General features: G+C 46.9%; 86 protein-coding genes, 2 tRNA genes and 1 pseudogene. 58 read left to right on the forward strand and 31 right to left on the reverse strand.

All coding sequences use genetic code 11. The features are described 5' to 3' along the window. Nucleotides 1-2: 2 nt before the first annotated feature. Nucleotides 3-76, reverse strand: a tRNA-Asn gene (locus ORJ01_RS12540). A gap of 29 nt (nt 77-105) precedes the next feature. Next, a tRNA-Asn gene (locus tag ORJ01_RS12545) sits at nt 106-182 on the reverse strand. 540 nt (nt 183-722) lie between these two features. On the opposite strand from ORJ01_RS12545, the gene ORJ01_RS12550 reads away from it, so the two are divergent. Continuing rightward, nucleotides 723-2,060: an MATE family efflux transporter gene (locus ORJ01_RS12550; protein WP_306178307.1), complete on the forward strand. Its 1,338-nt coding sequence runs from the start codon at nt 723-725 to the stop codon at nt 2,058-2,060. An 8-nt stretch (nt 2,061-2,068) separates the two neighbouring features. Next, a complete protein-coding gene (gene uvrB, locus ORJ01_RS12555) occupies nt 2,069-4,084 on the forward strand; it encodes an excinuclease ABC subunit UvrB (RefSeq protein ID WP_306178308.1) in 2,016 nt (671 codons plus the stop codon). Between the two features lie 32 nt (nt 4,085-4,116). On the opposite strand, the gene ORJ01_RS12560 is transcribed toward uvrB, so the two are convergent. The 6 genes from ORJ01_RS12560 to fusA form a co-directional block, all read right to left on the reverse strand. After that, the gene (locus ORJ01_RS12560) at nt 4,117-5,394 is read right to left on the reverse strand and encodes an acetyl-CoA hydrolase/transferase family protein (protein WP_306178309.1); all 1,278 of its coding nucleotides are present in this window, start codon (nt 5,392-5,394) and stop codon (nt 4,117-4,119) included. A gap of 105 nt (nt 5,395-5,499) precedes the next feature. Then, nucleotides 5,500-6,381, reverse strand: a complete 882-nt coding sequence (locus tag ORJ01_RS12565; protein ID WP_226750044.1) for a transglutaminase family protein — start codon at nt 6,379-6,381, stop codon at nt 5,500-5,502. Next, nucleotides 6,378-8,744 carry a circularly permuted type 2 ATP-grasp protein gene (locus ORJ01_RS12570; RefSeq protein ID WP_306178310.1) on the reverse strand — a complete coding sequence of 789 codons (2,367 nt, stop codon included), beginning with the start codon at nt 8,742-8,744 and terminating at the stop codon, nt 6,378-6,380. Before ORJ01_RS12570 ends, ORJ01_RS12565 begins: the two co-directional genes overlap by 4 nt. A 25-nt stretch (nt 8,745-8,769) precedes the next feature. Then, nucleotides 8,770-9,741 carry an alpha-E domain-containing protein gene (locus ORJ01_RS12575; RefSeq protein ID WP_306178311.1) on the reverse strand — a complete coding sequence of 324 codons (972 nt, stop codon included), beginning with the start codon at nt 9,739-9,741 and terminating at the stop codon, nt 8,770-8,772. A 3-nt stretch (nt 9,742-9,744) separates the two neighbouring features. After that, a complete protein-coding gene (locus tag ORJ01_RS12580; RefSeq protein WP_306178312.1) occupies nt 9,745-11,205 on the reverse strand; it encodes a circularly permuted type 2 ATP-grasp protein in 1,461 nt (486 codons plus the stop codon). Nucleotides 11,206-11,351: 146 nt separating this feature from the next. Next, a complete protein-coding gene (fusA, locus tag ORJ01_RS12585) occupies nt 11,352-13,451 on the reverse strand; it encodes an elongation factor G (protein WP_226750040.1) in 2,100 nt (699 codons plus the stop codon). Between the two features lie 303 nt (nt 13,452-13,754). On the opposite strand from fusA, the gene ORJ01_RS12590 reads away from it, so the two are divergent. Together ORJ01_RS12590 and ORJ01_RS12595 are read left to right on the forward strand one after the other, a co-directional pair. Further along, nucleotides 13,755-14,468 carry an RluA family pseudouridine synthase gene (locus ORJ01_RS12590; protein ID WP_371930753.1) on the forward strand — a complete coding sequence of 238 codons (714 nt, stop codon included), beginning with the start codon at nt 13,755-13,757 and terminating at the stop codon, nt 14,466-14,468. A 114-nt stretch (nt 14,469-14,582) separates the two neighbouring features. Continuing rightward, nucleotides 14,583-15,281 carry a hypothetical protein gene (locus tag ORJ01_RS12595; RefSeq protein WP_306178313.1) on the forward strand — a complete coding sequence of 233 codons (699 nt, stop codon included), beginning with the start codon at nt 14,583-14,585 and terminating at the stop codon, nt 15,279-15,281. 69 nt (nt 15,282-15,350) lie between these two features. On the opposite strand, the gene rimO is transcribed toward ORJ01_RS12595, so the two are convergent. Together rimO and ORJ01_RS12605 are read right to left on the reverse strand one after the other, a co-directional pair. Beyond that, a complete protein-coding gene (gene rimO, locus ORJ01_RS12600; protein ID WP_226750038.1) occupies nt 15,351-16,754 on the reverse strand; it encodes a 30S ribosomal protein S12 methylthiotransferase RimO in 1,404 nt (467 codons plus the stop codon). Between the two features lie 209 nt (nt 16,755-16,963). Then, the gene (locus tag ORJ01_RS12605; protein ID WP_306178314.1) at nt 16,964-17,476 is read right to left on the reverse strand and encodes a DUF1993 family protein; all 513 of its coding nucleotides are present in this window, start codon (nt 17,474-17,476) and stop codon (nt 16,964-16,966) included. 368 nt (nt 17,477-17,844) lie between these two features. On the opposite strand from ORJ01_RS12605, the gene ORJ01_RS12610 reads away from it, so the two are divergent. After that, nucleotides 17,845-18,846, forward strand: a complete 1,002-nt coding sequence (locus tag ORJ01_RS12610; protein WP_229584227.1) for an NAD(P)-dependent alcohol dehydrogenase — start codon at nt 17,845-17,847, stop codon at nt 18,844-18,846. 26 nt (nt 18,847-18,872) lie between these two features. On the opposite strand, the gene ORJ01_RS12615 is transcribed toward ORJ01_RS12610, so the two are convergent. The 6 genes from ORJ01_RS12615 to ORJ01_RS12640 all read right to left on the reverse strand — a co-directional run bounded on the left by ORJ01_RS12615 (nt 18,873) and on the right by ORJ01_RS12640 (nt 26,002). Continuing rightward, nucleotides 18,873-19,289 carry a BLUF domain-containing protein gene (locus tag ORJ01_RS12615; protein ID WP_306178315.1) on the reverse strand — a complete coding sequence of 139 codons (417 nt, stop codon included), beginning with the start codon at nt 19,287-19,289 and terminating at the stop codon, nt 18,873-18,875. Between the two features lie 11 nt (nt 19,290-19,300). After that, nucleotides 19,301-20,236 carry a ribosome biogenesis GTPase YlqF gene (ylqF, locus tag ORJ01_RS12620; RefSeq protein ID WP_226750034.1) on the reverse strand — a complete coding sequence of 312 codons (936 nt, stop codon included), beginning with the start codon at nt 20,234-20,236 and terminating at the stop codon, nt 19,301-19,303. 16 nt (nt 20,237-20,252) lie between these two features. Further along, entirely contained in the window at nt 20,253-20,759 is a 507-nt protein-coding gene (locus ORJ01_RS12625) for a DUF3087 family protein (RefSeq protein ID WP_306178316.1), read from the reverse strand. An 81-nt stretch (nt 20,760-20,840) separates the two neighbouring features. Next, a complete protein-coding gene (locus ORJ01_RS12630) occupies nt 20,841-21,884 on the reverse strand; it encodes a CsiV family protein (RefSeq protein WP_306178317.1) in 1,044 nt (347 codons plus the stop codon). After that, nucleotides 21,881-25,360, reverse strand: a complete 3,480-nt coding sequence (gene mfd, locus ORJ01_RS12635) for a transcription-repair coupling factor (RefSeq protein ID WP_306178318.1) — start codon at nt 25,358-25,360, stop codon at nt 21,881-21,883. Before mfd ends, ORJ01_RS12630 begins: the two co-directional genes overlap by 4 nt. Nucleotides 25,361-25,423: 63 nt before the next feature. Further along, entirely contained in the window at nt 25,424-26,002 is a 579-nt protein-coding gene (locus ORJ01_RS12640) for a PilZ domain-containing protein (RefSeq protein WP_306178319.1), read from the reverse strand. Nucleotides 26,003-26,110: 108 nt separating this feature from the next. On the opposite strand from ORJ01_RS12640, the gene ORJ01_RS12645 reads away from it, so the two are divergent. From ORJ01_RS12645 to ORJ01_RS12655, 3 genes are read left to right on the forward strand one after another with little or no spacing between them, the layout of a single operon-like run. Further along, nucleotides 26,111-27,310, forward strand: coding sequence for a lipoprotein-releasing ABC transporter permease subunit (locus ORJ01_RS12645; RefSeq protein ID WP_226750029.1), 1,200 nt, complete (start codon nt 26,111-26,113; stop codon nt 27,308-27,310). After that, nucleotides 27,303-27,983, forward strand: coding sequence for a lipoprotein-releasing ABC transporter ATP-binding protein LolD (gene lolD, locus ORJ01_RS12650; RefSeq protein WP_226750028.1), 681 nt, complete (start codon nt 27,303-27,305; stop codon nt 27,981-27,983). The genes ORJ01_RS12645 and lolD overlap by 8 nt, the downstream gene beginning before the upstream one ends. Continuing rightward, on the forward strand, nt 27,980-29,218 hold the full coding sequence (locus tag ORJ01_RS12655; RefSeq protein WP_306178321.1) for a lipoprotein-releasing ABC transporter permease subunit: 1,239 nt from the start codon (nt 27,980-27,982) through the stop codon (nt 29,216-29,218). Before lolD ends, ORJ01_RS12655 begins: the two co-directional genes overlap by 4 nt. Before the next feature lie 67 nt (nt 29,219-29,285). Here the strand turns inward: ORJ01_RS12655 and ORJ01_RS12660 are convergent, their stop codons facing one another. Further along, on the reverse strand, nt 29,286-29,819 hold the full coding sequence (locus ORJ01_RS12660) for a DUF2062 domain-containing protein (protein WP_306178322.1): 534 nt from the start codon (nt 29,817-29,819) through the stop codon (nt 29,286-29,288). 196 nt (nt 29,820-30,015) lie between these two features. Between ORJ01_RS12660 and ORJ01_RS12665 the strand changes: the two genes are divergently transcribed. Genes ORJ01_RS12665 through tcdA form a run of 7 tightly spaced genes read left to right on the forward strand, consistent with a single transcriptional unit; the run spans nt 30,016 to nt 37,255 of the window. Then, a complete protein-coding gene (locus tag ORJ01_RS12665; protein ID WP_306178323.1) occupies nt 30,016-32,067 on the forward strand; it encodes a ComEC/Rec2 family competence protein in 2,052 nt (683 codons plus the stop codon). Nucleotides 32,068-32,102: 35 nt separating this feature from the next. Beyond that, nucleotides 32,103-33,854 carry a lipid A export permease/ATP-binding protein MsbA gene (msbA, locus tag ORJ01_RS12670; protein ID WP_306178325.1) on the forward strand — a complete coding sequence of 584 codons (1,752 nt, stop codon included), beginning with the start codon at nt 32,103-32,105 and terminating at the stop codon, nt 33,852-33,854. After that, nucleotides 33,851-34,849: a tetraacyldisaccharide 4'-kinase gene (gene lpxK / locus ORJ01_RS12675; protein WP_306178326.1), complete on the forward strand. Its 999-nt coding sequence runs from the start codon at nt 33,851-33,853 to the stop codon at nt 34,847-34,849. Before msbA ends, lpxK begins: the two co-directional genes overlap by 4 nt. Further along, on the forward strand, nt 34,824-35,021 hold the full coding sequence (locus ORJ01_RS12680; protein ID WP_226750022.1) for a Trm112 family protein: 198 nt from the start codon (nt 34,824-34,826) through the stop codon (nt 35,019-35,021). The genes lpxK and ORJ01_RS12680 overlap by 26 nt, the downstream gene beginning before the upstream one ends. Further along, a complete protein-coding gene (kdsB, locus tag ORJ01_RS12685) occupies nt 35,009-35,764 on the forward strand; it encodes a 3-deoxy-manno-octulosonate cytidylyltransferase (protein ID WP_306178327.1) in 756 nt (251 codons plus the stop codon). The genes ORJ01_RS12680 and kdsB overlap by 13 nt, the downstream gene beginning before the upstream one ends. Next, entirely contained in the window at nt 35,757-36,458 is a 702-nt protein-coding gene (locus tag ORJ01_RS12690) for a pseudouridine synthase (RefSeq protein WP_306178328.1), read from the forward strand. Before kdsB ends, ORJ01_RS12690 begins: the two co-directional genes overlap by 8 nt. A gap of 11 nt (nt 36,459-36,469) precedes the next feature. After that, on the forward strand, nt 36,470-37,255 hold the full coding sequence (gene tcdA / locus ORJ01_RS12695) for a tRNA cyclic N6-threonylcarbamoyladenosine(37) synthase TcdA (RefSeq protein WP_306178329.1): 786 nt from the start codon (nt 36,470-36,472) through the stop codon (nt 37,253-37,255). On the opposite strand, the gene ORJ01_RS12700 is transcribed toward tcdA, so the two are convergent. From ORJ01_RS12700 to gltA, 3 genes are all read right to left on the reverse strand, one after another. After that, nucleotides 37,252-37,743, reverse strand: coding sequence for a SufE family protein (locus ORJ01_RS12700; protein WP_306178330.1), 492 nt, complete (start codon nt 37,741-37,743; stop codon nt 37,252-37,254). The two genes, tcdA and ORJ01_RS12700, sit on opposite strands and share 4 nt — an antisense overlap. Further along, nucleotides 37,698-38,915 carry an aminotransferase class V-fold PLP-dependent enzyme gene (locus ORJ01_RS12705; RefSeq protein WP_306178331.1) on the reverse strand — a complete coding sequence of 406 codons (1,218 nt, stop codon included), beginning with the start codon at nt 38,913-38,915 and terminating at the stop codon, nt 37,698-37,700. Before ORJ01_RS12705 ends, ORJ01_RS12700 begins: the two co-directional genes overlap by 46 nt. A gap of 257 nt (nt 38,916-39,172) precedes the next feature. Next, nucleotides 39,173-40,444, reverse strand: coding sequence for a citrate synthase (gltA, locus tag ORJ01_RS12710; RefSeq protein WP_226750016.1), 1,272 nt, complete (start codon nt 40,442-40,444; stop codon nt 39,173-39,175). A gap of 366 nt (nt 40,445-40,810) precedes the next feature. On the opposite strand from gltA, the gene sdhC reads away from it, so the two are divergent. The 14 genes and pseudogenes from sdhC to glnS all read left to right on the forward strand — a co-directional run bounded on the left by sdhC (nt 40,811) and on the right by glnS (nt 59,669). After that, nucleotides 40,811-41,188: a succinate dehydrogenase, cytochrome b556 subunit gene (sdhC, locus tag ORJ01_RS12715; protein WP_226750015.1), complete on the forward strand. Its 378-nt coding sequence runs from the start codon at nt 40,811-40,813 to the stop codon at nt 41,186-41,188. Then, the gene (gene sdhD, locus ORJ01_RS12720) at nt 41,179-41,526 is read left to right on the forward strand and encodes a succinate dehydrogenase, hydrophobic membrane anchor protein (RefSeq protein WP_226750014.1); all 348 of its coding nucleotides are present in this window, start codon (nt 41,179-41,181) and stop codon (nt 41,524-41,526) included. The genes sdhC and sdhD overlap by 10 nt, the downstream gene beginning before the upstream one ends. Then, complete coding sequence (sdhA, locus tag ORJ01_RS12725; RefSeq protein WP_226750013.1) at nt 41,527-43,299, forward strand: succinate dehydrogenase flavoprotein subunit; 1,773 nt, start codon at nt 41,527-41,529, stop codon at nt 43,297-43,299. Nucleotides 43,300-43,312: 13 nt separating this feature from the next. Then, a complete protein-coding gene (locus ORJ01_RS12730; RefSeq protein WP_226750012.1) occupies nt 43,313-44,029 on the forward strand; it encodes a succinate dehydrogenase iron-sulfur subunit in 717 nt (238 codons plus the stop codon). A gap of 102 nt (nt 44,030-44,131) precedes the next feature. Next, the gene (locus ORJ01_RS12735) at nt 44,132-46,942 is read left to right on the forward strand and encodes a 2-oxoglutarate dehydrogenase E1 component (protein WP_226750011.1); all 2,811 of its coding nucleotides are present in this window, start codon (nt 44,132-44,134) and stop codon (nt 46,940-46,942) included. A 63-nt stretch (nt 46,943-47,005) separates the two neighbouring features. Continuing rightward, a pseudogene (gene odhB, locus ORJ01_RS12740) lies at nt 47,006-48,196 on the forward strand (2-oxoglutarate dehydrogenase complex dihydrolipoyllysine-residue succinyltransferase); the annotation flags it as partial. 144 nt (nt 48,197-48,340) lie between these two features. Next, complete coding sequence (gene sucC / locus ORJ01_RS12745; RefSeq protein WP_306178333.1) at nt 48,341-49,507, forward strand: ADP-forming succinate--CoA ligase subunit beta; 1,167 nt, start codon at nt 48,341-48,343, stop codon at nt 49,505-49,507. A gap of 10 nt (nt 49,508-49,517) precedes the next feature. Then, nucleotides 49,518-50,390, forward strand: coding sequence for a succinate--CoA ligase subunit alpha (gene sucD / locus ORJ01_RS12750; RefSeq protein WP_306178334.1), 873 nt, complete (start codon nt 49,518-49,520; stop codon nt 50,388-50,390). 178 nt (nt 50,391-50,568) lie between these two features. Continuing rightward, complete coding sequence (locus tag ORJ01_RS12755) at nt 50,569-53,517, forward strand: TonB-dependent receptor domain-containing protein (protein WP_306178335.1); 2,949 nt, start codon at nt 50,569-50,571, stop codon at nt 53,515-53,517. 8 nt (nt 53,518-53,525) lie between these two features. Then, nucleotides 53,526-54,383: a hypothetical protein gene (locus tag ORJ01_RS12760; protein ID WP_306178337.1), complete on the forward strand. Its 858-nt coding sequence runs from the start codon at nt 53,526-53,528 to the stop codon at nt 54,381-54,383. 14 nt (nt 54,384-54,397) lie between these two features. Further along, nucleotides 54,398-56,023 (forward strand): tryptophan halogenase family protein, encoded by a 1,626-nt coding sequence (locus ORJ01_RS12765; protein WP_226750005.1) that lies wholly within the window; start codon nt 54,398-54,400, stop codon nt 56,021-56,023. Nucleotides 56,024-56,053: 30 nt separating this feature from the next. Continuing rightward, nucleotides 56,054-56,854, forward strand: a complete 801-nt coding sequence (pnuC, locus tag ORJ01_RS12770; protein ID WP_306178338.1) for a nicotinamide riboside transporter PnuC — start codon at nt 56,054-56,056, stop codon at nt 56,852-56,854. After that, nucleotides 56,851-57,888 (forward strand): multifunctional transcriptional regulator/nicotinamide-nucleotide adenylyltransferase/ribosylnicotinamide kinase NadR, encoded by a 1,038-nt coding sequence (nadR, locus tag ORJ01_RS12775; RefSeq protein WP_306178339.1) that lies wholly within the window; start codon nt 56,851-56,853, stop codon nt 57,886-57,888. The genes pnuC and nadR overlap by 4 nt, the downstream gene beginning before the upstream one ends. Before the next feature lie 116 nt (nt 57,889-58,004). Beyond that, entirely contained in the window at nt 58,005-59,669 is a 1,665-nt protein-coding gene (gene glnS / locus ORJ01_RS12780) for a glutamine--tRNA ligase (protein ID WP_229587981.1), read from the forward strand. A 63-nt stretch (nt 59,670-59,732) separates the two neighbouring features. Here the strand turns inward: glnS and ORJ01_RS12785 are convergent, their stop codons facing one another. After that, on the reverse strand, nt 59,733-59,927 hold the full coding sequence (locus ORJ01_RS12785) for a DUF3185 family protein (protein ID WP_226750001.1): 195 nt from the start codon (nt 59,925-59,927) through the stop codon (nt 59,733-59,735). A gap of 126 nt (nt 59,928-60,053) precedes the next feature. On the opposite strand from ORJ01_RS12785, the gene ORJ01_RS12790 reads away from it, so the two are divergent. The 6 genes from ORJ01_RS12790 to ORJ01_RS12815 all read left to right on the forward strand — a co-directional run bounded on the left by ORJ01_RS12790 (nt 60,054) and on the right by ORJ01_RS12815 (nt 63,858). Then, the gene (locus ORJ01_RS12790) at nt 60,054-60,674 is read left to right on the forward strand and encodes a LysE family translocator (protein WP_306178340.1); all 621 of its coding nucleotides are present in this window, start codon (nt 60,054-60,056) and stop codon (nt 60,672-60,674) included. A 2-nt stretch (nt 60,675-60,676) separates the two neighbouring features. After that, a complete protein-coding gene (locus ORJ01_RS12795) occupies nt 60,677-61,210 on the forward strand; it encodes a hypothetical protein (RefSeq protein ID WP_306178341.1) in 534 nt (177 codons plus the stop codon). Continuing rightward, nucleotides 61,204-61,557: a hypothetical protein gene (locus ORJ01_RS12800; RefSeq protein ID WP_306178342.1), complete on the forward strand. Its 354-nt coding sequence runs from the start codon at nt 61,204-61,206 to the stop codon at nt 61,555-61,557. Before ORJ01_RS12795 ends, ORJ01_RS12800 begins: the two co-directional genes overlap by 7 nt. Nucleotides 61,558-61,572: 15 nt before the next feature. Further along, nucleotides 61,573-62,730, forward strand: a complete 1,158-nt coding sequence (gene earP, locus ORJ01_RS12805) for an elongation factor P maturation arginine rhamnosyltransferase EarP (protein WP_306178343.1) — start codon at nt 61,573-61,575, stop codon at nt 62,728-62,730. 35 nt (nt 62,731-62,765) lie between these two features. Continuing rightward, a complete protein-coding gene (gene efp, locus ORJ01_RS12810; RefSeq protein ID WP_226750373.1) occupies nt 62,766-63,323 on the forward strand; it encodes an elongation factor P in 558 nt (185 codons plus the stop codon). 76 nt (nt 63,324-63,399) lie between these two features. Next, nucleotides 63,400-63,858: a DUF1456 family protein gene (locus ORJ01_RS12815; RefSeq protein ID WP_306178344.1), complete on the forward strand. Its 459-nt coding sequence runs from the start codon at nt 63,400-63,402 to the stop codon at nt 63,856-63,858. Here the strand turns inward: ORJ01_RS12815 and ORJ01_RS12820 are convergent. The 5 genes from ORJ01_RS12820 to ORJ01_RS12840 form a co-directional block, all read right to left on the reverse strand. Beyond that, nucleotides 63,855-64,514, reverse strand: a complete 660-nt coding sequence (locus tag ORJ01_RS12820; RefSeq protein WP_226749995.1) for an exonuclease domain-containing protein — start codon at nt 64,512-64,514, stop codon at nt 63,855-63,857. The genes ORJ01_RS12815 and ORJ01_RS12820 overlap by 4 nt on opposite strands. Continuing rightward, nucleotides 64,515-66,335, reverse strand: a complete 1,821-nt coding sequence (locus ORJ01_RS12825; RefSeq protein WP_306178346.1) for a putative nucleotidyltransferase substrate binding domain-containing protein — start codon at nt 66,333-66,335, stop codon at nt 64,515-64,517. Between the two features lie 34 nt (nt 66,336-66,369). Next, nucleotides 66,370-66,888 (reverse strand): hypothetical protein, encoded by a 519-nt coding sequence (locus ORJ01_RS12830; protein WP_306178348.1) that lies wholly within the window; start codon nt 66,886-66,888, stop codon nt 66,370-66,372. A gap of 93 nt (nt 66,889-66,981) precedes the next feature. Then, nucleotides 66,982-68,763 (reverse strand): sodium:solute symporter family protein, encoded by a 1,782-nt coding sequence (locus tag ORJ01_RS12835; RefSeq protein WP_306178349.1) that lies wholly within the window; start codon nt 68,761-68,763, stop codon nt 66,982-66,984. Nucleotides 68,764-68,768: 5 nt separating this feature from the next. After that, nucleotides 68,769-69,032 (reverse strand): DUF4212 domain-containing protein, encoded by a 264-nt coding sequence (locus ORJ01_RS12840; RefSeq protein ID WP_306178350.1) that lies wholly within the window; start codon nt 69,030-69,032, stop codon nt 68,769-68,771. 157 nt (nt 69,033-69,189) lie between these two features. Between ORJ01_RS12840 and ORJ01_RS12845 the strand changes: the two genes are divergently transcribed. Further along, nucleotides 69,190-72,738, forward strand: coding sequence for a PAS-domain containing protein (locus tag ORJ01_RS12845; RefSeq protein ID WP_306178352.1), 3,549 nt, complete (start codon nt 69,190-69,192; stop codon nt 72,736-72,738). 33 nt (nt 72,739-72,771) lie between these two features. Here ORJ01_RS12845 and ORJ01_RS12850 read toward each other — a convergent pair whose 3' ends face one another. Together ORJ01_RS12850 and acs are read right to left on the reverse strand one after the other, a co-directional pair. Then, nucleotides 72,772-73,446 carry a response regulator transcription factor gene (locus tag ORJ01_RS12850; RefSeq protein ID WP_226749989.1) on the reverse strand — a complete coding sequence of 225 codons (675 nt, stop codon included), beginning with the start codon at nt 73,444-73,446 and terminating at the stop codon, nt 72,772-72,774. A gap of 109 nt (nt 73,447-73,555) precedes the next feature. After that, the gene (gene acs, locus ORJ01_RS12855) at nt 73,556-75,511 is read right to left on the reverse strand and encodes an acetate--CoA ligase (RefSeq protein ID WP_306178353.1); all 1,956 of its coding nucleotides are present in this window, start codon (nt 75,509-75,511) and stop codon (nt 73,556-73,558) included. Between the two features lie 207 nt (nt 75,512-75,718). On the opposite strand from acs, the gene ORJ01_RS12860 reads away from it, so the two are divergent. Continuing rightward, nucleotides 75,719-76,888, forward strand: coding sequence for a DcaP family trimeric outer membrane transporter (locus ORJ01_RS12860; protein WP_306178354.1), 1,170 nt, complete (start codon nt 75,719-75,721; stop codon nt 76,886-76,888). A gap of 472 nt (nt 76,889-77,360) precedes the next feature. On the opposite strand, the gene rne is transcribed toward ORJ01_RS12860, so the two are convergent. Beyond that, entirely contained in the window at nt 77,361-80,774 is a 3,414-nt protein-coding gene (gene rne / locus ORJ01_RS12865; RefSeq protein ID WP_371930746.1) for a ribonuclease E, read from the reverse strand. 511 nt (nt 80,775-81,285) lie between these two features. Here rne and rluC point away from each other — a divergent pair. Then, nucleotides 81,286-82,239, forward strand: coding sequence for a 23S rRNA pseudouridine(955/2504/2580) synthase RluC (gene rluC / locus ORJ01_RS12870; RefSeq protein ID WP_306178355.1), 954 nt, complete (start codon nt 81,286-81,288; stop codon nt 82,237-82,239). A 1-nt stretch (nt 82,240) separates the two neighbouring features. Then, nucleotides 82,241-82,888, forward strand: a complete 648-nt coding sequence (locus ORJ01_RS12875) for an HAD family hydrolase (protein ID WP_306178356.1) — start codon at nt 82,241-82,243, stop codon at nt 82,886-82,888. Between the two features lie 6 nt (nt 82,889-82,894). On the opposite strand, the gene ORJ01_RS12880 is transcribed toward ORJ01_RS12875, so the two are convergent. Beyond that, complete coding sequence (locus tag ORJ01_RS12880) at nt 82,895-83,497, reverse strand: nucleoside triphosphate pyrophosphatase (RefSeq protein WP_306178357.1); 603 nt, start codon at nt 83,495-83,497, stop codon at nt 82,895-82,897. 117 nt (nt 83,498-83,614) lie between these two features. Here ORJ01_RS12880 and yceD point away from each other — a divergent pair, with 117 nt between their 5' ends. The 19 genes from yceD (at nt 83,615) to prpF (ending at nt 102,083) form a co-directional block, all read left to right on the forward strand. Continuing rightward, nucleotides 83,615-84,142 carry a 23S rRNA accumulation protein YceD gene (gene yceD / locus ORJ01_RS12885; RefSeq protein WP_226749983.1) on the forward strand — a complete coding sequence of 176 codons (528 nt, stop codon included), beginning with the start codon at nt 83,615-83,617 and terminating at the stop codon, nt 84,140-84,142. 15 nt (nt 84,143-84,157) lie between these two features. After that, entirely contained in the window at nt 84,158-84,322 is a 165-nt protein-coding gene (gene rpmF / locus ORJ01_RS12890; protein ID WP_226749982.1) for a 50S ribosomal protein L32, read from the forward strand. A 65-nt stretch (nt 84,323-84,387) separates the two neighbouring features. Beyond that, nucleotides 84,388-85,386: a phosphate acyltransferase PlsX gene (plsX, locus tag ORJ01_RS12895; protein ID WP_371930754.1), complete on the forward strand. Its 999-nt coding sequence runs from the start codon at nt 84,388-84,390 to the stop codon at nt 85,384-85,386. 6 nt (nt 85,387-85,392) lie between these two features. After that, nucleotides 85,393-86,352: a beta-ketoacyl-ACP synthase III gene (locus tag ORJ01_RS12900; protein ID WP_229588012.1), complete on the forward strand. Its 960-nt coding sequence runs from the start codon at nt 85,393-85,395 to the stop codon at nt 86,350-86,352. A 14-nt stretch (nt 86,353-86,366) separates the two neighbouring features. Further along, the gene (fabD, locus tag ORJ01_RS12905; RefSeq protein WP_306178359.1) at nt 86,367-87,302 is read left to right on the forward strand and encodes an ACP S-malonyltransferase; all 936 of its coding nucleotides are present in this window, start codon (nt 86,367-86,369) and stop codon (nt 87,300-87,302) included. Nucleotides 87,303-87,312: 10 nt separating this feature from the next. Next, on the forward strand, nt 87,313-88,059 hold the full coding sequence (gene fabG, locus ORJ01_RS12910) for a 3-oxoacyl-ACP reductase FabG (RefSeq protein WP_226749978.1): 747 nt from the start codon (nt 87,313-87,315) through the stop codon (nt 88,057-88,059). Between the two features lie 127 nt (nt 88,060-88,186). Beyond that, nucleotides 88,187-88,423, forward strand: a complete 237-nt coding sequence (acpP, locus tag ORJ01_RS12915) for an acyl carrier protein (RefSeq protein WP_027670184.1) — start codon at nt 88,187-88,189, stop codon at nt 88,421-88,423. A gap of 81 nt (nt 88,424-88,504) precedes the next feature. Beyond that, nucleotides 88,505-89,743 (forward strand): beta-ketoacyl-ACP synthase II, encoded by a 1,239-nt coding sequence (gene fabF, locus ORJ01_RS12920; protein ID WP_306178360.1) that lies wholly within the window; start codon nt 88,505-88,507, stop codon nt 89,741-89,743. 359 nt (nt 89,744-90,102) lie between these two features. Next, nucleotides 90,103-90,903: an aminodeoxychorismate lyase gene (gene pabC / locus ORJ01_RS12925; protein ID WP_306178361.1), complete on the forward strand. Its 801-nt coding sequence runs from the start codon at nt 90,103-90,105 to the stop codon at nt 90,901-90,903. Further along, a complete protein-coding gene (gene mltG / locus ORJ01_RS12930; RefSeq protein ID WP_306178362.1) occupies nt 90,897-91,934 on the forward strand; it encodes an endolytic transglycosylase MltG in 1,038 nt (345 codons plus the stop codon). Before pabC ends, mltG begins: the two co-directional genes overlap by 7 nt. Nucleotide 91,935: 1 nt before the next feature. Next, nucleotides 91,936-92,562: a dTMP kinase gene (gene tmk / locus ORJ01_RS12935; protein ID WP_306178363.1), complete on the forward strand. Its 627-nt coding sequence runs from the start codon at nt 91,936-91,938 to the stop codon at nt 92,560-92,562. Continuing rightward, entirely contained in the window at nt 92,559-93,482 is a 924-nt protein-coding gene (holB, locus tag ORJ01_RS12940) for a DNA polymerase III subunit delta' (RefSeq protein WP_306178364.1), read from the forward strand. The genes tmk and holB overlap by 4 nt, the downstream gene beginning before the upstream one ends. 257 nt (nt 93,483-93,739) lie before the next feature. After that, nucleotides 93,740-94,066: a PilZ domain-containing protein gene (locus ORJ01_RS12945; RefSeq protein ID WP_226749972.1), complete on the forward strand. Its 327-nt coding sequence runs from the start codon at nt 93,740-93,742 to the stop codon at nt 94,064-94,066. Nucleotides 94,067-94,106: 40 nt separating this feature from the next. Continuing rightward, entirely contained in the window at nt 94,107-94,898 is a 792-nt protein-coding gene (locus ORJ01_RS12950) for a TatD family hydrolase (RefSeq protein WP_226749971.1), read from the forward strand. A gap of 508 nt (nt 94,899-95,406) precedes the next feature. After that, entirely contained in the window at nt 95,407-96,093 is a 687-nt protein-coding gene (locus tag ORJ01_RS12955) for a GntR family transcriptional regulator (RefSeq protein WP_226750371.1), read from the forward strand. A gap of 1 nt (nt 96,094) precedes the next feature. Further along, complete coding sequence (gene prpB, locus ORJ01_RS12960) at nt 96,095-96,976, forward strand: methylisocitrate lyase (protein WP_306178366.1); 882 nt, start codon at nt 96,095-96,097, stop codon at nt 96,974-96,976. Nucleotides 96,977-97,016: 40 nt separating this feature from the next. Beyond that, entirely contained in the window at nt 97,017-98,144 is a 1,128-nt protein-coding gene (prpC, locus tag ORJ01_RS12965; RefSeq protein WP_306178367.1) for a 2-methylcitrate synthase, read from the forward strand. A 166-nt stretch (nt 98,145-98,310) separates the two neighbouring features. Continuing rightward, nucleotides 98,311-100,896: a Fe/S-dependent 2-methylisocitrate dehydratase AcnD gene (gene acnD, locus ORJ01_RS12970; protein WP_306178369.1), complete on the forward strand. Its 2,586-nt coding sequence runs from the start codon at nt 98,311-98,313 to the stop codon at nt 100,894-100,896. Beyond that, nucleotides 100,896-102,083 carry a 2-methylaconitate cis-trans isomerase PrpF gene (prpF, locus tag ORJ01_RS12975; protein ID WP_306178370.1) on the forward strand — a complete coding sequence of 396 codons (1,188 nt, stop codon included), beginning with the start codon at nt 100,896-100,898 and terminating at the stop codon, nt 102,081-102,083. The genes acnD and prpF overlap by 1 nt, the downstream gene beginning before the upstream one ends. Nucleotides 102,084-102,420: 337 nt before the next feature. On the opposite strand, the gene ORJ01_RS12980 is transcribed toward prpF, so the two are convergent. After that, nucleotides 102,421-103,392 (reverse strand): integron integrase, encoded by a 972-nt coding sequence (locus ORJ01_RS12980; RefSeq protein ID WP_306178372.1) that lies wholly within the window; start codon nt 103,390-103,392, stop codon nt 102,421-102,423. Nucleotides 103,393-103,684: the final 292 nt, after the last annotated feature.

The raw sequence follows: 103,684 nt of genomic DNA on the forward strand, positions 1-103,684 counted from the left end.
GGCTCCCCAGACTGGACTCGAACCAGTGACCTACGGATTAACAGTCCGCCGCTCTAACCAACTGAGCTACTAGGGAAGGGTGATACATTCGTTAAATATTGCTGTTGGCTCCCCAGACTGGACTCGAACCAGTGACCTACGGATTAACAGTCCGCCGCTCTAACCAACTGAGCTACTAGGGAACAGCATTCAACGGGGCGCAATACTAATGCCACCTTAGGAGACTGTCAACACTTTGCAGAGCTGATTTTTACAGAAGTGGTTTACTTGCATATAGTTTCGCCAAAATGCACATTTTCAATACGAATCGAGGAACGATGACGGGTCATTCAGATGGCAATGACCGCAACACCTTAGCCAATAAGCCTTGTACAGAGTTATCCACGGAAGCTGTGGATAACTCTGTGAATGACTGGTTGCTTAATCGAGCAAAGCCTTGTCATTGCTTAATTTCATCGTGGTCAATAGCTTTGCGATAAAAATTTTTTGTTTTAAATTTCAGTCGCTTATGATTTTTTGAGCGGATTGTGCTTTTTAAGTGCAGTTTTTGTTTACTGCCTGTCCGATCCGCTTGCCATTGTGCACTGTTTTTGTGAGTTTCAGGTCATTCATGCCACTAAACCGGTAATTTGGCTTATTCGACAACGAGCATGGTGCTGACTCGCGCTTTTCTCTACAATAGAGACTGACTTTTCTGACATCGTAAGAAGCAGTTATCTTTGATGAGCACGAATCCACTGTTAACAGCCAGCATGGCTCCCTTATTAAAACGTCTGACTTGGCCAGTGATGGGCGGGATGTTGACGCTAATGAGTTTTAACCTGGTCGATACCTTTTTTATTAGCTTACTAGGAACTCAGCAACTGGCGGCAATCAGTTTTACCTTTCCGGTTACCTTTACCTTAATCAGTTTAGCGATTGGTTTAAGCATTGGTACTTCAGCCATTATTGCCAAAGCTCTGGGGGCAGGGCAAACCGACACGGCGCGGGCCGACAGTTTAGCGGCTTTATGGCTGTCGGCAATTTTAGTCAGTATTCTCGCCTTGCTGGGCTATCTTTTGTTAGAGCCGCTGTTTTTTTTGTTGGGGGCGACGCCAGAGATCTTTTCTTATATTGAACGCTACATGCTGATTTGGCTGGCGGGGTCGATTTTATTAGTAACACCCATGGTCGGTAATGCCATTTTACGTGCAGCTGGTGATACAAAGATCCCCAGTCTAGTGATGGCCGGCAGCGGTGTGATTAATGCGATTTTGGATCCGATCCTGATTTTTGGTATTGGCCCTATTCCTGCTATGGGGATCAGTGGGGCTGCCATTGCGACGGTCATCTCTTGGTTAGCCGGCTTTGTGTTTATTTTATATTGGCTCAGTGTTAAGCGCGGTTTATTAACGGCTTGGATATTACCTTGGGGTTTGTTTCGTCAGATCTGTCGTAAAATTTTGCACATTGGTCTACCGGCTGCCGGCGCCAACATGCTCACGCCGGTAGCGATGGCGATTCTCACGGCGATTATGGCTTCTTATGGTCCAGAAGCCGTCGCGGCCTTTGGCGTGGGAGCACGGATTGAGAGTATTGCTTCGTTAGTGGTGTTAGCGTTATCGATGACCCTGCCACCGGTGATTAGTCAAAACTTTGGGGCATCGCGTTTTGATCGTGTCAAAGAGGCTTATCAGTTATGTTGTCGTTTTGTGATGTTTTGGCAAGCCGGTATTTATCTTATCTTAGCGCTACTGGCTTATCCGATTGCCGCTATGTTCACGGATAATGCAGACGTCGCCAGTTATTTACGTTGGTTTATCTGGCTGATGCCTTTGGCTTATGGCTTACAAGGCATCATCATTTTAACCAATTCTTCTTTTAATGCGTTGCATTTACCGGCGAAAGCCGTGGTACTTAGCGTGATCCGTTTGTTTGTTTGCTATGTACCCCTTGCTTGGCTTGGCGGCGTTGTGTTTGGCGTGGTCGGCATTTTTATTGGATGCATTCTTGCTAATTTGCTTACGGCTGCCGTGGCTTATTATTGGTTTAACCGAGTGCAGCAACGCTATTTGTTATAGGAAACACCATGTCACGTGCTTTTGAACTGGTATCAGATTATCAACCGGCTGGCGACCAACCTGGCGCGATCGAAAAGCTGGTCAGCGGCTTAGAGAGTGGCCTAGCGCATCAAACGTTATTAGGTGTCACCGGCTCAGGTAAAACCTTTACGATGGCCAATGTGATTGCTCAAGTGGGCCGACCAACGCTAATTATGGCACACAATAAAACACTCGCCGCGCAGCTTTACGGCGAGATGAAAGCGTTTTTCCCGCATAATGCCGTTGAATATTTCGTGTCTTATTATGATTATTATCAGCCTGAAGCCTATGTACCCTCGACGGATACCTTTATTGAAAAAGATGCGTCGATAAATGAGCATATTGAGCAAATGCGCCTGTCTGCGACCAAAGCGCTGATGGAGCGTCGTGATGTGGTGATTATCGCATCGGTGTCGGCCATTTATGGTTTGGGCGATCCGCAGTCTTATATGCAAATGCTGTTGCATTTAAAGCAAGGCGATATTATTGACCAGCGCTTTATCTTAAGGCGCTTGGCCGAACTGCAATACAGCCGAAATGATCTGGCCTTTGAGCGTGCCACTTATCGGGTACGCGGTGATGTGATTGATGTGTTTCCGGCAGAGTCGGAAGAGATTGCTGTTCGTATCGAATTATTTGATGAAGAAATTGAACGTATCAGTTTATTCGACCCGCTCACCGGAGCGGTGGAAAAAATTGTGACGCGCTATACCATCTATCCTAAAACGCACTATGTCACACCCAGAGAGACGATTCTAAAAGCCGTAGAGCAAATCAAGGTTGACCTTGCTGAGCGTCGTCAGCAGTTACTCAGTGCCAATAAACTGGTTGAAGAGCAGCGTTTAGCCCAGCGCACGCAGTTTGATATCGAAATGATGATTGAATTAGGCTATTGCTCGGGTATTGAAAACTATTCGCGCTATTTATCGGGCCGTGGTGATGGTGCACCACCACCGACCTTACTGGAATATTTTCCAGACGATGGTTTAATGTTTATTGATGAGTCGCACGTCACCATTTCGCAAATTGGCGCGATGTATAAGGGCGACCGGTCACGGAAAGAAAACTTGGTTAACTATGGTTTTCGCTTACCTTCTGCTTTAGATAACCGGCCGCTGAAGTTCGAAGAGTTTGAAATGATCGCACCGCAGCGCATCTATGTTTCGGCCACACCGGCGGCTTATGAGTTAGAACACTCTAATGGCGAAGTGATTGAGCAGGTGGTGCGGCCAACGGGCTTGGTTGATCCGATTATTGAAATTCGCCCCGTCGCGACGCAAGTTGATGATTTAATGTCGGAAGCGATGCAGCGCGCTGCGCGACAAGAGCGGGTGCTGGTGACAACCCTGACCAAAAAGATGGCGGAAGATCTTACCGAGTACTTAAGTGAACATGGTATTCGTGTGCGTTATTTACACTCTGATATCGATACCGTCGAGCGCATGGAAATTATTCGTGATTTACGCTTAGGGATCTTCGATGTTTTGGTGGGTATCAATTTGCTGCGAGAAGGTCTGGATATTCCTGAGGTGTCATTAGTGGCCATTCTTGATGCAGATAAAGAAGGTTTTTTACGCTCAGAGCGTTCGTTAATTCAAACCATAGGTCGTGCGGCGCGAAACTTAGCAGGACGGGCGATTTTATATGCTGATCGCATTACCAATTCTATGCGCAAAGCGATTGATGAAACGGATCGTCGGCGCGATAAACAACTTGCCTTTAACGCTGAGCATGGTATTTCGCCCAAGGCGATTCTGAAGAAAGTAGCCGATGTGATGGATCTGGGGCAATCGCCACAAACCAAAAATATTGTATTGCGCCAAGTAGCTGAAACGAAAGCTTTCTTTAAAGGCAAAACGCCTTATCAAATGCAGGCTGAAATTAAACAGCTGGAACAAAAGATGCTGCAACATGCCCGGGATCTCGAGTTTGAACAAGCGGCAGCGCTGCGTGATCAGGTGCATAAAATCAAGCAGCGCTTACTGGAATTACCGGAAAGCTAAACCCTTATGTTTGTCGCAATCGTTAACGGCGCTTACACGTTTAAGCGCCAATCATCCCAGGCTTGCTGCGCCAGCCGTTCTTGAAAAGCGGGCGCCGCAATGTTAATCAGCGCCTTGGCACGTTCAGTTAAACTTTTACCGCGAAGTTGAGCAATACCGTACTCGGTAACAATATAGTTAACATGAGCGCGGGTGGTAACCACTCCCGCACCGGGTGCCAATAAACTGCTGATGCGTGATACTGTGCCGCCCGTCGCGGTAGCGGGCAAGGCAATAATCGCGCGTCCCCCTTCGGATAAACTCGCGCCACGCACAAAATCCATTTGTCCGCCCACGCCAGAGTAAATTTTGGTGCCCAGCGAATCGGCACACACTTGGCCGCTTAAATCGACTTGTAAAGCGCTATTAATCGCGACCACTTGCGGGTTTTGCCGAATAACCGCGGTATCGTTGGTGTACTCGACATCTAAAAAGACCACTTCGGGGTTGTCATCCAAATAGTTGTACAAGGCTTGAGAGCCCATCGCAAAAGTGGTAACAATTTTACCGCGATGTTTGCGTTTACGCTGATTATTGATGACGCCCGTTTGGATAAGCGGTAGCACCCCATCGGAAAACATTTCGGTATGAATACCTAAATGCTGATGTTGGCCTAAACAGGCTAGGGTGGCATCGGGTATGGCGCCAATACCCAGTTGTAAACAATCGCCATCGCGGATTAAGCTGGCGACATGTTGGCCAATTTGCTGGGTAATGGCATCCAGCGGCACGGGCAAATGTTGCGGTAGCGGGGCGCTGTACTCAACATAACGGTCAAATCGACTCAGATGCACAAAAGAGTCACCATGAGTTCTGGGCATTAACGGATTGATCCAGGCAATCACGCGTTTAGCCATTTGTAGGGCGGCACGCGTTGCTTCTACCGAGATCCCTAAACTGCAGTAGCCATGTTTATCTGGCGGAGAAACTTGGATTAATACCGCATCAAGCGGTTGTTCGCCGCTTCGAAATAATTTGGGGATTTCGGATAAAAATATTGGTACATAATCGGCTAAGCCACATTGCACGGCCTGGCGCGTACTGCTCCCCACAAAAAAAGCCCGCTGACGTAAATGACCGCTCAGTTCCGGTGCGCACAATACTTCGCTATGCTCAGTATGTAATTGTAATAAGGTAAGATTGCGCCGGGATAACGCCACTGTGGCTAAAGCGTGCAATAAATAATAGGGTGTTGCCGCCATCGACTGACACCAAATAGTGTCGTTATCTTGCAAAATACTAAGGGCCTGTTCGGCGGTGGTGACGCGCATCGAGAACTCCGTTTTGCTGAAAAGTGCTCACTGCGCTGGCGCGTGCTTGTTTACATCACTGAGTTGCGTGATCATGCGCCAGTGCAGAGCAAAGAGGCCATTAACTTAGCACGGGATCACATCCACTGCGACTTGTAATTGATGGGCGCCACTGCCTTGCACTACGCCTTTTAATGGCACCACATCGGCATAATCACGACCAAAAGCCAAAGTCAGATGTTGCTGGCACGGTAATACGTTATTGGTCGGATCAAAATCAATCCAGCCGAGCTCTGGATCAAACACCGCAAACCACGCATGTGAAGCATCTGCGCCTTGCAATCGTGCTTGTCCTGGTGGCGGTTGTGTTTCGAGATAACCACTGACATAGCGACAAGGGATACCATTTGCCCGCAGGCAGCTGATGGCTAGCTGGGCAAAATCTTGGCAAACGCCGCGCCGATGTTGTAGCACCTCGGTAAGGGGGGTGACGACGGTAGTAAAGCCCGGTGTGTAGATAAAATGCTCAAAGATATACTGGTTTAAACATTCTACTAATTGCAACAGGGTTTGCTTAGGGGCGCGTAACGGCGGTAACAGCGCAGCGGTTTCAGTTAAAAATGGAGCGAGCTTACTGGCTTGGCAAAACAGTTTAGCTTGCATGGCCGCGGCTGTTAGGTTGCTATTTAAATAATGCTTTAGCTGTGGTATGTCCACACCGCTGCCGCTGTCGAGTAAGGCACTGTTGTGGCGCGGTAACACTTCAACTAAGGCTTCACTGCATACCTTTAGCTGTTGATGGGGGGGCTGTAAATGAATTAAATGTCGGGTATTACCAAAGTAATCCTGATATTGGCTGATGTGTCCCAGATCGGGCGTTAAACGGACACTGGCCTGGCTAACGTGTTGATAGGGTAATTGCCGCGGCATTAAACACGCGAGGTTGTAACTGTTCGCTACAGCATGTTCGTATTGATATTCGGTAAGGTGCTTGAGCTGGTAGTTCATGACATGGACCAAGGACTGCTTCGATGCGCATGGGTAAAGTAACACAGCGATAATTCGTTCGACAGTTGCCGTAACAAATACTGTAACTGACCAAGCTGGGCGTGCAAGGTTAAACAAGACGGATAATTAGCATCTAATTGTTGGGTACTGACTTGTTCTAATAGTTGGCTCAGCTCCGTGGTCAGCAAGGGTAAATGCTGCCGATCCGCACTGGTTAATTCTGGTAAGGCTCGCGTTTGTCGATGTAATCGACTGATTTGATAGCCGACGGAGCGAGGTGTGGTGGTATCGAGTAACAGTAAGTCTAAAATCGCCATCGGGTTGAGCTCTGAGCGATAGCGCCGTCGATAGGTCATCAAGGTATCGGCCATGCGTAATAAGGCTTCCATCACGCCGGCAGAGGGTAAATCTTGGCTGTAAATACGCTGCAACAATAAACTGGTTTGTAACGCGCGCTCGAGGTGCTGGCCAATATCCATAAAACGCAATGCTTGGGTGCGACTCATCGTTTCGTTATTCAGGCCATAAATCGCGGTTTGTAGTAATACCATCTCATCTAATAAATAAATAATGGTCATGGGCTGCTGTAAGTCTGGCGTTTGTGGCCATTGATAGACGGTAGCTTGTAACTTATCGAGTAACAGCCAGGTATCTTCACTAAAGTACTCACGCACAGATTGCGCGTTGTAAATCAAATTTTTCAGTAAGCCGATGACACTAAGTGGATTACTCGGAGAGAACAATTGCGCCAGTGCAACACTAATGGGCTCATTTACTTGGCGCGGTGGGCTGCCATTGGCCAACAAACAAAAATCGATAAAACAATAGAGCTGTTGTTCAGTTTGAGTAGCTTGAGTAGGGGGCAATAACGGCAGCGCAACCCGCAGTGCCCGAATTAATAAGTTTAAACGCTCGTTATAACGACCTAACCAAAATAAATGCTCAGCGACGCGACTGGGTAGCAAGCCCGCTTCACGTGATAACGGCATTGAATTGTAGCTCGGTTGCAGTAGGGATTCTGTGGGTTGATCCATGCCCAGTACCCAGACATCCTTACTTAACTCTGAGCCATCTTGGGCAATAACCGGTAATTGAATTTGACTCAGCTCACCTAAACGCGCAAAACCGCCAGGCAGCAGCAGCGGGGCTTGATTCGATTGGTACAAACTAAAGGTTCTAAGCACTGCTGGCAATTGCCAAGTTGGGTTTTGCTGATCATAGCAAGGCTGCATGTGTAACGACAATTTTTGCCGCGCGATAAAATCGGCAGGGCGCTGCAATAAGGCACAGGTGTTATCTGCCGCATATTGCTGCTGTGCGGATAGGTCATGCAGTAAAAATTGCTCTGGGTTTTTTAGTACCTGTTGCAAGGGTTGCGTTTCTTTGCACCAATAGGCTTGCACGGTATTGAGCAACAGCGGCTTTTGCCAGAAGTAATCGGCCGCAGCCGTTAAAAACGGTAACAAGATACCGCTATCCAATAACGCGGTGCCGGGAGGGTTGGCACAAAACAGTTGCTGTTGCCGAATACTGTGTAACAGCCCTGCTACGCCAGCACCTTCACTGTCAAGTTCCAGCGGATCGGTTAAACGATCATCTAAAAAGCGCATCAAGGCACTGACCGGTTGCAAACCACTGAGTGTTTTTAACCAGATGCGTTGTTCGCTAAACATCAGATCGGCACCATGCACCAAAGCTAAATCTAGATAGTTGGCTAAAAAGGCTTGCTCAAAGTAGGCTTCATCGCGCGCGCCATGAGTTAAGATAGCCGCAATGCCATTGCCTTGTTGCTGTAAAAAAAAACGTAGCTGCCGAAAAAAACCAGACAGATGAGCTTTAGCGCGCAGTTGTTGCAGCTCAGGAATACTCTGCTTTAATGCTAAACGATGTTCTAGCGCAAAACCTAAGCCAGCAGGCGCCTTACAGCTGTCGGCAAAGGCGCAAACCTGACCATGATGATCAAAGCCTAAATCGGTTGCCAGTAGCGGTAGCCATTGTTCAGGTTGCTGCACTAAGCCAGCACTTTCAAACAGAAACTGCGGGTTGGAAAACAAGAGTTCTGCGGGAATAATTCCGCTTTGTACTAACTGCTGCGGCCCATACAGATCTTGCAGGATCAAGGCGAGTAATTGATGGCGCTGCGCGATACCAGCCTGCACCTGTTGCCAATCTGCCGTACTGATTAACCACGGATACAAATCAAGTTTGCGCCCCGGTTTTTGCCAACGATCAAAGTTTGCGCCATTTTCGCGTAGCTGATGTTGAATATCATCATACCAACGGCTACGCAGGGCTAAAGGAAACTTAGCAAACCACGCCAAAAGCTGTTCGGTTGAGCTTGGCGGTGCATTCACTGCTGGCACGGCTACTCCTGCAAGCGCGATGGCGCTAGGCGATTAATGGTTGCTGCTCAGCTGTAGCGATATTGAGCAGAACCTGATGCAAGTCAATAATGCCGGTTTGGATCTGGTCAATCAGTTCATGCAACTGCACAGTACTTAACTCGGTTACTGCTTGCTCGGTAATCAAATGCTGTAATTGATGTACCTGCTGCAAGATGGCCGGGCTATTCGGTAAGGCTTTGCCTGAGGCCGCGATGCGGTGCAGACAATAACTTACTGAGCGTGGAAAATCGGCATAGCATAACAGATAATCAATTGCATCGGCAGCCGCCCCAGCCAGATTATTGGCGATATAATATTGATAGGATTCCGCTCCGCCCAAGGCATTGAGAATGGAGATCCAACGAAAACGTGGCCGTTTTAACTGCGTGGGTTGTAAGGTTTGCAGCACCATCACGTCCATGATCCGCGTCACCATATCCGCACGCTCTAAATGACGACCAATAGTAAAAAGATCAAAAGCATCACCGCGTAACATTACGCTATCTAAGGTGCCAATGACCATTTGGCAACGACGACTGATTTCGGTCATCAATTGATAGCGCTGCTGGCGACTGACTGTTTCCACACATTGTTGCTGGACGAAACTGTCGAGTTTGTTTAGCTCTTCCCACATATCACGCGGCAGTAGTGGTCGAATCGTTCGGGCGTTATAACGTAACTGACTGCAGGCATTACGGATAGAAACGGGGCTGTCGATATTGCTGATCAGGTGTTGCATCACCGCTTGTTCAATTTGCGCTAATTGTTGCCGATTTTGATGCTCCAAGCCATAACTGGCCAGTACCTTCGCACTGTCTTGTCCCATCACCTCGAGTAACACCGGCCAGCCAAACTCAGTATCTTTATGGCTGTCGATCAGTAAGTGGCTGGTGGCATTGACTAAACGAGCAGTATCGTCGAGCCGTTCTAAATAACGGCCCAACCAAAATATATTTTCTACGGATCTTGCTAACATTGCTTAGCCCTCATCATTGATGATCCAGGTGTCTTTACTACCGCCACCTTGTGAAGAATTAACGACCAAAGAGCCTTTGGTCAGTGCGACACGGCTTAAACCGCCAGTGGAGCAATACAACTCGGCACCCTGTAAAATAAAGGGGCGAAGATCTAAATGGCGTGGTTCTAACATCCCCTCACAAAGCGTTGGTGCCGTTGACAGGTTGAGTGTGGGCTGGGCAATAAAATTACGTGGGTTGGCTTTAATGGCCATGGCCATCTCATCGCGCTCGCTTTGGCTGGCACGAGGGCCAATTAAAATACCGTAACCGCCAGACTCGTTTGCGGGTTTCACCACCAGTTTATCTAAATTGGCTAACACAAAGCTGCGTTGCAAGGGATCTTGGCACAAGTAGGTTTCGACATTTTGTAGCAGCGGCTCTTCACCTAGATAATAATGAATAATCTTCGGCACGAACGAATAAATCACTTTATCATCGGCCACCCCTGACCCCGGTGCATTGGCAATGGCCACCAAGCCTTTGCGCCAAACGGCAATCAATCCTGGGATCCCCAACACGGAATCGGGTCTAAAGGCTTGCGGATCGATAAAAATGTCATCGATTCGTCGGTAAATCACATCAACTTGGCGTTTGCCACGCAGCGTTTTTAGCCAGACGCGGTCATCTTCAACGAATAAATCATGGTTTTCAGCCAACTCTACGCCCATTTGTTGTGCTAAAAAGCTGTGTTCAAAGTAAGCTGAGTTATAAATACCGGGCGTAAGTACCACGATGCAGGGCGGGACATGTTCTCCTCGTGGCGATAATGATGCCAGCATTTGCCATAATTGCGCGGGATAATCATCTACCGGCACAATAGTAGAGTCGGCGAACAATTCGGGAAACACTCGTTTCATCACGGTGCGGTTTTCCAGCATGTAAGATACCCCTGATGGTACTCGTAGGTTATCTTCTAACACTAAAAATTGGCCATGCTCATCACGCACCAAATCGGTGCCACAAATGTTTGCCCAGACACCATGGATCGGTGATACGCCCTGACATGGTGCAAGAAAATTTTTAGAGTCGAGTATTAATTCTGCCGGCACAATGCCTTGTTTGAGGATTTTCTGCTCGTTGTATAAATCATCAATAAACAGATTAAGTGCAGCTAAGCGTTGTTTTAAACCGGCGCTAGTGCGTTGCCATTCTGAGCTTGGGATGGTTCGTGGGATCACATCTAATGGCCAAGCGCGGTCGATATTCGCCCCGTCTGCATATAAGGTAAAGCAGACCCCCATATCGCTAATTGTTTGATTTAGTTGTAGTTGTCTTTTGCACAGTTCTAAATCACCATGTTTAGCAATAAAGCGGGCAATCGCAGAGGCGGGCGGTCTGGCACTACCATCGGTAGCGACTAATTCATCAAAACAATTTTTTAAAAGGGGGTAGCGGCCCCCGGTAAAATTTTCCAGACTCATGCACAGCTCCTTGCACTTCTGAGCCGATAGCAACGGGCTATCGCTTTAGTTTGTACAAGAAGCATAGCAAAGCTTGTGCCAGCGCGAGCGCAAGTATAAAAAAGCCCCGCGGTTTTCACCAGCGGGGCTTGTTATGCGCTTACAGCTTAGTTTTTAGCAGCAGCGGCTTTCTTTTCTTTTTCTTTAGCGATGACGGCTTCCGCTACGTTAGATGGACACGGTGAGTAGTGCGAGAACTCCATAGAGAACTGACCACGACCTGATGTCATCGTACGTAATGTACTGATGTAACCAAACATTTCTGACAATGGTACGTCAGCTTTGATACGAACGCCTGTTACACCCGCTTCTTGACCAGAGATCATGCCACGACGACGGTTTAAGTCACCGATAACATCACCTACGTGATCTTCCGGCGTGAACACGTCAACTTTCATGATTGGCTCAAGCAGTTGTGCGCCTGCTTTCGGGATTGACTGACGGAATGCACCTTTAGCCGCGATTTCAAACGCTATGGCTGATGAGTCAACGGCGTGGAAACCACCGTCAAATACTTCAACTTCTACGTCTAATACTGGGAAGCCCGCTAAAGTACCGGTAGACATCATAGAGGCAAAGCCTTTCTCGATGGCTGGCATAAATTCTTTTGGTACGCTACCACCTACAACAGTAGAAACGAACTTGAAGCCAGAGTTTTGCTCGCCCGGACGGATGCGGTAGTCGATTTTACCGTACTGACCTGAACCACCAGATTGCTTCTTGTGCGTGTAGCTATCTTCGATTTCACGGGTAATGGTTTCGCGGTAAGCAACCTGTGGTTGACCTACAACTAATTCAACACCGTAAGTACGCTTTAAGATGTCTACTTTGATGTCTAAGTGTAATTCACCCATACCTTTCAGGATGGTTTCACCAGAATCAACATCGGTTTCAACACGGAACGTTGGATCTTCAGCAACCATCTTACCGATAGCGATACCCATCTTCTCAACTGAACCTTTATCTTTTGGTGTAACAGAGATAGAGATTACTGGTTCTGGGAATACCATTGGCTCAAGGGTACAAGGGTGCTTCGGATCACACAGCGTGTGGCCTGTTTGCGTGTTGTTTTTCATACCAACGATAGCAATGATGTCACCGGCTTGCGCAGTAGTCAGGTCAGTACGATCGTTTGCTTGCATCTCAACCATACGGCCGATACGCTCGGTTTTACCCGTGAATGAGTTAAGGATAGTGTCGCCTTTGTTCAATACGCCAGAGTAGATACGCACGAAAGTCAGGGCGCCAAAACGGTCATCCATGATTTTGAACGCTAAAGCGCGGAATGGCTCATCTGGAGAAACGATAGCAGAATTACCTGTTTCGTTACCTTCTTCGTCAGTCAGTGGCTGAGGGATAACTTCAGTAGGTGACGGTAAGTAATCAACAACGGCGTCTAACAGTAATTGCATGCCTTTGTTTTTGAAAGCAGAACCACAGTAAGTTGGGAAGAAGGCTAAATCACGAGTACCTTTACGGATACAACGCTTAATGTCTTCTAATGAAGGCTGTTCGCCTTCCATGTAGGCCATTAACAGGTCATCGTCTTGCTCAACAGCAGTTTCGATTAACTGTTCGCGATACATCGCAACGTCATCAGCCATGTCAGCTGGAATATCAGTAATTGTGTAGTTTTCTGGTAAACCCGTTTCATCCCAGATGTACGCTTTTTCAGTTAACAGGTCAACTACACCTTTAAAGGTGTCTTCGCGACCGATAGGTAACACCATGATTAATGGCTTAGCACCTAACACTTTCTTAACTTGTTCAGTTACGCGGATGAAATCAGCGCCGATACGGTCAAGCTTGTTAACGAAGATCAGACGTGATACTTCAGCGTCGTTAGCATAACGCCAGTTAGTTTCTGATTGCGGCTCAACACCACCAGAACCACAGAATACGCCAACACCGCCGTCTAATACTTTTAATGAACGATATACTTCAACAGTGAAGTCAACGTGTCCCGGGGTATCGATAACGTTGAAACGGTAGCCTTTCCAGAAACAGCTAACCGCTGCTGACTGGATAGTAATACCGCGCTCGGCTTCTTGTTCCATGAAGTCGGTAGTTGATTCACCTTCGTGAACTTCGCCTAACTTATGGATTTTACCGGTCAGTTTCAGGATACGTTCGGTAGTAGTGGTTTTGCCGGCATCAACGTGGGCGAAGATACCAATGTTTCTGTATAAGGATAAATCTGCTGACATAGTCATCTCTATAAGCTAGGGGTTTGAAAATAGTGCGACAATATACAGGATTTTTAAATGTTTTGCAGAAAAAATTATTGTCACCGGCTAATTTCTTTACTGATACTGTCAACTGACAGTTACAGACTTTTTCAGTAACAGCAAAGACATGACGGTAATTGACTTTTATAATGCGCTAAATTTCAGGTCAAATTTTTCAATAACGGTGTGCGCTAGCAGCAATCAGTCGTATCGCCTCGTCAGTCAGTGGGTTACCATCACTAAGCTATTTATCACGATGCTCCAGTGAGCAGAGAAAGCGCCATGTCAAACAGTGCCAGTTCAACCGACAGTCTGATGGATCACTTTGTTGCCAAACCCTGTGCGGCGAGTGTTGATATTTTATATCAAGATGCAGACATGTTAGTGATCAACAAACCCAGTGGTTTATTAAGTTTATCGGGTAAAAACCCACTTAATTGGGATTCGGTGCATTACCGTTTAGTAAATGGTCAGCAGGGCATCAGCCCTGCATTTGCGCAAGCTAAATTGCCGCACCGCTTAGATTACGGCACCTCAGGTATTATGTTGGTGGGGCTAACAGAGCAGGCTACCCAGCATTTAAACCGACAGTTTCAAATAAGATCCGTGCAAAAACGCTATTTGGCGATGCTCGATGGTTGGCTAACGGCGGACGAAGGCATGATTAGTGCGGCGATAGTCAAAGATAAACACGGTTTTGGGCGAGTCAGAATGTGTGCGGATACCGGTAAGGCCGCTTTGAGTCAATTTCGAGTGCTTAAACGGTTAAATGAACCACCGCGAAGCCTAGTGGCGTTTACGCCACACACCGGGCGAACCCACCAGTTACGCATTCATAGTCAGAGTATTGGTCATCCTATTTTAGGTTGTGATTTATATCACAACACACAAAGTCAGCAGATGGCTGAGCGTTTATTACTACATGCCAGTGATATCGACTTTGAGCATCCCACCCGCTTGCAGCCCATGCATTGGCATTGTCCAAGTCCATTTTAAGCGTGAATAAAGCCTGCTGGGGTGAGCAAAAAAATTTAGTCGTTGGTTAAGTTGAATTTCGTTAAAGATGCTTAATACTAGAACGACAAAATAACTTTGCCGATGAGAAAAAGCATGACGATGAACAAAAGAGGTGGGTTCTGGATTTTGCTGTGGTTGGTTGCCTGCTCTGGGGCAATTAATGCACAAAGTTTGGTCGAACCGTCTGCACAGCCGCTAGCAATAAATGAAACCTACAGTGACGATTCGCCAGAGGTGGATGAAAACACCCTATTAATAGATTGCCCTCATTTTACTGATTTATTTACGTTGTTGCCTGACGCCTTAATTGATGAAGCGATTAGCGAGCACTATTGGGATTGTGATGCGGTGTTACCTACAGCATCTTCAACTTTTATGAGTGCTGATCAACAGAGCGTTTGGACGTTTTCGGTAATGGCTTTAGATCTGGATGTGATGCCTGCTTTGCAACGCTGGGATCGGGCTGAGGCGGATGCCACTCAAAAAGCTTTTTTTAAAAAAGCGCTGCAAGCCAACATTGATTTGCAATTACAGCTTTATCGCAACTGCCTAAATTATTTAGAGCAGACGGGCTTACCGGTATGGCATGCTACTTATCAAGCTAACACCCCGCGTTATAGTATTTGTATTGGTAGTGATGCGCAAAAAGCTGAAGATGGGCTGTGGTTTGCTCGCGCGGTAACGCCCCGTTATTTATACACATTACAAATTGAAGGGGCAAAAGCGGCGCAATTTGCCACAGCAGAGGCTGCGGCTGAGTATATGGCAGAGCTATTTACATCGTTTCGCTAATCGTGGTGCGTCATGCGAAAAAAACAGGCAGCCGGAGCTGCCTGTTAGTATTTTGTACATCTGCAAATATTATTCTGCAATCGACGCCCATAAGTCATATTCATCGGCTTCGTCTACTACTGCATCAATCAGATCGCCAGGTTTGACGTTAGTTAAACCGTTTAAATACACCGCACCATCAATTTCTGGCGCATCAGCAAAACTGCGGCCAATGGCACCTTCTGCGTCAACTTCATCAATCAGTACTTTAATGGTTTTTCCTACTTTCGCTTGTAACCGCGCCGCACTGATCGCTTGTTGTTTTAACATAAAGCGATCGTAACGCTCGTCCATTACCGCTTGTGGCACAGGGTCAGCAAGCTCATTGGCTTTTGCACCTTCGACCGGGCTGTATTTAAAACAGCCTACGCGATCAAGCTGCGCTTCATCTAACCAGTCAAGTAACATTTGGAAATCTTCTTCGGTTTCACCCGGGAAGCCGACAATAAAGGTTGAACGGATGGTCAGCTCTGGGCAGATAGTGCGCCATTTTTTAATGCGCTCTAATACACGTTCGGCTTGGCCTGGGCGCTTCATCAGTTTTAAGATGCGCGGGCTGGCATGTTGAAACGGGATATCTAAATAAGGTAACACCTTACCCTCAGCCATTAACGGGATAATATCGTCAACATGCGGGTAAGGATAAACGTAGTGCAAACGTACCCAAATACCCATTTCACCAAGTGCTTCACACAGTGACTGCATCGAGGTTTTCACCGGTTGGCCATTCCAAAAGCCGGTGCGGTGTTTCACATCTACGCCATAAGCGCTGGTGTCTTGTGAAATGATCAGTAGCTCTTTTACGCCCGCATTTTTTAAGCGCTGCGCTTCATCTAACACTTCACCCACCGGCCGGCTGACTAAATCACCGCGCATCGATGGAATAATGCAGAAGGTACAGCGGTGATTACAACCTTCCGAAATTTTTAAATAGGCATAGTGTTTAGGGGTAAGTTTAACTCCGTGATCCGGTACCAGCATGGTGAAGGGATCGTATTTTGGCTTGGGTACAAACTCGTGAACTTGCTTTAACACGTTTTCATAACTGTGCGGCCCAGTAATGCCTAGCACGTTCGGGTGCACTTGACGAATTTCATCTTCGCGCGCGCCTAAACAGCCGGTGACAATCACATTACCGTTTTCCGCTAAAGCTTCGCCGATGGTTTCCAGTGACTCTTGTACGGCCGAATCAATAAAGCCGCAGGTGTTTACAATAACTAACTGGGCATCATCATAGCTGGGTACGATGTTATAACCTTCAGCTTTTAATTGCGTTAAGATCCGCTCAGAATCGACCAAGTTTTTTGGACAGCCTAAGCTCACAAAGCCGATGGTATTGTTGCCCTTGTGCGCGCTGCCGGCTTGGTCAGTCAGGCTTTTGCGAGGCGTATCGAGGGTCGTGGTTTGGCTTGGATCAAAGGTTTGAACAGTCATAGTGTCTCTTAGATTGGGCGTTGCCTGAAAAAAGTCGGCGGATTATACCTGATACGTAGCAAAGTTACAGGGGTTGCTGACTAAAAAATGAACACTGGTGTCAGTTATTGCAGCGGAAAATAAGGCGAAGCAGGCTTTATTGATGCGTAAAGGCGTTGCGGATGAAATAAGATCATACGGGCATCGCCCGCATGATCGAAGAGGGGTGGTTAAACTTTGTAAGGCATCGCGCCTAAATAGTCTTTTTTACCGACATCCACACCGTTATGGCGCAAGATGGCGTAAGCAGTGGTGATATGAAAATATAAATTAGGCAGTATATGTTGCATTAAAAATTCTTCACCGGTCAGGTATTTTCCTTCCCAACGGGGCTGGCTGACGTGCTGCGTGGCGGCGCTGGCAAAGTCGGTTTCTTTAAAGCTGGCTAAGTACGCGACAGTGTCATTGATGCGCTGCGTCAGTTGCTCAAGTGTACTCTCGTCATCGGCATGCTTAGGTGCATGTTCGACTTGGTTGGTCAAGCGCGCGGCACCGAGCTTCGCGGTATCACAGGCAATTTGTACTTGGCGGATCAACGGAAATTGGTCAGGGGCTAAACGCGCATTTAACAGCACGCTCATATCAATTTTTTTGCTAAGTGCATAAGCGCTGCTTTTGTCTAAGATGTGCTGTAGGTTATGTAACATTTTAGTGGCTTGGGTAGTGCTCAATTGAAAATACATGGGGTTGGCCTCGGGCTGGGTTAATAATCAGTGTGATAGAACAGCTTAAATGGTCAGTTGGTATTGGCTGCGGTTTTGTTCATAGCTGTTACGTTAGATGTGGCTGCACTATGCGGTGTTTTAGTGCGTTTAACAATGTTACGGCGTGATTTCTTTATTTGCCATCGAGGGTTGTGGTTTGGTAAATAAACAGAAGTATAAAGTGAATATCTGGCGCCTTTAGCCATTTTCAACGATTGACAGCACAAAATAGCCGTAATCAGTGCTTGAGGTGCTTATTCCAAAATTTAACAAGCAATTCTTGAGATCTGGTTAATACTTAGCACTGTACTTTGCACTGTTGGATTTTTTAGCACACAGGAGTTTTTATGATTAACGCATACGCTGCAATGAAAGCCCATGGCAAACTTGAACCTTGGCAATATGATCCAGGCGCATTAGCGCGCGATCAAGTCGAGATTGATGTGGATTATTGCGGCATCTGTCACTCTGACATTTCAATGTTAAATAATGAATGGGGTATGTCGAGTTACCCGCTGGTGGCTGGGCATGAAGTGGTGGGCCGCATTGCTGCGGTTGGCGCCGATGTGACCCACTTAAAAATAGGGCAAGTGGTCGGCTTAGGCTGGCATTCTGATTACTGTAAGGTCTGTAGCACCTGTGGTAGTGGCGATCACAACCTTTGCGCCAGTGCGCAAGGTACTATCGTAGCCCATCATGGTGGCTTTGCCGATAAAGTAAGGGCCAATGCCAGTGCGGTGATCCCATTGCCAGAGGGCATGGATGCAAAAACCGCAGGCCCGTTGTTTTGCGGTGGTATTACGGTGTTTAACCCGATGGTGCAGTTTGACGTTAAGCCAACCGATAAAGTGGCGGTTATTGGTATTGGTGGCTTAGGGCATTTGGGCTTGCAGTTTTTACGAGCTTGGGGCTGTGAAGTCACGGCTTTTACTTCGAGCGACAGTAAAGCCGCTGAAGCGAAAGAATTAGGTGCGCATCATTGCATTAATTCTCGCAGCGCCGCAGACATTGAGCAAGCGGCTGGCAAGTTTGATTTTATTATTTCTACCGTCAATGTGAAGCTTGATTGGAACTTGTATTTAGGTACTTTAAAACCGAAAGGCCGTTTGCATTTTGTCGGCGCAACGCTAGAGCCGTTAGATTTGAATGTGTTTAGTTTGATTATGGCGCAGCGTTCGGTATCAGGCTCACCGGTGGGAAGCCCTGCAACCATTGCCAAGATGCTCGATTTTGCCGTGCAACATGACATTAAACCGGTGGTTGAAACCTTTAAATTTAGTCAGATCAACGAAGCCTTAGCGCACCTCGAAAGTGGTAAAGCGCGTTATCGTATCGTGTTAGAACGTTAAACCACTTTAACTTGCTGTTAAGCGGCTTACAACGAGCTTAACAGCAAGACTAACGCTGCGCCATGCTGGGCAGAAAATTGCGAACGCTGGCCATACAAATTAACAATGGCTGTCACATCTTCATGTTCTGCTTGATCAAAACTACGACGCAGCCCCATATGCCATTCAGGGAATTGCCGTTCAGTTACACCATGTTTAAAAATTAACCGCACATTATGATGCCGTTTATCCCGTTGGATCCGCGTATAAGTGAGCTCAACATCCCGTTCAGGCCCTTCAAGCAGTTGTAAAAAATGCTGCTCCGTGGCAAGCAGCAAACCGGTGATATGGTGTAACCGATTATTACGCTTTGCTTGCTGATGAATTTCAGCAATACAGTCAGCGGTTATGTCCGTTTGGGCAGTACTGACATAGGCAAGTTGCAATAACGGTTGCTCTGGCATGCTGTTCTCAATTATCGGTATTTACGTTGCGCTTTGCGTTTACGCTCGGCTTCTCGCTCGGCTTTGTCTTTGGCTTTCGCCGCTTCATCGGCCTTGGCATCAATTTGCTCTTGGCTAACCATCTCTGGGGTTTCTAGCGTAATGGGGCCTAAGTTACCGGCGCGCAGTTCAGTGATCAGGATAGTGCCGGCTTTTTCTAGATCGACCACGCCACCTTTGCGCATACAGCCACGACGAATGCCAATCGCATCTAATAGCGCCAGATCATTTTCCGGTTGCTCGGTTAAATCAAAGCGCTGCATCACTGCAGCAGGGTAGGCTTGTAACAAATAATCAGCCGCAAACAGCGCAATATCGGCATACTCAAACACCGTATCTTTGATGGCGCCGGTCACGGCTAAGCGATAGCCACAGGTAGGCGGGCTCAGTTTCGGCCATAAAAAGCCCGGCGTGTCGGTTAAAATCACATTGTTATCCAGCTTAATACGCTGCTGTGTTTTGGTCACGCCAGCTTCGTTGCCGGTTTTGGCGATAGTCCGCCCAGCGAGGGTATTAATTAACGTGGACTTACCCACGTTAGGTATCCCCATAATCATAGCACGAGCGCCTCGGATCTCCAGGTTACGCTCTGGCAGCATGTCATTACACAGCTGTAATAGGGCTCGAATATGTTCAGGATTTTGCTGACTGATCGGGATGGCTTTCACGCCGCTTTGACTGTCAAAGTGCTGAACCCAACGCTGGGTAAGCGCAGGATCGGCCAGATCGGCTTTGTTTAACACTTTAATACAGGGCGTATTACCGCGCAGTTGCGGCACCAGCGGGTTTTCACTGGAAAACGGAATACGGGCATCGAGCATTTCGATAATGATATCGACTTGCGGCATTACTTCGGCGATTTCTTTGCGGGCTTTGTGCATATGGCCCGGAAACCAGTTAATAGACATGACAGTTCCTTTGGCGTTAAAAACGCGCCAGTAATTCGCGACGATAATCGGCTAGGTTGATGCTTAAGCCTGCCGCGTTCAGTTTATCTTGCAGTTTGTTGGCGGCCAAATTGAGCTCGGACATCATCAAAGTATTATCATCCAATTGCCACACCAGTTTTGATGCTTCGTAGCTGTAAGCCAATATTAATAGTGCAATGACATCATTTTGTTCGGCGGCCGCGTCGATAGCGCGCTGCTTACGTTGGATTAAATTTAATTCGTGTTTCAGATCCCAAATGTAGGCCACATCATGAAAATAAGGATGCGTTTTTAAACGTTTCAAACTGAAACCGACCACTAAACAGCCGATCACCACACCACTAAAATTTAGCCAAAAATTTGAACCTGTTCCGGTTGCGAACAGTGCGATCAGTAAGGTCGAGCTGCCTAAACTGATCAGTAACAATGCGATAATGCTTGAAACAGTGATGCGGTTTAGCCGTTGGCGATAGCGATGTTTTTCAATAACACGTAATTGCATGATGACTCGTTCATTTGTTAGCGGGGTTGAACCAACGACACGCCGCAGCCAGAAAAAGGGCAAACTGCGGCACAATCTAGGTTATGGCTGTGCGACTTCAGGCGGTTGATAACGGCGAATTTGCAGTATTATGCCTAATTTAGGGTGATCCAGATAATGAATTTCGCCACTGATCACCCGTCGGCTTTGTTTCACATTGATACTTTGTAGGGCGCCATTATGCATTCTGCGCAGATTAAAGTCTGTATTGACAAACAGATAATGATCTAAATGCAGTTTAAATAAACCATCCAGTTGCCATACTTCCGTCGGTAAATTGGCCTGGCTTTGTACGTTGCTGCTATTGTCGATTGCCGCTGTGCTGGGTTGATCCAACGATACTCCCGCGGCCAGTTGTTGGCGGCGGCTATTAATTTGCTCAAGCACGCTGGTCACGTCGCTGGCATTGGCCGCAACTTGGGTGTCATTCACCGGGGTATCATCTTGCTCAGAGGTGATGGGCTGTCCCCAATAATCAAAACGCTGGCTGAAGCTTTCACCGGCAAACCAACGGCTGGGGATCGCTCGGCGCTCGGTGACAGGTGCTTGACGCCATACCGTATGCAACAGCACTTGTTGCTGGCGTTGTCGGCGCAGTTTAGCGACCACATCAGTTAAAGCAAAGGCTTCAGGCTCGGCTAAAAAGGGCACGCCTTGAAACTCGCCGCGACCGGCTAAGGTATGGGGCAGCCGTGAGGGCCAAGGCACCTTATGGCTGAGCCATTTTTCAGGAAACAACGCCAGACGCTGCCAAGCCAACGGCTGGGTTTCCTGTTGGCACATCAGTTTATGGGGGGGCTGCCAATTACTTGGAAACACACTGCTTGCTGCTGTATTTAACGGTGCTGGGCTGCAATCTTCTAAAGCACTGACTAGCGGCTGAATAATCGGATTATACAAAGGAGACACCAAATCAATAATGCGGCCCAAGCGAATTGGCGTAACCTGCTCGGGAAAATGTTCGCGTAATTGGCTATCGCCTGTGCGTTCAAAAACAATCAGTTCTACTTCAAACCAGCGCTCATTGGCTTGCAGCAACATGGTGTTCAGTAACAGACATCCTGTCAGCAATAGCCGAACTTTCATGCGTTTCCTACCTTATGTTTGGTAAAGTCAGCCAACATCGAGCTGATGAGGCTGAGTCGATCTTTATGATCCTCTGCGGCAATACTAAAACGCAGTTTTTGCCCGCCTTCCAGTTTAAAGACGCGCGATTGGGTTTGGATCAACGTAATAATGTAACTTGGATTGACCAAGGTTTTATCGGCGAATTCTACCACACCACCTTTGCTATTGGCTTCTATCCGTTTAATACCCAGAGCCTGTGCTTGCAATTTTAACTCAGCAACGGCCACTAAGTTTTTCGCCGCATCGGGTAATAATCCGAAACGGTCGATTAACTCGACCTGAACTTCATCGATCTCTTCTGGGTTTTTGGCACTGGCCAGTTTTTTATAAAATGATAGCCGTAAATTGACATCAGGGATGTAGCTCTCTGGAAATAGCGCAGGCAGTTTTAAATCCATTTCAGTTTGTTGGCTGAGCATGGCTTCAAGGCTGGGTACTCGCCCAGCTTTTAAGGCTTGCACGGCTTCTTCGAGCATTTCCATATACAAACTAAAACCGACCGATTCAATTTGACCACTTTGTTCATCGCCTAATAACTCACCTGCGCCACGAATTTCTAAATCGTGCGTCGCTAAAGCAAAACCGGCACCCAAGTCTTCTAAACTGGCGATGGCTTCTAAGCGTTTTTCGGCATCTTTAGATAAACGCTTGGGCGGCGGGGTCATTAAATAGGCATAGGCCTGATGATGGGAGCGGCCAACCCGGCCCCGCAATTGATGTAACTGCGCTAAGCCAAAGTTATCGGCACGATTAATAATAATGGTATTGGCGGTGGGCACATCGATGCCTGTTTCGATAATGGTTGAGCATAATAACAGGTTAAAACGCTGATGATAAAAGTCCGCCATGATCTGTTCAAGTTCACGCTCGCGAAGTTGACCATGCGCAATGGCGATATTGGCTTCAGGGATCAGCTCTTGTAAATCGGCGGCCATTTTTTCGATAGAGGCAACATCATTGTGTAAAAAGTACACCTGACCACCGCGTAGGATCTCGCGCATCACCGCTTCGCGTAGCAAGCCGTTTTCGTATTCGCGCACAAAGGTTTTCACGGCTAAACGCCGCGCGGGTGGGGTGGCGATAATCGACAGATCACGCATGCCCGACATAGACATATTCAGCGTACGCGGAATGGGCGTGGCGGTTAAGGTTAAAATATCAATATTGGCGCGCAGCGCTTTAATTTTCTCTTTTTGGCGTACACCAAAACGGTGTTCTTCATCGACAATCAGCAGGCCTAAATCGTGCAGTTTAATATCATCTTGCAGCAGTTTGTGCGTACCAATAACAATATCAACTTTACCGTTACTGACATCTTCTAATATGGCTTTTTGGGCTTTGGGACTAACAAAACGAGACAGCACCTCAACTCGCACCGGCCAATTAGCAAAACGATCTTTAAAGTTTTCAAAATGTTGTTGTGCAAGTAAGGTAGTTGGTACCAACAAAGCCACTTGCTTACCGCCGTTAACCGCAACAAAGGCGGCGCGCATAGCCACTTCGGTTTTACCAAAGCCGACATCACCACACACTAGGCGATCCATCGGTTGCGGTTGCTGCATATCCTGCAATACGGCATTAATGGCGTCGAGCTGATCGGCGGTTTCTTCAAACGGGAAGCTGTCGGCAAAAGCCGCGTAGTCATTTTCATCCAGTTTAAAGGCATGGCCCTGATGTGCGGCACGCTGCGCATAGACATCGAGTAATTCTGCTGCAACATCACGCACCTTTTCAGCAGCCTTACGGCGGGCTTTTTCCCAAGTATCATTACCGAGTTTGTGCAAGGGGGCATGTTCGGCATCGCTGCCTGAGTAACGACTTAAAAGATGCAGTGATGACACCGGTACATACAGTTTGCTACTGCCGGCATATTCAATGGTCACAAACTCAGCACTAATGCCATTGGCATCCAGCACCTGCAAGCCTTGATAACGGCCAATACCATGTTGTAAATGCACAATGGGTTGGCCAAGGCTTAACTCGGCCAGATTGCGAATAATGGTATCAGAAGAGATTTGCTGGCTTTTCTTACGGCGACGACGCTGGCTAATTTTTTGACCAAAGAGCTCGTTTTCGCTGATCAATGCCAGTGGAGGTGTGGTGTTAACCAACGTACCTTGATCTAAGGTACCGACCAACACGGCAATATCTTGCTGTTGCGTTAAAAACTGCGCCAAACTGCTTGTTTGCGGCAGATGCACGGCGGCCTTGTGCAGCAGCTGCAATAAACTTTCACGACGACCTTCACTTTCCACTAAAAATAGCGCGCGGCCTTGCTGCTTTTTAAGCGCTGTTAAAAAGTTTAAAACGGCTTCTAACGGATTTTTCAGTTGATGATTAATATTTAAATCAGGAAGATTGGCAATAGGGGCGTTAATTTGCCCACTTTTGAGCGGTAACTCTGCACGGCTTAAACGTAACCTAGGGTAAGCTTTTAGCGCGGCAAACAGCTCATCGGTGGCTAAATACAATTCGGTCGGTTGTAAAATGGGCCGCAGTAAATCAATGGCTCGATCTTGATAGCGACGTTTTAACTCTAGCCAAAACTGATTGGCGCTGTGCTCGATATCACCACAGGTTAAAATATGCGAGTTAGCCGGTAAGTAACTGAATAAACTTGAGGTATCTTCAGCAAACAGCGGTAAATAATATTCAATACCGGCCGGTAAAATACCTTGGGTGACTTGCTGATATAAGGATTCTTTTTCATTGCGAGCGGCAAAGCGTTCGCGATAACGCAAACGAAAGCGTTCAATCGCCGCCTTGTCGGTTGGAAACTCATGTGCCGGCAAGAGCGAAATCTGTTTTACTTTATCTAAACTGCGCTGCGTGTCAGGATCAAAGGTGCGAATGGCATCCACTTCATTATCAAAAAAGTCGATGCGATAAGGCTGCGTTGCGCCCATCGGATACAAGTCTAGTAAGGAGCCACGAACAGAGAACTCGCCATGCTCCATAACTTGATCGACATGTCGATAGCCCACCGCGGCTAATTGCTGCTTAAAAGCACTTAAATCGGTTTGTTGTTGCTCGGCCAAAATAAAACTGTGTTGCTCTAAATGGGCACGACCAGCAATTTTCAATAACAAGGTACTCACCGGCACTATCACTAAGGCATGACTGAGCCGAGGCAATTGATACAGCGTGGTTAAACGCTGAGAAATAATGTCCTGATGCGGCGAAAACATATCATAGGGCAGGGTTTCCCAATCGGGCAGCGTGAGAATGGGACACTTGGCGGGGTCAAGAAAGACCGTTAACTCTTGCTCTAAACGCATCGCTGCGGGGGTGTCTTGTACCACTAAGACACAGACACCTTGTTGCTGTGTGACATAGCTGCTGATGGCTAGAGGTAAGGCAGCGCCAGTCAGTTGGCCCCATGCTTGCTGATCAGTAGCGCCGCGTAATTGCGGTATCGAAGGAAAAACACTCATTGAATTATAAACTCGTATCCTGATTAATCGCGTTGGCTGTTACAGTGATTTGGCGCTGCTAGTTCAGCGCTGCTCCGCTTTTAATTTTAATTGTCGGGCTTGCTGCTGCAAACTGGCGCGCACTAGCAATTCGCGATCTTCATCACGGATCAGTTTAAACACCACTTTGATCAGATAGCCATCTGTGGTTTGTTCAGCGCTTAATACTTGACCAAAACAAAAAACCGCCCCAGCATTGTCAGCAAGAAATAACTTCACTTCAACTGCTTGCAGTGCTGGCATGGCGCTATCAGTCTTAAAGGTGAGGCCAGCACCACCGTAGCTTTGCGTATGATGGCGATACGCCGCAACATCTTGTTGTTGTAAAACGTAATGCAGCAGCAAATCGAGTTTTTTTGCTTGCTGTTGCAAGTAGTTCGCTAACTCTTCGGCTAATTCACCGACGCGTTGTAACGAGCGCAGTGCATTCATATTCAGTTGGCCCACATTCCCGGCTAACAAAAAAGGCTCGGGGATGGCCGCCGTAAAGTCTGCTTCGCTTGGCAGAGGCGTACTCAGTGGTACCACATTAATGGCAATGCGATGCTCAACTTTGAAATACTGTTGAAAATCTTCGGCTAGGCTATCCAGTTCAGAGCTCATCTGGGTTCTCCCGGGTTGGTGCTTGTCATTGCACCGAATTATCACTATTATCGGCACCACTTTTGCGCTAATTTATCATCTAACCTAGGTAAAGTCCTGAAAATTCACATGCACCTTCCAGTCAGCCTTTTTATTGGCTTACGTTATAGCCAAAGTCGCAAGGGTAATGCCTTTATTTCGTTTATCACCCTGTTTTCTGTTGCCGGTATTTTACTTGGGGTGATGGCGTTAACCATTGTCAGCTCGGTTATGAACGGCTTTGAGGCGGAATTAAAGCGTCGCATCTTAGGCGTGGTGCCCCATCTTATTGTGGAAGCGCCACAGGGGGATACCCGCTGGCAACAACGCTTACAACAACAAGCCAAGGTGTTGGATATTACCCCATTTCTGCAAACTGAAGCCTTAGTGCAAGCGCCTCGGCAATTAACGGCCGTGATGCTGCAAGGCTTAACACCTGAGCAGTTACCGCAGTTTTTAAGACAATCTTTAGCACTGGGCGATTGGCAAACATTAAGCGAGCAGCGTTATAGCATCATGCTCGGCCGCGGTTTAGCCGAACAGCTGGATGTGCATTTAGGGCAACAAATTCGGGTACTATTAGCGCAAGGTGGCAGCCATACGCCCTTAGGCTGGATGCCACGCCAGCGCTTATTTACCGTCGCTGGAATTATTGATACCGGCTCTGAAGTGGATAGTGTTATCGCGATCACGGCGCAAGAAGATTTAATGCGGTTATTGCCGGTTGCCGAGCGCACGCCGAGTTGGCGGGTCAGTTTATTAGAGCCTTTTCAAGCGCCGTTGTTAGCTGAGCAATTATCAGCTGATACGCAAATAGGCTCAGTGCAAGATTGGCGGCAGAGCCATGGAAAATTATTTGCGGCAGTGGCCATGGAAAAAGCCATGATGTGGCTGATGTTATTACTGATTGTCGCTGTGGCGGCCTTTAACATTGTATCAGCCTTAGTGATGATGGTTACCGAGAAACAAGCAGAAGTGGCGATTTTAAAAACCCAAGGCATGACCGACCGCGCGCTATTTTTTGTGTTTGCCATACAAGGTTTATTTAACGGGTTGCTCGGTGCTGTGCTTGGTGTGATAGCTGGCGTGTTAGTCAGTTGGCAGCTTAATGCGTTATTAGATCTGTTCAATTTCCAAGTTGCAGGCGGTATTCAATTACCTGTGTTAATGGATGCCAGCCAAATTGCCACCATCTTCATTAGTGCTATTGGCTTAACCTTGCTCGCCGTGTTGTATCCAGCTTGGCGTGCGGTAAAAATTAATCCGGCGGAAGTATTACGCGATGAATAATGTTCTTGAAGCCTCTCAAATTTGTAAAACTTACCGTGATGGCCAGCAGGTCACCGAGGTGTTGCATCAGGTTAATTTAACCATTGCCAAAGCTCAAATGGTGGCCATTGTGGGCAGTTCAGGCTCTGGCAAAAGTACCTTATTGCATATTTTAGGCACTTTAGATACGCCAGACAGTGGCAATGTGCAGATCGCTGGGCAACAGATTGCTAAGCTCAGCGCCAATCAAAAAGCCAGCTTGCGTAATGAAAAACTGGGTTTTATTTATCAGTTCCACCATTTGTTAATGGATTTTACGGCGGTCGAAAACGTGGCCATGCCCTTACTGATCCGTGGTCAAGCCCCTGTCGAAGCGAATGCCGCCGCCACCGCTTTGCTAAGCCGTGTGGGCTTGGCGCATCGTTTAACCCATAAGCCGTCTGAATTAAGCGGCGGCGAGCGGCAACGCGTTGCTATTGCTCGGGCATTGGTGACTAAACCCGCTCTAATTTTAGCCGATGAGCCCACCGGTAATTTAGATCAGCAAACCGCAGAGTCTATTTATCAATTGTTACGTGAGCTTAATCGTGAATTTGCCACCAGCTTTGTGGTGGTGACCCACGATCGTGCCTTAGCGGCTCGCTTAGACAAACACTATTTGATGACAGATGGTCGTTTGGAGCCTGCGCCATGAATGCTCTCGTTTGGCAACTGGCGCGACGTTATCGCAATACTCGCCATACCAGTGGCTTTATTCGCTTTATTTCGGCTTCATCGACCTGGGGTATTGGCTTAGGCGTAGCGATTTTAATTTTAGCGCTGTCGGTGATGAATGGTTTTGAGCAGGCACTAAAACAGCGTTTGTTGGCGGTGATCCCGCATGTTGAATTAGAGTCAGTGGAAAATAACTTACAGCAATGGCAAAGCAAGCTACCGCGCTTAAGCGCTGTAAAAGGCGTAATAGCGGGCGCACCTTATATTAAAGCCAACGGCATGCTGCGTGCTGGGAGCCAAATTAAAGCGGTACAGCTGCGTGGTATTGATTTGCAACTTGAACAGCAACTCAGTGACTTCGCCACTTACTTACAAAGCGGCAGCCTAGAGACCTTGGCGGCAGAGCAAGTTGTGCTAGGCAGCGGTATTGCCGCGGCACTGGGTTTGCGGGTCGGTGATAATGTGCAATTAATGCTTCCTCGTTTTACCGATGATGGTCGTTTAGCCAGTTATTCTAATCGAGTGCTGAGTGTCAGTGCCATTATTGGGGTGGGCGGGCAACTCGATTATAGCCAAGCGTGGCTGGGTTTGGATGCATTAGCCGATTTTTTAGCTATGCCAGAAGACACCGTACACGGTTTAGCCTTTCGTTTAGACGATATCTTTGCGGCACCGGCCATGGCACGGCAACTCGGGCAGTTGTCGGATGATTATGTCTATCTGCTCGATTGGTTTCGTAGCCAAGGCCATGTTTATCAAGATATACAAATGGTGCGCGCCATTTTATATTTGGTGTTGTCGCTGGTGATCGCCGTGGCCTGCTTTAATATTGTCGCGACCTTGGTGATGGCTGTGCGGGAAAAAGAATCGGATATTGCCATTTTGCTAACCATGGGCATGCGACCGGCGGCATTAATTAAAACCTTTATGTTGCTAGGCTGGCTAAATGGTTTGGTTGGCACCTTAGGCGGGGCCGTTGTTGGCGTGTTACTGGCACATTACATTGAGCCGATCTTTGCTTTTGTAACCTCGACAATTGGCAAATCGTTATTAGATCCGAGCATCTACTTTATAGATTACGTGCCGTCGTTATTGCTGTGGCAGGATGTGGTCGTTACGGTGCTGTTGGCATTGGGCTTAAGTTTATTATCTACGCTGTATCCGGCATTTCGTGCTAGTCGGGTGCAACCGGCAAACGTGCTGGGACAACGATAACAACCCCCGTTGTGTTTTATTCACACTTTTTAGTGACTCTCTGCCTAAAGCAATACTAATTAAACCCTTAGTTTTGTTTTAGGCGATTTTTATGCCGTAACAAGCGCGCAAGTTTTTCTTTCTTTACCGATAAACGCCATAACCAGTCAATGGCAAAATAGCCAACAATGCTGGCGGTAATGCCCATTAATAAACAGCCGGTCAGTAAAGGTTTACCGATGGTTTGCATGCTATGCCACAACCAACCAAACGAAGCTTCAAAAGCAAAGGGCTCGGCAGGTGCTTTAAGTACCACACTGCCAATTAGATAACAGAGATACAGCATCACCGGCATGGTGAGCGGGTTTGAAATCCACACTAACGCCACACTTAACGGTAAATTAACGCGTAAGGGTACGGCCATCAGCGCCGAGAATAGCATTTGAAAAGGAAAGGGCATCCAGGCCCAAAAAAGACCGACAGCAAAAGCGCCGCGCGCAGAGCGGCGGTTTAAGTGCCATAAATTACCATCGTGCAGCATCGAACCGAACAGATTTAATAACTTCATCTGCTTGATTTTTTCTGGAGATGGTAAATATTTCTTAATAGTCTTCTTTGGCATTACAACCTATTTACGAAAAGTAAACATGCAACACTTTTGCACAGGTGTATTAGCTGGCTGCCTATTGTCGTTATTTTTACCGCTTCCGCCAGCTTTTTTTCAATATATTTTTCTAGCGGCTTTTCTAGTCAGCTGCCGCTTTCGGCTGTTTTTTTTAGCCGGTTGCAGCGCGTTTATAGTCAGTTGGCATTGGCAGTTGTCTGCATACTGGCAGGCACAAAATGCGTTGTTAAACTCAGCAAGCAGCTATCACGATGTGCGGATTGTCAGTTGGAGCGATCACGGAATTGGTGATTTAACAGTGAAACTGCAACTACAGCAAAGCTCATACAATCAGTATCTGCTCTCTGTGCGCTGGCGACAAGCTCCAAGCCTCGAAAATAATCAACTTTGGCGTTTACCATTAAAATTGCGACCGGTAGCACAGAGTTGGACTCCACTGTCTCGGCCTCGTTCGCTGCAAGCCTTATTGCAAGGTGTGATTGGCGAGGGATATGTGTTGCCAGAGCAGCCAACTATCTTATTTCAGGCCCCTGCGTCAGCCAGAGAAACCATCATTACCCAGCTAAAAACGTCGACTGCATCCCTTAGCAGTGCACCATTGCTTTTAGCGTTAACTGTAGCAGAGCGACAATTTGATGCGCAATTGTGGCAAGGGATCCGGCACAGTGGCTTGGGACATATTTTAACTATCTCGGGTTTACACCTTGGCTTAGTCTATGGTTGGAGCCTGTTGTTATTTAGCGGGTTGTTGCGCCTTAGCCCCTGGCGATTTAAAGTGGAGCTGGCTTTATTACTCAGTTTGTTGCCGGTTTTAGGCTATGGCTGGTTGGCTGGTTTTACCATCCCAACATTACGCGCGGCCGTGGCCTTGGCTATTTTTGTGCTGAGCCGATTATTACTGCGCCCCTTAGCCAAGTCTCAAGCGTGGTTGCTGTTATTGGCATTATTGCTCCTGGCCAATCCATTGTGGTTACTCAGTTATAGTTTTTGGTTGTCGATGTTAGCCGTAGGCTGCATTGTGTTACTGCTGTGGTGCTTAGCCCCTGCAGCGCCACAGCGCTGGGCAAAATTACGTTACTGGTTGCGGTTTCAATTAGCATTAACCTTGTTAATGTCATTTATTAGTATGGCTTTTTTCTCGGGTGTTAGTGTCTTATCCATTCTCTCTAATCTGTTGTTTGTCCCTTGGTGTACGTTGCTCGCGATCCCGTTTTTATTGATCACGGTCTGTTGGAGCTTGGCGGGCTTGCCTTATGTTCAATGGCTCTGGCAGTTAACCGATGGGTTGTTTATTCCCTTAATGATTTGGTTAGAATGGAGTGGCTCTCAAGCAGTTTGGTGGAGTTTACCTCAGCTCTCCCCCCTGACGGCGTTTTTACTGTCTGGGGCCTTAGCAATGCTGCTAGCCTGCCGTGTAAAGGGCTCTCTGTGGCTGTTATGGCTTACTGTGGTGGTATTAATGATCTGTTTACCGGTGAATGTTCACCCGCAATTACAGCTAATCGATAGCGGGCAGCGCACGGTATTATTATTACAGAAACCTCATAACGCCATCTTATATTTAGATGCCCCTGCGACACAGTTGGAAGGGCTGGTACGCCAGCAGGTATTACCTTTGTTACAACAGCAACGGTTGCGGCAATTGGGGCCGGTCATTATACCGGCACTTGAGCGAGAAATGGCGCCAGCCTTGGCGTTAATTCAACAAGCTTATCCAATGGCAAAATTTTACAGTGCGGTAGCGGCATTACCAGAAGTGCAGACCTGTACTGAATTAGTTGCAGCTTATCCTGACATTGGCTTTCGGCATTGGTTGTTAGCTAAAACCGATCCCTGTGTGCTCAGTGTTGATATGGCAGGCTGGCAATTGTTGTTGCCAGGTAAGTTGCAACAAGCTCAAGAGCGGGCATTATTGCAGCAGTATGCTGATTTAACCGCGGATATTTATTTACTGGCAGATTATGGGCGCGCCAACGCTAATTCATTAGCTTTTTTACAAGCTTTAGCGCCACGGCAATTGCTATTAGCGGCCAACGCACAAGGGCCTTATACTTATCCACAAGCTGGCGTGCAACAACGGATTAACTTATTGAATTTACCGCTGTATCATACTGGGTTACAAGGCAGCTTGCAGATTGAATTTACGGCTGAAAAACTGCGCATTCGCCAAGAAAATAGAGAAAAACACTACCCTTGGGCAGAAAAGCCGACAGCAATAGCTGAAACCTCTGCCTCAACACGCTAGAATAGCCAGATGATAACGATAAAAGGTTTAGAATTTTGCAGACAGAGCAAACAACGTCATCGGCGGTTTATCGTCGGTTACTCAGCTATTTAAAACCCTACCGCTTAGGTTTTGTCGCCGCCATTATCGGCATGGTGGGGTATTCAGCGGTAGATGCAGGTTTTATTGCCTCGGTACAGCCGTTTATTGACCGCGGCATTCAAGAAAAAGATACTGAATTTTTACGCCTAGCGCCTTTAGTGGTCATTTTGATGTTTATCTTGCGTGGCATTTTTCACTTTACCGCAACCTATTGTATTAGTTGGGTGGGTAATCAAATTGTCAAAGACATGCGACAGCAATTATTCAGCCATATGATGCGTTTACCGGTGAGCTTTCATGATAAACATTCTACCGGTGAGCTGATCTCTAAAATCACCTATGACTCAGAGCAAATCAAACAATCTTTAACCAAAGCCTTGATAGTGTTGGTACGTGATGGCGCCTTGGTACTGGGTTTAATTGGTGTGATGTTTTGGTATAGCTGGCAGCTCTCGTTAATCTTCTTTTTAATTGCACCTGTGATCGCTGTTATTGTTAGCTTTGTCTCGAAACGCTTTCGCAAGTTAAGCCATAAAATTCAACATGCGATGGGCGGCGTAACGACCGCTTCTGAACAAATGCTCAATGGGCATAAAGTCATTTTAGCCTTTGGTGGCCAAGCGGTTGAAGATGCGCGTTTTGAAGAAGTGAATAATCAAACTCGCTTACAAGGCGTGAAAATGGATGCCACCTCGGCCATTAGTTCTGGTGTGATCCAACTGATCGCCTCTTTTGCCCTGGCTTTTGTGGTGTTTATGGCCAGTCAACCGGAAATGCTTAATACTCTAACCGCCGGTATTTTCTCTGCCATCGTCACGTCGATGGTCATGTTATTAAAGCCACTAAAACAATTAACCACGGTAAATAGCGAGTTTCAACGCGGTTTAGCCGCCGCCGCCAGTATTTTTCGAGTTATGGACGAAGCCGCGGAGCGGGAAACGGGAACCATTGAATTACAGCAGGCCAAAGGCGACATCGAGTTTAAACATGTCACCTTTAACTATCCTGGCCATCAGCAGCAGGTTCTCGACGATGTGTCCTTTCACGTGCCTGCAGGTAAAACGGTGGCGTTAGTGGGGCGTTCAGGCAGTGGTAAAACCACCATCTCCAGTTTATTACCGCGGTTTTATGAGGTAGAGCAGGGCGAGATTTTAGTGGATGGTCAAAACATTCAATTGTATAGCCGCAGTTCTCTGCGTCATCAAATCGCCGTAGTTTCTCAGCATGTGATGCTTTTTAACGATTCAATCGCCAATAACATTTGTTACGGTATGGCAGAGCCGGTCAGTCGCGAGCAATTATTGGCAGTTGCCGAGCAAGCACATGTGTTGGAATTTGCTAAGAAGATGCCTGAGGGACTCGATACACAAATTGGTGAAAACGGCGTCAGTTTATCTGGTGGCCAGCGCCAACGTATTGCTATTGCTCGCGCGTTATTACGCCAAGCGCCAGTACTGATTTTAGATGAAGCCACCTCGGCTTTGGATACAGAATCTGAACGCAAGATCCAAGCTGCTCTTGATGTGCTGTTAAAAGGGCGCACCAGTATTGTGATTGCCCACCGCTTATCAACCATTGAAAATGCCGACAGCATTATTGTGATGGATCAAGGTCGTATTTTAGAGCAGGGCACACACGCCGAATTATTAGCGTGTGATGGTGTTTATGCTTCGTTACATAAATTGCAGTTCGGCTCTGAAAAATGACCGCACTGGAGCGTGGCTGGTATCAAGGTCGATGGTGGTGTTATTTACTGGCGCCATTTAGCCTGTTGTTTTGGTTATTGTCGACCTTGCGCCGCACGTTATTTCGCCGAGGCATTAAACGCCATTATCGTTTAACGGTGCCGGTTATTGTTGTCGGCAATATTACTGTTGGCGGTACGGGTAAAACGCCGTTTACGTTATGGTTATGCCAGTTATTGCGCGAGCAGGGCTTTACCCCGGGCATTATTAGTCGGGGCTATGGCGTAAAATTAACGGCGCCACGTTTAGTTACCGCTAACTGCATGGCAAATCAGGTGGGAGATGAGCCACTCTTATTGGCTCAGCGCAGTGGTTGTCCAGTGGTCGTGTATCCGGATCGTGTTAGCGCCGGCCAACATTTGCTGTCACGTTGCCCCGACGTCGACATTATTATCTCTGATGATGGCCTACAGCATTATCGATTAGCGCGCGATCTAGAAATTGTACTGATTGACGGTCAGCGTGGTCTGGGGAATGGCTGGTTACTGCCAGCAGGCCCCTTGCGCGAGTTGCCTTCTCGTTTAGCCTCAGTAGATTTTACGGTGGCAAACAGTGGGCCATTAGACGGTGTTGATGGCCACATGACATTAACCGTTGTTGCTGCGCGGCCCCTTTTGGCTGAGCAACCGGCCTTAGCGATGTCGACACCGGTTCAGTTAGTGGCGGCAATTGGCAATCCAGCACGTTTTGCTCGTTCGGCGCAAGAGGCCGGTTTTAACATTGCAGGGCAGCATTTCTTTGCCGATCACCATCCTTTTAGCCCTGACGATTTTACCGATTTGACACCCCCGCTGTTAATGACGGAAAAAGATGCGGTAAAATGTCGTTCTTTTGCCAAAAGCGGTTGGTATTATTTAGCCGTTCAGGCGCGGTTAGATCCCCAATTTACTGAACAACTTAGCAAAAAACTTAACTTATTACGGAGTCAATATGGCCATGAATCTGGCATTGATTGATATTTTGGCCTGCCCGGTATGTAAGGGTAAATTAAAATATGACAAAACAGGCGAACGCTTGATCTGCACCTTTGATCAACTGGCTTATCGTTTAAGCAATAACATCCCGGTGTTACTGGCCAATGAAGCAACGCCATTAAGCTCAGAAGAGTGTGAAAAATGGCGTTCATAGTCGTTATTCCTGCTCGCTACGCCAGCTCTCGCTTACCAGGTAAGCCGTTAGCGGATATTGCAGGACAAAGCATGATTGAACGTGTGTATCGACAAGCGATACAAAGCGGTGCCGAGCGCGTGCTGGTAGCGACCGATGATCATCGGGTTGCCGCTGCAGTGCACCAGTTTGGCGGTGAAGTGTGCATGACGGCGGCCAGTCATAATTCTGGAACGGAACGCTTGGCCGAAGTGGTCACTCAATTAGGTTTAGCTGCAGATGATATCGTGGTGAATGTGCAGGGCGATGAGCCTTTTATCCCACCGCAAATTATTCGTCAGGTAGCAGAGAATTTAGCGCTGCAACAAAAAGCTCGGATGGCCACTTTAGCCGTGCCGCTGCATGATCTTGCTGAGCTGAAAAATCCGAATGTGGTGAAAGTAGTAACCGATCATGCTGGTTACGCCTTATATTTTAGTCGTTCAGCCATTCCGTTTGACCGTGACGATCGTTACCGTGATGCCCTTGCCACACATTATCGGCGGCATATTGGCTTATATGCGTATCGTGCGGGTTTTATTGCCGATTACGTGGCGTGGCCAACATCAACCCTGGAACAAATTGAAGCGTTAGAGCAGTTACGAGTGCTGTGGCAGGGGGAAGCCATTCATGTGGCGACAGCCATAGAAACGCCGGCGGTTGGCGTTGATACCGCAGAAGATCTGGCGCGAGCCATTGCTTTTGCTACGCAACAACATGTTTAAACCACTGACTATCGTCGATAGTACCGCAGATTTTGTGGTTATTAATAAACCCGCGGGCTTAAGCTTTCATTCGGAAGAGGGGCCGGGGGTCGTGGCAATTGCCGAGCAACAGTTAGGCGAAAAGCTGTTTGCGGTGCATCGATTAGATAAAGTCACCTCGGGTTTATTGCTGTTGGCGCGCAATGCTGTTGCAGCTGCAGAATTTACTCAATTATTTAGTCGTCGGCAAATCCAGAAATGTTACTTGGCTTTAAGTGCGGCACGGCCTAACAAAAAACAAGGTTGGGTGAAAGGTGCCATGCAGCCTGGCCGGCGTGGTGGTTGGAAGTTAACTTCGGCACAACAAGCTTTAGCGGTCACGTATTTTGTTAGCCAGGGCTTTGATAACTTACCGTTTCGCGCTTATTTACTGCGGCCTTATACTGGTAAAACACATCAATTACGCGTGGCGTTAAAAAGTCAGGGTGCGCCTATCCTAGGCGATAGCTTATATGGTGCTGCAGAGGCCGACCGCGTTTATCTGCATGCCTATGCCTTGGCGTTTCATTTTGCTGGTAAAGAGTATCAATATCAATTATTACCCGACAGCGGTGAGCAGTTTCTGGCGTTAGTGCATCACGGATTACCCGGATCGTGGCTAACACCATGGCAATATGCTTGGCCCGCGGCACCTAGCTTGCCGTTTGAGCGTTAACAGGAAGAAGTATGTCAGATTTTAATACGCGTTTTGCTGGCATTGCGCGTTTATATGGTCAGCAGGCCTTAGCAAAATTTCAGCGATCACATGTGGTGGTGATCGGTATTGGTGGCGTCGGAAGCTGGGCTTGTGAAGCTTTAGCGCGCTCAGGGATCGGTGAGTTAACGCTGATCGATTTAGATGATGTGTGTATCAGTAATATCAATCGGCAAGCGCATGCGCTAACCGATACAGTCGGCCAAGACAAAGTGGCGGTGATGGCTGAGCGGATCTTACAAATTAATCCAGAGTGTAAAGTGAATCAAGTTGCTGATTTCATTGCCTCGGATAACTTAGCGAGTCTATTACCAGCTAATGCAGACTATGTGTTAGATGCGATTGATGCTGTTAAAGCAAAGGTCGCATTAATTGCCTGGTGCAAACGCAATAAAATGCCACTTATTACAACCGGTGGGGCCGGTGGGCAATTGGATCCAACGCAAATTCAATTGGCTGATTTAACCTTAGCGTTTAATGACCCGTTGTTGGCGAAAGTACGCAATATGCTCAGGCGCGACCATCAGTTTACCCGAAATCCCAAACGGCGTTTTGGTGTGGATTGCGTGTTTTCTACTGAACAATTACGTTATCCACAAGCCGACGGCAGTATTTGCCAACAAAAACCCGACAACACAGGCAGTATGCGCTTAGATTGTAGTGGCGGCTTTGGCGCCGCTATGGTGGTTACGGCAACCTTTGGTTTGGCCGCCGTGTCGCGAATTTTAGTCAAGTTGCAGCAAAAAGCCGCCGTTTAATGGGCGGCGACCACTTCTTTTATTCGATTGACCATCGCATTTAAGCCATTGCCTCGAGATTGGCTTAAATAGGGTTTCAAATTCAAACTATCAAAGCTGCGCTGTAAATCCAGTGTAGAGATTTCTTGCCGCGTCATGCCATTAACAAAGCATAACATGATGGCCAGTAACCCTTTGACGATGCGGGCATCGCTGTCTAACACAAAAAAGTGTTGTTCGGTGCGGCTATCATAGTAGTGCAGAAGCCAAGCCCGACTTTCGCAGCCTTTAACTAGCCACTCATTTTGGCGCATTTTTTCTGGGATCGGCGGTAATTTTTTACCTAACTGCATCAATAAACGATACTTACTTTGCCAATCTTGAGGTTGTTGTAACTGTGGCAAATCCTGTTGCCGGATAGCCGTAAGGGCTGTCGCAGTATCCGTAATAAGTTGTGCCATGGTCATACCGTAAGGATCTCCACTGCCTGAGCCAATGCTGCTAAACATTGCTCAACTTCGGTTAACTGATTATAAGGTGCAAATGCGAAACGCAGCGCGCCTGGCGCGGCTAATTGTTCAAATAAGGGCATAGCACAATGACTGCCCGCGCGCACAGCAATGTGTTGTTCGTTCAGCAATGCCGCGACATCGGCAGGGTGTTCACCTTGAATGTTCAAGGTCACAATACCGGCATTATCGTGGCGAGACGATAACAATTGAATGCGAGGGATATGCTTTAAGCCATTATGAAAAGCCTTTAATAACAGGCCTTTATAACTGTTTATTTGTTGAGCGTCAAACCCACTAATAAATTTAATGGCCTGAGCAAGGCCCTGCGCGCCTGCAATGTGCGGGGTACCCGCTTCTAAACGGGCGGGTAAGCTGTTAAAGCGACTGCCACTAAAGCTAACATGCTCAATCATTTCACCGCCGCCATGTAACGGTGTCAGTCGTTCTAAGAATGCTCGCTTGCCATACAACACTCCGATCCCGGTTGGCCCATATAACTTATGCGCTGAGAAACAGTAAAAGTCGGCAGGCAATTTTTGTACATCGGGTCGTTGCCAAGCGATGCCTTGAGCACCATCGACGATGGTCATGGCCCCGGCCGCTTTTGCGTCGCTTAACATCTGTGCTAAAGGCAAAACATTGCCAAGTGCATTAGATACTTGGGTAAGACTGACAATTTTTGGCTTGCGCTCTAACAGTGTTTGATAGGCGGCTTGATCAAGTTGTCTGTCAACGGTTAATGGGATCACATCGATGATAACCCCATGCTGTTGACAATGCAGTTGCCAAGGTACGATATTCGCGTGATGTTCTAAGGCCGAGATTAAAATACGATCACCGGCTTGCAATATGGTATGCATTAAGCCAAAGGCTAATTGGTTAAACGCCGCTGTGGTACCACTGGTAAAGACAATTTCGGCAGGCTCGGCGGCATTAATAAACTGCTGTACCGTGCGTCTTGCCTCTTCAAATTGGCTTGTTGCCTGTTGGCTTAACTGATGCGTTCCGCGATGCACATTGCTATTGTCATGCTGATAAAACTTTACCAGGCTATCAATGACGACCTGAGGTTTGTGTGTAGTTGCTGCGTTATCAAGGTAGATCCAAGTGGGTTGTTCACGAAAAAAAGGGAACTGTTGACGAAAAGCGGCGGCATCAAACACAGACATGTCGGGAAGCTCAAGACAAAAACAAGGCGACTATTATGCCTAAAGCCACCCCTTTTAGCGAGAAGCACCTTTTAATGAGCCTAATAAAAGCGTCATTACTCAGGCGTGTTGGCGATTTTGGCAATTTTTGCTGCATTAGGCTAAGGTAAAAGTATTAAAGTAGCCGAGATTACTTTGCAATGATGAGCCAATTGACTGCGCTAAAAACGAAAAAAGCGGCCAATGGCCGCTTTTAAGCTGCTGCTTGCCAGAGCAAATTACTTTTTGTAATCGCGTGCGGCATGGCCAGTGTATAGCTGACGTGGACGACCGATTTTGTGGCCTTTGTCTGCTAACATCTCGTCCCAGTGTGAGATCCAACCCACTGTACGTGACATCGCAAAGATCACCGTAAACATACTGGTAGGAATACCAATAGCTTTTAAGATGATGCCTGAGTAGAAGTCAACGTTAGGATACAGTTTCTTCTCGATGAAGTACGGGTCAGATAACGCAATGCGCTCTAATTCCATGGCGACATCTAATAGTGGATCTTTAATGTTAAGTTCGGTTAATACTTCATGACAGGTATCACGCATAACTTTGGCACGTGGGTCAAAGTTTTTATAAACGCGGTGACCAAAACCCATCAAACGGAAAGAATCATTTTTGTCTTTGGCTTTAGCTACAAATTCTGGGATACGGTCAACAGAACCAATTTGTTGTAACATTTTTAAACAGGCTTCGTTGGCACCACCATGTGCAGGCCCCCATAAAGAGGCAATACCTGCCGCAATACATGCGTAAGGGTTAGCACCAGATGAACCGGCTAAACGCACGGTAGAAGTAGAAGCATTTTGCTCGTGATCGGCGTGTAACATGAAAATCCGATCCATTGCTTTGGCTAATACTGGGCTAACTTTATAGTCTTCAGCGGGTACAGAGAACATCATGTGTAAGAAGTTTTCTGAGTAGCTCAGTTCATTACGTGGGTAAACGAATGGCTGACCGGCAGTATATTTATACGCCATCGCGGCAATTGTTGGTAATTTAGCAATCAAACGATGAGCGCTACGGGTACGTTGTTGCGGATCGTTGATGTCTAAATCAGAGTGATAGAACGATGACATCGCGCCAACCACACCACACAGCATCGCCATTGGGTGTGCATCAACACGGAAACCTTGGAAAAATGCGGCGATTTTTTCGTGAACCATCGTGTGACGAGTAATGGTTTTAACGAAGTTATCATACTGCTCTTTTGTGGGTAATTCGCCTTCTAATAACAGGTAGCAAGTCTCTAAATAGTCTGATTTATCAGCGAGTTGCTCTATTGGGTAACCGCGGTGTAACAAAATGCCGTTGTCGCCATCGATGTATGTGATTTTCGATTCACAGGAGCCGGTAGACATAAAGCCCGGGTCAAACGTGAAATAGCCCTGTTGACCTAGTGTACGAACGTCAATCACGTCAGTGCCTGCCGTACCAGAGTAGATCGGTAACTCAAAGGTTTTACCATCAATCTGTACGACGGCTTTTTTATCTGCCATTGGATTTCTCCTACTGTTTTTTTATGGGATATTAGGGTTAAGGGTATTCTACTCGCAAACCGCACCTGAAAGTCAATTCTAAAGGCTAATCAATTAATAAGTATTCGACTCTAGTCGTATTGCCGTACCGCTAAAAAGCTGTAAAGTTTTGTGTAACGGATTTTTCCGTTAAAAACCAAACAAAAATTGTAATAGCGTGTCATGAAATATATACTATTTGCGGCGTAAAAACAGTTCACCTTACCAGAACCTTTTTGCTGAACCAGCTTTATAGAAAAAGAGTATATCTGCTTCGGGATGTGGCTGTTTTTTGCAGCGACAATAATGACAACTACGCTCTACACGGGCATCGATAGGCAAGACACTGTGAAAAAGCAAAGACCAATAAATCTTGATTTAACAACTATCTCTCTACCTGCGACTGCCAAAGCTTCTATTCTGCATCGGGTTACCGGTGTTGCAATGTTTTTCGCACTGCTTTTTGTTATTTGGGCATGGGCGGTTTCATTGCAAAGTGCAGAAAGCTTTGACTACGTGAAGTCCTTGCTAAACTCACATTTTGCGAAGTTTATCGCATGGGGCACTATCACGGTACTTATTTACCACCTGCTAGGCGGTATCCGCCACATGATCATGGACCAAGGCTACTGGGAAGAACTCGACTCAGGTAACGCCAGCGCCAACATCACTATGGTGTTATGGATTATTTTAGCTGTTTTAGCGGGGGTATGGTTATGGTTCTAAATCAGGCAAGCCTGAAACGCGATGGTGTTCAGGATTACGTATCATTAAGAGCAACTGCTGTTGTCCTAGCGACATACGCACTTTTCATTTTAGGTTTTTTTCTTTTCACTCCAGAAGTGACTTTCGAAATATGGCATGGCCTGTTCAGTAACGTGTTAATGAAGGTGTATACCTTGTTAGCGTTGATCTCGATTGCCATTCATACCCGTATTGGTTTATGGCAGGTATTAACTGACTACGTAAAGTGTGCCAAGTTACGCGCCGCTTTACAGTTTGTCCTGTACGTAATTGCCTTTAGCTACGTGGCAGTGGGTTTATTTGTGTTGTGGGGTGCTTAAGTGAATATTCCAGTAAGAGAATTCGACGCGATCGTCATTGGAGCCGGTGGTGCCGGTATGCGCGCAGCGCTACAAATCACCCAATCAGGTTTAACCTGTGCATTGTTATCAAAAGTTTTTCCTACGCGTTCACATACGGTGTCGGCGCAAGGCGGTATTACGGTAGCGCTGGGTAATAGCCATGAAGATAACTGGGAGTGGCACATGTTCGACACCGTAAAAGGGTCGGATTATATCGGTGACCAAGACGCGATTGAATACATGTGTAAAACGGGTCCAGAAGCGATCACTGAATTAGAGAACATGGGGTTACCGTTCTCTCGTACTGAAGCTGGCCGCGTTTATCAGCGCCCATTTGGTGGTCAATCGAAGAACTTCGGTGGCGAGCAAGCTGCCCGTACTGCCGCTGCTGCTGACCGTACTGGTCACGCCTTGTTACATTTGCTTTATCAACAAAACGTTAAAAACCGTACTCAAGTTTTCTCTGAATGGTATGCCCTAGATTTGGTGAAAAACCAAGATGGTGCCATTGTCGGTTGTACTGCTATTGATATTGAATCTGGCGAAATCGTTTATTTCAAAGCCAAAGCCACGGTACTGGCTACCGGTGGTGCAGGTCGTATTTACGCTTCAACCACTAACGCACACATCAACACCGGTGACGGTGTCGGTATGGCTTTACGTGCGGGTGTGCCTTTACAAGATATGGAAATGTGGCAGTTCCACCCAACAGGCATCGCAGGTGCAGGTACCTTGGTAACCGAAGGTTGTCGTGGTGAAGGTGGTTACTTATTAAACAAAGATGGCGAACGTTTCATGGAACGTTATGCGCCAAACGCGAAAGACTTAGCTGGTCGTGACGTTGTGGCTCGTGCCATGATGACAGAAATCCGCGAAGGTCGTGGCTGTGAGGGCCCATGGGGTGTTCACATTAAACTAAAACTGGATCACTTAGGTGCTGAAGTTTTAGAAAGCCGCTTACCTGGTATTTGTGAATTATCACGTACTTTTGCACACGTTGACCCGGTTAAAGAGCCCATCCCGGTTATTCCTACTTGTCACTATATGATGGGTGGTATTCCGACTAACGTCCACGGTCAGGTCATTACACCGAAAGCCGATGGTACAGAATCTGTTGTTGCTGGTTTATTTGCTTGTGGTGAGATTGCTTGTGTATCTGTGCATGGTGCAAACCGCTTAGGTGGTAACTCATTGTTAGACTTAGTGGTATTTGGTCGTGCAACAGGTTTACACCTTGGTGAAGCTTTAGCCGCAACCGCGCAAGCTCGTGATGCCTCTCAATCTGACATTGATGCGGCCTTAGCACGCACACGTCGTTGGGAAGAGAGCAAGCCTGGCCAGGGTGAAGATCCGGTACAAATTAAGAAAGACCTGCAAAAATGTATGCAGCTTAACTTCTCGGTGTTCCGTGAAGGTGAAGCAATGGCCGAAGGTTTACAGCAGTTAAAAGAAATTCGTGAACGTCTGCAGTTTGCTCGTTTAGATGATAAGAGCTCTGACTTCAACACCCAGCGTATCGAGTGTTTAGAGTTAGACAACTTAATGGAAACCGCATTCTCTACTGCTGTTGCGGCAAACTTCCGTACTGAAAGCCGTGGTGCTCATGCACGTTTCGACTTCCCAGATCGTGATGACGAGAACTGGTTGTGTCACAGTGTTTATACTCCAGACACTGAGTCAATGTTTAAGCGTAAAGTGAATCTGGAACCGAAGTTCCGTGAAGCTTTCCCACCGAAAGCACGTAAGTACTAAGAGGGCTACAGCGATGCAGAAATTAGTTTTTTCGATCTATCGTTACAACCCTGATGTCGACCAAGCGCCGCGCATGCAGGATTATACTTTAGACAACCCGGATGGCCGGGATATGATGGTGCTTGATGCACTGGTCAAATTGAAAGAGCAAGATCCAACGTTATCTTTCCGCCGCAGCTGCCGTGAGGGTGTTTGTGGTTCAGATGGCGTAAACATGAATGGCAAAAACGGTTTGGCTTGTATTACACCGCTATCCGCAGTGGGTTTGAAAGGCGGTAAAATCGTGGTGCGTCCATTACCTGGTTTACCAGTCATTCGCGATCTGGTTATCGATATGAGCCAGTTCTATACGCAATACGAGAAAGTGAAGCCGTATTTGATCAACGATGGCTTGCCGCCAGCCGGTGAATTTTTGCAAACGCCGGAAGAACGCGCTAAGTTAGATGGCTTGTACGAGTGTATTCTTTGTGCATGTTGTTCAACATCGTGTCCTTCGTTCTGGTGGAATCCTGATAAATTTATCGGTCCAGCGGGTTTATTACATGCTTATCGTTTCTTGGCAGACAGCCGTGATACTGCAACCGAACAACGGTTAAATGACTTAGATGACGCTTTCAGCGTATTCCGTTGTCATGGTATTATGAACTGCGTAAGCGTTTGTCCGAAAGGGTTAAACCCGACTAAGGCAATCGGCCAGATTAAGTCGATGTTGTTAAACCGGGCGCTGTAATGCGCCCTTTTTTAGTGATTTAATTGAAAACTGTCCATCCACTTAGCGGGGTGGCAGTTTTTTTGCTACTTTTTCCAGGTGCTCAAAAATAAGGGAAACTAAATGCACGAAGGTGTAATGAAGGCGTGGTTAGAGTCTTCACATCTTGGCGGTGGTAACATGGCCTATGTGGATGAACTCTATGAATCCTACCTAGCAGAGCCCACCAGTGTTGGTGACGAATGGCGTGAGTTTTTTGCCCAGTTACCAAAGATCGATGGGGTCGAGCTTGAAACCCGACATAGCGATGTTCGTGAACATTTCGCTGAGTTGGCCCGCAACAAACATCGTGAAGTTGTGGTGGTAAACTCTGGTTCTGGTGCTGACAACCGTCAGGTTAAAGTACTGCAATTAATCAACTCTTATCGCTTCCGTGGCCATCAACACGCCAACTTGGATCCGTTAAACCTGTGGAAACAACCTCGGGTACGTGACCTTGAATTGTCGTTTCACGATCTGTCTGAAGCTGATTACGAAACTGAGTTCAACATTGGATCATTTGCTTCTGGTCAAGAAACAATGAAATTGGGCGATTTGCACAAAGCACTGGAGCGCACTTACTGCGGTTCTATTGGTGCTGAGTATATGCATATCGTCTCAACCGATGAGAAACGTTGGATCCAACAGCGCTTAGAAAGTGTGCAATCTCAGCCTCGTTTTGATAAAGACACTAAGCTAGGTATCCTGAAAGGATTAATTGCTGCTGATGGTCTGGAAAAGTATTTAAGCTCAAAATTCCCAGGTGCTAAGCGCTTTGGTCTTGAAGGCGGCGATGCGATGATCCCATTACTGAAAGCCATGATCCACCGTGCCGGTGAGCAAGGCGCCAAAGATTCAGTGATTGGTATGGCGCACCGTGGTCGTCTGAATACCTTGATCAACGTACTGGGTAAGAATCCCTCGAAGTTATTTGATGAATTTGCCGGTAAATACGAAGTTGTGGGTGCTGGCGATGTGAAATACCATATGGGTTTCTCATCTGACTTTGCCACCAAAGGCGGTAATGTGCATTTAGCACTGGCCTTTAACCCATCACATTTAGAAATTGTTAACCCTGTTGTTTTAGGCTCTGTGCGTGCCCGTTTAGATCGCCGCGGTTGTACCGACGGCTCGCTAGCACTGCCTATTACCATTCATGGTGACTCAGCTTTCGCCGGTCAGGGTGTAGTTGCTGAAACCTTCAACATCTCGCAAACGCGTGCATTCAAAGTCGGTGGCACCATCCGCTTGGTCATTAACAACCAAGTGGGTTTTACTACGTCAAACCCTGAAGATACGCGCTCAACCCCTTACTGTACCGACATTGCTAAAATGGTACAGGCGCCCATTTTTCACGTGAACGGTGATGATCCTGAAGCGGTAGTGATGATTGCGCAATTAGCGGTTGATTATCGTAATACCTTTAAGCGTGATGTGGTTATCGATTTATTCTGTTATCGCCGTAATGGCCATAACGAAGCCGATGAGCCAAATGCAACGCAACCTCTGATGTATCAGAAGATCAAAAAGCACCCAACGCCGCGGGAAATTTACGCTGAGAAGTTGGTGCAAGAAGGGGTTATTACTGCTGACGAAGTGAAAGCATTAATTGACGGTTACCGGGATGCTTTAGACAAAGGCGATTGTGTTGTTGAAGAATGGCAACCGATGGCACCTTCTTCAGTAGATTGGACCCCCTTTATTGGTAAAGACTGGGATACCCATTATGACGCCAGTCTAAAGCTTGAAGAACTCAAAGCGTTAGGTGAAAAAGCCATACAGGTGCCCGCAACGCATGTGTTACAACGTCAGGTTGGTCGTGTCTATGAAGACCGTGCATTGATGTTAAAAGGTGAGAAGAAAATTGACTGGGGTTTTGCTGAAATCTTAGCTTACGCCTCGGTGGTTGGTGAAGGAAGCCGTATCCGTATTGTTGGTCAAGACTCTGGTCGCGGTACCTTTTTCCATCGCCATGCTGTACTGCATAATCAAACGGATGGTTCAACCTATACGCCGTTAGAGAAAATCAGTGAACAGCAGGGTAAGTTTGAAGTTTTCGACTCGGCCTTATCTGAAGAAGCCGTTTTAGCGTTTGAATACGGTTATGCGACAGCAGAGCCACGGGCTATGGTTATTTGGGAAGGTCAATTTGGTGACTTCGCCAACGGCGCCCAAGTGGTTATTGACCAATTCTTAAGCTCTGGCGAGCAAAAGTGGGGTCGTTTATGCGGTTTAACTTTATTGTTACCGCACGGCTATGAGGGGCAAGGCCCTGAGCACTCGTCTGCTCGTCTGGAACGTTTCTTACAGCTGTGTGCTGATCACAACATGCAAGTGTGTGTGCCAACGACACCAGCGCAAGTTTTCAACATGTTACGCCGTCAAATGGTGCGGCCAATGCGTCGTCCATTGATCGTAATGTCTCCAAAATCATTGTTACGTCACCCATTAGCGACTTCTTCGTTAGAAGAACTTGCCTCGGGTACCTTCCATAACGTGATTGGTGAAATTGACGAACTTGATGCAAAAGCGGTGAAACGTGTCGTGTTCTGTAGCGGTAAAGTGTATTACGAATTGCTTGAAGAGCGTCGTAAGCGCGAGCAAACCGATGTCGCTATCGTGCGGGTTGAACAACTTTATCCTTTCCCGCATGAGGAAATGGCCGAAGTATTAAGCCAGTACCAACATGTAACTGATTTTGTTTGGTGTCAAGAAGAGCCACAAAACCAAGGTGCTTGGTACTGTAGTCAGCATCACTTCCGTGCTGCAATTCCAAAAACGGGTTACCTGAATTATGCCGGTCGTGAAGCGTCGTCTTCACCTGCAGTAGGTTACTTGTCTGTGCATAACAAGCAGCAACAAGCTCTCGTTAATGACGCGCTAACCGTTAAATAATGATTTTCCAGCCTGCATGCTGCAGGCTGTGATAACTGATATAGACCAACCGTTAAAGGTGAAAAAGTGGAAATTAAAGTACCCGTACTTCCGGAATCTGTTGCAGATGCAACCATCGCCACCTGGCACGTAAAAACTGGTGAAGCTGTTAGCCGTGATCAGGTATTAGTAGATATTGAAACTGACAAAGTTGTGTTGGAAGTTGTTGCACAAGCAGATGGTGTGATGGGCGAAATCATCCATGACACAGGTGCAACGGTAACTGCAGAAGAAGTCATTGGTAAAATGGAAGCCGGTGGTGCACCGGCTGCTAAGAAAGAAGAAGCGCCGGCAGAAAAAGCCGCAGCAGCTCCTGCTGCCGATGACAGCAGTGACGATGCGTTAAGCCCCTCTGTACGTCGCATGATTTCTGAAAAAGGCTTAGATGCCAGCAAAATCAAGGGCACAGGCAAAAACGGTCGCGTAACAAAAGAAGATGTTGAAAAGTTTGTTGCTGCCCCAGCCAAAGCTGCCGCGCCTGCTACAGCTGCTGCGCCAGTGGTTGCTGCCGGTGATCGCAGTCAGAAACGTGTTCCTATGACTCGCCTGCGCAAAACGATTGCAAATCGTTTATTAGAAGCGAAAAATTCAACGGCCATGTTGACCACGTTTAACGAAGTTAACATGAAACCTATCATGGATTTACGCAAGCAATATCAAGATGTGTTTGAGAAGCGTCATGGTATCCGTTTAGGCTTTATGTCTTTCTATGTCAAAGCGGTTACTGAAGCGTTGAAACGTTTCCCTGAAGTGAACGCGGCGATCGACGGTGATGATATTGTTTATCATAACTACTTCGATGTTAGCATCGCAGTATCTACGCCTCGTGGCTTAGTCACGCCTATCTTACGTGATTGCGATAAAATGAATCTGGCTGAAATTGAAAAAGCCATCAAAGAATTAGCCCTGAAAGGTCGCGATGGCAAGTTAGCTATGGACGATCTGTTGGGTGGTAACTTCACTATCACTAACGGTGGTGTCTTTGGTTCATTGATGTCTACGCCGATCATCAACCCACCACAATCTGCTATTCTTGGCATGCACAAGATCCAAGACCGTGTAATGGTTGTTGACGGTAAGATGGAAATTCTGCCTATGATGTATTTGGCACTGTCTTATGATCACCGGATCATTGATGGTAAAGAGTCAGTAGGTTTCTTAGTGACCATCAAAGAATTGTTAGAAGATCCAACGCGTATTCTGTTGGACATCTAACGTTTCATTGAATGTATCAAAAATGCTGTTGTTTGGTACAACAGCATTTTTTATCAAACCGGTTGGTACTATAATAAGCACCGAACCAAAATCAGGTTACTCTTTGTTGAGTAACGTCCCAATTCAAAAGAACGGAAAATAGCCATGAATTTGCACGAGTATCAGGGTAAGCAACTGTTTGCCCAATATGGTTTGCCTGTATCTAAAGGCGTTGCCGCAGCTACAGTAGAAGAAGCGGTAGCAGCTGCAGATGTAATCGGCGGCGATATGTTCGTTGTCAAAGCTCAAGTACACGCTGGTGGTCGCGGTAAAGCGGGTGGTGTGAAGCTAGTTAAGAGCAAAGAAGAAATCAAAGCATTTGCTGAAAAATGGCTTGGTAAGAACCTGGTAACCTATCAAACAGATGAAAAAGGTCAGCCAGTAAGCCGTATTTTAGTTGAACCATGCACCGATATCGCTCAAGAATTGTATTTAGGTGCAGTTGTTGACCGTTCTTCACGTCGTATCGTGTTTATGGCGTCTACTGAAGGTGGTGTGGAAATTGAAAAAGTGGCCCACGAAACCCCAGAAAAAATCTTAAAAGCTGCGGTTGATCCTTTGGTGGGTGCTCAGCCATACCAAGGCCGTGAGTTAGCATTCAAATTAGGTTTAGAAGGCAAGCAAGTTAGCCAATTCGTTAAGATCTTCTTAGGTTTAGCAAAACTTTTCCAAGAAAAAGATCTGGCCTTATTAGAAGTTAACCCATTGGTTATTACACCTGCCGGTGACTTACACTGTTTAGATGCCAAGCTAGTTATTGATGGCAATGCCTTATATCGTCACCCTGACTTAAAAGCGATGCAAGATCCTTCACAAGAAGATCCACGTGAAGCGCACGCTGCCTCATGGGAGCTTAACTATGTTGCCTTAGGTGGTGACATCGGTTGTATGGTTAACGGCGCTGGCTTAGCCATGGGTACAATGGACATCGTGAAATTACATGGTGGCCAACCTGCTAACTTCTTAGACGTTGGTGGTGGTGCAACCAAAGAACGTGTTGTTGAAGCATTCAAAATTATCCTGTCTGATACTGCGGTTAAAGCCGTTTTCATCAATATCTTCGGCGGTATCGTACGTTGCGATATGATTGCTGAAGGTGTTATCGGTGCAGTAAAAGAAGTGGGCGTTAAAGTTCCTGTTGTGGTTCGTCTGCAAGGTAACAATGCAGAATTGGGCGCAAAAGTGCTGTCTGAAAGCGGCCTGAACATTATCGCTGATACCGACCTAACAAGCGCGGCTAAACAAGTTGTTGCTGCAGCGGCTAAGGCATAAGGGGTAAGTAATGAGCGTTTTAATTAATAAAGATACCAAAGTTATTTGTCAGGGTTTTACTGGTGCACAAGGCACATTCCACTCTGAACAAGCCATTGCTTACGGCACAAAAATGGTTGGCGGTGTAACTCCGGGTAAAGGCGGTCAAACGCATTTAGGTTTACCGGTGTTTAACACTGTAGCAGAAGCGGTTGCGGTAACCGGCGCAACAGCGTCAGTCATCTATGTACCTGCGGCATTTTGTAAAGATTCTATCTTAGAAGCGGCAAATGGCGGCATTAAGCTGATCGTTTGTATCACGGAAGGCATTCCAACTTTAGATATGTTAGATGCCAAAGTGAAATGTGACGAGTTAGGCGTCGTGCTGATCGGCCCTAACTGCCCAGGCGTTATCACGCCAGGCGAATGTAAAATCGGCATCATGCCAGGTCACATTCATAAGCCAGGTAAAGTAGGTATCGTTTCACGTTCAGGTACTCTGACGTATGAAGCGGTTAAACAAACCACAGATTACGGTTTTGGCCAGTCTACTTGTGTTGGTATCGGTGGTGATCCAATTCCTGGTTCTAACTTCATTGATATTCTGAAGTTATTCCAAGAAGATCCACAAACTGAAGCTATCGTCATGATCGGTGAAATTGGTGGTTCTGCAGAAGAAGAAGCGGCTGCTTATATCAAACAGCATGTGACTAAACCTGTTGTATCATACATTGCTGGTGTAACTGCACCTGCAGGTAAGCGCATGGGTCATGCTGGTGCGATCATCTCTGGTGGTAAAGGTACTGCTGATGAGAAATTCGCTGCTTTAGAAGACGCCGGTGTTAAAACCGTGAAGAGCTTAGCGGACATTGGTCAAGCTCTGAAAGAATTAACGGGCTGGTAATCTAGCTTGTTAGCCGAAAAACCCGCTTTTAGCGGGTTTTTTTATGTCTAATACCTTTGAATTACAGTTGGGGGTTGATTTTTAGAGTCATTTATCTAACATGAAGAAAGCGGTTAAGTGTCCATTCAGCTTTACTGTTATTTTACTAATAATAATCAGGGAACTTCCTATGAGAATAATGCCATCAGATTCTAAAATTAAGCCGCTTTCCATAGCCATAAGCTGTGTACTGGCCGGTTCACTTTTTCAAGTTCACGCCCAAGACGCAGAAGCTGACGCGCCCACAGCAGATGAAAAATCCGAACGTATTCAAATTATCGGTTCACGTATTCGTACCGACGGTTTAGATCAAGCTGCGCCAATTGAAGTAATTAATGCCAGTGTTGCTGCCAGCCAAGGTATTAGCAACTTAGGTGAGTTATTACGTAATTCCACAGTTGCTGCAGGTTCAAATCAAATTACTGCTGCGGCCTCTACGGCGTTTGTTACTGAAGGTGGTGTCGGTTCAGAAAGCATTTCATTACGTGGTTTAGGTGCAAACCGTACGTTAGTTTTATTAAATGGTCGTCGTGCTGGCCCAGCGGGTACACGTGGCCAAGTCGCTTCTTTTGATCCGAACATTTTGCCTTTATCAGCAATTGATCGTATTGAAATCTTAAAAGATGGCGCTTCTTCGTTATATGGTTCTGACGCCGTGGCCGGTGTAATCAACATTATTACGAAGAAGGGTGATGAAGGTACCATTAACTTTAATACCTCGCAGCCTTTGGAAGAAGGCGGTGAAAGTTATCAATTAAACGGTACTTATGGTAAAACCTTTGGCCGCGGTTCATTCCGTGTTGTCGGTGATTACAAAGTGCAGCAAGAGTTGGCTCAAGGTCAACGCAGTTTCTTTAACTGTGCTGAGCGGTATTTGTTTGATCCAACGACAAATGAGCGAGTTGACCCTGTTGATCCGCGTACCGGCAGTTACCATTGTAATGATTTACTGTGGGGTCATGTTTGGCTTTACGATTACCAAGGTGATGGCGGCAACGTCCCAGGGGGTGCAAAGGCGCAATATGATTATGATGGAAACTTAGGTAACTTCATTCCTGGGTTTGCAACTGATCCCAACAATCCGGATTTTATGGTGACACCACCCGGTTGGTTCCCGGTAGCTTATGATCGTTTATCAGATTCTGTCACCAACGCTGACCACCCGTTTCAAGATTTAGAAACACTGATCCCGAAAAACGAATTAATGACCGTGTATGCACAAGGTGATTATGAATTAAATGACACCACCAGTTTATACGGTGAAGTGTTATTAAATCGCCGTCAAACCACCACCAACGGCTATCGTCAGTTCTGGAGCTACAAATATAACGAAGATTTCTTTGCTGGTGATCCATTAAGTGCCGGTTGGACGGGGGCGCAGTGGTTAAGCCCAACCCCAATTACTGATCACTCAGGTGATAAGATCACTGTGGATTACCGCCGTTTTGTTGCTGGCATCAATGGTGATATTGGTAACTGGTATTATGATGTGGCTTATCAAAATAGCTACAGCAGCGGTGATTATAAGTCTAAGCTTATTTATGAAGATGCTATCTCACCCTATAACTTTTCTTCAGGCTCTTGTGTTGGTGAAACAACACCGATCCGTGGCGTGCCTTGTGTCGATGTACCTTGGTTAGATCCACAGTTTTTAGCCGGTAATATTTCACCAGAAATCCGTGATTTCTTGTTTGGTGAGCAAACGGGTAATACTGTTTATAAACAACAATCAGTGGAAGGTTTTATTTCAGGTGATTTATTTGAATTACCTGCCGGCTTTATCGGTACTGCGGTCGGTTTCCAGTTCCAAAAAGACTCGATCAATGACGTCCCTGGCGAAGAAACCTTACGTGAAAATACTTGGGGCCAAACGGCTGCGGGTATTACTGCCGGTTCACATATCAGCCGTGCAGTATTTACTGAACTCCAAGTGCCATTAGTACGTGATCTACCGGGTATTCAAGCGTTAGATTTAACCATCTCAGGCCGTTACACCGATGTGTCTTCTTATGGTGGTGATAATACCTATAAAGCGGGTATAAACTGGACCATCGTCGATGGCGTGCGGGTGCGTGCTTCACGGGGTACCTCGTTCCGTTCACCAGCGTTATTTGAATTATATTTAAATAACCAAACAAGCTTTGTTGGCCAGCGTAATATCGATCCATGTATTAACTGGGGCCAGGGTGTTGACAATGGTACTATCGATCCTCGCGTTGCTACCAACTGTGCTACTGATGGTATTCCACGTGACTTCGCAGGTGGTGCTATTTCAGCAACGGTGACCACAGGCGGTGGTGCTGGTCAGTTAGAAGCCGAAACCTCTATCTCTGAAACCTTAGGTTTTGTCTGGACACCTGATTTCGAAAATCATGATATCAGCGCGTCAATTGATTACTTCAACATTGAAATCTTTGGCGAAGTGACTAACTTGACTGCGGGGCAGATCTTAGGTAACTGTTATATTTCTGATAACTTTAGCACTGAACCACTTTGTACTCAGTTTGATCGTGATCCTGTTGATTTGCGCATTACCAACGTGCGTGGTGGTTATTTAAACATTGCTAACCAGGTTAACCGCGGTGTCGATATTACCTTAAATTATGCTACTGATACTAAGTTTGGTCGTTTATCTGCCACTTATCAGCATACGCGTCAGATTGAAGCGGCAAGTCAATTGTTTGCTGATAGTGATCCAATCGACCGTACAGGGCAATTTGGTAGTCCAGAAGACGTAGGTAACCTGTTTGTTGGCTTGGAATACCAAGATTGGAGTGTAAACTGGATCGCACGTTATACTGGTGCGGTATCAAACGAGCAGTTTGTCAGCAGTAGCCCCACTTACCGTGGCGAAGCGGTTAAGTTAGTTGCGGCAGCAGATGCGGTGGTTTATCACACTTTCTCTGTGACTAAAGACTTTGCTGATGCAGGTTTAGATGTAACCTTGGGTGTGGCTAATGCTTTTGATAAAGAGCCGCCAAAAGTCAGTGCCGGTAGTTCTGTCACTCGCTTAGGCACTTCAGCGTTCTACAGTCAATATGACTGGTTAGGTCGTCGGGTGTTCTTAAATATGTCTTATAATTTCTAATTATAAGTGTGAGTAAAAATGCCGACGTAGGTCGGCATTTTCCTTTTTTAGTCTTGTTGTTGGAAACCAGCCTCATGCCTCGCGTGTTTGCCAAGCCTGATACTTTGAACGATCTTAATCCACAATTTAACCAGCCAGCTTTGACACAACCGGTGTTTTTAAACTCAGTGCCTAAGTGCGGTACACATTTGTTGCGTAATATTTTCCGGATGTTTGTTCCTGTTGCACAACAATATCATGACGCTTTTGTGCAAATTCCTAACTTGCGCCAGTGTCTGCCGGCGTTTAATCCGGCTAAGCCGATGTTAAGTTGGGGGCACTTACTGTTTTCGGATGAATCGGCCTTAGCCACGCAAAAAGCGGTGCAATATATTATTGTGCGTGACCCTTATGACTGGGTATTAGCGCGTGCACGCTTCTTTTTATCGGACACCTTTCAAGGGCAGATGGACCATTTAAAAGGCGGTCGCATTAAAATTAATGAAATGCTCAATATGATGATCTTTGGCATTTATCAAAAGGCGCCTACCTTACAAGAAATTTATAGCCATAACGCCGTCGCCTGGCTAGGCACCGGCATTAAATTAGTGCGTTATGAAGATGTGATTACCCATTTAAAAAAACTCGATACGCCCGCCGCCGAGCAGTATTTTACTGAGTTATTGCAGCCAGTATTAGTTAACGGTTGCTTACCCGAAGATTGGCGCCGCCGTATTGAACTGGGTTCAGATCGCCAGCAGAGCGGCACCTACAGAGAGAATCTGGCTGGGATCAGTGCCGAGATCCCAGACGAATTACCCGATATGCAAAAACGTTTAGTCGAATATGCTGCGCCAGGTTTGCGGCATATTTTAGGTTATTACTAACAGGAGAGTCGGTGATGCAGCGACCGCAAGTATTAATTGTTGGCGGCGGTTCAGCCGGTTGGATGACAGCAGCTTACCTTAATGGCGCATTAAATAAAGCAGGCCGTGAACCTCGCGTGGATATCCATTTATTGGAGTCTCCTGATATTCCACGCATTTCAGTGGGTGAAGCAACGATCCCTTCTATGCGTCATCTGTTAGCGGTAATTGGCGTTGATGAAATGGAATTTATGCGCGCGACCGATGCGACTTTTAAGCAGTCAATTAAGTACGCCAACTGGGTACACAACGATAATACGTTCTATCACCATCCTTTTAGCAGTATGCGTACGCAACCCTTAGACCATTTAGCCGAAGAATGGCTGCGCAGTGATCGCAGTATTCCCTTTATGGAAACCTGCTCAGCACAACCGATTATTTGTGAGATGGGTTTAGCGCCCAAAATGCTTGGGCAATGGGATATGGGCCCACCGCTTAATTATGCTTATCATATGAATGCGCAAAAGTTTGCCGATTATTTGCGTGATTTTTCCGTGGCCCGGGGGGTTAAACATACTCTGGCCAATCTGCAAGACGTGCAAATGAAGGCTGAGCAGCGCATTGGCGCTATCGTCACCGATCAAGGGACATCGCTGGCGGCCGATTTGTTTGTCGATTGCACCGGTTTTAGTGCAAAATTAATTGAAAAACAACTTGGTGTGGGTTTTGAAGATTGTTCCCAGTGGTTGCTCTGCGATCGCGCCATTACCATGCATATTCCTTACGACCGGTTCTATCCGGGTATGGTGCGACCCTATACTACGGCCACCGCATTATCCAATGGTTGGATCTGGGATATCCCCATGCAAAACCAACGGTCAGTCGGTTATGTTCATAGCAGTGCTTTCATTAGTATTGAAGAGGCTGAGCGTGAAATGCGTGCTTATCAAGGGGTGGGGTGTGAAGATTTGCCACATCGGGTGGTTAATTTTAAAGTCGGCCGTCGTAAACAAAACTGGCAAGGTAACTGTGTGGCTATTGGCTTATCGGGAGGCTTTATTGAACCGCTGGAATCAACCGGTTTATATCTCAGCGATTTAGGCGCCGTCACCTTAGCGGAGCATTTTCCGTTTGCCGCTGAAGATATGCCGCTGCTGGCCAGTCGTTATAATCGTATCTTATCTAATCGCTTTTATGAAATTCTCGATTTTATCAATATGCATTATTGCATGACACAGCGCACCGACACCGCTTTTTGGCGAGAAGTACAAAAACCGGAGCGAATTACCGAGCGTTTAAAAGCCAAGTTAGCATTTTGGAAAGTTAAACCGCCTAGTGCCCATGATTTTCAGGATCAGTGGTTCCCGGGGATGGATGCACAGGGCAGTCATGATGGTTTCAGTGATATGCGCGCGGCGGTTGATACCGGAGGGTTGTGGAATCACGAAAGCTATCAATGCATTTTATATGGTATGGATTACCTGCGAGCGCATTGTGCAGAACGTTACGGGCCGAATTTACCGGCAACGCAAATTCACCGAGCGATATTACAGCGCTTACAAATGGCACGCCACAAATTGCCGCCGCATGCGCATTGGTTACAGCAAGCCGTTGGCATGCCAACCTATGCGACTGCGTCTAAACCTGCGGGTTGGGTCTAATCTGACATTAGCGTGTCACGGAGCAAACAGATGTTGCTATGGGCAGATTTACAGCGTTTAAACCGCCTAGAGCGGCGCTGGTTGCAGTGGTTTTTATGTATTATTTTGAGCAGTACAATTTGGTTTAGTTGGCAAAGTACGGATTGGCAGAGCTATGGGTCAATAACCCTAAATTGGTTTATCAGCCCTATAAGTGCCATCAGTGGTGTCTTGTGCGTGGTGATGGTCGCCAAAGGCTTAATGTCTAACTGGATTTGGGGGCTGATCAGTGCCAGTAGCTACGGTTTACTCGCTTGGACCTCGGGCTATTATGGTGATTGGCTAATTAATTGGTTTTACTTTTTACCTGCGCAATTTTTTATTTATTTTAGCTGGCGTCAACATCTTTGCGCTGAAAGTCAGATCATCAAGATGCGGCGGTTAGGGCGGCATTGGTTTTGGGTGTTAGCTTTAGTTGTGCTGGGGATTGCGGCACTCACCGCGGTATTAGCCGAGCTCGACGGCTTTATTAGTGAAGCCTTACAGCGTAATTCACAGGTGTATGCTAGCTTACGCGAATTAACCGGGCTGACGTTTAGCGGCCCACTGCTGGATAGCGCGACGGTGGTATTACAAATTGCCGCGCAATTATTGATGATCCGCATGTATGCGGCGCAGTGGCCATTTTGGATCCTGACCAATGTCTTAACGTTGTTTGCTTGGAGTTTGGTATTGCTGACGGATCCAAGTGCAACAGCCTATGCGGTACCCACTTTATTAATGTGGAGCGCATTTTTAATGAATTCGATTTACGGCATGATTAGCTGGCACAAAGGAGCATCAGAGCATTGAGTAAAGTAGGCGTTTTTCCAGGGAAGTTTTTACCGCCTCATCGCGGCCACTTAACCGCGATACTGCGCGCTCATGCACTATGTGACAAACTGTATGTGGTGATCAGTGAGCGAAGCCATGAAGATGGTGAGTTATGTCGGGTTGCCGGTATTCCTTATATTGACGGTGTACTTCGTCAGCGTTGGTTGTCGCAAGAGCTGCAAGGCTTGGGGATCCGGGTATTGCTGCAAAACGAAGATGCGATCCCTGCGTTTCCGCAAGGTTGGGGAGAATATGCCGGGTTGTTACAACACACCGTGCCAGAGCCGTTTGCAGTGATATTTGGTGGCGAAGAAGATTATCGTGCCGGTCATCAGCAGCATTTTCCTAACATCGATTATCGGGTATTAGATCCGCAGCGCACCCAATGGCCGATCAGTGGCACTGAAATTCGCAACCGACCTTATTTGCACTGGGATTATATTGCCGGTGCTGCTCGGCCGTTTTTTGCACGTAAAGTGCTGATCACCGGGCCTGAATCTTGCGGTAAAACCACCTTAACTCGTAAGCTCGCCAAAGTATATTGTACTTCTTGGTCAGAAGAGCTGGGGCGTGATTATCAAGAAGACGTGGTGGGCGGCAATGGCGATTTATTTAATTTAGAAGATTTCAATCGTATTACCCATTTGCAATACGAGCAAGATTGGCATGCCTTACGTAGTGCCAACAAGGTCTGTTTTTTCGATACTGATGCGGTGGTTACCGCTTTTTTCAGTCAGGTGTTTTTAGGCAATGTCGCCAGTCGTATCGAGAGTTTTATTGATCCTTTAAAATATGACTTAATCATCGCACTGGAGCCAACCGTGCCCTGGGTAGCGGATGGCATGCGCGAATTGGGTTCGCCGCAAATACGCCAACAAAGCTTTCAGCATTTACTCGACTTATATCAGCAGTATGGTTTTCCCGCAGATCGCATCTTACGTGTTAGCTCGGCTGATTATTACGAACGGTTAGAGAGTTGCATCAGTGCGGTTGATGCATTATTGCAAAAATAGCCTTGCTGATTAAAATCTTTGCAAACAGTGCTGACCAGCAGTAGTCAGCGCCGGTTCGGCTGTTATAATGCCACATCATTTTTCGGTTCACGTAGAATAAAAGGACACCAAGTATTATGTCGGACGTCATTTCGCGCCCAACGAATTTTATACGGCAAATTATTGATGCCGATCTGGCCAATGGTAAGCACAGTGGCGTTCAAACCCGTTTCCCGCCTGAGCCTAATGGTTACCTGCATATTGGTCATGCTAAGTCGATTTGTTTGAATTTTGGTATTGCGCAAGATTATCAGGGGCAGTGTAATCTACGTTTTGATGATACGAACCCTGAAAAAGAAAACGTCGAGTTTGTTGAGTCGATTAAACGTGACGTCAGCTGGTTAGGTTTTGAGTGGTCTGGCGATGTGCGTTACTCATCAGATTACTTCGAACAGCTGTATGGCTATGCGGTGGAGTTAATCAACAAAGGTTTAGCCTATGTCTGTTTCTTAAATGGCGAGCAAATGCGCGAATACCGTGGCAATTTAACCCAGCCGGGTAAACCTAGCCCATATCGTGATACCAGCCCAGCAGAAAACTTAGCCTTATTTGAAAAAATGCGGGCTGGTGGTTTTAAAGAAGGTGAGTGCTCATTACGCGCAAAAATCGACATGAGCTCCTCTTTTATCTGTTTGCGCGATCCGGTTATCTACCGGGTAAAATTTGCGCATCACCATCAAACGGGTGACAAGTGGTGCATTTACCCAATGTATGACTTTACCCATTGTATTTCTGATGCGTTAGAGGGTATTACGCACTCGTTATGTACGCTGGAGTTTCAAGACAACCGTCGTTTATATGATTGGATCTTAGATAACATCAGTATTGCATGTCATCCACAGCAAATTGAATTTTCGCGTCTAAACCTTGAATATGCGGTGATGAGTAAGCGTAAATTACAAACCTTAGTGGCAGAGCAAGTGGTACAAGGCTGGGATGACCCACGTATGCCAACGATCGCCGGTTTACGTCGTCGAGGCTTTACCGCTGCCGCCATTCGTGAGTTTGCTAAGCGTATCGGTGTGACGAAGCAGGATAACGTTATTGAAATGAGCGCGTTAGAAGCCTGTATTCGTGAAGATTTAGACACGTCAGCACCGCGGGCGATGGCCGTTCTTGATCCGATCAAGGTCACTATCACGAATTATCCAGCAGATAAAATTGAGTGGTTATCCGCGCCTAATCATCCCAAAAATGAAATGGGTGAGCGCCAAGTGCCGTTTGGCCGTGAACTTTATATTGATCGTGCTGATTTTCGTGAAGAAGCCAATAAGAAATATAAACGTTTAGTTTCTGGTGGTGATGTACGGTTACGTAATGCCTATGTGATTCACGCAGACGAAGTGATCAAAGACGATGCCGGTAATATTATTGCGTTAAACTGCAGTTACTTACCTGAGACACTGGGTGAAAACCCGGCTGATGGTCGTAAAGTGCGTGGTGTGATCCACTGGGTAGAGCAAACGCAAGCGTTAGCCGCAGAGTTCCGAGTTTACGATCGTTTATTCAGTGTGGCTAACCCTGCAGCTGAAGAAGATTTCATCAGTACTGTTAATCCACAATCCTTAGTGATTAAGCATGGTTTTGTCGAGCCATCACTAGCGACAGCCGTGGCCGAACAAGCTTATCAGTTTGAGCGTGAAGGCTATTATTGTGCAGATAACCAAGATTCTAGCGCAGCTAAACTGGTATTTAATCGTACAGTAGGGTTACGTGATAGCTGGGGTAAAGAAGAAGAGTAAGCTCTAAGGCAGCAGAAAACGGCTGCCTTAGCGTTCAACCTAAAAACGGCCGCTTAGCGGCTGTTATTTTTTAAACAGCATCCCTAAGCCAACAATCGCTGCGATGGCGCCGCCAACAAGAAACCAAATGGCATTATCGGTTGGGTTGCCAGTCACCACTTCAGTAACTTGAGAGGCAGTAGAGTGATACTCGGTATAGCCAAAATATAATAAAATGGCGCCGGCAACTAACAAAGCTAATCCAATAATCTTATTCATTTACTTCTCCTGTATGATGAAAGTGCCTAAGCTGTTAACAAACAACTTGGAAGTAAATGTAGCATATAACTATCGGTATGACATTGTTGGCTTAAGGTCGGCGACAATTTGCAGCAGGAGTACAGCATGGAAATCTTTTGGGCCGTATTATTTTTCGCCTTTTCAACCACGATTACGCCCGGGCCGAATAACGTAATGATGATGTCGTCAGGTGTTAACTATGGCATTAAAGCCAGCTTACCGCATTGGCTGGGCATTTGCCTGGGGTTCCCGTTCATGGTGTTGTTGGTCGGTTTAGGCTTTGCGGTGGTGTTTGAACGCTTTCCTCATCTGCATCAACTGATTAAAGTGCTGGGTACGGTTTACCTGATATACCTGGCCTGGAAAATTGCCAGCGCTCATCCACAAAGTATTGCCACGGGTAAAAGCAAGCCCATGAGTTTTTGGCAGGCGGTGCTGTTTCAGTGGATTAACGGCAAGGCCTGGGTGATGGCTACTGGCGCGATGGCGGCTTTTACCAGCGTGGGCGGGGTTTATTGGTTAGAAGTAAGCAGCATTACATTGGCCTTTTTATTGATGGCCTTTCCTTGTGTGGGCGTGTGGTTGTTGTTTGGTGTGGTGTTAAAAAAGCTGTTAAATAACACCTTCGCGCAGCGGCTATTTAATGCCGCTATGGGCGTTATTTTATTATTGTCTGTGCTGCCGGTGCTTCTGGAGTTATGGCAGTTCTATTTTAGTACGGTTTAACGATGAATGGTGCTGCAGAAAAAATTGCGCTAGAGCATGAAGCCGCTCGCATTTTTATGCGGCTGTATGAGCAACGTTTTGCCGTTAAAATGCGGCATATTTGGCATAACGAGCCGGCGCGGCCCGATGTGTCTTGTTATTATGACGATCAAAAACTCGATTTAGAAATTGCCCACTTATATGGCAGTGAAGCAGAAGCCATGCATATTTTAGGGCGAGCACTGAGCCAACAAACCCATCAAGAATTAATGGCGTTGCTGCGCGTACCGGCAGCACAGCGTTTGTTAGCAGCACTGAATCGGATTATTGCTAATAAAGCAGAAAAGCATTACGACAGCGAGCGAGTTTGGCTGGTGATCCGTAATGCGAATCCGCTGTGGCGTCGCGCAGATATGTTGGCGCATTGCCACAAGTTACAGCTACCGCAGCAGCATCCCTTTCAACAGATTTGGGTAGTCGGGGATTTATTAGGGCAATCGGGAATTTTGCCGTTGTACCCCCGCGCGCTACTAAGTGCTGAGGTGGTAAAGTGCTAAGCCTGTATCGGCGCTTAGCAAGCTGGTTGTCTCCTTGGCAAACCTGGTATCTAGTGTTGGCATGTGGTATCGCTTTGCTGATAACTGGCGGCTTAATTTTTGCTCCTAATGCTTTGAATCCGCATGCCTTGTTAGGGCTGTCGGTCGCGTTGTTGTCTTGTCTTTGTTGCTGGTTAATCAGTGCCTTATTCAGCAAAGCGCCGTTACAACCCGCCGGCTTTTTTCGGCGGTTATTTTATCGCAGCGGCCAATATTTACTGGCGTTCTTACTGAGCCTGATCTTATTTAGCTGGCTGTTATTATTGCTGCGTATGCTCAGTTTACTGCTGCGGCATTATGTTTTTTAATGGAGAAGTTGGGTCATGAGGTTAGCGCAGCAGCAAGGTTGGGATATTTTTTGTGCCGTGGTCGATAACTTTGGTGATATTGGCATTTGTTGGCGTTTAAGTCGGCAGTTGGTCGCCGAGCATGGGCTGGTTGTGCGCTTGTGGGTCGATGATTTAGTCAGTTTTCAGCGGCTTTGCCCTGCAATCGATCCTAATCTGACAGAGCAACAGCAGGCAGGTGTGCTGATTTGTCATTGGCAAGCGCAAACGCCTTGGCAGAGTATAACTCCTGGCACCGTAGTGGTTGAGGCATTAGCCTGTACCATTCCTTTTGCTTATCAGCAGCAAATGGCGCAGCAGGCAGTGAAACCGCTGTGGCTGAACTTAGAATACTTATCTGCTGAGAGCTGGATTGAAGCGTGCCATACTATGGCCTCACCACAGCCACAGTTACCCTTAATTAAGTATTTCTTTTTCCCCGGTTTTAGTGCAAAAACCGGCGGCTTACTGTGTGAGCAGGGTAGGATTGCACAATTAAGTGCCTTTCAACAAGATGCGTTGGCCCAGCAACACTTTTGGCAACAATTAGGCATCAGCTTAACAGATGAAAACACCTTAAAAGTGTCGTTGTTTGCTTACACCCAGCAAGCACTGGGCAGTTTATTGGCCTTATGGCAACAGTATGACCGCCCGGTGTTATGTGTTATTCCGTTAGGGGCTTTGGCCGACCAAGCCAAACAATTACTGCCAGGTTTAAGCCTTGAGGAGCCCTGGCAAGCGGGATCGTTGACAGTGCATTTATTGGCGTTTTTACCGCAGCCGCAATACGATTATTTACTCAGTGCCTGCGATATTAATTTTGTACGCGGTGAAGACTCTGTGATCCGAGCGCAGTGGGCGGGTAAGCCTTTTATTTGGCAAATCTATCGGCAAGCAGAGCAAGCGCATATTGATAAGTTATCCGCTTTTTTAGCGCGTTATACAGCGGCGTTTCCCGCTGAGCTGGCAAGTGTTGTACAAAAATTGCATTTACAGTGGAATACCGAGCAAGATGTGCAACACAGTTGGCAAGATTTCACCTTGGTTAGCTCACAAATTGCGCAGCTAAATCAATTATGGCGCAACAAATTAGAAAGCTTTGGAGATCTTGCTAGCAACCTCGTGCGTTTTGCTGAAAAAAAAATTATAATGTAGCGCAATTTTTCCTAACAAGAAGATATTCTCAAATGATGAAGACAGCACAAGAAGTCCGTGCCGGCCAAGTAATTATGGTTGGAAGTGAGGCAATGGTAGTGTTAAAGGCCGAGTTTAACAAATCAGGCCGTAACTCTGCAGTAGTAAAAATGAAAATGAAAAACCTGCTTAATGGTCAGGGCATGGAAACAGTTTACCGTGCTGATGACAAATTTGAGCAAGTCATGTTGGAAACGAAAGAAGTGACGTATTCTTACTTCGCCGATCCAATGTATGTATTTATGGACGCTGAATACAATCAGTTTGAAATCGAAGCTGAATCAATGGGCGAAGCACTGAAGTACTTAATCGACGGTATGGAATGTTCAGTGGTATTCTACAACGAGCGTCCTATCTCTGTTGATTTACCCACAGTGGTTGTGCGTACCGTAACTTACACTGAGCCAGCAGCGCGTGGTGATACTTCAGGTAAAGTGATGAAACCAGCGAAACTGGAAACCGGTTTTGAGCTGATGGTTCCGGCATTCGTAGAAGAAGGCGATCGTATCGAAATCGATACGCGCACCGACGAATACCGCAGCCGTGCTAAGTAAGAGCATCTGAGCAAAAAAAAGGCGCGTAAGCGCCTTTTTTGCTGAGGCTTGTTAACGTTTAACGATTGGACACCTAATGACTAATAACGATATTCTGCGTCGTCTGCGCTTTATTATGGATTACAACAACAGCACTATGGCGGCAACCTTTGCGCTAGGGGGCTTAGTGTGTAGTCGTGAACAGATTATTGGCTGGCTGGCAAAAGAAGAAGATTCCGTATTTTTAGCATTAGAAGATCAAGCGTTGGCGCAGTTTTTAAATGGCTTAATCAGCCGTCAACGTGGCCAAAAAGAGGGCGAGCAACCGATCGCGGAAGCGCGCTTAAATAACAATATTATTTTACGTAAATTGAAAATCGCTTTTACGTTGCGTGATGATGATCTGTTAGCCCTGTTGTCATTAGCTGATTTTCGCATGGGCAAAGCGGAACTCAGCGCATTTTTCCGCAAACCTGATCATCCCCATTATCGGCAATGCCAAGCGCAAGTGTTGCGTAATGTGCTAAAAGGCTTACAGCTTAAGCTGCGTCCTTAACGGCTATGCAGTTGTAAATCACCTAGCGTGATAGCCGAGTGGCTTTTCTTTAATTGGCTTAAAAACAGTAGGGCACAGCCGTAGGCATCTTCTAAGGCATGATGCTGTGCACTCACCGGTAGGTGATGTCGCGCCAAGCATTGCGGTAAGCGCAGGGCATCAGTCGCTAGCCGCGATCCCAGCTTTTGCAGGCGGTGATATTCGATATTCAGCGTGTCCAGAAACAGCATGCGGGGCGCCTTGCCAAAGTGCCGCTGAAAAGCGATCTGTAAAAAAGCCCGATCTAACCTGCAATGATGCGCCACAAAAATATAGCCGGGATACTGCTTAAGCAAAAACGTTAATACGTCGGCTAACTCTTGGGCATCTTTTAAGTCGCTGTCATGTAAGCCATGATAAATGGCACTTTGTCCGACACTGACCGGTGCTTCAATTAAGTAATGCCGTGCTTCACTCAGCCTAATATGTTGCTCAACAATAGGCAACCAGCCGATACTCACAATATGATCTTGTTTGGCATTTAAGCCGGTGAGTTCTAAATCTAATACTAAGTAACGACACTCGCGTGCTGGTGTGTCAGCACTGGGTAAGGCCACCTGATTAAACGTCAGTATTTCGGCATACAACTCGGGGTTTTTCTGTAACCATCCAAACATTTACATTTCTCGACAGTAACGATGTTTCATGGACGATTGTGCGCCGTTGATTACCGCAAAACTGTCTTTCAATTGATGCCGTTGTAGACCCGACAGCACGGCAGGATCCAATAAATTACTGGCTTCATGGCCTTGGCTAATATCGTGTAAATGCTTATCCCAACGCAATTGCGCTAAAATATCAAAAGCATCCGATAAATTTTGGGTATCTTTTGCTTCCATAATACCTTCTGCTGTCAAGCGCTCTAAACGCTGACGTGTATTCACCTCCTGGATCCCATTTGCTAGAGCATACACCCGCACGATATCGGTAATTAAGCTGATGCCACGTTTTTTCAGATCCAAGCCTTTTTTTTGTTTTCCGTCGTGCTCTAGGATAAAGTTTTTTAAAAAACTCAATGGAGCTGTGCGTTGTAATGCGTTTTTTGCCAGTTGTAATAAAAATAATGATTGATTAGTACGGGCTAAAATATCGTGTTGTAGCGCGTTAAATAGCCCCTTTGAGCCTTCAACCACGCGCATATCAAAGAAGATACTGGATTTTAGAATAGCGTCAGGGGTCGGCGAGGAGATCCAGCGCGCAAACTTTCCTGACCAACCTTTTAAACTCATTCTAAGCTCAGGGTTCGATGCCATAATATTGCCCGGGCACAAAGTAATACCGCAACGAGCCAAACCTTGACAGACAAAATCGGCTAATTTGGCAAAATACTCGCCAATCTCGCCGCTGGGCTCTTTTTCCAGTAATAAGGCGTTATCTTGATCAGCATTAATACTTTGATCCATACGAGCTTGTGAGCCAAAACACAACCAGCTAAATACGCAGGGCGCGGGGCCAAACTCATTCTGGGCTAATTTGATTAAACGCTGCGTCAGCGCATCGGTGATGGTGGTAATAATATGACCCGCTTCATAGGCAGGCACTTGCTGCTTACCTAAAATCAGCGCTAAGTTATTAATTTGCATGCTGCAATGCTCTAAGCCATCGATCGAGGTTTGACGATGGATCTCACCAATCAAATACACGGGGTGATCTTGCTGAGAGCGGATCACATCTGTGGTTGTGATCATGCCATAGCTAATACCTTGGTCCATCACCGGTAAATGGTGCACATTAAAGCGGCTCATCAGCTGGACTGCTTCAAACAAATAAGCATGCTTATCAATAGTTTGTGGTTTTGGCGTCATCACTTCTTTCACCGGTGTTGCTGCTGGTAAGTTGTCCGCCAGAACACGACTGCGTAAATCGCGGTCGGTTAAAATTCCAATTAAGCGTTCGTCTTGTTCAATTAATAAAGAGGAGACACGTTTTTCAGTCATTAATTGGGCAGCGGCTTGCACGGTTTGTTCACCATGTATGGCAACTTTGCGCGCTTGGGCAATGTCAGATACTTTTAAGGTAAAACGCGAGCCTTGTTGCTCTTTGTATTGATGTAGCCTTCGGCCAAATAAGCGCTGAAAAAAGATATCAATATTTTTATATTGATAGCGCATTTGATGAAAAGCCGTGGCCGGTAACCAAAATAATAAACCATCTTCTTCACAGATCAGTTGATCGTTATCAGCTAGGCCGGTTAACAGCAGTTGATAACCATAAAAATCACCTTCTTCCAGTTTGGTAAGCAATTGTTGTTGATCACTATAGAGTGCATAAATGCCGGTGCGAACGATCAGTAAATTTTCTGTGCTGCTATCCACCGTTTCGCCCGTTTGGCAATAATACACATTAAGTGCTGCCGCCAAATCCGCTAGTTGCCCCTCAGCTAACTGATCAAAGGGAGTGGTGTGTGCTAAAAATTTACTGACTTCGGCAACTTCCATGATGCGCTCCTGTTTTAGTTCGTTTAGGCCGGCTTTACTTTGCGCATAGCAAGGTAATGAGAGGATCGGTTGCTGACAAGGAACGCCATTGCGAAGATAAAGCTTCACCTGCAGTAGGGATCTGTAAGTTTTCGGTAAAGTCAGCCTGAGCCATTTGTTGGCAATGCACAACTTGCGGTACACGTTTGGCACTCATGCGCCGTTCAAAAAAATATAAGTCGACTAACACCAGCGCGGAATTGCGCTGATTGACTGCGGCATTAGCCACATCTGCGGCGATAAAACGTAAAGTTTGAGGAAAGAAATAACTCCAAGGACGCCATGGCGCGGTTTGTTCAATGGTTTTTACCACCGCAACGCCCTCGGGTAATAAGCTTGTTTGATGACTGTACCAGTTGTATTCACTGTGAATTTGAAAGCTAAGCATACCCACCGCAGCGAACACAGGGATGAGCCAACGGGGTAGGCGCTGACGACTGATAAAGCGTAAGCCTAGGGCAACGCCTGCTGCGCCTAAACCTGCAAAAATCGTTGCAATTAATTCCCACAACATAACGGACTTCCTAAAAAATTCGGGCTTTCCAGAGAAAGCCCGAGGGTGAGGCAGAACAAGCTGCTCTTACGCTAGCCATGTTCTGCCACGATATTAATGATCGATGGCTTGGCCTGCACCACGTGGCGAACGCACACTTTCTACCAGTTCTTGGATGCGCTGTGGAGGGGCTTCTGTCATCGATGATACAACAAAGGCAACGGTGAAGTTAATCATCGCACCTACTGCACCAAACGACAGCGGTGAAATACCGTAACCTGTACCACCAAATAACCAGTTATCAGGTGTGTTAGCGAAAGACGCAGTACCTGGGATGAAAAACCAGCCTAGGTATAAGAAGATATACACACAGGTAGAGATTAAACCTGCCAGCATACCTGCAATGGCGCCTTTATTATTCACTCGCTTAGAGAAGATACCCATCATCAATGCAGGGAAAATAGAAGCTGCAGCGATACCAAAGGCTAAAGCCACCGTTTGTGCGGCAAAGCCTGGCGGGTTCATCCCTAAGTAGGTGGCGATAACAATGGCGACCCCCATGGAGATCCGTGCGGCTAACAACTCTCCTTTTTCACTAATATTCGGATTGATAGAGCCTTTGATTAAGTCATGACTGATCGCGGACGAAATCGCTAACAATAAACCGGCTGCAGTTGATAATGCTGCTGCTAAACCACCGGCCGCAATTAAACCGATAACCCAGCCTGGTAAATTAGCAATTTCAGGGTTGGCCAGAACTAAAATGTCATTGTTTACTGTCAACTCGTTACCATTCCAACCACGTTCTGCCGCTTTTTCAGCAAAAGCAGGAGAATCGTTATAGAACTGGATACGACCATCACCGTTTTTATCGTCAAACTTGATTAAACCGGTTGTTTCCCATGTTTTCATCCAATCTGGACGTTGCGTGTAATCAACCGCTTCAGCTGTTGGTCCTGCAGGGTAAATTGTGGTTAATAAATTTAAACGTGCCATTGACGCAACAGCGGGTGCCGTTAAATACAATAACGCAATAAACACTAATGCCCAACCTGCTGACCAACGCGCATCGGCAACTTTAGGCACAGTGAAGAAACGGATAATTACATGAGGTAAACCTGCAGTACCGATCATCAGTGACAGCGTGAACAGCACCATGTTCAGTTTATTATTAACATCTGCGGTGTAATCTTGGAAACCTAACTCACGAACAATCATATCTAACTTAGCCAGTAACGGCATACCTGATTCGATATGGGTACCAAATAAGCCTAATGGCGGTAAGAAGTTGCCGGTAAGTTGTAATGAAATAAACACCGCCGGAATAGTGTAAGCAATAATCAGCACGACATACTGTGCAACTTGCGTGTAAGTAATACCTTTCATACCACCCATTACCGCGTATAAAAATACGATAACAGCCGCAATGATCAGACCCATGTCGCTGCTCACTTCAAGGAAACGAGAGAACGCCACACCGGCACCGGTCATTTGACCGATAACGTAGGTTACTGAGGCGATAATCAAACAAGCTACCGCAACTAAGCGAGCTCCTGTGCTGTAAAAGCGATCACCGATAAAGTCAGGTACGGTAAATTTACCAAATTTACGTAGGTAGGGGGCTAACAGCATGGCTAATAAAACGTAACCACCGGTCCAACCCATTAGGAAAGTGGAATTAGCATAACCACCAGCCGCAATTAAGCCAGCCATAGAAATGAACGATGCCGCTGACATCCAGTCGGCGGCGGTTGCCATACCGTTCATGACTGGGTTGACACCACCACCGGCCACGTAGAACTCTTTAGTTGAACCCGCTCGGGCCCAAATAGCGATTGCGATATAGAGGGCAAACGAGCCGCCAACAAATATCAAGTTTATTGCAAATTGACTCATCCTGCTTACTCCTCGTCCACACCGAATTCTTTATCCAGTTGGTTCATTCTCCAGGCATAGAAGAAGATCAACGCGATAAACGTAAGAATAGAACCCTGTTGTGCGAACCAGAAGCCCAGATCAGTACCGCCGACGCTAATACCCGCCAGATACGGCCGAAGTAAAATACCAAAGCCATAGGATACGGTTGCCCATATCACTAAGCTTATGATTATGAGGCGCAGGTTAGCGCTCCAATATGCAGCGGCATTCGTGTTATTATTTGCCATAAGTTGTGTCTCCTTTAGTTTTTATTTTCGAGCAATTCTAATGTAGCAGTAGTTAGCTGCTCTGCTAGCCCGACTTTAGTCGAAGACTTGTACTGAAGCATTGACAAGGTGCCGCACTAAAACCAAAGTTAGCTGACAACCCTAAATGGAGAATCCCGTGACTGCGTGGACTGTAGCCCTATTAGCCTTAATGTATGTCGGTGGTTTGTTTTTAATTGCCAATTGGGGTGAACGCCATGCCGACGATCGTCTAATACGAAAGTATGGCGGTTTAATTTACAGCTTGGCGTTAGCCGTCTATTGTACCTCTTGGACCTATTATGGTGCAGTGGGTACGGCAGTGACCCGCGGCTGGGATTACATTGCTATTTATTTAGGGCCTATTCTGCTGTTTATCTTCGCGCAACCGTTTTTATTTAAGCTGTTGTATGTGTCGAAAAAACAAAACGTGACCTCGATTGCTGACTTTATCTCTGCCCGCTATGGTAAGCGCAGCAATATAGCCACTTTAGCGGCCATTGTTTGCTTGATTGTGGTGATCCCTTATATTTCTTTGCAATTAAAGGCGGTGGCAGGCTCTTATCAGGTATTACTTGGCGGCAGCTTTGATGACAGTAAATTAGCATGGTATCAAGACAGTGCCTTATTAAGCGCCATCGCTATGGCGTTTTTCGCCATTTTATTTGGTACACGCAAACTTCACCTGACCGAGCAAAACCGTGGGGTGATGGTAGCCATCGCCTTCGAATCCGTGGTGAAGCTATTTGCACTTTTAATGTTGTCCATAGCTGTGTATGTATTCTTAATTGATACTGATCAGTCTGTGCTTCGTACTTTTGCCTTGCATTCGGTGTCGCAGCAAGAACAACTGACCACACCCGGTTGGGTTGAATTTATTACGAAAACACTGTTGGCGATGGTCGCGGTGTTTTTGCTACCCAGACAATTTCATGTCGCCTTTGTCGAAAATGTCTCGCATCATTATTTACGTCATGCCAGACGCTGGTTCTCCGGTTATTTAGTTTTAGTCACCTTAGTGGTGATCCCGATTGCCGTGGCCGGTATGCAACTGTTTCCCGATATGCTGGAGCGGGCCGATAGCTTTGTGTTGTTAATCCCCTCGCGGATGGAATGGAACGTTTTAAGCGTATTAGTGTTTATCGGTGGCTTCTCTGCCGCCACGTCGATGATTATTATTGCGACCTTAGCTTTAGCCACGATGATCAGTAATGATGTGGTGATGCCTGGCTTATTAAAGTCGAGTAAGCAAAAAGGTTTATCACACGATTACAGCCTATTAATTTTGGTGGTACGGCGTACCATGATCGTGGTGGTAATGGCGCTGTCTTATCTGTATTACAGTGTCTTTGCCCGCAACTACGAATTGGCCGAAACCGGTTTGTTAGCCTTTGCGCTGACCATTCAATTAGTCCCTGCGGTCGTTGGCGGGCTTTATTGGCGTCGTGGTAATGCTTATGGCGTGTATGCGGGTTTAAGCATTGGTATGGTGTTGTGGTTTTACACCTTAATGTTACCGCAACTGGTCAATGCCGGGGTATTAAGCAGCGCCATTATGCAGCAGGGGGTCTTTGGGCTGAATTGGCTACTGCCTACGGCCATGTTTGGTATTAAGCTGGATTCGTTAAGCCATGGTGTCTTGGTGTCGCTGGGCTTTAATGTGCTTGCTTATACGTTGGTGTCGTTAAGTACCAAGGTAAACTTGCTAGATCGCTTACAGGCGGTGGCCTTTGTTAAACCGAATTTACCGATTAAACATCAAGATACGCCAGCGCGGCGTATTCGCATTCATAACAGTGATTTAAAAATCTTACTGGAACGATTTGTTGGTAATCAACGTGCCGCAGAGTGTTTAGCCGAATTTGGTCGTAAACAGCAAATGACTCTGCAACTGGATGACTTGCCTAGCGTTGGGTTAGTCGAACACGTTGAACGTGAACTCGCTGGGGTCATCGGCGCGTCGTCTGCCTCTACTATGGTTAATGCGGTACTTGAAGGGCGGCAACTGGCGTTTGAAGATGTCGTCACCTTGTTTGATGACACTACGCAGGCCATTCAATTTTCGCGCAAAATATTATTCTCAACGCTAGAACACTTAAGCCAAGGGGTCAGTGTGGTTGATCGTGATCTGAATTTGGTCGCGTGGAATAAATCTTACTTAGAGATGTTTAATTATCCTGATGGTATGGTGCGTGTGGGGCGGCCGGTGGCAGATATTGTGCGGCTTAATGCGGAGCGCGGGCTCTGTGGCGTCGGTGATCCGGATGAGCACGTTGAAAAACGTATTATGCATATGCGAAATGGTACGCCTCATGTTTTTCAGCGGGTGCGACCTGATGGTAAAGTGATCGAAATGCGCGGTAACCCCATCCCTGGCGGCGGTTTTGTCACCAGCTTTACCGACATTTCGGACCATGTTAAAGCCGTGCAGGGCTTAGCCGAGGCGAAGCAGCACTTAGAAGATCGGGTGCATGAGCGTACGCAAACTATTTCTGACATGAACCAGGAGTTACTGGCTGAGGTAGGGCGTCGTCGTGAAACAGAACAGCAATTACTGCAAGCAAAAGCCGAAGCTGAAGCGGCGAATGCGTCGAAAACCCGGTTTCTTGCTTTAGCCAGCCACGATATTTTACAGCCGTTAAATGCCGCGCGCTTGTTTACTGCCGCTTTAGCAGGCATTCACGACAAGCAGCAACAAAGTGCGATTTTAACGCAGCTTGATAATTCGCTGAAAGCTTCAGAAGAGCTGATTTCAACCTTATTAGAAATCGCCAAACTTGATGATGGTAAGTTACAACCGAATGTACAACCGGTACCGTTAAAAGAATTATTAATGCAATTAGCCGACGAATATGGCTTGGTGGCCAGTCAAAAAGGCTTATCCTTAACAGTAAAAACCAGCTCGTTACAAGTGCAAACCGATGCCACTTATTTGCGGCGGATCTTACAAAACATGTTATCTAATGCCATTAAGTACACCAATAAAGGACGCATTTTACTAGGTTGTCGCAAACGTGGTGATCATTTGTTATTGCAAGTGTGGGATTCTGGCCCGGGTATTGGTGAGGCTGATCTGCAGCGTATTTTTGAAGACTTTTATCGCATTGATGCCACGGCTAAAGGCCAACAAGGGCTGGGTTTGGGCCTGGGGGTGGTCAATCGGATGGCGAAATTACTTGGCCATGAATTGTTAGTGAAGTCTTGGCCGGGTAAGGGCACGGTGTTTAGTATTCGCTTGCCGTTAGTGCTTGGTAAGCGCCGCCAAGAACTGCCTCTGCCAAGCCCTCTGCAGCAAAGGCCCTTACCAGGGTTGTCGGTGGTGTGTGTCGATGATGATGCGGCTAACTTAGCGGCGTTAAAAGTCTTATTACAGCAATGGCAGATCACTGATGTGCAGTGTTTTTATGATGAACAAGAGTTACTTAGTTATGCGCCAAACCATCCCGCACCGGATGTGATTATTATTGATTATCAACTTGGCCAACATTTGAATGGCTTAGATGTGTATCGGCAGATCCGTCAGTATTGGGGAGAGGTAAATGGCATTTTGGTGTCGGCTTCACCCCAAGCTGATTTAGCGGTCTTAGCTAAAGCGGAGTCGTTGATGTTTTTAGCTAAACCGATTAAGCCGGGGGCGTTACGGGCAACCCTGAATCATTTTAAAATGCTGAAAAGGGCCGCTAATTAGGCCCTCGCTGGCGATTTAATGGCAAACAAGCACTTATTGTTGTTGTGCCATAGCGCGATCAACCGGCGGCTCTAACGTCAGCCGTTGCGCTTGGATCACCACTTGGGTGCGGTTAGTGCAGCCCAGTTTACGAAAGATTGCCGTAATATGCGCTTTAACCGTGGCTTCTGAGATATGCAGATCATAAGCAATTTGTTTATTTAACCAACCCTCAGTTAAATAATACAAAACTTTGTATTGCTGCTGGGTTAATTGCGCCACCCGTGAGGCTAAATCCAAATCTTGCTCGGTATCACCTTGTTCTAAAATTTGTTTTTGCAAATTCTTCGGAACCCATAACTCACCATCTAGCACCGCATTTAAGGCGGTACTGATATCAACAGGATTAGCGGATTTTGGGACATAGGCAGAGGCGCCAAACGACATGACGCGACGGATCACATCCAAATCTTCACTCGCTGAAATCACCACGATTGGTAAACTGGGATAGTTTTTCCGCAGTTGAATTAACCCCAAGAAACCGCAGTTTCCCGGCATATGGAGATCGAGTAATAACAAATCAGCATCGGGATGTTGTTCTAGGGCGGCACAGGTGCTTTCAAAACTGTCTGTTTCAACGGTGGCTTTGGTCGCAAAAGTACTGCTGATAGCATTAATAAGTGCGTTTCTAAATAGCGGATGGTCGTCTGCTACGATTAACTTTGCCATCTTCCCTCCAGTGGTTTTAGCTTGTTTTTGTTATAAGAAAGGCCGCATGGTAGCGGCCTTTTCTGCTGCGACTGGAGACACACCAGCTCTTCGTAAGAGGACGGGTGTCTTACTTACGATTTAAGCGGTTATTTACCAATAATTCAACCACTGATGGATCAGCCAGTGTAGAAATATCTCCTAACTGATCATGTTCATTGGCTGCAATTTTTCGCAGGATACGGCGCATAATCTTACCAGAGCGCGTTTTCGGCAATCCGGCAGGAGCCCACTGTATCAGATCTGGCGTAGCGATAGGTGAAATTTCTTCACGCACCCAGGCTCTAATCGCTTTGGTTAGCTCTTCACTTGGTTCTACACCCACCCGAGGTGAAACATACACATAGATACCTTGGCCTTTAATATCGTGTGGGTAACCGACTACGGCAGCTTCAGCAATCGCTTCATGCGCAACAAGACAGCTTTCAATTTCAGCGGTGCCTAAACGATGGCCAGAAATATTTAATACGTCATCGACACGACCCGTTAACCAATAATAGCCGTCTTCATCACGACGTGCACCATCTCCGGTAAAATATACCCCTGCATATGTGCTGAAGTAGGTTTGCTCAAAGCGTTCGTGATCGCCAAATAAGGTACGCATTTGTCCAGGCCAGCTATCCGTGATAACTAAGTTACCTTCGCCCGCACCTGTGACGATATTGCCTTCGTTATTCACTAACGCCGGTTTAACACCAAAGAATGGCCGCGTTGCCGAGCCAGGTTTTAAGGCTGTGGCACCCGGTAATGGCGTAATTAAAATGCCGCCTGTTTCTGTTTGCCACCAAGTATCAACGATAGGGCAATTACCCTTACCAATTTTTTCGTGATACCAATTCCATGCTTCTGGGTTAATGGGTTCACCGACGCTACCTAAGATCCGTAACGAAGATAAATCGGCACCGGCAACAGGCGCATCGCCATGCGACATCAAGGCGCGGATGGCTGTTGGCGCGGTATACAAAATATTGACTTGGTATTTATCTACAATTTGCGCAATACGTTTTACGCTAGGGTAGGTAGGAACACCTTCAAACATCACGCTGCTGGCGCCATTGGCCAGCGGCCCGTAAATAATATAACTGTGGCCTGTAACCCAACCAACGTCTGCGGCGCACCAGTAAATATCACCTTCTTGGTAATCGAAAACATATTGATGCGTCATGGCGGCATACAGCAGATAACCGCCAGTGGTGTGAAGCACACCTTTGGGCTTACCGGTTGAACCGGAGGTATAAAGAATAAACAGTGGATCTTCCGCATTCATCGGCTCAGGTGCACATTCTTTAGGTTGTGCAGCAAGCAGATCATGATACCAAACGTCCCGACCATGGTGAAAATCAATGCTTTTGCCAACATGTTTAATCACAATGACATTTTTAACTGGGTTGGTGTCGCCAAGATGCGCTAAGGCTAAATCCGTGTTGTCTTTTAGGTTAGTAGCACGGCTTCCCCGTAAGGCTTGATCGGTGGTGATCACCAATTTTGAATCACAATCGACGATACGGCTGCCCAATGCATCAGGCGAGAAACCGGCAAACACCACCGAGTGCACCGCACCAATTCGAGCACAGGCCAATAGCGCAACGGCGGCTTGCGGGATCATCGGTAAGTAAATGGTTACCCGATCACCTTTATTCACACCTAGGGCTTTCATGCCGTTGGCCAGTTGGCAAACCTCATCATACAGTTGTTGATAGGTAACTTTTGACTCAACGCCAGGCTCATCACCTTCCCAATAAAAAGCCACTTGATTGGCTCGTGTGGCAAGATGGCGATCTAAACAGTTAACACTGGCATTTAGCACACCATCGGCAAACCAATTGATTTTCACTTTGCCCAGTTCATAACTGGTGTCTTTCACCTGAGTGAACGGTTTAATCCAATCCAGTTTCTTGGCTTGTTCGCCCCAGAACTGATCAGGTTGCTCAATTGATTGTTGGTACAGTGCTTGATATTGCTCATCAGTTACATGGCAATGCTGCTTGATTTTTTTAGGCACCGGATAAAGAGTTGGTTGCGTCATATCATCCCCTACGGATTATCGTAATTATTATTAATCATTACTAACGGAGACAGCTGTTTAAAGAAATTAGACCATAGTCTAGACGATGTTAAATCAGAGTGCGAATTGCGACTAAAGGCTAATTGCGAAGATGCAGACTGTCGCTCAGAGTTTGATTACAATAAAAACGACATCAGTACTACTATAAAAAAACATGGAGAACTCCAGATGAGACAAAGTAAGACACGGAATACCTTAGCTGCGGCTATCGCATTAGCCTTAACTGCAGGCGCTGCACATGCGAACAACGGCTTTAAAGTGGGCGACACCGAAGTGAGTTACGGTGGTTACGTCAAACTTGATATGATGGTTAGTGATGCTGACGGTGACATTGCGTCAATCGGGCGTGATTTTTATGTCCCTTCTGTCACACCGATCAATGGCGACAGCACAACACGTTTTGATATGCACGCTCGTCAAACGCGTTTCTTCTTTAGCACCTCGACCGATTTAGGTAACGGTGAAAAGATGACAGGGCGTATTGAATTTGATTTTCAAACCAGTAATAACGGTAACGATGAGCGTACCACCAACGGTTACAGCCCCGTTATGCGTCATGCTTTTGTTAATTACAAAAATTGGACAGTTGGCCAAACCTGGTCAAACTTTATGGACTTACAGTCTTTACCAGATACCCTAGACTTCGTCGGTAATGCCGATGCGGCTATCTTTATTCGTCAAGCTCAGGTTCGTTACACTTCAGGTAATTTCTCTATTGCGGTAGAAAACCCAGAAAGTACGGTCACGCCATTTGGTGGCGGCGCTCGTATCACCACAGATGACAATGCCACTCCTGACTTTACCGTGGGTTACAACTTTAAAACTGAAAATGCTTCTTTCCGGGTGGCCGGTTTGCTTCGACAAATTGCTATCGAAAACGGCGTATTAGATGACAGCGTAGCGTCTTACGGTGTGTCTTTCAGTGGTAAATTTAACTTTGCTAATAAAGATGATATTCGTTTTACCATTAACACCGGTGAAGGTTTAGGCCGTTATGTCGGTTTAAATGCTTCTAATGGCGCGGTATTAACCGGCACGACAAGTGATGCTGAACTTGAAACCATTAAATCAACGTCTTTCTCCGTGGCGTATCGTCATCTGTGGAATGACAAGTGGCGTTCAACTTTCTTATATTCAGCGTTAAATGTTGATAATGACACCAGCTTGACCGGTACTTCAGCGAATAAATCCATGCAGAGTTACAGTGTCAATGCGTTATACCAGTTCAATACCAAATTTATGATGGGTGTTGAATACAAGTATGCTAATCGTGAAATCGAAAGTGGTTTAGATGGTGATATGCACCGTGTGCAGTTCAGCGCTAAATACGACTTCTAAGTTAAATAGTTAACTTTCTAAAAACGCCTCTTTAAGAGGCGTTTTTTATGGCCGCAGCACTTGCTGCCAATGTTTAGCTTTAATAAAAACGTGTTATAGGCGCTTAACTACCAACATGACGCCTGCTCCGTTTTAGTTGGCTCAGTAAGCGCAAAACATTCTGAGTAGACTGATTATTCAAGCCATCTTGCCTCGCTTAATAAGCCGTTGCGATATAATACTTTGCTGGCTGGCTGGCATTGCAAACCTTTGTCAGTAAACCGTTGCAAGTGTCGACTCAAGCGCGAGGTTGGATCAGATAATGCCAGCTCAAGCTGCAGCGATGTTAGCTTAGCCTCACTTGCACCCTAGATTAGCGAATAAAGACATTTTACAGCCATGCTTGATAAAACAAGCTGCATAAAATAATGCACTAAAAAACAGCCAATAAAAAAGCCGGCAAGGCCGGCTTTTTAACTCAGATGCGACAATTTTACTCGGGTTTACCCGGTTTAGTCATCGGTGCTGATGCCGATTGACGCGCAAACGCCGAGCCGGCCGGGCGACTAGAAGAACTGACAACCGGACGTTGTTCAGCAGTGACTGCCGTGACGACGTCTGTTTTGGCTTCTTCTGTTACCGTTTGTGGTTTCGTCATTTCTGCTACGACCATGTTACCAAAGCGACTGCCTGTAGCTTTTGCTGCTTTAGGTTGGGCTGTGACAACAGGAGCGGCTATAACCGCTTCAGCTTTAGCCGGTTCCTCTTTAGCCGGTGCAGCTGCAACTGGAGCCGCAGCCGCAGAGGCGGGGGCCGCAACGTCAGCTTTAGCCGGTGCAGTCGCTTCAACCGGTGCAGTCGCTTCAGCAACAACCGGTGTTGCTACTTCAGCTGGCGTTACATCAACTGGCGTTACTTCGGCTGCAGCCTTGTTACTGTTTTTGGCTGCCACGGGCACAGCTTCGGCTGTCACTTCTTCAGCTTTTGCTGCTGTAGCAGGGGCTTTTACCGGCTCAGTAGGTACAACCACCGCGGTAGGCGTCGCTTCTGGCTCAGCTAATTCTAGCTTTTGCTGTTGCGGGCTTTGCTTAGTTACCACAGGGGCTGATGCCGCTTCATCGGTTGCAACAGTGGCCGCTGCCGTCTCATCTGCTTTCACTGTGTCAGCACTGGCTTTGGCTGGGCGACGACGGCTACGGCTGCGGGTTGGCTTCTCAGCGTCAATCGCAGGGGTATCGGCGACATCCGCTACAAGCTCTGATGTGATAGGCTCTACCGCGTCAGTTGTGGCATTCGCCTCAGCACTCTCTGTAGCACTCGACGCAGTATTTTCTGTGGCAACCGGCTCTTCAGTGGTAGCTGTCGTGTCGGTTTGTTCTTTACGACGCTTTTGACCGGCGGCACGTAAATGCCGTGGCGAACGACGACTGCGACTGCGAGGCTCAGAACTTTCAGTATCAGAGTGGCTTTCAGTTGTAGTGGCTGTTTCTGCCTCTGTTTCGTTACTGTCCGCGGCAACGCTTTCAGCAGTTGCGATAGCCGTTTCAGCAGCCGGTTTGGTTTCGCTGATTGGCGAAGCCTCGGCGACTACCACGGGCTCTGATAAGCTCGAGCTCTTGACGTCAGCTGCAGGGCTGGCGGTTTCAACAACGGCTGGCGCCGCAGTAACGGTTGCGGTTTCAACGGCGTTGAGCTGATCTTTTGCTGGCGCTTGGCTTGCTGCAGCTGTTTCTGCTTTGGCAGCGTCAACCGCAACGACAGCGGGTGCTAGTGTGTCGGCAGCTTCCGCTTTAGCTAAACGTACAGAGCGTTGCAGATTGCGACGTTGCCGACGTTCAGCGGCTGCGGCACGGCTGTTTGGTTCATCCGCTGTTTCTGCCGACGGTTTTTCAGCACGTGGCTCAGACGCGGCTTTACGAGGTTCCGCAGCGCGAGCAGGTTTATCTTGCGATTGTGGGCGATTACGCTCTGGACGAGGCGCTTTCTCTTCAACAGCCGCTGCTTTTTCAACGGGTTTTTCAACCGCTTTATCTGCTGTTTTTTCTTGATCCGGACGACGACGACGATTGTTACGACGACGTGAGTTGTCGTTGCGATCAGAACGTTGCTCGTTACGCGGCTCTTTCGAGCTGTTGGCTTTCTGCTCTTTAGTCACTGGCGTGGTTTCGGCAGAGGGAGTTGCTGGTGCAAATACACTGCTTAACCAGGTAACCAACCGACTGACTAAACCCGGTGTTGATGGCGTAGCCGCAGGACGGACAGCGCTGGCTGGGGCCGCTGCTGGCGCAACAGGTGCAGCTACCGGAGCAGACGCTTGTGATAAGCTTAACGCGGAAACCGCAGGTTTTTCTTTAACGGCGTCACTGCTTGGTTGATACAGCTTAGTACTGTGCTCGGGCACTTTAGGCAGAGTGTAGCTGGCATCTTCGATTTCTTCGTCGATACGAATACGTGTCACTTCGTAGTTTGGCGTTTCTAAATGCTCATTCGGGATAATAAACACCCGAATACCATTACGCTGTTCAATACGACGCACACCTTCACGCTTTTCGTTCATTAGATACGTGGCGACAGACACCGGTACCTGCGCATGGATCTGGCTGGTGTTGTCTTTAATCGCATCTTCTTCAATTAAACGTAAGATTGATAAGGCTGACGATTCAATACTGCGGATAGTGCCACGGCCATGACAACGAGGGCAGACGTGTCCGGCTGACTCACCCAGTGAAGGGCGTAAACGCTGGCGTGACATCTCTAACAAACCAAAGCGCGAAATCCGGCCAATTTGCACCCGAGCGCGATCTTGTTTTACCGCATCTTTTAAACGGTTTTCTACTTCACGTTGATGGCGCACCGGCGTCATGTCGATAAAGTCGATAACAATTAAGCCACCTAAGTCACGTAAACGTAATTGGCGAGCAATTTCATCGGCCGCTTCTAGGTTGGTGTTAAAGGCGGTTTCTTCGATATCGCCGCCTTTGGTCGCTTTTGACGAGTTAATGTCAATGGCGGTTAACGCTTCGGTGCTATCGATAACAATTGAGCCACCAGAAGGTAAACGCACTTCGCGGCGGAAGGCGGTTTCAATCTGGTTTTCAATTTGGTAATGCATAAACAACGGCACTTCACCCTGATACATTTTTACCCGGTGGGCAAAATCAGGGCGGAACTGTTGGATATACACCTTAGCTTCTTCAAAGATTTTCTGGCTATCAATTAAGATCTCGCCAACATCACGACGTAAATAATCACGGATAGCACGGAAAACCACGTTGCTTTCTTGGTGAATTAAGAACGGTCCCGTGCGCTTTTTAGCTTCTTCGGTAATGGCTGACCAATGCTTTAAAAGCGCTTTTAAGTCGTAATCCAGCTCTTCGTAAGATTTACCCACACCGGCAGTACGCACGATTAAGCCCATGCCATCAGGCATTTCTAATTGGCCTAACGAATCTTTAAGCTCTTGACGCTCGTCACCTTCGATGCGACGTGAAATACCACCTGCTCGCGGGTTGTTCGGCATTAATACCAAGTAAGACCCGGCTAAACTGATAAACGTGGTGAGCGCAGCGCCTTTTTGGCCGCGTTCTTCTTTATCAATTTGAATGATGACTTCCTGACCTTCTTTAACCACTTCCTTAATATTAGGACGGCCATCGAAGCTATAACCAGAGGGGAAATATTCGCGGGAAATTTCTTTTAGTGGTAAAAAACCATGACGATCAGCACCATAATCGACGAAAGCCGCTTCTAGACTGGGTTCAACACGGGTGATTTTGCCTTTATAAATATTCGCTTTTTTTTGTTCATGGCCTGGGCTTTCGATATCCAGGTCATACAGTTTTTGGCCATCGACCAATGCAACACGAATTTCTTCTTCTTGTGTTGCGTTAATTAACATTCTTTTCATTGTTGGGTGACTCATTTATGCAGCCACAACACAACTTTTCCGGGCACCTGGGTGTTCAGACGTTATCAAACACATAATGCTGCAGTCTCCCGACTGGGTGCTTGAGGGAACCTAATTTTTTACTCGTTACAGTAGCGAGCCTACACGTATTGTTGGGGCAGGCTAAACTGTCTTCGTTTTTAAATCTGACACACATCGCCATAAAGCGCTGCGTTCTGGCTAATCTTTATTTTTGCTCGGTGACCGGATATTGTGTTTTGCCGTTGTTGGTAACAAATTACGCAACATTACCTCAGGCAAATGGCAGTGAGTAAACGCCGGGGGTATAAAAAACATTGGTTTTCACCACGATTTCGGTATGATCACATCCCCTGACGGTGCCGCACAACTTCTCTTATGTCACTGTGAGCGCCCTAATTGCCGAAACTCGGCAGAATTAGCGGGGTGATTATCCCACTATTCCGCCTTGGATAGCAACTGAATTGTAATATTAGCAGAGTAATTTAAAGCCATGACTGATGAAATAAAATTGCCGGTGCAAATGATTGAAATCGAAAGTGATTTTATTGGTCAGCGCATAGATAACTTTCTGATTGCCCGGCTACGAGGCGTACCTAAAAGTGTCATTTATCGAGTTTTACGAAAAGGTGAGGTGCGAGTCAACAAAAAACGCATCAAACCTGAATACAAGCTGCAAGCTGACGATGTAGTGCGTGTACCGCCGTTTACCGTTGCTGCAGAGCCGGATGCCATCTCTGTTAAACTGAGCATGGTAAAAGATTTAGAGCAGCATATCTTGTTTGAAGACGCTGATTTAATCGTGTTAAACAAACCTTCAGGTATGGCGGTTCATGGCGGCAGTGGCTTGCAGTTTGGCGTTATTGAAGCCTTACGTGCTCTGCGGCCCCTGGCGAAACATCTTGAATTAGTTCACCGCTTAGACCGTGATACCTCGGGCTGTTTAATGATTGCCAAGAAGCGTTCGGTGTTAACGCATTTACATGCCCAGTTACGTGATAAAACCGTTGAGAAAAAATATTGGGCGTTAGTATCGGGTGATTGGGACAACAAAACACGTAAAGTGACCGAGCCGTTAAAGAAAAACACGCTGCAATCGGGTGAGCGAGTGGTGCGGGTAGATGCTAAAGAAGGCAAAGAATCGGAAACGCGTTTTCGTATTTTACAGCGCTACCAGGAAGGTACTTTAGTTGAGGCCTTTCCGGTAACAGGCCGTACCCACCAAATTCGGGTTCATACCGCCTGTAAAGGTCACCCAATAGCCTGCGATGACAAATACGGTGATAACACCTTTAGTAGCCAAATGAATAAAATTGGGCTTAATCGGTTATTTTTACATGCATACAGTTTAAGTTTTATGCATCCCGGCACCGAGACAACCATGCGGTTTGAAGCCCCGCTGGATGAGCAGTTAAACCAAGCCATGAGCCAATTAACGAGAAAATAAGATGTCAGCAGTCAAGTTAGTGATTTTCGATTGGGATGGCACCGTCATGGATTCCGTTGGGCGAATTGTCTCGTCGATGCAAGCTGCTGCCTTGCATACCGGACTTGCTGTGCCAAGCACGGCCGCGGTGCGGCATATTATTGGTTTAAGTTTAGATCCGGCATTTGACATGTTGTTTCCAAGCGCTAATTCCGCGCAGCGGCAGCAACTATTTGAGCATTATCGCGATCAATATGTGCAGCACGACACTACGCCGACACCGTTATTTGCCGATGCCGAGCAGGTGTTACAGCAATTAGCTGAGCGTAATGTACTATTAGCCGTAGCCACGGGAAAGGCGCGCAAAGGCTTAGATCGCATGTTTGCCGAAACCGGTTTAGCGCGCTATTTTGCTACCAGTCGCTGTGCCGATGAAGCACAATCAAAACCCCATCCCGATATGTTACAACAAATTATTCAACAGCTTGGTGTTGCTGCCAATGAAGCGATTATGGTGGGGGATACCAGTCATGATCTGAAAATGGCTCAGGCTATTGCCATGCCTAGGATTGGGGTGAGCCATGGCGCCCATGACGTTGCTGTGTTGCAACAATATGCGCCATTAGTCATTATCGATCGGCTAGCTGATTTACCCGCTTGGGTGCGCTAAGCGCTGTTAAGGCTCAAGTAACAGATCTCGGCCAGCTTGGCGCAGCAGTTGCAACAGCTTAATCAGTGGTAAGCCGATTAAGCTGTTAGGATCATCGCCTGCTAATTTACTGAATAAACAAATGCCTAAGCCTTCGCTTTTAAAGCTTCCAGCGCAATCCAACGGCTGTTCTCGTGCCACGTAACAGCGGATCTCAGCCTCAGTCAATGTGCGAAAATGCACCTTAAAACTATCAAGTGTGGTTTGTGTTTCACCTGTTGCGGCATTAACTACGGCTAAACCCGTAAGAAATTCCACTGCTTGGCCGCTAAATTGGCGTAATTGCGCGCAGGCTTTTTCGACCGTATGCGGTTTGCCAATAATGTCTTTACCAAATACCGCCACTTGATCTGAACCAATCACTAAGCCACTCGTTAACGTGCTGGCCACGGCGTATGCTTTTTCGGTTGCTAAACGCTGTACCAAGGCTTCGGCGCTTTCACCGACACGGGGTGTTTCAATAGTGTTGGGGGCAATACATTGAAAATTTTCAGTTAATTTACTTAACAACGCGCGACGGTAGGGCGAGGTTGAAGCTAAATATAGTGAAGGGCGTTCGGCAATAGTCACAAAATAGTCCTTTTATAAACAACAGGGTGCACACTATAATAGCCTGCTGACAAAAATGTTGAAAAACCTGCAGAACCCTTTGACAGCAAGGGGCTGCTTCTATATGATGCGCGCCTTATGCAAAAATTGAAAATACCTGTTACGCTCGATCCGGTTAAAGCAGCACAAAAACGTTCCGGTTACTCCGGTATAGTGCCACTAAACACCTTAATCCGTCTTAAAGAAGGGTTAATGGCGTACCAAGACGACGTAACAGTCAGAATTGAATGCGAAATTGACCAGCAAAACCTTACTGTGTTAAACGGTACAGCGCATTGCCAGGTAAGTGTTAAATGTGAGCGTTGTGGTGAACCCATACCACTCACACTAGACGTAAGTTTTGCATATACTCCTGTTAAAGGAGATGATAACGCGGCTTTGGAATTGATTCCTGAGCGCTATGACGTGGTCGAGCGTGATGAGCACGGCGAGATTAATTTACGGCAGTTGATTGAGGATGAACTCATTCTGGCATTGCCACTGTTTCCGATGCATGATGCGGTTGATTGTCAGGTTGATCCTGACTCACTTAGCTTCGGTGATATCGGGCCAGAGCCAGAAAAGCCCAACCCATTCGCTATACTGCAAGAATTGAAAAAAAAGTGATTTAGGAGAAATACAATGGCTGTTCAGCAAAACAAAAAATCTCGTGCACGTCGTGACATGCGCCGTTCACATGATGCATTAACTGGCCCTACGCTGTCAGTTGATGCAACTACCGGTGAAACTCACCGTCGTCACCACATTACTGCCGATGGTTACTTCAAAGGCCGTAAAGTAAAATAATTCTGGACGCACTTATCCTAACCGGTAAGCACGTGCAGCAGCTAAAGCCTTCTTTGGCTTTAGATATGATGGGGGGCGACTTCGGCCCCCAATCTACTATTCCTGCCGCTCTGGCAGCGCTTCAAGAATTCCCTCATCTTCAATTAGTTTTATGTGGTGATCAGCCAGTACTAGAACAAGCGTTAAAGCTTGCTGGTGTGGTCGACGAACCGCGTATTCGTTTTGTGCACAGTACTGAGCAAGTACTTATGGCCGACAAGCCGGCGTCAGCGTTACGCAGCAAACGTGAAAGTGCCATGCGTCATGCCTTAGAACTGGTTGAACAAGAACAAGTCCACGCCTGTGTCTCCGCCGGCAATACCGGTGCCTTAATTGCAATCGCACATTATGTGTTAAAAATGCTTAACGGCGTTGAGCGACCAGCTTTAATCAGTGCTTTGCCCAGTTGCCAAGGTAATCCGGTTTATATGTTGGATTTAGGTGCTACGGTAAACTGTGATGCGGATACGTTATTTCAATTTGCCATGATGGGCGCGGTGATGGCCGAGCAAGTTATTGGTATTAAAGCCCCACGGGTGGCCTTGCTGAACATGGGCGAGGAAGAAATTAAAGGCTCAGATCAAATAAAACGTGCCTCGCAATTATTAACCGAATGCAACGGTTTGAATTATATCGGCTATATTGAAGGCAATGATATTTTTTCTGGCAAGGCTGATGTGATTGTTTGTGACGGCTTTGTGGGTAATGTCGCGCTGAAAACCTGTGAAGGCGTTGCTAAGCTGATTATTAAGCGGGCGCAACAGAGTATTAAACAACGGCCATTAGCCGCTTTATTAAGCTGGTTGTTTAAACCTGTGCTAAAAAGTCTTTATCAGGGAATGAACCCCGACCACTATAATGGTGCAAGTCTGATAGGATTGCGCGGCATCGTAGTGAAAAGTCATGGCAATGCGACAAAAGACGCATTTTTAAGTGCCATCCGACAAGCTGTGCGCGAGGTTGAACGCCAAGTGCCAGCCAAAATAAAAGATCGGTTGGAACAAGTTCTTATTGATAAAGCATAGGGTAGCATGTACTCAAGAATTATTGGTACCGGGAGTTATTTCCCGTCACTGGTTCGCACCAATGCGGACCTAGAGTCTATGGTAGAAACCACAGACGAATGGATTATCGAGCGTACTGGCATTAAAGAGCGCCGCATTATTGGCCCTGATGAATCAGTTGCCAGTATGGGTACTGCTGCTGCTTTCAAAGCAATTGAAGCTGCCGGCATCGATAAAAACACCATTGATCTGATCATTTGCGCCACCACCAGCTCGGCGCGTTCATTACCGAGCTCGGCTTGTGAAATTCAGCGTGATCTAGATATTCCAGGCATTCCTGCCTTTGATATAGCTGCGGCTTGCGCCGGCTTCTGTTATGGCTTAAGTATTGCCGATCAATATATTAAAAGTGGTATGGCAAAGCGGATCTTGGTGATTGGCTCAGATTGTTTATCGCAATTAGTCAGCCCTGAAGATCGCTCTATGGTGATTTTATTTGGTGATGCCGCCGGTGCGGTATTGCTAGAAGCTTCTGAGCAACCCGGTATTTTATCGACCCATATTCATGCCGATGGTAAATATTCAGAGCTGCTGTACGTGAATAATCCGATCCGTGGCGATGAAAAATCGGTACACGAATCGTGGGGCAGTATGAAAGGCAACGACGTGTTCAAAGTGGCCGTTAACAAGCTGTCGCAAGTGGTTGAGCAGACGTTAGAAGCCAATAATATGCAGAAGTCTGATATTGACTGGCTGGTGCCGCATCAAGCAAATTTGCGTATTATTGCTGCGGTAGCGCGTAAGTTAGATATGTCGATGGATCAAGTGGTGATTAACCTTGATCGTTATGGCAATACGTCGGCCGCCACAGTGCCCACTGCTTTAGATGAAGCTATCCGCGATGGTCGTATTCAACGAGGCCAAACCTTATTACTAGAAGCGTTCGGCGGTGGTTTCGCTTGGGCGTCTGCGTTAATTCGTTATTAATTTTCAGGATCACTATGACTACTAAACTTGCCATCGTGTTTCCCGGTCAGGGTTCACAAAGCGTGGGTATGCTTAACGAGCTGTATCAGCAACATACCGTGGTTCAAGACACATTTGCCGAAGCTTCTGCTGCTTTGGGTTATGACCTTTGGGCGCTGGTTTCAACTGGCCCTGAGTCAGAATTAAATGAAACGCATCGTACACAGCCGGCCTTATTAGCGGCATCTGTTGCGGTATGGCGTTTATGGCAACAACAAAACGGTGCGGCTCCGGCGTATTTTGCAGGGCACTCATTAGGTGAGTATTCGGCGTTAGTCTGTGCGGGCGTGTTGTCACTTGCCGACGCGGTTAAGCTGGTAGAAAAGCGTGGTCACTATATGCAACAGGCGGTGCCTGCCGGTGTGGGCGCTATGTCAGCCATTATTGGTTTAGACGATGCAGCCATTGCCAAAGCCTGTGCAGAAGCGGCACAAGGTGAGGTGGTTTCACCGGTTAATTACAACTCTCCAGGTCAAGTGGTGATTGCCGGTCATAAAGCGGCAGTAGAGCGTGCTGGTGAAGCCTGTAAAGCCGCTGGCGCAAAACGTGCTTTACCATTACCGGTCAGCGTTCCGTCACATTGTGCGTTAATGCGTCCCGCTGCGGAGCAACTAGCTTTAGATTTAGCGGCACTTAACTTTGCTGCGCCTAGTACGCCTGTGGTCAATAACGTTGATGTAATGGCAACGAATATCCAAGCAGAGATCAAAGATGCACTGATCCGGCAGCTATACAGCCCAGTGCGTTGGACTGAAACTATTGAGTACTTTGCCGCGCAAGGCGTTACCGAAGTACTGGAATTAGGTGCAGGCAAAGTATTAAGTGGCTTAATTAAACGCATTAATAAAGAGCTGAAAACCGCTTCAATTAATGATGCAACGTCGCTTACCGCCGCGCTAGCAGCAGAATAAGGGTATTTAGATGAATAATTTTATCAGTTTAGAAGGCAAAGTTGCGTTAGTTACTGGCGCAAGTCGTGGTATTGGCCGAGCTATTGCAGAGCAATTAGCCGCTTTAGGCGCTAAAGTTGTGGGCACGGCAACCACTGAAAAAGGCGCGGCTGCCATTGGTGAATATCTTGGTGAGCAGGGGGCGGGTTTAGTACTAAACGTGACCGATACCGCTTCGGTTGACGCTTGCCTTGAGCAAATTAAAAATCAATTTGGTGAAATCGACATTTTAGTCAATAATGCCGGTATTACTCGCGATAACCTGCTAATGCGGATGAAAGATGATGAATGGTTTGATATTATGCAAACCAATTTGACATCGGTATTTCGCTTAAGCAAAGCCGTGTTACGCAGCATGATGAAAAAACGTTTCGGTCGCATCATAACTATTGGCTCTGTCGTTGGCTCAATGGGTAATGCCGGTCAAACCAATTATGCTGCAGCCAAAGCCGGTGTTTTAGGCTTTACTAAGTCGTTAGCAAAAGAAGTTGCATCACGCGGAATTACCGTAAACGCGGTTGCGCCAGGTTTTATTGATACAGACATGACGAAAGAGTTGTCTGAAGAGCAAAAAACCGCTATTTTCTCGCAAGTGCCGGCTAATCGCTTAGGGCAGCCAGAAGAAATAGCAGCAACAGTGGCGTTTTTGGCTTCTACGCACGCAGCTTATATCACCGGCGAAACAGTTCACGTTAACGGCGGTATGTATATGGTGTAAGCTAATCAGGTTTGACCAGCAAAAAATGCCTATCGCATTGCTTGCAACAACCTAAGCTTACGAATAAACTAGCGCCACACCAAATTGCACGAATTGTTGCGATTTATATGAGAAAAAGGAAGAAAAGATGAGCAACATCGAAGATCGCGTTAAGAAAATCATTATCGAACAACTGGGCGTTAAAGAAGACGAAGTTAAAAACGAAGCCTCATTCGTTGATGACTTAGGCGCTGATTCACTGGACACTGTTGAATTAGTGATGGCGTTAGAAGAAGAATTCGATACTGAAATTCCAGACGAAGAAGCTGAAAAAATCACTACGGTGCAATCAGCCATCGATTACATCAAAGCCCACGCTGAATAAGCTAAAGGCTTGCAAAACGGGTAGCGCGGCTACCCGTTTTCGTTTTAAGAATCAGAAAAACAGGTACTAACGGAGGACACGGTGGCAAAACGTCGTGTAGTGGTAACAGGTTTAGGTATGCTGACGCCATTAGGCAATGATGTCGCAAGCAGCTGGCAAGCACTGCAGCAAGCTAAAAGCGGTATTAGTTTAATTGAGCACTTTGATACCAGCGCTTATACAACTAAATTTGCCGGCTTAGTCAAAAACTTTGACGTAGAGCCGTATTTTCCAGCAAAAGACACTAAAAAAATGGATTTATTTATCCAATACGGTGTTGCTGCGGCTATTCAGGCATTTCGTGACTCCGGATTGGAAGTTACCGAGCAAAACGCTCACCGTATCGGCGCTGCTATCGGCTCAGGTATTGGTGGTTTAGGCTTGATTGAAGAAAATCATACAAAGTTAATGAACAGCGGTCCGAAGCGTTTATCGCCTTTCTTTGTCCCGTCTACCATTATCAATATGATCGCCGGTCAGTTGTCTATTATGCTTGGTTTGCAGGGCCCGAATATCAGTATTGTTACTGCCTGTACTACGGGTGTTCACAATATCGGCCAAGCCGCGCGAATGATTGTTTATGGTGATGCCGATGTGATGGTGGCCGGTGGCGCCGAAAAAGCGTCTACGGAATTGGGTATGGGGGGCTTTGGTGCCGCTCGTGCGCTGTCAACTCGCAACGATGCGCCACAACAAGCCAGCCGCCCTTGGGATAAAGACCGTGATGGTTTTGTGTTAGGTGATGGCGCAGGAGTGATGGTACTGGAAGAGTACGAACACGCTAAAGCTCGCGGTGCGAAAATTTATGCAGAGTTAGTCGGTTTTGGTATGAGCGGTGATGCTTATCACATGACTTCACCACCAGAAAACGGTGCCGGTGCCGCTCGGGCGATGCAAAACGCTTTAAATGATGCGGCTGTTAATGCGGAGCAAGTGCAATACATCAATGCACATGGTACTTCAACGCTGGCCGGTGATTTGGCCGAAACCAGTGCCATTAAATCTGTGTTTGCCAGCAACATTGATAAAGTGATGGTCAGTTCATCGAAATCAATGATCGGTCACTTGTTAGGTGCCGCCGGTTCAGTGGAGTCGATTATTACGGTGTTGTCACTGCAAGATCAGTTGGTGACTCCAACCATTAACTTGGACAACCCAAGTGACGGTTGTGATTTAGATTATGTGCCGCATGAAAGTCGCCAAGCCCAGTTAGAGTATGCGTTATGTAACTCTTTCGGTTTTGGTGGTACTAACGGTTCTATTCTGTTCAAGAAGATCTAACCTGCTGTGCTTGTTAAAAAACCGCGCTTTATAGCGCGGTTTTTTTATGCCTGTAATTACTGCCGATAAACCGTTAAATAAAACGCTAGCGCCAGCATTCAGGTGAGCTTAAATAAAAAAGTTTGGGGTAAAGACACCTTGCGGTAGACATTTTCTTCACCGGCTTCAAGGGGCAGATCCCTGTGCCTATTAAACTGCGGGATCTTCGTTGCTCTATGCACTGAACGAGATATCACTTAATTAAACCGACATTTTAAAATAATAGCCGGTAAACCCACGGCGCTGTTTTGCCCGCTGAGCGCTTTGTTTTAATGACAGATTAAGGCATACTTGCGCATATTTTTCTGTGCAGGCGTGCTATGTCGGCTGACATTATTCTGATTAAAGACACTGAACAATTGCAGATCGCTGCAGGTTGCCGAGCGTTGCAATACGGTGATGGTGTCTTTACGACCATTGCGATTAAGCAAGGTCAGCCACAGTTGTGGCCACTGCACCTAGCGCGCTTACAGTTATCGGTAACACGATTAGCGATGCCAGCCATAGATTGGTCCGGCTTAACACAAGCGGTGTTGACAGAAGCGGCCAAGCAAAACAGTAATGGCGTAATTAAATTATTGATCTCGCGAGGCATTGGCGGGCGAGGTTATGCACCAAGTCCGCATAGTTCAGCCTTGGTGTATTTGTATCATGCTCCGATGCCCGATTATCAACGCTGGCGAGAACAAGGTGTCAGTGTTGGCATCGCGCAATTACGCTTAGCCATTCAACCGGCATTGGCTGGGCTTAAACATACTAATCGGCTCGAGCAAGTGTTGTTAAAACAAGAGTTGGCGAAAACTGACTTTGATGATTTGCTCGTGGCCGATCAACAACAACAGCTTACCGAAGCAACGGCCGCCAATCTGTTTTACCAACTGAAGGGCCTGTGGTATACACCGCCACTGCATTTGGCTGGAGTAGCAGGTGTGATGCGTCAACATATTTTAAACGAACAAGCGCAGTTTCAAGAACGCTGCTTGTCTTTAGCCGAACTAGACCAAGTTGAAGCGATGTTTATTTGTAACGCCTTGCTAGGTGTGGCGCCGGTGCGACAATTGTCTGGTCGAGCTTTACCGCTTGAACCTGTGCAGCAATTACAGCAAGAGATGCTATGTTAAAACGAGTTTTGGCGTGGACACCACTGTTGGTAGTGTTGATCATCGTGCTGCTTTATTCAGGTTGGCAGCAATTAACCACCACAACCTTAGCAAAGACGGTGACCTTCAGTGACAGCCTTTATACGCTTAAAGCGGGCACATCAGTGCGTAGTTTATGCCGCGATTGGCAACAACAACAGCAATTGACCGCCATAGATTGTTTCGTTTTAAAATTGCATGTTAAACAGCAGCCAAAGCTTGCTGGGTTACAACAAGGTGTTTATCGAGTTCCTAGCCAAAGTTCTCTTAGCGAAGCGTTGGCGTTGTTTCGTAGCGGCAAGGTGGCGCAATTTAGCGTCACTTTAATTGAAGGTGAAACCCTAGCGCAAAGTTGGCAGCGTTTTGCCGATTTGCCGTATCTAATTCAAGATATTGATAGTAGTGATAAACTCGCTGAACTGATCAGTTGGCCTGAAGCTTGGGGCACTTTGGCGCAAACGGGGCGTGTAGAGCAAGAGTTAGAAGGCCTGTTTTATCCCGATACCTATTTTTATACCGCCAATAGTAAAGCCAGCGACATTTGGCGCCGAGCGCATCACGCTTTAAAAACGGAGCTAGAGCGTTATTGGCAGCAGCGCCAAAGCACTTTACCGCTGCAAAACCCTTACGAATTACTCATTATGGCCTCTATTATTGAAAAGGAAAGCGGTCTCGCCAGTGAGCGCGCCTTGGTCAGCTCTGTGTTTATCAATCGCATACAAAGCAATATGCGCTTACAAACAGACCCGACCGTTATTTACGGTTTAACAGAGTACAGCGGCCGTATTACCCGCGCTAATTTACGTGATCCACATCGTTACAATACCTATCGCCATCATGGCTTACCGCCTGGTCCGATCTCATTAGTCAGTCGCAGCGCGTTAATTGCCGCTGCGCAACCCGAGATAAGCGATTACTTTTATTTTGTCAGTCGTGGTGACGGCTCGCATGTGTTTTCACAATCACTCGAGCAGCATAATGCTGCGGTTAAAAAATATATTCTTGGAAAATAACATGACTAAGCAAGGCAAGTTTATTGTCATCGAAGGGCTTGAAGGCGCCGGCAAAAGTACGGCAATGGCCACAGTTAAACGCTGGTTAGAAAAGCATGGCCACCAGGTGGTGTGCACTCGAGAGCCTGGTGGTACGCCTCTGGCCGAACAATTAAGAACCTTAGTAAAACAGGCGGATCCGGCTGAGCAAATTGCCGCCGAGACCGAGCTGTTGTTAATGTATGCGGCCCGGGTACAATTATTACGTAATGTGATTGAACCGGCTTTAGCCGCTGGCCAGTGTATTTTAGCCGATCGGCATGATTTATCTTCACGAGCTTATCAAGGCGGTGGTCGGCAGTTAAACGAACAATTGATTAACGACCTACGCAAAGCGCTGCTGGGTAACACGCAGCCCGATTTAACCTTGTATTTAGATATTGATCCGGCTATTGGTTTAAGCCGGGCTGCGCATCGTGGGCAACTCGATCGTATTGAGCAGGAACAACTGGCTTTTTTTGAACGCACTCGCGCAAAATACCTAGCCATTGCGCACAGTGAGCCGGGTATTGTGATTATTGATGCGGCGCAATCGATTGAACAAGTGGCCACAGCCTTAGAGAATGCCTTGGCTGAGGCCATGTTATGAGTGATGTCCCGTTAAGTGCTATGCCTTGGTTGGCTTCGCCCTTAGCGCAACTGGCTCGATTGGCCAGTGAGCAGCATTTAGCCCATGCTATTTTATTAACCGGTGCCCCTGGCACAGGCAAACAGCTATTAAGCCAAGCATTAGCGGCATTACTGTTATGTAAAAATCGGCAAGCAGACATGGCTTGCGGCCAATGTAAAAGCTGCTTGCTGTTAGCGGCGGGTAACCATCCTGATCTATTAACCTTAAACCAAGATAACAACAGTATTGGTGTGGATGAAATTCGCCGTCTTATCGACTTTACGCAAGGCGCTGCGCAACAACACGGTAATAAAGTGATTGTGCTATCCGAAGTGCAGCGGCTAACGGAAGCGGCGGCGAATGCTTTACTTAAAACCTTAGAAGAGCCACCACAAGGCTGTTATCTGGTGCTACAAACCAGCCAGCCCCAGCGTTTAAAAGCCACCATGCTCAGCCGTTGTCAGCGCTGGAGTTTACCCACCTTAAATGAAGCCAACTTGTTTGATTGGTTAAGTCAGCAGTATCAAGGCAGTTTGCCGCGTTTTTTGTTTGCGTTTAGTGGTGGTGCGCCGTTACAGGCGTTGGCGTTGTTGCAAGGCAATACGGCAGCAGAAATTGAAGAGTTACTGGCCGCACTGTCGCGGCTATTGCAGGATGAGTCGGGCTTAAGTACGCTAGTGAAAAACTTAGAAGGCCGTACCGACTGTGCGCAAATTTTGGGTTACTTTTTAACGCAGTGGTGTAGCCAGCATTCAGATGTGGCGCCTGAAGCACTACAACGCTTGCAACTAGTGTATTATCGTTGGCGTCGTGACGAGCAACAGATTTTAGGGCAGAATAAAACGCTGGCGTTAACCGCCTTATTGCTTGAATTTAAAAGTATCATGCGCCGCCGCTAAGCCAATTGTTGTTATTCGTTTGTGGTGTTTATTTTGGCTTCGATGCCGCCAAGCCGCCAACAACGCACACCCTGTGGTATCGTAAGCTGAATTAACGCACATGGTGTTTAGCCGCGCGCCTTTTGGCAAGCGATAGCTGAGTAGTAAAATGCCCTACTAGCAGCCAAACGCTACATGAATACTGGCGACGATGCGATAAAACCCGTATAAAAGTTCAACAAGCCCTAATAGTCTGCTGAATAAGCAGAGGAGCGAAAATGGAAGAAGTTGCATTAAATTTCAATGATGGCAAAGAGTTGTATAAGTGCTACATGCCGTTTTTAAAAAACGGTGGGCTTTTTATCCGCTCGGCTAGAGTATTTAAAATGGGCCAATCGTTAGCCCTTAGCGTAACCTTGCCCGATACACTTGAACCTATTGTAGCGACGGGTAAAGTGGCCTGGGTATCGCCTTTAGGTGCGCAAAGCTCTAATCCGGCGGGTGTCGGTGTGGCCTTTATTGATGATAAACATGGCTTAAGTGATCGCATTGAAAAATTATTAGGTGGCATGTTAGGTAGTGCAGAAGCCACTTACACCATGTAACGTTATTTACTTTAATAACAGCAGTATTTTCGAGGTTGTTTTGTTTATAGATTCGCATTGTCATTTAGATCGGTTAGAACTCGACAAATTGGGTATGAGCCTAGAGCAGGTGATTGCCGCCGCTGAAAAACGGCAAATTGAACATTTACTGTGTGTCAGTGTGTCCTTAGCTGAATTTGCAGCGATGGCCGATTTAGTGCAACCTTTTACGGGCGTTTCTATTTCATGTGGCGAGCATCCGCTGCATCAAGAGGGCACCGTTGATGAGCTGCAGTTACTGAAACTCGCTAGTGCTGAGCGTGTTGTGGCGGTAGGGGAAACCGGTCTGGATTATTTTTACAGCCCAGAGAGTAAAGCGACGCAGCAAGATGCTTTTGTAAAACATATTAGTGTGGCTCGCCAATTAACTAAACCCTTGATTATTCATACGCGTGATGCGCGCACTGATACTATTGCATTATTAAAGTCGCATCAGGCTGAAAACGCCGGTGGCGTTTTACATTGTTTTACCGAAAGCTATGAGATGGCAAAAGCGGCCTTAGATTTAGGCTTTTACATTTCGATCTCGGGCATTATGACCTTTCGTAATGCCGCAGAATTACGAGATGTGGTCAAAAAACTTCCTCTTGACCGTCTGTTAATTGAAACCGACGCGCCTTATCTTGCGCCAGTACCGCATCGTGGTAAAACCAATCAACCGGCTTATGTTACTGATGTTGCTGCTGCCATTGCAGAAGTTAAAGCGGTCAGTATTACTGAATTGGCCAGCGCAACCACTGAAAACTTCTATCGATTATTTCCTTTGGCGCAGCGCCGTCGTTTAGTGGCGTAATGATAGTTAATTAGGCGTTGCTGCATAAAAGAAGCCCAGAACTAATTTTCTTGTTCTGGGCTTAGGGGAATGGCTCATAGGGAATGAGCCGTGCGCTATCGAAAAGTCATGATGTAAATTGAGTGTAGTTAATACATAGTATTTTACCTGCCATACCGCGAATATTTTTTCTGCCACTTCCTGTGCTGTGAATCAAAAGCAGTTTCCAATTCTGCAACAAAAACCCTGACTTTATAAACAAACCGCACTGTGTAGCCTGATCGTTACATTTACTCTTAAGACATTGATTGTCTATAAAGTACTTTTTTTAGTCTAAAAAAGTCTAAAAAATAATCAGCTATTGTAGTGCAGCGGCTTAAAAGAGTACTGCACACGGCAATAATGTTTAATCTATCCCTCAACATGCCCCTACATCAGACAGATTGTCGACAATCTTGTTTTTGTTAGCTTGACAATAGCGCAAAAACGGCTTAAAACTACACAACTGTTTTATTATGTCGACAATATGATGAATGCAAGCCGCCAAAATATCCCTGTAACTGCCGCCGACCGCGTACTGCAAGAAATGCAGCGTGCTATTGTCGAAGGTGATATTGCGCCGGGTTCGAAAATCAGTGAGCCTGAGCTGGCGAAACGCTTTGATTTAAGCCGTGCACCGCTGCGTGAAGCGTTAGCCCGTTTAGAGCGTTGTCATTTAATTGAGCGTATTCCTAACGCCGGGGCTAGGGTAGTGAAATTGTCGACAGAAGGCTTAATTTCGTTATATCAACTACGCGAAGAATTAGAAGGGCTAGCCTGTCGTTTAGCCGCGACACAAATGACGGATGCGGAAATTGCAGAGATGCAGGCGTTACTGGATCAGCATTTGTCTACTCAGCGTGTACGAGAGGGGGAGAGCTATTATCAAGAAGCCGGTGATCTCGATTTTCATTACCGGATTATTTTGGGTAGTAAAAACCCGTACCTGATTAATATTTTAACCGATGAGCTCTATCATTTAATGCGCATGTATCGGGTACAGCTGGGTATGAACGGCCCTCGGGTATCACGCGCTTTTGATGAACACAAAGCCATTATTAATGCCATTGCTAACCGTGATGGCGAACTCGCCGACTTACTGATGCGCCGCCATGTTGCCGCGTCGCGCCGCAACATTGAACCTACACTTTTACAACGTGAACAAACGGGGAACTAATATGACCACCTTAACTGCCGGACAAAAATTTCGCGCTGCCATCAGCGCTAATCAACCGCTACAAATCGTGGGCACCATTAACGCCTACACGGCGATGATGGCTGAGCGTACCGGGCATCAAGCCTTGTATTTGTCAGGGGCGGGTGTAGCGAATGCCTCGTTTGGCTTACCTGACTTGGGTATGACGTCATTAAATGATGTGTGTGAAGATATTCGCCGCATTACAGCTGCGACCAGTGTGCCGTTATTAGTGGATGCTGACACCGGTTGGGGTGGCGCCTTTAACATTGCGCGTACGGTAAAAGAAATGACCCGTGCGGGTGCGGCCGGTTTTCATATTGAAGATCAGGTAGCGCAAAAGCGCTGTGGCCATCGCCCTAATAAAGAAATTGTGTCGTTAGAAGAGATGGTTGATCGGGTAAAAGCCAGTGTGGATGCGCGCAGCGATGAAAGCTTTTTTGTTATGGCGCGCACCGATGCGCTCGCGCAACAAGGCTTAGAGGCGGCCATTGAACGCGCCTTAGCTTGTGAAGCCGCCGGTGCCGATGCCATTTTTGCTGAAGCGGTGCACACCCTTGAGCAATACACCGCTTTTACTCAAGCGTTAAAAGTACCGGTTTTGGCGAATATTACCGAGTTTGGCCAAACGCCACTGTTTAACAAAGCCGAGTTAGCTGCCGTTGGTGTAGCAATGGTACTTTACCCACTGAGTGCCTTTAGAGCGATGAACAAAGCGGCGTTAAATGTGTATGAATCTATTTTAGCCAATGGCGATCAAAAAGCGGTAGTAGACAGCATGCAAACCCGTGCTGAGCTCTATGACTTCTTGAACTATCACAGCTTTGAGCAAAAGCTAGACAGTTTATTCAGCACCAAAAAATAAATTTTTTAAATTAAATAATCATAAATACAGGAGCAAGATAATGGCAACAGGCAAACAACTGACCGGTGCCGGTCTGCGCGGCCAAGTAGCAGGTAAAACCGCTTTATCTACCGTGGGCAAAACCGGTTCGGGTTTAACGTATCGTGGTTACGATGTAAAAGATTTAGCCGCTAACTGTACCTTTGATGAAGTCGCGTATTTAATTTTAAAAGGCGAGCTACCGACGAGCGCTGAGCTAGCCGCTTATAAAACTAAGTTAAAAGGTTTGCGTAGCTTACCGCAGGCATTAAAAGACGTATTAGAGCGCATTCCTGCGACAGCTCATCCCATGGATGTCATGCGTACGGGTTGTTCTATGCTAGGTAACTTGGAGACTGAGCAAAGCTTTGCTGAGCAACAAGATGCGTCTGATCGTATATTGGCTATTTTCCCAGGTTTAGTAAACTACTGGTATAACTTCAGCCACCACGGCAAGCGGGTTGAAGTAGAGACCGCGGCTGACTCTATTGCCGAGCAATTCTTATGGACCTTGCATGGTGAAAAGCCGTCGGCCTTACATACCGAAGTGATGGAAGCGTCATTGATCCTGTATGCGGAGCATGAGTTTAATGCTTCAACCTTTACCGCTCGGGTCTGTGCATCGACGCTGAGCGACATGCACTCTTGTATTACCGGCGCTATCGGTTCATTACGTGGCCCATTACACGGTGGTGCTAATGAAGCGGCAATGGAACTAATTGAAGGCATGATTGATGCCGATGATGCTGAAAGCAAGCTGTTAGGCATGTTGGAACGCAAAGAAAAGATCATGGGCTTTGGCCATGCAGTTTACTCAGAGTCGGATCCACGCAACGCCGTGATCAAAGCATGGTCAGAAAAACTGGCCAATGCAAATGGTGATACCCGTTTGTATGATGTGTCGGTGCGCTGTGAAGCGGTAATGTGGCGTGAGAAAAAACTGTTTTGTAACGCCGACTTTTTCCATGCTTCGGCTTACAACTACATGGGTATTCCAACCAAGCTGTTTACCCCCATTTTTGTGTGCAGCCGCTTAACCGGTTGGGCCGCGCATGTGATGGAGCAGCGTGCTGATAACCGTATCATCCGGCCAAGTGCAGATTACGTGGGTGTAGAACCGCGCACGGTAACGCCGATTGAATCTCGTTAAAAACTGACCCACTGAGAACCGGCTTGCTCTAAGCCAAGTCTTGAAGGCATGGATGCCTTAATGAAGCCTACATGGATGTATTCACGGCGGCTTGGCATGAGCAATCCGGTTCGATTGTTTAAGCCGGTGCTTTAACATCATCAGATTTTGCAGAAAGAGACTGACCATGAATAGCCAATACCGCAAAAAATTACCGGGTACCCAGCTTGATTACTTCGACACCGAAGCGGCTGTCAATGTCATTGAGCCGGGGGCCTATGCCAAACTGCCTTACACCTCTCGGGTGCATGCCGAAAACTTAGTACGTCGCTGCGATCCAGCGCTGCTAACCGAAGCCTTAAAGCAATTTATTTACCGCAAACGCGATCTCGACTTTCCTTGGTTTCCGGCACGCGTCGTGTGCCATGATATTTTAGGCCAAACCGCTTTAGTCGACTTAGCCGGCTTGCGGGATGCCATCGCTGAAAAGGGCGGTGATCCGGCCAAAGTTAACCCAGTGGTACCCACGCAATTAATTGTTGACCACTCGTTAGCGGTAGAACATGCCGGTTTTGAAGCAGATGCGTTTGAGAAAAACCGTGCCATTGAAGATCGCCGTAACGACGATCGCTTTCACTTTATTAATTGGACCAAAAAAGCCTTTAAAAACGTGGATGTGATCCCGCCAGGCAACGGCATAATGCACCAAATAAACTTGGAGCGCATGTCACCGGTTATCCATGCTAAAGATGGGGTGGCTTTTCCGGATACGCTGGTGGGTACCGACAGTCACACGCCACATGTGGATGCCTTAGGCGTGATTGCGATTGGTGTGGGTGGCTTAGAAGCCGAAAGCGTGATGTTAGGCCGTGCTAGCTGGATGCGTTTACCCGATATTATTGGGGTAGAGCTAACCGGAAAAGCCCAGCCAGGCATTATGGCTACTGACATTGTACTGGCACTGACCGAGTTTTTACGTAAATCAAAAGTGGTATCAAGCTACTTAGAGTTTTACGGCGAAGGCGCTGACAGCCTGAGTTTAGGTGATCGGGCAACCATTTCGAATATGACCCCAGAATATGGCGCAACGGCGGCCATGTTTGCCATTGATCAGCAAACGCTCGACTATTTAACCCTAACCGGCCGCGAGCCAGAGCAAGTGAAGCTGGTTGAAACCTATGCCAAAACTGCGGGTTTATGGGCGGATAGTTTAAAAACGGCAGAATATGAGCGGGTATTAAAATTTGATTTATCTAACGTAGGCCGCACTATGGCCGGACCATCTAACCCGCATGCAAGCTTAGCCACCAGCGATTTAGCGGCGCGCGGCATTGCCGCAAGCTATGTGCAAGAAGATGGCAAAATGCCTGATGGTGCCGTAATTATTGCGGCTATTACCAGCTGTACCAACACCTCAAACCCACGCAACGTCATTGCTGCTGGCCTGTTAGCGCGTAATGCCAATAAAATGGGCTTAACACGCAAGCCTTGGGTGAAATCGTCATTGGCGCCCGGCTCAAAAGCGGTAAAACTGTATTTAGAAGAAGGGGGCTTACTGCCTGAGCTTGAGCAACTGGGTTTTGGCATTGTTGGTTTTGCGTGTACCACCTGTAATGGCATGAGTGGCGCGTTGGATCCGGTTATTCAGCAAGAAGTGATTGAGCGTGATCTTTACGCTACGGCCGTATTGTCGGGTAACCGCAACTTTGACGGTCGTATTCATCCGTATGCCAAACAAGCCTTTTTAGCTTCGCCAGCCTTAGTCGTGGCGTATGCGATTGCCGGCTCAATCCGTTTTGATATCGAAAAAGACGTATTGGGCTATCATGAAGGCAAGGCTATTACCTTAAAAGATATTTGGCCAAGCGATGAAGAAATTGATGCGGTAGTGAAAGCCAGCGTAAAACCTGAGCAATTTCGCAAAGTGTACGAGCCCATGTTTGAAGTGAGCGTGGATTACGGTGAGCAAATAAGCCCACTGTATGACTGGCGGCCACAAAGTACTTATATTCGCCGCCCACCTTATTGGGAAGGCGCGTTGGCGGGCGAGCGCAGCCTTACCGGCATGCGGCCGTTAGCTGTGCTGGGTGATAATATTACGACCGATCACTTATCGCCTTCTAATGCCATTATGCTAGACAGTGCCGCCGGTGAATACCTGCACAAAATGGGCTTACCGGAAGAAGACTTTAACTCTTATGCCACGCACCGCGGCGATCACTTAACCGCACAACGTGCCACCTTTGCAAATCCGAAGCTGATTAATGAAATGGCGGTGGTAGATGGTAAAGTAAAACAGGGCTCGTTAACGCGCTTAGAGCCAGAAGGTAAAGTGACCCGCATGTGGGAAGCGATTGAAACCTATATGCAGCGTAAACAACCGCTGATTATTGTGGCGGGCGCCGATTACGGTCAAGGTTCTTCACGTGACTGGGCGGCCAAAGGTGTGCGTTTAGCCGGGGTAGAAGCCATTGCGGCTGAAGGCTTTGAACGTATTCACCGTACCAATTTAATTGGTATGGGGGTGTTACCGCTAGAGTTTGCTGCGGGCACCACTCGTAAAACGCTGCAGTTAGATGGTACCGAAACCTATGATGTGGTGGGTGCATGGACGCCACGTGCGACACTGACCTTAGTGATACACCGCGCCAATGGTGAAACAGTTAACGTGCCGGTAACCTGCCGCTTAGATACGGCTGAAGAAGTGTCTATTTATGAAGCAGGCGGTGTATTGCAGCGCTTTGCGCAGGATTTCCTGCAAGGAGCAGTGTAATGGCTGCACCACAAATTAAGATCCCGGCGACGTACATGAGAGGAGGCACGTCGAAAGGCGTGTTCTTTAAACTGGACGATTTACCTGCGGCTGCGCAAGTGCCAGGTAAAGCGCGGGATAACCTGCTGCTTAGAGTGATTGGTAGCCCCGATCCTTACGGTAAGCATACCGATGGTATGGGCGGCGCGACGTCAAGCACCAGTAAAACAGTGATCTTAAGTAAAAGCAGTCAAACCGGTCACGATGTGGATTACTTATTTGGCCAAGTTGCCATTGATAAGCCGTTTATTGATTGGAGTGGTAACTGCGGTAACCTCACTGCGGCGGTCGGCTCCTTTGCGATTAGCAATGGCTTAGTGGATGCAGAACGTATTCCGGCCAATGGCATTTGTACCGTGCGTATTTGGCAAGCCAATATCAAAAAAACCATTATTGCCCATGTGCCGATAACAGGCGGTGAAGTGCAAGAAACCGGCGATTTTGAGCTAGACGGCGTAACTTTTCCGGCAGCGGAAGTGCAAATTGAGTTTTTAGACCCCGCTGCTGATGCAGGCGAAGGTGGCGGTGCCATGTTTCCAACCGGTAACCTGGTGGATGAGTTAGCGGTGCCGGGTGTTGGCCAATTTAAAGCCACATTAATTAACGCCGGTATTCCAACCATCTTTGTTAATGCAGCCGATATTGGTTACAGCGGTACGGAACTGCAAGACGCGATTAACGGTGACCCCGCTGCGCTGGCGCGCTTTGAAACCATTCGTGCCTATGGCGCGATAAAAATGGGCTTAATTAGCGATGTTAGCGAAGCTGCCGCCAGAGCACATACGCCCAAAGTGGCGTTTGTGGCACCACCGCAGAGCTATGTTTCATCTAGTGGTAAGCAGGTAGACAGCAGTGATATTGATTTACTGGTGCGAGCGCTGTCGATGGGCAAGTTACACCATGCCATGATGGGCACCGCTGCGGTTGCCATTGGCACAGCGGCGGCTATACCGGGTACGTTAGTGAACTTAGCTGCTGGCGGCGGTGATCGAGATGCCGTGCGTTTTGGCCACCCGTCAGGTACGCTACGCGTTGGGGCTGCCGCAGAGCAAGTAGAGGGCGAGTGGACGGTAACTAAAGCCATTATGAGCCGCAGTGCGCGCGTTTTGATGGAAGGCTGGGTAAGAGTGCCAGGCGATTGCTTTTAGTAGCGGCAATGGATACAAACAAAACAGGGCGCTTTAGGCGCTCTTTTTTTTCGTCAGGCTGGCTTGAAGCACACAGACAAAAACGAGTTCGACATTGTCGCGGTTAAAAAAACTGTGCTCGGCTCATTCGCCTGCAAGCGTCAATACTCACTGCAGATTATTACTGCCGCTGTAAATAACTTGATTCCTCTGATTTATTTTTACAGGTAAAACCGCTAGCACAAGAATAAGCGCCAAGCAGAACCTCAAACCATAAAGCATAAAGGGCTTAGACAACCGACATAAAGTAGATTGATATAACAGAGTTAAGTCAGATAATTGCAATCACACGGTTTATTTAAAGCAGCTGAGATAACGGGCTCTGCACAGCATTTCCCCCTTGTTTTAAGACATGGGTATAAATTTGCGTCGTTTTTACATCGGTATGGCCCAATTGCTCTTGCACGGTGCGTATATCCATACCGGCTTGCAAAAGATGGGTTGCAAAGGAATGTCGCAATGTATGACAGCTAACATGCTTGTTGATAGCCGCTTTACGAGCTGCAATTTTCACCGCTTTTTGCAAACCGGACTCATCTATATGATGACGACGCAGTAATTTAGAATCAGGATCAATGCTGAGTTTGCCGGATGGAAATAAATACTGCCAACCAAGCTCTTTTGGTGCATTTGGGTATTTTCGCGCCAATGCAAATGGTAACCAAACCCCCGCATAATCTGCAGTTGCCAGATCGTGATGATAGTAAGCTTCAACTATAGCAATTTGGCGTTTTAAGGCCGGCACCAGTTCTGGAGCCAGAGTAACGCGCCGATGTTTACCGCCTTTACCGTGCCACACCATAATCGACAGATAGTCAAAATCAATCGCGGCAACCCGTAAACGCACTGCTTCCATTAAACGTAAGCCGCTGCCATATAACAATTGAGCTAGTAAGAGATAGCTTGGATCAATTTCTTTTAATAAGCGTTTAATTTCGTCTTTTGTTAACACAACAGGAAGCTTTCTAGGCTTACTTGATTGATTAAAGTTGAGATTAAGAGCGAGCGGGCGCTGAAAAATCTCTTTATACAAAAAACTGAGGGCGTTCAACGCAAGTGCTTGTGTTTGAACTGCAACATGCCGTTCCACGGCAAGGTAAGTTAAAAATTGTTCAACTTGCGCCTCACTCAAGTCTTTAGGGTGCTGCTTTTTATGAAATAAAATATAAAAGCGGATCCAGTATACATAGGTCTCCACTGTACGCTTGGCATAGCGGCGTTTATACATTTCTTCTGCTACAAAGTCTAAAAAAGGCGATTGCATTGCCATCTTACACCTCCGGCTTAGTACTGTTTAAGTATACAGTTATTTTTGAAATGTCAAGTCGCTCTTGTTAGACGGATATTTCCGTATTTTTTATAGATTGCTATAAATTTAATGTTGCAAACTATTGTACTAAGAGGGCTTTGTAGTTAATGTGTAAATCAATAAATTTACAATTACGGAAATGTCCGTGTTTAAATACGGAAATTTCTGTCGAATAAGCGTTAACTGCATGGATTAGCATGGTCAAGTTTCTGAAAGTATTTGCATATGTTCTTATTGGAGGAGTGGTCATAGT

It is taken from the genome of Alishewanella sp. SMS8 (assembly GCF_030737935.1).
Taxonomy (GTDB): Bacteria; Pseudomonadota; Gammaproteobacteria; order Enterobacterales; family Alteromonadaceae; genus Alishewanella; species Alishewanella maricola.

Coding starts and splice junctions, on each gene's coding strand:
- ORJ01_RS12765 (WP_226750005.1), top strand. CDS start 54,398: ATGCAGCGACCGCAAGTATTAATTGTTGGCGGCGGTTCAGCCGGTTGG.
- ORJ01_RS12700 (WP_306178330.1), bottom strand. CDS start 37,743: ATGTTTAGCAGCATTGGCTCAGGCAGTGGAGATCCTTACGGTATGACC.
- efp (WP_226750373.1), top strand. CDS start 62,766: ATGAAGACAGCACAAGAAGTCCGTGCCGGCCAAGTAATTATGGTTGGA.
- ORJ01_RS12830 (WP_306178348.1), bottom strand. CDS start 66,888: ATGTTGTGGGAATTAATTGCAACGATTTTTGCAGGTTTAGGCGCAGCA.
- sucD (WP_306178334.1), top strand. CDS start 49,518: ATGAGCGTTTTAATTAATAAAGATACCAAAGTTATTTGTCAGGGTTTT.
- sucC (WP_306178333.1), top strand. CDS start 48,341: ATGAATTTGCACGAGTATCAGGGTAAGCAACTGTTTGCCCAATATGGT.
- ORJ01_RS12835 (WP_306178349.1), bottom strand. CDS start 68,763: ATGAGTCAATTTGCAATAAACTTGATATTTGTTGGCGGCTCGTTTGCC.
- ORJ01_RS12580 (WP_306178312.1), bottom strand. CDS start 11,205: ATGAGTCTGGAAAATTTTACCGGGGGCCGCTACCCCCTTTTAAAAAAT.
- ORJ01_RS12565 (WP_226750044.1), bottom strand. CDS start 6,381: ATGAACTACCAGCTCAAGCACCTTACCGAATATCAATACGAACATGCT.
- ORJ01_RS12560 (WP_306178309.1), bottom strand. CDS start 5,394: ATGCGCGTCACCACCGCCGAACAGGCCCTTAGTATTTTGCAAGATAAC.
- prpF (WP_306178370.1), top strand. CDS start 100,896: ATGGCTGCACCACAAATTAAGATCCCGGCGACGTACATGAGAGGAGGC.
- acs (WP_306178353.1), bottom strand. CDS start 75,511: ATGACGCAACCAACTCTTTATCCGGTGCCTAAAAAAATCAAGCAGCAT.
- ORJ01_RS12795 (WP_306178341.1), top strand. CDS start 60,677: ATGAATGGTGCTGCAGAAAAAATTGCGCTAGAGCATGAAGCCGCTCGC.
- gltA (WP_226750016.1), bottom strand. CDS start 40,444: ATGGCAGATAAAAAAGCCGTCGTACAGATTGATGGTAAAACCTTTGAG.
- ORJ01_RS12575 (WP_306178311.1), bottom strand. CDS start 9,741: ATGTTAGCAAGATCCGTAGAAAATATATTTTGGTTGGGCCGTTATTTA.
- ORJ01_RS12705 (WP_306178331.1), bottom strand. CDS start 38,915: ATGTCTGTGTTTGATGCCGCCGCTTTTCGTCAACAGTTCCCTTTTTTT.
- ORJ01_RS12550 (WP_306178307.1), top strand. CDS start 723: ATGAGCACGAATCCACTGTTAACAGCCAGCATGGCTCCCTTATTAAAA.
- fusA (WP_226750040.1), bottom strand. CDS start 13,451: ATGTCAGCAGATTTATCCTTATACAGAAACATTGGTATCTTCGCCCAC.
- uvrB (WP_306178308.1), top strand. CDS start 2,069: ATGTCACGTGCTTTTGAACTGGTATCAGATTATCAACCGGCTGGCGAC.
- fabD (WP_306178359.1), top strand. CDS start 86,367: ATGACTACTAAACTTGCCATCGTGTTTCCCGGTCAGGGTTCACAAAGC.
- ORJ01_RS12660 (WP_306178322.1), bottom strand. CDS start 29,819: ATGCCAAAGAAGACTATTAAGAAATATTTACCATCTCCAGAAAAAATC.
- ORJ01_RS12690 (WP_306178328.1), top strand. CDS start 35,757: ATGTTTAAACCACTGACTATCGTCGATAGTACCGCAGATTTTGTGGTT.
- ORJ01_RS12655 (WP_306178321.1), top strand. CDS start 27,980: ATGAATGCTCTCGTTTGGCAACTGGCGCGACGTTATCGCAATACTCGC.
- earP (WP_306178343.1), top strand. CDS start 61,573: ATGAGGTTAGCGCAGCAGCAAGGTTGGGATATTTTTTGTGCCGTGGTC.
- ORJ01_RS12980 (WP_306178372.1), bottom strand. CDS start 103,392: ATGGCAATGCAATCGCCTTTTTTAGACTTTGTAGCAGAAGAAATGTAT.
- yceD (WP_226749983.1), top strand. CDS start 83,615: ATGCAAAAATTGAAAATACCTGTTACGCTCGATCCGGTTAAAGCAGCA.
- ORJ01_RS12645 (WP_226750029.1), top strand. CDS start 26,111: ATGCACCTTCCAGTCAGCCTTTTTATTGGCTTACGTTATAGCCAAAGT.
- ORJ01_RS12815 (WP_306178344.1), top strand. CDS start 63,400: ATGACTAATAACGATATTCTGCGTCGTCTGCGCTTTATTATGGATTAC.
- acpP (WP_027670184.1), top strand. CDS start 88,187: ATGAGCAACATCGAAGATCGCGTTAAGAAAATCATTATCGAACAACTG.
- ORJ01_RS12900 (WP_229588012.1), top strand. CDS start 85,393: ATGTACTCAAGAATTATTGGTACCGGGAGTTATTTCCCGTCACTGGTT.
- plsX (WP_371930754.1), top strand. CDS start 84,388: ATGATGGGGGGCGACTTCGGCCCCCAATCTACTATTCCTGCCGCTCTG.
- pnuC (WP_306178338.1), top strand. CDS start 56,054: ATGTTGCTATGGGCAGATTTACAGCGTTTAAACCGCCTAGAGCGGCGC.
- ORJ01_RS12820 (WP_226749995.1), bottom strand. CDS start 64,514: ATGTTTGGATGGTTACAGAAAAACCCCGAGTTGTATGCCGAAATACTG.
- fabG (WP_226749978.1), top strand. CDS start 87,313: ATGAATAATTTTATCAGTTTAGAAGGCAAAGTTGCGTTAGTTACTGGC.
- prpC (WP_306178367.1), top strand. CDS start 97,017: ATGGCAACAGGCAAACAACTGACCGGTGCCGGTCTGCGCGGCCAAGTA.
- ORJ01_RS12790 (WP_306178340.1), top strand. CDS start 60,054: ATGGAAATCTTTTGGGCCGTATTATTTTTCGCCTTTTCAACCACGATT.
- mltG (WP_306178362.1), top strand. CDS start 90,897: ATGTTAAAACGAGTTTTGGCGTGGACACCACTGTTGGTAGTGTTGATC.
- rimO (WP_226750038.1), bottom strand. CDS start 16,754: ATGACTGTTCAAACCTTTGATCCAAGCCAAACCACGACCCTCGATACG.
- rne (WP_371930746.1), bottom strand. CDS start 80,774: ATGAAAAGAATGTTAATTAACGCAACACAAGAAGAAGAAATTCGTGTT.
- ORJ01_RS12640 (WP_306178319.1), bottom strand. CDS start 26,002: ATGAGCTCTGAACTGGATAGCCTAGCCGAAGATTTTCAACAGTATTTC.
- ORJ01_RS12730 (WP_226750012.1), top strand. CDS start 43,313: ATGCAGAAATTAGTTTTTTCGATCTATCGTTACAACCCTGATGTCGAC.
- ORJ01_RS12840 (WP_306178350.1), bottom strand. CDS start 69,032: ATGGCAAATAATAACACGAATGCCGCTGCATATTGGAGCGCTAACCTG.
- glnS (WP_229587981.1), top strand. CDS start 58,005: ATGTCGGACGTCATTTCGCGCCCAACGAATTTTATACGGCAAATTATT.
- ORJ01_RS12755 (WP_306178335.1), top strand. CDS start 50,569: ATGCCATCAGATTCTAAAATTAAGCCGCTTTCCATAGCCATAAGCTGT.
- kdsB (WP_306178327.1), top strand. CDS start 35,009: ATGGCGTTCATAGTCGTTATTCCTGCTCGCTACGCCAGCTCTCGCTTA.
- pabC (WP_306178361.1), top strand. CDS start 90,103: ATGTCGGCTGACATTATTCTGATTAAAGACACTGAACAATTGCAGATC.
- rpmF (WP_226749982.1), top strand. CDS start 84,158: ATGGCTGTTCAGCAAAACAAAAAATCTCGTGCACGTCGTGACATGCGC.
- ORJ01_RS12945 (WP_226749972.1), top strand. CDS start 93,740: ATGGAAGAAGTTGCATTAAATTTCAATGATGGCAAAGAGTTGTATAAG.
- acnD (WP_306178369.1), top strand. CDS start 98,311: ATGAATAGCCAATACCGCAAAAAATTACCGGGTACCCAGCTTGATTAC.
- ylqF (WP_226750034.1), bottom strand. CDS start 20,236: ATGTCTATTAACTGGTTTCCGGGCCATATGCACAAAGCCCGCAAAGAA.
- holB (WP_306178364.1), top strand. CDS start 92,559: ATGAGTGATGTCCCGTTAAGTGCTATGCCTTGGTTGGCTTCGCCCTTA.
- tmk (WP_306178363.1), top strand. CDS start 91,936: ATGACTAAGCAAGGCAAGTTTATTGTCATCGAAGGGCTTGAAGGCGCC.
- ORJ01_RS12680 (WP_226750022.1), top strand. CDS start 34,824: ATGGCCATGAATCTGGCATTGATTGATATTTTGGCCTGCCCGGTATGT.
- ORJ01_RS12955 (WP_226750371.1), top strand. CDS start 95,407: ATGAATGCAAGCCGCCAAAATATCCCTGTAACTGCCGCCGACCGCGTA.
- ORJ01_RS12875 (WP_306178356.1), top strand. CDS start 82,241: ATGTCAGCAGTCAAGTTAGTGATTTTCGATTGGGATGGCACCGTCATG.
- ORJ01_RS12610 (WP_229584227.1), top strand. CDS start 17,845: ATGATTAACGCATACGCTGCAATGAAAGCCCATGGCAAACTTGAACCT.
- ORJ01_RS12590 (WP_371930753.1), top strand. CDS start 13,755: ATGTCAAACAGTGCCAGTTCAACCGACAGTCTGATGGATCACTTTGTT.
- ORJ01_RS12735 (WP_226750011.1), top strand. CDS start 44,132: ATGCACGAAGGTGTAATGAAGGCGTGGTTAGAGTCTTCACATCTTGGC.
- ORJ01_RS12630 (WP_306178317.1), bottom strand. CDS start 21,884: ATGAAAGTTCGGCTATTGCTGACAGGATGTCTGTTACTGAACACCATG.
- ORJ01_RS12850 (WP_226749989.1), bottom strand. CDS start 73,446: ATGGCAAAGTTAATCGTAGCAGACGACCATCCGCTATTTAGAAACGCA.
- ORJ01_RS12615 (WP_306178315.1), bottom strand. CDS start 19,289: ATGCCAGAGCAACCGTTATTGCAACTTGCCTATGTCAGTACTGCCCAA.
- rluC (WP_306178355.1), top strand. CDS start 81,286: ATGACTGATGAAATAAAATTGCCGGTGCAAATGATTGAAATCGAAAGT.
- ORJ01_RS12605 (WP_306178314.1), bottom strand. CDS start 17,476: ATGTATTTTCAATTGAGCACTACCCAAGCCACTAAAATGTTACATAAC.
- ORJ01_RS12625 (WP_306178316.1), bottom strand. CDS start 20,759: ATGCAATTACGTGTTATTGAAAAACATCGCTATCGCCAACGGCTAAAC.
- mfd (WP_306178318.1), bottom strand. CDS start 25,360: ATGAGTGTTTTTCCTTCGATACCGCAATTACGCGGCGCTACTGATCAG.
- tcdA (WP_306178329.1), top strand. CDS start 36,470: ATGTCAGATTTTAATACGCGTTTTGCTGGCATTGCGCGTTTATATGGT.
- lpxK (WP_306178326.1), top strand. CDS start 33,851: ATGACCGCACTGGAGCGTGGCTGGTATCAAGGTCGATGGTGGTGTTAT.
- ORJ01_RS12785 (WP_226750001.1), bottom strand. CDS start 59,927: ATGAATAAGATTATTGGATTAGCTTTGTTAGTTGCCGGCGCCATTTTA.
- ORJ01_RS12825 (WP_306178346.1), bottom strand. CDS start 66,335: ATGGAAGTTGCCGAAGTCAGTAAATTTTTAGCACACACCACTCCCTTT.
- sdhD (WP_226750014.1), top strand. CDS start 41,179: ATGGTTCTAAATCAGGCAAGCCTGAAACGCGATGGTGTTCAGGATTAC.
- lolD (WP_226750028.1), top strand. CDS start 27,303: ATGAATAATGTTCTTGAAGCCTCTCAAATTTGTAAAACTTACCGTGAT.
- ORJ01_RS12595 (WP_306178313.1), top strand. CDS start 14,583: ATGACGATGAACAAAAGAGGTGGGTTCTGGATTTTGCTGTGGTTGGTT.
- ORJ01_RS12860 (WP_306178354.1), top strand. CDS start 75,719: ATGAGACAAAGTAAGACACGGAATACCTTAGCTGCGGCTATCGCATTA.
- prpB (WP_306178366.1), top strand. CDS start 96,095: ATGACCACCTTAACTGCCGGACAAAAATTTCGCGCTGCCATCAGCGCT.